This is a genomic window from Allobosea sp. LjRoot9, assembly GCF_964252745.1.
GTDB lineage: Bacteria > Pseudomonadota > Alphaproteobacteria > Rhizobiales > Beijerinckiaceae > Allobosea.
Genome location: NZ_CAXUPC020000001.1, coordinates 391,488 through 503,353, shown reverse-complemented (window position 1 = coordinate 503,353; position 111,866 = coordinate 391,488). Strand labels below are relative to the sequence as shown.

Below are 111,866 nucleotides of genomic sequence, written 5' to 3'. Positions count from 1 at the left end.
GATATCGCCGCCTTGAGCTCCCAGACCAGGCGCCAAGATGATGGAGTTGGGCAAGAGTTGGCGCAAACGCCGGCCTTCATTCGGGACTGTCGCCCCGACCACGGCGCCGATCGGGCTTAAGGAGCGCAGGTCCGCAGTTGCGAAGCTCCCGATCAGGTCAGCCACGCGATCGGAAATCAGCCGGTTGCCCGCCATCTTATCCTGGAGCCAGCTTGCTCCCGGATTCGATGTCCGGCAGAGGACGAACAGACCTTTCCCGAAGCGGTTGGCGCATTCGATGAAGGGCTCCAGCGTATCTGGGCCCATCAGAGGATTGACGGTCAGGCAGTCGGCTTCGAAATCGCCGCTTCCGCCTTCCGAGGCTGGCGTCAGATATGCGCGGGCATAGGCGGCAGCCGTAGCCCCGATATCCCCCCGCTTGGCGTCGAGAATGACGCCCATGCCCGCCGCTCTTGCCCTATTCATTCCGGAGGCAAGGGCCGCAAGTCCCGCCAGGCCGCAGGCTTCGAAATAGGCCGACTGAAACTTCACAAAGCCAACGCGGCCCTCGACCGCATCGAGGATGAAATTCACGAAACGGTCGACCCAGCCCCCGGCATCGTCGCGTTCAAAAAACCGAGGCATATCGGCGAGAGATGGGTCGATGCCGGCGACAAGTTCGCCATATCGGCCGACATTGTCTTCGACGATTTCAATCCATGTTCGAGCGTTCATGGTCTCCCCCATAATCTCGCCACTCAAAATTAGAGCGCTGCGTCCAGGTTTTGCAACGTCGCCTGGCCACTATTTCGCAACGATCCGAAGGCTCGCTTCAAAAGGCTCGCCAAGACCATGGGGTCACGGACGGAACGGCGACTATGGGTGATTGGCCGACCTCAGTCGAAATACCGGCAAGGCCTCATCGGCCCTTCGTCAGCACGCTCGCCAGCAGCGAGACCCCACGCCGTACCATCTCGGTGTCGAGCGCGGCGTAGCCGAGAATGAACCCTGCCGTTTGGGGCTTGGGTAGCTTCGGATCGTATAATGGCGAGACAGGATGAATGCCGAGCCCGATTGACCGGGCGGCCTCGACAATCCCGGCCTCGCGATCCGCAGCAACGCCATTGATCCAGATGACGACATGCAGACCCGTATCGGCTCCCTCGATGGAGACGGCCGGCCCGCATTCGGCTGACAGGGCTTCGAGCAGCACGGCGCGTCGCTCGGCGTTCTTCCGGCGAATGCTGCGGACATGGCGTTCATAGGCGCCGCTGGCCAGCAGCTCGGCCAGCGCCTCCTGCTCCAGGAGCGGGCTGTGCCGATCGGTGAGGCGCTTGGCCTCGCTGAACGCTCGCGCCAGCCCGGCGGGGAGAACGAGATAGCCCAGTCGCAGGGTCGGCGAGAGCGTCTTGGAGAAGGTGCCGACATAGATCACCGACTGCGGGTCGAGCGTCTGCAATGGCGGGATCGGGGAGATGTCATGCCGATACTCGCCATCATAGTCATCCTCGATGACATAGGCGCCCGAGGCTGCAGCCCAGGCCAGGAGCGAGCGTCGGCGCGTCGCGGAGAGAACCCCGCCAAGGGGAAACTGATGCGAGGGCGTGACGTAGACGAGACGCCCCGACGGCAGCCCGTCGACGCATAGGCCCTCGCCATCGACGGGGATCGGAACCGCAATTCCACCAGCGGCAATGAAGGCGTGACGGGCGAGCATGTATCCGGGGTTCTCGATGAGAAAGGCATCGCCGGGATCGAGCAGCAGGCGAGCGCAGAGATCGAGCCCCTGCTGCGAGCCGTTGACGATGACGATGTCGTCCGGCGAGCAATTGATGCCGCGTGCCCGCCAGAGATAGCCTTGCAGCGCCGAGCGCAAATCGATAGCGCCCTGGGGGTCGGCATAGCGCAGCCGCACCTTTCGCCGAAGGCTGACCTTGGTCAGCGCGCGCCGCCAGGCCAGCACGGGAAAATCGTCACCGGCCAGGTCCCCATAGCGGAAATCCGCGACTTTGACCGCTTGAGACGGTGTCGGTGGCGGCAAGCTGAGCAGGCGTTGCGCAAAGCCCGAGAGATGCCGCACCGCCGCCGTCGGCGCGGGCGTCGATGTCGCCTTGGCCGCAAGGCCCTGCGCCACGATCGGGCGTGCCCCGGCCCGCGTGACCAGATAGCCCTCCGCGATCAATTGACCATACGCCGCCGTCACCGTCGTGCGGGATGCTCCCCACTCCACCGCGAAAGCGCGCGACGAGGGCAGACGATCACCGGGCCGATAGGCGCCGCTATGGATCTGCTCCTTGATCGCCGCGATGATCCTGCGGCCGACGCCTTCTAACTGGCCCACATCAATCCCTCGCAACTGGCTATTCCCAGCAAGCCAGATTGGCGGCATCTGTCCCGGCAACGCAAGGAGTTCGCAGATGTACACGCCTCCAGCCTTCCGCGACGACGACAGGGACAGCATTCACGCGACGATCCGGGCCGCGCGGCTCGCCAATTTCGTCACCGCCACGCCCGACGGCGTGTTGGCCACGCCGCTGCCGCTCTATCTCGACGAGAACGAGGGCGAGCACGGCGTGCTCTACGGCCATCTCGCCAAGGCCAACCCGCAATGGCGCACTCCCGTCACCGGCGACGGACTGGCGATCTTCATGGGGCCGGACGCCTACATCACGCCGTCCTGGTACGCGACCAAACAAGAGACCGGGAAGGTCGTCCCGACCTGGAACTACGTCGCGGTCCACGCCTATGGCCCGGTCGAGTTCTTCGATGACTCCACCAGGCTGCTGGCGGCCGTGACCCGATTGACCGGCATCCATGAGGGCGAGCGTACGGCGCCCTGGGCCGTCTCCGATGCCCCTCCCGATTTCATCCAGGCGCAGCTGCGCGGGATCGTCGGCATCCGCATGCCGATCACGAGGCTGGAGGGCAAGCGCAAGATGAGCCAGAATCGTCCGGAGGCCGACAGAGCCAATGTCGCGGCCGGCCTTGCCGCGAGCGATCGCCCGGTGGAGCGCGCGGCCGCCACCCTGATCCCGTCCTGAGAGAGTGTTCGAGGTTTCCCCCCGCCCTCATCCTTCGAGACGCCGCTTCGCGGCTCCTCAGGATGAGGGCTCAACTCTCAAACAGCTCTCAGGATAACGGCGCGGGTCTGGTCAGGAGCCCCCTCAGACGCGCATGCGAATGGCAAAGTGGAAACCGTGCCTGCTCGAACCTATTCCTGCATCCATGCCCTGAATGAGTCGGGCAGGACGTTGGAACCGCATATCACTGCGGCCACGCGCTTGCCGCGATAACGCGCGGGGTCTTCCAGGACTGCGGCGACACCAAGCGCGGCCGAGGGTTCGGTGATGAGGGCCGCGTGCCGGTAGAGCATCCGCATGCCCTCGACGATGCTCACCTCCTCGACTAGCGGGACGTGGTCTGCGGTGGCGAGCAGGTCGTCGAGAACCGCAGCGATCGGAAACCGGCCCGCAACGCCGTCGGCGATCGTATCGGTGCGGTCAGTGGTTACAATTGATCGCGCCCGCCAGGACTTCGCCAGGGCCGGCGCGCCTCTTGGCTGGATGCAGACAACATCTGTCGCCGGCGACAAGGTCTTGAAGACATGCCCCACGCCGGTGGCCAGAGCGCCTCCGCCGAGCGCGAGCAGAACCGTATCGATGCGATCGAACCCCTCGACGAGTTCAAGGCCGATCGTGCCCGCGCCTTCGCAAGTGTCGAGATTTTCGCTGTCCTCCACGAGAAACGCATCGCCGCGAGCTGCAATCTCCCGGGCACGCTCGCGTGCGTTCTCGATATCGCCATCGACCAATTCGACTGTACCGCCGAGCCGGTGGATTCGCTCGATCTTCGCGGCATTGGCGCCTTTGCCGGCAATCACGCTGACGGCGATACCGCGTGCCCGGCCGCTATAGGCGAGCGCTTGTCCAAGGTTGCCGGCGCTGGCGCAGACTGCGGCCATGGGCCCCGAGCTGCTTGCAAGACGTGACATCGCGACCTCGGTCCCGCGCCCCTTGAAGCAGCCGATCGGGTTCGCGGTCTCGAGCTTGATGACGAGTTCGCAGCCCAGAAAATCGCCAAGCGTGGAAGAGAGGAACTGCGGCGTGTCGCGGAAAACCCGCGAAATCTCCTGCCGTGCTTGCCGAATGCGTTGCAGATCGAGCCTGGTGTTCGGCTGCGTGACGCCGAAATCTTGCGCGGGGCTTCCACTGGCGGGCTGCATGGGACAATCCTCCGGCCTGATGCTAGGAACCGCAGATGCGTGAACGCGTGCGCTTTAACGCACAAGCGACCCGTGCGCAATAACGCACGACTTGGAGATTGCCCCGGAATGAAGGCCATCAGCCCTGTCGACACGCCGAACCTGCTCAGGTCGATCAGGCGCGATCTTGGCTGGAGCCTCGATCAGACGGCTGCGCGAACCGGAGTCAGCAAGGCGATGCTGGGCCAGATCGAGCGCGGCGAATCCACGCCGACCGTCGCAACGCTTTGGAAGATCGCCACGGGTCTAGGGGTGCCCATGACTGCACTGCTGGAGACAAATCGCGGGGACGGTGATGTCCTGCTTTTTCGCGACGCCAGCGAACTTCGCGTGCGCCCGGCGCAGGAGGGGATGCAACGAGCCCTCCTGTTCCCATACGAGGCTCGATTTGGTTTCGAGCTCTACGAACTCACCTTCGCGCCCGCCTTCGAGAGCATCTCCGAGCCGCACGAGATTGGCGTCGTGGAGCATGTGACCGTCCTGCACGGCGAAATCGAATTGCTGGTGGAGGAGGAGTGGAGGCCGCTCAAGCAAGGGCAGTCGCTGAGGTTCCCCGCCGATCGCCGTCACGGTTATCGAAACCGGACAGGCGATGACGTCGTCGTCATGGATCTGATTCACTACCGGTTCACACCGAGAGCCGGATGATTTCAGCTGGGATCACGAAGTGATCCCAGCTGAAATCTGAATCCGTCTCTCATCTAAAAGCGAGAGCAGGATCAATGCGAAAAACCGGTTCCCACTTTTTCGCATCCTGCTCTTGCTCCCAGCGCTGAAGCCGGCTCACTCCCCCAGCACCACAACCTTCGCGCCCTCGGCCACCTGCCTCCCCGCCTCGCCCGCGACTTCGGTGACGACGACGTCGGTCAAATCTGGGCTCGTCGGGAAACCACCGCACGCCCAGATCGTGAGTTTCAGGTCGTGAGTTCATGGACCGAACGGCCGCTGCAGCCAGGCAGTGTCGTCAGCTTCGATGCCAAAAGCGGACCTGAGGAGAGCCATCCGCCAGATTCATTTGGCGTGTACCTTGAACGAACTTGTGTCGTTGGCCAGTTTTTGGCTTGCCAGGCTTTTCGTGACGGCCAGGAGGTCGTCCACGTCTGCCCGCGTGGTGGCGAACGTGGTCACGAAGCGCACGACGCCCGGCTCCCAACGGTCGTGATAGAACCGGAAACCCTCGGCCAGCAGCCCCTGAATGAGGGGGCTCGACAGCCGGCAGAACAGGATATTGGCCTGAGGCTCGCCCAGGATTTCAGCCCCGGGGATCGAGCTGAACCCGGCTGCCAGCGCCTTGGCCATCGCATTCGCCTGCTGCGCGTTACGCAGCCAGAGGTCATCGGCAAGATACGCCTCCACTTGCGCCGAGAAGAACCGCATCTTGGAGTTCAACTGTCCGGCCCGCTTTCGCCGGAAGGCCAGGGCCGGCGCGAGGTCCTTGCGGAACAGCACAATGGCGTCGACGCCGAACGTGCCATTCTTTGTGGCTCCCAGCGACAGCACGTCGACGCCGCGCTTCCATGTCATCTCCGCCGGCGAGCACCCGAGCGTGACCAGGGCGTTCGCGAAGCGCGCCCCATCCATGTGCAGACCAAGCTTGGCGTCACGGCAGATCTTGCCGACAGTCTCGATCTCATCGAGTGAGTAGACGCTGCCGGTTTCCGTCGCCTGGGAGATGCTCACGCAGGACGGCTGCACGGAGTGGACGTCTCCGACCATGCGGGTTGCCTGGGCCTTGAGCGCTGTCAGATCGAGTTTGGCGTTGTCGCCTCCGAGCTGCACCAGCTTGGCGCCATCGGTGAAGAACTCCGGGGCACCGCATTCGTCCCGGTTGATATGGGCATCCGCATGGCTCAGCACGCTGCCCCAGGGAGGGGTCATAGCGGCCAGGCTGAGGGCATTCGCGGCCGATCCGGTCGAGACGAGAAACACGCTCGCCTCGTGTTCGAAGATGTCCGTGATGCGCTGTTCGAGCCTCTGGCTCACTGCATCATTGCCATAGGGCGTAGCCTGGCCGGCGTTGCAGGCGACAAGGGCATCCATCACTTCGGGCGAGACGCCGGCAATATTGTCGCTTGTGAAGCCTCTGGGGTAGGCGGCGCGAAAACTTTGTTGGCTTTTCATAGGTGCAGCTCTGGTCGTGGATGACGAATTGCCGCCACCCTGGGCCAGGCTGCGCCCCGATTATTGAACGGGATTTTGCTCCGCCACCACGTAGCGCGCGGGGGTCACGCCCAGAACAGCCCGGAAATGGCGTGTCAGGTGGGCCTGGTCCGCGAAGCCGACCGCATAGGCGGCCTCCGCGATCGCGACGCCCTGGCGCAGCAGGGCGCGGGCCTCATCGAGGCGCACCTGAATGAGGTAGCGCTGCGGCGGCACGCCAAAATAGGCCTTGAAGCCCGCGATCAGTACGCCCTTGGAGAGCCCTGCGATGCCCGCCAAGTCAGACAGCTGCACAGCCTGGTCGAAATGGGCATGGAGATAGTCGCGCACCCGCTCCAGCGCGGCCGGCGCGACCTTGGCAGCGCGATCCGTGCCCGTGCTGCCCATGAACAGCCGAGGCAGGAGGCCATAAAGCGCTTCCTCGACTTCCAGAGCCGAGGCATCGCCGTCGAACAGGTCAAACAGCCTTCGCAGATTCTGCTCGGCGCCGGCGTCGTGCTGAAAGGGTGACCGGAAGCTCAGTGTCCCCCGGGGAGTGCCGGGAACGTCCCGCATCACGTTCTGCACGATCTGTTCCGGCAGGTAGACGATCCTTTGGCTCCACCCGTCATCGACGCCCGCGCCGCCGAAATGCGGCTCGCCGGGCGCGAAGGTGGCGATCGCACCGGCATCCGCGTGCCACAGCTCACCCCGGCACCAGACATCATGCGTCCCTGATTTGATCAGGCCTATCAGGTACTCATTATGGGCGTGGCGCGCGAAATACTGCTTTCTGTACGCAGCCAAAAGATACTCGAAGCCGCCCATGACCTCGACGCGCTTCAGGGTAGCCTGATCATTCGGCGGTCGTCCGCGTGGAACTTTGTTCTTAACCAGCATGGATGTGAAGCGTCCGGCGACCCGGCCAGGTCGCCCGCGCAGCTATACCAGAGCGCTGGCATGGCCGGAAGCAGCCATCCCGGATGTCGCGATTGGCTCGAACGCCGCCGCCCCCAGCCCTACTCCCCCAGCACCACGACCTTCGCGCCCTCGGCCACCTGCGCCCCGGCCTCGCCCGCGACCTCGGTGACGGTGCCGTCGCGCGGAGCCACCAGCACATGCTCCATCTTCATCGCCTCGACGATGGCAAGCCGCTGGCCCTTCACCACCGCCTCGCCGGCCGAAACGAAGAGCGCGATCAATTTGCCATGCATCGGCGCCTTGATGACGCCGCCGGCGCCGGCCGCCGCATCGAGATCGACGCTGAACGGATCGAACAGCGCAACCGCCGTCTGGCGGCCGCGATGCAGCGCGAGATAGGTGCCGCGCTCAGCCTGGGCCAGCGCGATCTCGTGCTCGCCCTCTCCGATCTCATGGCCGGGCAGGCTGACGCGCGCGCCCTCCTCATGCCACTCGATCCGCGCCTCGATGCGCTCGCCATCCACCAGCAGGGCCAGGCCCAGCGCCGGCTGCGGCATCAATGAGAACCCATCCGCGACGAGCCAGGGCGAACGCGCCTCGCTATCGGAACGCCCCGCGGCGGCCAGCAGCCCTTCCGCCTGCCGCTCCTCCTCCAATTGCAGCGCGGCGGCGGCCACGGCTGCGGCATCGAGCGGCTGCGGCTCAGCTCCGAGGCCTGAGATGTTGCGCTCGATGAAGCCGGTGTCGAACGGGCCTTCGCGGAAGCCTTGCGCCTCGGTCAGCGCCTTCAGGAAGGCGAGATTGGTGCGCGGTCCCGCGACGATGGTCTCCCCCAAAGCCGCCCCGAGCCTGTCCAGCGCCTCATCGCGCGTCGCGCCATGGGCGATCACCTTGGCGATCATCGGATCGTAGAACGGCGTCACCGTATCGCCGGCCTCGACGCCGGTATCGATGCGGATGCTCTCGCCTTCGGGAAACCGCAGCGCCCAGAGCTTGCCGGTCGAGGGCAAAAAGCTCTTTTCGGGGTCCTCGGCATAAAGCCTGGCCTCGACGGCATGGCCGGTCGCGGTGACATCGGCTTGGCTGAAACCCAACGGCTCGCCGGCCGCGACCTTGAGCTGGAGCTCGACCAGGTCGAGCCCCGTGATCGCCTCGGTAACGGGATGCTCGACCTGGAGGCGCGTATTCATCTCCATGAAGTAGAAGCGATCGGCGCGCAGGCCCTCACGGCCATCGGCGATGAACTCGACCGTGCCGGCCCCGACATAGCCGACGGCTTTCGCGGCCTCGGTCGCGGCCTTGCCCATGGCGGCGCGGACCTCCTCGGTCATGCCCGGCGCCGGCGCCTCCTCGATCACCTTCTGGTGGCGGCGCTGCAGCGAGCAGTCGCGCTCATAGAGGTGGACGACATTGCCGTGACTGTCGCCGAAGACCTGGATTTCGACATGGCGCGGCGAGAGCACATATTTCTCGACCAGCACGCGCGCATCGCCGAAAGCGCTCTTGCCCTCGCGCTGGGCGCTGGCGAGCGCATCGTCGAAATCCTCGGGCCGATCGACCTTCTTCATGCCCTTGCCGCCGCCGCCCGCAACCGCCTTGATCAAGACGGGGTAGCCGATGCGCCGCGCTTCCGCGCGGAGGAAATCGGCGCCTTGCTCGGCGCCGTGATAGCCCGGCACCACCGGCACATTGGCCTTCTCGACCAGCGCCTTGGCGGCGTCCTTCAAACCCATCGCCCGGATGGCCGAAGCCGGCGGGCCGACGAAGACAATGCCCGCTTGCGCGCAGGCCTCGGCGAAGTCGGCGTTCTCGGAGAGGAAGCCGTAGCCCGGATGGATGCAGGCCGCATTCGCCTGTTTCGCGACAGCCAGGATCTTGTCGGCGTCGAGATAGCTTTCGCGCGCGGGCGAGGGACCGATATGCCAGGCCTCGTCGGCCATCTCGACGAACAGCGCCTCGGCATCCGCATCGGAATAGACCGCGATGGTGCGCAGGCCCAGCCGCCGGGCGGTGCGGATGATACGGCAGGCGATTTCGCCGCGATTGGCGATCAGGATGGAAGGCAGTCTGGCGGCGATCGACATGAGCGACATCCTCGAACGGGTGCCGCCTTTATAGCCGGGAGATCGCCCCTGTCGCCGCCTTGTTCTGCAAATCCGGCTTCGCGGCTTCGAGCCGGCGCACCGAGCGCCAGATCGCCCATGTCGCCTGGAAGCACAGGCCGGCGACGAAGAGATCGAACAGATATTCCGGCCAGCGGACGGGCGCCAATCGTGCGAACAACCCCATCAGGGCAAAACCCGTGGTCGAGATCACGTCGTTGCGGGAGGACAGCCAGGTCGCCTTGATCACCGGATTATCCTGCCGCCGGAAGCGCCAGAGCAGGCCGACGATCAGCACGGCGACGATGACCGCGCTCGCGGCAGAGAATTCCAGCGCCCAGAGATCGATCGGGCGCGGGCGCGCGATCTTGTCCCAGAGGTCGTAGAGTGTGTGAAAACCCGCCACCGCCATCACCGCGCCAATCGTGAGCGCTGCGAGCTTCTCAGCGCGCCCATCGCGGCCGAAGACCAGCGCCGCGATGCCGTAGAGCGCGACGTCATAAACCCAGTCGACGCCGTCCTTGAACAATTGCGCATTGCCGGAGGCAAGCGCCCAGGCGACGACGCCGGCAGCGAACAGCAGGATGCCGAGCGCGATGCCCCAGATGGTGCGGGTATAGGCGCGGGCGATGGCAGTGGCTTCAGTTCGCTCCGGCATATCCATCCCTCGCCGTCATCCCGGACAAGCCGCGAAGCGGCGCAGATCCGGGATCCATCATAGAGCCCAACGCCCTACGATGGATTCCGGGTCTCCGCTTCGCTACGCCCGGAATGACTGCATGGTTCGAACAGCAAATCCCGAACGCCTCACCCGCGCCCGACGAACGGCATCTTCGACGCCATCACCGTCATGAACTGCACATTCGCCTCGATCGGCAGGCTCGCCATGTGCAGCACCGAGGTCGCGACATGGTTCACGTCCATGACCTGCTCGATCTTGATCGAACCGTCTGCCTGCGGCACGCCCTGCGTCATGCGCTGCGCCATCTCGGTCAGCGCATTGCCGATATCGACCTGGCCGACGGCGATGTCGTATTTGCGCCCATCGAGCGACGAGGTCTTGGTCAGGCCGGTGATGGCGTGCTTGGTCGCGGTATAGGCGATCGAGTTCGGCCGCGGCGCATAGGCCGAGATCGAGCCATTGTTGATGATGCGCCCGCCCTTGGGTTCCTGCGCCTTCATCAGCTTGAAGGCCTCCTGCGTGCACAGGAACGGCCCGGTCAGGTTGGTGTCGACCACTGCCTGCCACTGCTCGAGCGAGAGGTCTTCCAGCAGGATGCCGCCGGGCGCATTGACGCCGGCATTGTTGAACAGCACGTCGAGCCGCCCAAACGCGGCCTTGGTCTTGGCGAACAGATTCTGCACCGAAGCCTGGTCGGTAACGTCGGTGGGCACGGCAAGCGCCTGCTCGGCGGGCACGCCCGAGAGCTTGATCGTCTCCGCCAGTGCGTCCGCCCGGCGTCCGGCCAGGACCGTGCGATAGCCGTCCTTCAGGAAGGCGAGCGCGACTGCGCGCCCGACGCCCGAACCCGCTCCGGTGATGATGGCGACCTTATTATGCCCAGACATGCGTATCCTCGCGTTTTTTCTCAGTTCAACCGTTTGAAGGCGGCCGCGACCATAGCAGCGCATGCAGCATACGGAAGGGGGAGCGCTGCAGGACAGACGCGCATTCCGTTGCTTGCCAGCGCGACGCCACGTCATAATCTGGCGCGCCAGGAGGAGACGCCATGACCAAGCTGACCCGCCGCCGCCTTCTCGCTGCCGGCGCTGCCGCGCTCGCCGGGCCGGCCTTCGCCCAGCAGCCCGGCCATGAGCAGCATGGCGGCCATTACGAGCGCCTGACCCAGCCTGGTCGCATCCAGAAACCCGAGCTCGCCGCCTCGCAGAACGTCTTCGATTCGCCAGCTCCAAGGGCCGCCGATCCCGGCCGCTGGAGCGCCAAAGCGCCCTTGCCTCTGCCGCGCTCCGAAATGGCCTGGGCGACGGCGCATGAAGGCAAAATGCATGTTGTCGGCGGCTATGCCGAGCAGCGCGTCGATCGGCCCTATCACCATGTCTATGAGGCCACCGTTGACCGCTGGCGCGACGCCGCCCCATTGCCGCAGGGCGCCAACCATGTCGGCGTCACCTTCCTTGATGGCAAGCTCTACGCCATCGGCGGCTTCCTCGAGCAGAACCGCAGGCCGCATCCGCACTGCTTCGTCTATGATCCCGCGAGCGACACATGGGCGGGCATCGCACCCCTGCCCGCTCCCATCGGCTCGGCCGCCGTGGTCGGGTTTGGCGGCAAGCTCCATGTCATCGGCGGCGCGATCGGCGATACCACCGAGACCAAGACCTCGATCAACTGGCACCGGACCTATGATCCGAAAACCGATCGCTGGGACAACCGCGCCCCGATGCCGACGGCGCGCGACCACACCGGTACCGTGGTGATCGGCACTCTGATCCATGTCATCGGCGGGCGGGTCGACTCATTTCACACCAATTCGAACCTGCACCACGCCTATGACCCGGCGGCCGACACATGGTCCCCGCGCAACCCGCTGCCGACCGCCCGCTCCGGCCATGGCGCGGTGCTCTATCGCGGCAAGGTCTTCGTCATGGGCGGCGAAGGCACCAACCGCGTCTTCGGCCAGATGGAGGCCTATGACCCGGCAACCGATGCCTGGGAGCAATATGCCCCGATGCTGACCCCGCGCCACGGCCTGGGCGCGGCCTTGGTGGGAGACGCGATCCACGTCGCCGGTGGCGGCCCGATCATGGGCGGCGGCGTCCAGAGCGCAGTGCATGAGGCATTTGTGGTGGGATAAGGCGTACAGATTTTATTTTTATTTCCCTTACGGAAGATGAAAGCAAGACGCGCGACTATGGCAAAAAATTGAGAGCAGATAACGGTTTATTTGGACAATGCCGCCTTTGAATCTAAATATAAAAGAATTTTCTTCTATTATTTTCAAATTCAAATGTAAAGACTCCTCATGATTAGCTCGATAGAGGTCGCTTGCACCTCCCTACTCATGGGAGGCCTCACAGACGTGGAGGTCTCGCTATGCCCATGCACGGAATTGGTAGCCGGCATCCGACACCGGATTCTTTGAAGTCTCCAGCAAACCAGAACCCCGGCCTTTTCGGAAAACTGTTTAATCTTAAGCCATTTGAAGCGAGCGACGCCGCCCTGCTCGAATTGGCCAGGGCGATGAAGGATTCCGGCCCCTCCAACTCGAAAATGCCCGCGGGCTTCACCTATCTCGGCCAATTCATCGATCACGACATCACCTTCGACACGACATCGCTCTCGGAGAAGATCGCCGATCCCGAAGGCAAGGAGAATTTCCGGACGCCGTCGGTCGATCTCGACTCGGTCTACGGCCTTGGCCCGGACGGCTCGCCCTTCCTCTATGAGCGCGACCCTGTCGGCCTGCATATCGGGCCGAAGCTGCTGATCGGAACAGCGGCGACCAGCGCCAAGATCGTGTCGCCTGGTACAATTCCCGACCAGAAGGGCCACGATCTGCCGCGCAGCCCGGTAACGGGGATGGCGCTCATCAGTGACCCGCGCAACGACGAGAATCTGCTCGTGGCGCAGATGCACGTCGCTTTCATGAATTTTCACAACAAGATCGTCGACAAGCTGAAGGCGGAAGGCGTTCCGGCCAACGCGCTTTTCCCGAAAGCCCGCGAACTGGCGACCTGGCATTACCAATGGATCGTGCTGCACGAATTCCTGGAGACGATCACCGGCGAGAAAGGCATCGCCGACCGCATCATGAAGGAAGGGCGCAAGCATTATCGCTTCCAGAAATTCCCCTTCATGCCGATCGAATTCGCGGTTGCCGCCTATCGCTTCGGCCACAGCATGGTGCGGCAGGGCTACAGCCATAACTTCGTCTTCCGACCGGGCGGGGCCACGGTGGCGACGCTGCCCCTGCTGTTCGATTTCACCGCGAAATCAGGGCGCATCGTCGGCTCCCTGCAGCCTCCGGCCGTGCCGCTGCCGCAGCCGGTCCTGCCCAGCAACTGGGTCATCGACTGGCGTCGCTTCTTCGATTTCAAGACGCCCGCCGGCACGCCCAATTTCGAGTTCAACTTCACCCAGCCGCTCGATCCCTTCATCGTCGCGGCGCTGCACACCTTGCCGGGCGAGGATCCGGCGAGCGCCAGCGCCATCCTGCCCTTCCGCAATCTCAAGCGCGGCGTGATGATGCGCCTGCCCTCGGGCCAGGCCGTCGCCAAGAAGATGGGCCTGCCGGTGCTGACACCCGCGGAGATCGGCGGAGGAACCAAGCCCGACAGCGTCGCCGCCAAGACGCACGGCTTCGATAAGGCGACGCCGCTCTGGTACTACATCCTGAAGGAGGCCGAGGTGAAAGGTTCGAGCGAGCATCTCGGGCCGGTCGGCGCGACCATCGTCGCCGAAGTCTTCGTCGGCATCGTCCAGGGAAACCCCGCTTCCTATCTCGGCGCGACGCCGAAGTTCAAACCCAGCCTCGGCAGCACCCCAGGCAAATTCGAGATGACGGACCTCCTGACCTTCGCAGGCGTCGTCAACCCGATCGGCGATTCCTAAAGTCAGCCACCCGGGTCCTTAAGCACACCGCCAAGGTCGGCATCGTACCGGCCATGGCGAGGGGAGCGAACCACGGCGCCCTCTTCCTTTCTCCCGGATGGGAGAAGCTGGCCCGGAGGACCGGATGAGGGACCGCCGCCACTCCAGTCGGCAAGGGCAGGCCCTCATCCCTGCCCTTCTCACTGAACTCGGGCCTGCCCGAGTTCAGCACTCAGAGTGTCGAAGTCGGGTAAACCCGACTTCGATGCGGGAGACGGGTTCCCCGCGCTGGCTCGTTATTCCACAGTGCTCCGCCCGGAATGGCGGCGCGGCTTGAGTGGGGAGGTTGAGGGCAATCGGACTGACGGACCGCTCTGGGCGGATTGCGGCCCCTTCTGAGCTGGACCACGATGCAGAGCTTCGTCGGGAATCCACATGCCGCTCATCGTCGACCAGGTTGGCCAGTTCAGCGCGTCTCCGCTTGGGCAATTCCGTGACCTCAAGCCGTGGGAGCTGACGGCTGGCTCGGCCCAGTTTATCGAGCGACTGCTGGGTCAGCTCGGTGATGACTATTCGGTGACGGCCGGCATCGCCATTCACGCCTCTGCGATCATCGACCCGACTGCAGCGATCAAAGGACCCGCCATTATTGGACCGGGCTGCTTCGTGGGGTCGGGAACCTTGCTTCGTGGTGGCTGCTGGCTCGACGCGGATTGCGTCCTCGGGCCGGGTACTGAGCTGAAGTCGTCCTTTGTGTTCAGAGGCTCAAGGCTCGCCCATTTCAACTTCGTCGGCGACAGCCTGCTGGGGAGCGATGTGAATCTGGAGGCAGGCGCCGTCATCGCAAATCACCGAAACGAGTGGCCCGATAGCGCGATATCGTTCGTGTATCAGGAAGGGCGGATCGATACAGGCGTCGGCAAATTTGGTGCTGTGGTCGGCGACAGAGTGAAAATCGGCGCCAATGCCGTGATCGCACCAGGCGCAATTCTCGCGCCTGGAACGATCGTGGGGCGCTTGTCGCTGGTCGACCAAGCGCCGGTCGACCTCGCCTAGGGCGGGCAAGCTGCCGTTAAGGGAGGTATGCAGAGGCCGGGTGAGGGTCAGCGCTTGCGCGCGAGGGGTTACGCCCGGCTCCCCGCGAGGCTTCGAGGCGCCGCCTTGGGCACTCCCGCCCCCGCGCGGAGCATCAAACGGCTCGGATCTGCTCTTCGAACTCTTCGGGAATCGCTCCGTGCCGAGCGAGCACGTCGATCGCGCTGACCTCGCCGGTTTCGTCATCAGCGACGACATGCACCACAGCAACGCCCTCGGCGGTCCGGCCAAGGCGTTCGCCGTCCGACAAAGCGTGATGCTTCGTCCTCGCCAATACGCGCTGGCCCGGAACCAGGCGCTTGCGATGCGTCCTGAACGGCTGGAGGAAGAAACTGTCGACGGTTGCCATGGCTTAACGCTCGATTCGTTGTGTTCTTATTTTGTTCTCGTACGCGAAGGCGCCGAGCATGTCATCCCAGCCAGACCAGCAATCGAGCACAGCCGCCCGCCCCTGACCTGGATGACACGAAAATGGACATCGCAGATCTCGTCGTCGAGCATGGCGGCGAACGGGCTGCGCTCAGGGCCGCCCTGTTGGCCGATGCTGACCGCTCTGTGCGCGCGGCCTCCTGCACGGTCAGTTCGTGGCGCCGAATATCCTCACGATCGGCAGCGCAGATCCTGCGTTCCCGGGCAGAAGCGAAGCGCGTTCGAGAGCGAGAACAGCACGGTCGCACCGCGATCCCAGCGCAGCGGGGAGCTATAGGTCAGCGGCCTGGCAACGGCGACCCCGAGTTGCAGATCGTCGCTGACGAACAGCCTGACACCCACGCCGATCGAGGCCAGGCCCTGCACCAGATCCTTCGGCTGGCTGTAGCTTCGCGTGACGCCGCCCTCGGTGAAGCCATAGAGCTGGTACCCCTTGGCGAAGCTGAGGTTCAGCGGCTGGTCGAAACGCAGTTCGGCCGAGCCCGCGACGGCATTGTCGCCCGCCAGCCAACCACCCTCGAAACCGCGCCCGAAGGACAGGCCGCCGAGGTAATATTGCTGGGAGGACAGGAGCGGCCCGGACGCGACCTGCCCCGCGGCCGAAAACTTCAGCGACCAGTTCTCGAAAAGATTCTGGTAATGCGTGAACGAGGCGTTGAGCAGCGAGAAGCGGCTCGACGCACCGGAGCGCGAGAGCCAGTCCGTGCTGTCCACCTTCGCGTCGACGAAGCCGAGGCCATGCCGGTAGGTAGCGGAGAGATAGCTCCAGCTCCCCTCGGTCGCATGCAGCTTGTAGTCGGCCGAGAGGCTGGCGAGGCGGATGCGGTCGCTGTAAAGGCGGCCATAGCTGTTCTGTTCGCTGACATCGCTCAAGCCAAACGAGCCGGTCAACCAGAGCGCATGGATCTGGCTCAGCACGGGCGCGAAGGCGATGCGGGCCTCATAGGTCTCGGCCTGGGAGATCGTGCGCAGCCAGCGCCGCTCGTCGCCCGGCCAGACCTCGCTGCGGGAGGCCGAGATTCCGGCACGCAGGCTCTCGACGCCCAGCGGCAGATCATAGCTCGCCCGGCCATAGCGCAGCTCGCGCGAAGCTCCTGGCGCAAAGGAGCCGGAGACGGCGAGGCTGTCGCCGGGCACGACGAGCGAATTCAGAGCAGCGCTGGCAGAGGACTGCCAAGGTCCCACGGCGGCAGAGCCCATATTGTCGAAGCCGACTGCGGTATAGACGCGCCAGGATTGAACGGAGACGGTCAGGCGGAAGCGGCCGCTTGCCGGCGTGATCTCGTCGAGTGCCGTATCGGTGACGCGCAGCCCGGGCCGGTCATTGGCCAGCAGGAGCTGGCGTTCGAGCGTGGCCAGCCGCGCCGGGCGCTCGGCTGCGATCGGCGAAAGCAACGACTTCACCCCGAAAGTCTCGGCCTGCTCGCCCTTGACGACGATCTCCTCGATCGCGCCCTCGATGATCTGGATGCGCAAACGTCCGCGCTTGAGATCCTGCGGCGGCACGATCGCGCGGCTGAGATGAAAGCCCGCCTTGCGATAGATCTCGCTGATCGCTGCAGCAATAGTGACGATATCGGACTGGGATACCTCGCGCCCGAGATGACCGGCATAGGCCGTGGCCAGCTCCCCAGCGGAAAACGCAGACATTCCGTCGAGGTCGACGGCCTGAAGCCGAAACAGCCGCCTGGTGTCGGCACTTGCTTGCTGGTTCACGGCGGCGACCGAAGGCAGCGGCGGCAGCGGTTTCAGGCGCTGCTCGGCCTCACGCTGCTGCGCTTGCGTCCGTGCCGCCGCCTCGACGGGCTGAATCGGCCTTGCAGGCGATTGCGCTCCAGCCGATCCGGGCGCGACCGCCTGAATCAGATAAATGATCGCAGCGGCAAAGACGTTTCTTGACGAGCGGATTTGCGCTTCCTGTGGTTCGGCTCGACGCCGCATGTCCTGTCGCCTGTCAGAATTCGAGCCAGCCCCCTAGCCTCTCCCGACCGTAAAAAAACATGGTTAATGAAACGCTCTAGATTTGAGGATTTACAGGCTAGGCCGCTAAGTCTCTTTTCACGCCTGTCTTTTATGCTCCTGGGTCAGCGGTTTGCGCCTGCGCAAAGTCCGCACTCGGCTCAAGGATTGAGAACCATGCTTCGGAAAGCGGCACGATTTGCCACCGGCCTCGCCTTGGCTGTCATCGTCGCGATCGGAGCCGTCCCAGCGGCACAGGCTGCGGACAATCTCTGGCGGATCGCCAAAGTCTCGGGCGAGGCTTGGGTATCTGGCAGTGGCGTCCAGCCGGCTTCTGCGGCGCAGCAGGCGGAACTCCGGCCAGGCGATTCGATCCGGACCGGGCGCAATGGACGCGTGCTGCTCGTTCGCGGCGCAGAAAGCATCCTGATCTCGGCCAATTCGGCGATCAGCCTTCCGGAAGCCGGGCGCCCCGGCATGTCGACGGTGATCCAGCAGGCGGGCTCGATCCTGCTCGAGGTTGAAAAGCGCAATGTCCAGCATTTCGAGGTCGAGACCCCCTATCTCGCAGCGGTGGTGAAGGGCACGCGCTTCAGCGTCTCGCTCCAGGGCGGGCAGGCCAAGGTCGATGTCGTGCGCGGCCAGGTCCAGGTCTCGGATTTCCGTTCCGGGCAGTTCGCGCTCGTCCTGCCGGGCCAGAGCGCGCGGGCTTCCTTCGGCCAGGTTCCCGGACTGCAGCTCTCGGGCCAGGGCACGCTCGCTCGTGTCGAGCAGGGCACACCGCAGGCGGCGCGTGTTGCTCCCCTTGCGGTTCCAGGCGGAGGCCTCAGGCCCGCCCCCGGCGCCACGCCGCTGCTGCGCGGCGCCGCGCCCGTGCTCAACGAGGTTTCCGACCGCCGCCGGCCCGCTCCGTCAGGTATCGTGCGCGGACCGAACGGCGCGCTGCGCATTTCCGCACCGCTGGGCGAGGTCAAGCTCGACATCCACAAGGTCACGCGCGGCATGGCACGCAGCGAGGCGCAGGCAAACGGCCAGGCCCCTCGCCGCGCAACGGTGTGGAACACCGGCGAGCTCAACCCGGGCAATGGCGGCAACAAGAACAATGTCGGCAATAGCGGCAGCGCCGTCGGAGGGACGGAAGCAGCCGGAGCCGGCGCCGGCGTGGCGAGCACGGCCTCCGGAACGGCAGGCACGGGTTCTGCGAGTGCAAACGCCGCAAATGGCCAGGGCATCGCGCAATCGGCAGGGAACCGAAGCAATAGCAGCGTGGCGGGCAGCTCGAGCAGCGGCAACTCCTCCAACAGCAATGCCGGCGGAAACGGCAATGGCAAGTCCTCCAGCAGCAACGCCGGTGGAAACGGAAACGGCAATTCCTCCAACAGCAACGCTGGCGGAAACGGCGACGGTAATGCCTTGGGGCTCGCCAAGAACGGCAATGGCAATGGCAACAGCAAGAAGGACTGACCGCCAGATTGCAGACGGAGCGGTGCCCCGCCCGTGAAGCGCCTGCGTCCCCACCTGCTCGTCGGATTGCTGCTCTCGCTCCTGGTCCTGTCGGGGCTGCATCCGTGGTTGCGCGAAGCCCTGCTCGATGCGCGCTTCAGGCTGCTGACGCGGCAGGCGACAGGCGACATCGTCCTGGTCGAGATCGATCCGCGCTCGATCAAGGCGCTGGGGCGCTGGCCCTGGCTGCGAAGCGTCCACGCGGAGCTGGTGCAGCGGCTCGAACGTGCCGGCGCGACCGATATCGTGTTCGACGTCGATTTCAGCACACCATCCACCCCCGATCAGGACGCAGCCTTCGCCGCAGCCCTGCAGGCAGTCGGCGGCTCGGTGGTCCTGCCGGCTTTCCGCCAGCGCGTCGCCGATCGCGGCGACGGTCACACGCTGCACATCAACCGCCCGATCCCGCTCTTCGCGCAGCAGGCCTGGCTCGCCCTCGTCAACGTCCTGCCCGAGCCGGACGGCGTCATTCGCCGCTACAGCCACGGCGCCGTGATCGAAGGCGAGTTCACTGCCTCCGTCGGCGCCATGCTCGCCGGCCGGCACGACCAGAACGCCCCGCCCTTCCGCATCGATTTCGGCATCCAGCCGGCCTCCGTGCCGAGCCTCTCCGCCATCGACGTCCTGCGCGGGACGCCAGCGGCGCTTGCCGCACTGCACGGCAAGAAAGCCATCATCGCAGGCACCGCCGCCGAACTGGGCGACCGCTTCACGGTGCCCAATGGCCGCATCATCCCAGGCTCGCTGGTGCAGGCGCTCGCCGCCGAGTCGATCATCCAGGGGCGGGCACTCGCGACAACCTCGCCTGCGGTCTCGCTGGGCGGCATCACCGCTCTGATCATCGTGATGGCCGCGATCTGGAGCCGGATCCGAGCGGGGCGGCGGATCCTCGTGCTGGGTCTGCTCGCATTGGCGATCGAAGGCACGGCGATCTGTGTCCAGGCCTTCCACCCGATCGCCTTCGACAGCTCGTTCCTGCTAGCCGCCGTCGTTGCCTATGCACTCACCACCGCCATCGATGAGATCGATCTGCGCGGTCTCCTCAGGCTCGCCGCCGAACGGCGCTTCGAGCGCATCGCCATGTCCTTGAGCGACGGGCTGGTCTGCGTCGATCAAACCGGCCGGATCACGCTCTGGAACCCTGGCGCGAGCGCGATTTTCGGCCATCCCGAACAGGCAGCCATCGGCCAGCCCTTCGAATTCCTGCTGGCTCAGGGCGATGGCAGCGTGAGCGAGGCGCCGTTCAGGCTGACTGCGGTGCCGCTGGCCCGGCTGCTGCAGCACGGCGGGACGGTCGTCGAACTCATGGGCTTGCGCCGCTCGGGCGAGCATTTCGATCTGGAATGCAGCCTGTCCTGCTGGGAGACAGCGACCGGCGTGCAATATGGCGTGGTGCTGCGCGATATCTCGCTGCGCAAGCGCCAGCAGGAGCATATCCGCTATCTCGCCGAATGCGACACCGTGACCGGCCTGCCTAACCGCAACAGTCTGACCGCGCATCTCGAAGATGCTATCTCGCGAAGCGAGCCGGACAGCGCCACGCTGCTGCTCGTCGGCGTCAGCCGCTTCCAGCAGATCAATAATCTCTACGGCCATTCCTTCGGCGACGCACTGGTCGTCGCCCTTGTCGAGCGCCTGCGGGTCGTCGCTGCGCAGGCGAGCCTGATCGCTCGTCTGGGCAGCGACGAATTCGCGATCCTGTTCACAGGCGAGCCGAGCGAGGCCGCGGCACTGGGCGAGCTTATCATCGCCGATTTCCAGTCTCGGCCCGTGACGGCCGGAGACCGTCCGCATCGCGTCACGGTCGCGATCGGACTGGCTTCGACCAGTACTGCGCAGCATGCCGAGATGCTGATCGGCAACGCTCATTTCGCCCTGGCCAGCGCCAAGGCTCAGACAAGCGCGGCTCCGGTTCCGTTCGATCCACTCATGCGCGGCGCCATCGAACGGCGCGAGGCGCTGGAGGCCGAGCTGCGCACGGCGCTGGCCTATAACGAGTTCGAGTTGTTCTACCAGCCGCAGATCGACCTGCGCACAGGGACTGTCGTCGGTGCGGAGGCGCTGATCCGCTGGCGCCATCGCGAACGTGGCTATGTCTCGCCGGCCGAGTTCATGCCGGTGGTGAACACCACATCGCTGTCGGAGGATGTCGCCGCCTGGGTTCTCGAAACCGCCTGCCGGCGGGCAGCCGATTGGCAGCGCCGTGGCTACGCCATGCGCATCGGCGTGAACCTGGCACAGTCCCAGTTCGCGACCGGCGATCTGGCCGCGGAGGTCGAAAAACGGCTCACTGAGAATGGCTTGCGCCCCGAGCTGCTCGAACTCGAGGTGACGGAGGATATCATCCTCGACGACGGTGCCAAGACGTTGCGCGTGCTCGCGGCGCTGCGGGCACTCGGCGTCAAGATCGCGTTCGACGATTTCGGCACCGGCTATGGCAGCTTGACCTATCTGAAAAGCTTTCCGCTCGACAAGATCAAGATCGACCAGTCCTTCGTGAAACGGCTGGAGCCCGGCTCACAGGATGCGGCCATCGTTGCCGCGACGATCGATCTCGGCCAGGCGCTCGGTCTTTCGGTCATTGCCGAAGGCATCGAGACGCAAGCGACCGCCAGCCTGCTGCGCGAGATGGGCTGCGGCGAGGGACAGGGCTATCTGATCAGCAAGCCGATCCCGGCCCAGGAGTTCGAGGTGAAGTTCCTGCGCAAGGAGGCGCGGCTCGTGGCATAGCTGCCGCCACTGGATGGCGTGAGCCTTGAGCCTCAGCTGGGCGACCAAGAAGGCGGTTCCATCAGGAACAAATCGATCAAGCTTCAGGTTTACCCAGATGCTCCTCATAGCGTGGCCAGCACGAAGGGGGCATCGGGAGAGAAACAATGCAAAGACGAGCTTTTCTGATGATGATGTTCGGAGCGGGGTTATTGCCCGTGACGCTTCACAGTGCAGCTGAGGCGTTGCCCGTTGCCGCTGCCGCTGAGCTACCGGCAAGCGCCGAGGATTCGTTGATCGAGCCTGCGCGCGGTCGAGGCCACGGCTACGGGCGGGGCAGAAACCGCGGTCTCCATCGCGGGTGGAATCGTGGGCGACATCGTGGCTGGTACAAGCGCCGCCGCTGAGCCGGGACAGGGAGCGTTGCCCTAACCAAAATACGAGCCCGCCACGAATTTCGTGGCGGGCTTTTGAAATCACTGGCTTCATTTCAAGCCAGGCTCTCGGGATGAGGGCCCGGGGACGCCCGAACCGCGCCCTTACATCCTGAACACGCCGAACCTGGTCTCCGGCACGTCGGCGTTGAGGCAGGCCGAGAAGGCCAGCGCCAGCACGCGCCGCGTCTCGGAGGGCAGGATGATGCCGTCGTCCCAGAGCCGGGCGGTCGCGTGATAGGGCGAGCCCTCCTCCTCATATTTCGAGCGGATCGGCGCCTTGAAGGCCTCCTCCTCTTCCGCCGACCAGCGCTTGCCCTCGGCCTCGATATTGTCGCGGCGGACGGTCGCGAGCACGCTCGCCGCCTGCTCGCCGCCCATCACCGAGATGCGGGAATTCGGCCAGGTGAAGAGGAAGCGCGGGGAATAGGCGCGCCCGCACATGCCGTAATTGCCGGCCCCGAAGGAGCCGCCGACCAGCACGGTGATTTTCGGCACCTTCGCTGAGGCCACCGCCGTCACGAGCTTCGCCCCGTCCTTGGCGATACCGCGCGTCTCGAAATCGCGGCCGACCATGAAGCCGGTGATGTTTTGCAGGAAGAGCAGCGGAATCCGGCGCTGGCAGCAGAGTTCGATGAAATGCGCACCCTTCAACGCGCTCTCGGAGAACAGGATGCCGTTATTGGCGATGATGCCGACAGGGATGCCGTGGATGCGGGCAAAGCCGGTGATCAGCGTCGTGCCGTAGAGCTTCTTGAACTCGTCGAACTCCGAGCCGTCGACAAGCCGGGCAATGACCTCGCGGATGTCGTATTGCTTCTTGAGATCGGTCGGGACGACGGCTTCCAGCTCCTCGACAGGATAGAGAGGCTCCACCGACTCGGCGATGTCGATATCGGGCCGCTTGACGCTGTTGAGATTGCTGGCGATGCGGCGCGCGATGGCGAGTGCATGGGTATCGTCGCCGGCATAATGGTCGGCGACGCCCGAGAGACGGGCATGGACATCGGCGCCGCCGAGATCCTCGGCCGAGACGACCTCGCCGGTCGCGGCCTTCACCAGGGGCGGGCCGCCGAGGAAGATCGTGCCCTGATTCTTGACGATGATCGTCTCGTCCGACATCGCCGGCACATAGGCGCCACCAGCGGTGCAGGAGCCCATCACCACCGCGACCTGCGGAATGCCTTCGGCCGAGAGCGTCGCCTGATTGTAGAAGATCCGGCCGAAATGCTCGCGGTCGGGAAAGACCTCTGTCTGGTGCGGCAGGTTGGCGCCGCCGGAATCGACCAGATAGATGCAAGGAAGCCGGTTCTCGCGCGCGATCTCCTGGGCGCGCAGATGCTTCTTCACCGTCATCGGATAATAGGTGCCGCCTTTGATCGTCGCGTCGTTGCAGACGATCATGCATTCGCGGCCGGAGACGCGCCCGATGCCGGCGATCATGCCGGCGCCATGGATCTCCTTGTCGTACATCTCGAAGGCGGCGAGCGCCCCGATCTCGAGGAAGGCGGAACCGGGATCGAGCAGGCGCAGCACACGCTCACGCGGCAGGAGTTTTCCCCGCGCCGTATGGCGCTCGCGCGATTTGGCGTTGCCGCCGAGCGCGGCGGTCGTGCGGCGTTCCTGCAATTCGCTGCGCAGGGCGGCCCAGTTCTCGGCATTGGCGCGCGTCTCGGCCGAATCCAGATCGACCTTGCTCTCGATGACCGGCACGTCGCGCTCCCTCGTCAGTTCTTGGGATCAGCCTTATGAACGGCTCTGCGGGTGCTGCCAACGGGGCGTCATGCCAAGATGGTCGGCCCAAAGATGCGCTCGAATTGCGCGCGCAGGGTCGAATCGACCTCCGGCATCGTCACGGGCAGGCCTAGATCGACCAGCGAGGTCACGCCCTGGTCGCTGACGCCGCAGGGCACGATGCCGTCGAAATGCGTGAGGTCCGGCTCGACATTCAGCGAGATGCCGTGGAACGAGACCCAGCGCCGGACCCGGATACCGATCGCGGCAATCTTGTCCTCCGCGCTCTCCGCTCCAGTCTTTGCCCGCTTCTCGGGTCGCCTGACCCAGACGCCGACGCGGTCCTCGCGCCGCTCACCCCTGACATTGAAGGCGTCGAGCGTGCCGATCAGCCAGGCCTCCAGCGCCGCCACGAAGCGCCTGAGATCGGGGTCGCGGCGCTTCAGGTCGAGCATCACATAGGCCACGCGCTGGCCCGGGCCATGATAGGTGAACTGCCCGCCCCGGCCGCTGCGATGCACCGGAAAGCGCCCCGGCGCGATCAGATCCTCATCCTTGGCCGAGGTGCCGGCGGTGTAGAGCGGCGGATGCTCGACCAGCCAGACGCGCTCGGGCGCGAGACCGTCGGCGATCAGCGCGACACGCGCCTCCATCTCGGCGACGGCGGCTTCATAGCCAGTCAGGCCCTCGGCCACGACCCATTCGACCGGGCCGGCATCGCCCTCTGTCCCAAACAAAACCGCCAGCGCCTCGCGCGTCTTCACTTCGCCTTAACCCTGTTTGTTCAACGTTCATCAACCGGAAGCGGCAGGCGCCTCTTGCGCTCGAAAATGGCCCTCAGGCAAGCTCTGCTGGCAAGTTTCGTTGGTAGAATTCTGAAGTAGGGTTTCGGAGGCAGGACTTGAAGGCTGATCTTGATCTCGTTCCTGTCGTTCTCACCGTCGTGCTGGGCCAGACCCAGATGCCGATCTACAAATTGCTGCGCATGGGCCGCGGCGCCATCATCGAGCTCAACGCGACCGAGACCGAGGAAGTCCAGATTCTCGCCAACAATCACCCCTTCGCCAAGGGCAATGTCGTGGTCAGCGGCTCCAAGATCTCGGTCGAGATCACCCAGATGCTGAAGCGCCCGACAGTCTACTCGCTGCAGAGCGTGGCCGAGGCGGCCTGAGCGGCCGCACGCTTCTCCTCATCTCCACAGCCCTCATCCTGAGGTGCCTGGCGTGAAATTAATTCAATGATGTCAATGGCTCAGCCTTGACCATCTACACGTCGTCATTCCGGACGCAGCCTCCGGGTCCGATCTTCGATCGGCCCAAGGACAGGCTCCGCGGAGATCCGGAATCCATCGTAGAGTTCGGTGGCCTCCGATGGACTCAGGATCTGCGCCGCTGACGCGACTTGTCCGGAATGACGGCGCAGGTGGTGGCAAGCGATCGGAGGCCCTGGATACCGCTCGATTCATGTCGACTTGGCCTCCGAGGAGTGCTTCTCGGGATGAGGGCAGCAGGGGATAAACCGAACCGTGACGCATTCTTGACGAAACGCTCTTGTGGCGGCGGATTCGATTTGCTAGACCCGCGCCGTTCCTGAGTTGCCGCGTTCACACGGCAGTTTTCGAGCCGCTGCGGTCATGGCGGAATTGGTAGACGCACTACCTTGAGGTGGTAGCGGGGAGACCCGTGGAGGTTCGAGTCCTCTTGACCGCACCAGATTTGGACGAAAGTCCCACGAACGGCGACCCGCGAGGGTCGCCGTTTATGTTTCCGGCCTAGAGCGTCGGAACCGACTTTCGGGAGAAGCCGATGCCACAGCGCTGGGAATGTGCCGTGAAACCGCCATGCTGCGTTGCAAGAGCGCGAAGGCACTGACACAAGAGCAGCCGCCCTTCCCTCGAATCCAAACCGTCCCTCAGACCATGGAGCCGGACCGATGGCGGACACGCAAACGGCTCAGGACGCGGTGCTGGAGCGCCCGATTCGCGACGAGGACGGCGCAATCGACGCAGGGCTGATCGAGCAGATCTCGCAGGCCGTCCTGCTCTCGGACCTGACGACGCTGCGCGCCGTCGTCGCCGACATGCACGAGGCCGATCTCGGCGCCGTGCTGGAAGCGCTCGATCCCGAAGAGCGCCCGCGCCTGATCTCGCTGCTCGGCGCCGATTTCGACTTCACCGCCCTGACCGAGGTCGACGACGCCGTCCGCGAGGAGATTCTCGAGGAGCTGTCGGCGCAGACCGTCGCCGAAGGCGTGCGCGATCTCGACACCGACGACGCGGTCTACATCCTCGAAGACCTCAACGAGGCCGACAAGCAGGAGGTCCTCGACAAGCTGACGCCCTCCGAGCGCATCGCGCTGCAGCAGGGGCTCGACTGTCCCGAGGGCAGCGCCGGCCGGCGCATGCAGAGCGAGGTCGTGGCGGTGCCGCCCTTCTGGACCGTCGGCCAGACCATCGACTATCTGCGCGAGACGAAGGATGTGCCGGAGCGCTTCTTCGAGATCTTCATCGCCGACCCGGCGCATCATTTCGTCGGAACCGTCCAGCTCGACCGCTTGCTGCGGACCAAGCGGCCGGTGACGATCGCCGAACTGGTCGGAGAAGAGAACCGCGTCGTCAAGGCAACCGACGACATCGAGGATGTCGCGCGGATGTTCCAGCGCTACAACCTCGTCGCCGCGCCCGTGATCGACGATGCCGGCCGCCTTGTCGGCGTGATGACGATCGACGACATTGTCGACGTCATCGAGGAGGCGGCCGACGACGACGTCAAGCAGCTCGGCGGCGTCGACGCCGACGAGGAGTTGTCGGACCCCGTCCGGCAGATCGCCAAGAGCCGCTTCCGCTGGCTCTTCATCAATCTGCTGACCTCCTTCCTCGCAGCGGCCGTGATGAGCCTGTTCGAGGCGCAGATGACCAAGCTCGTGGCGCTGGCGATCCTGGCCCCGATCGTCGCGAGCCAGGGCGGCAACGCTGCGACCCAGACGATGACGGTGGCGGTGCGTGCGCTGGCGACGCAGGAACTCGGCGCCTGGAACCTGCGCCGCTTCTTCACTCGCGAGATGATCGTGGGCCTGCTGAACGGCGTCGGCTTCGCACTGATCACTGGCGTCACCGCCGCGATCTGGTTCTCGAGCACGGGGCTGGGCCTCGTCATCGGCGTCGCGATGATCGTCAACCTGATCGCCGCAGCCGGAGCCGGCGTCGCGATTCCCGTCCTGCTCGACCGCTTCGATATCGACCCCGCGATCGCATCGGGAACCTTCGTCACGACGGTGACGGACGTCGTCGGCTTCTTCGCTTTTCTCGGGATCGCGACATTATGGCTCGGCCTGGGCTAGGCGAACGTACAGAAAAACCGGTAACGTAAACCGGGCGTCAAGCTTTCTCCTCAATTTTCAGAGAGATGATCCCGCTCCGCATGCTCAGCCCCAAGCCCGTCTCCTTCCTTGTCGCCGCCGCGCTCGCGGTGCTGGGCGGCTGCGTCGCGATGGAGGGCAACTACCCGCTCAAGGGCGACAACCGGCCTCATCCGGGCGTTGCCGCCGCGCATCGCTATGCCGTGCAGGGCATCGACATCTCGCGCTGGCAGGGCGAGATCGACTGGGCCGCGGTCAAGGGCGCCGGGACGCGCTTCGTCTATATGAAGGCGACCGAGGGCGGCGACCATGTCGACCCTGCCTTCCAGCGGAACTGGGAGGCTGCGCGCCGGGCCGGCGTGCGGCGCGGCGCCTATCATTTCGTCTATTGGTGCCGCCCGGCCCATGAACAGGCGATCTGGTTCAAGCAGCAGATCCCCAACGACCCCGACGCGCTGCCGCCGGTGCTCGATGTCGAATGGAACGGCCATTCCCGGACCTGCCCGCAGAAAATCGACCGCTCGCTGGCGCTGGAGAAGATCCAGCTCATGCTGACCGAGCTGGAGCAGCTCACCGGCAAGAAGCCGGTGATCTACACCGACATCACCTTCCACAAGGATGTGCTGGAAGGCCAGTTCAACGACTACCCCTACTGGATCCGCTCGACGGCGGCGCTGCCCGAGACGCGCTATGCCAACCGGCCCTGGGCGTTCTGGCAGTTCACCACCACGGGCCGCGTGCCGGGCATCCGAGGCGATGTCGACCGCAACGCCTTCTTCGGCAGCGAAGAGCAGTTCATCGGCTGGATCAATGGCGAGTTCGATATCGGCACGCGCGCCTGGGCCAGGCGCCGCCAGTCGCCGGCGCAGCCGAGCCCGAGCATCGTCACCGAGCCGCCGGCGCCCTCTCCCTCGCTCCAGCCCTCGATGCCCGAGCCGGTTGAACCCGAGGACGCCCCCGTCGCGACCGTACCGGGCGCGATCGAGCCGGTGCCCTCCTCGCTGCATATTCCGGCAAGGAGCATCGGCAAGCGGAACTGACGGGGCATTTTCGCCCGGTCATCAAGCTTGACCCCTACGACGTCTTTCCCAGGCACGACCCAGACCGAGCAGAACGAAATAGGCGACCGCGATCAGCAGGATGCCTTTTGCCGGCAGGTCCGGGCGCATCTCCCGCCAGAGCGTCCACAAGGCAGCCCCGCCCCAGAGAACCAGGATTGAGAGCGTCAGCCCGCGCCAGCGCCGCACCCTGACTGGATGGACGAAGACGACCGGCGCAAACATCAGCACCGTCGCGACCAGGACCACCGCGAGCGCCAGCCAGACCGGCGGCGCGAAGGCGACGATGTAGAACACCACGATGTTCCACACCGCCGGAAAGCCGCGGAACCACCAATCATCGGTCTTCATGCCGGTATCGGCGAAATAGAGCGCACTCGTCAGCGTGACCACGACGCCGCAGAGCACCCCCCAGGGCTGCGTCATCACATCGGCGCGCAGCAGCATCGCGGCGGGCACGAAGACATAGGTGATGAAATCGACGACGAGGTCGAGCTGCGCCCCGTCATAGCGCTTGGCCAGCTCCTTGACCTCGAGCCGGCGCGCCAGCGGCCCGTCGAGCGCATCGACCAGCAGCGCCACTGCGAGCCAGCCGAAGGCCTGCGCCAGATCGCCCGCGATCACGGCCTGCAGCGATAGCAGCCCGAGCGCTGCGCCCAGCGCCGTGAAGACATGGACGCCATAGGCCAGCGCCCTGCGCAACCCCGTCGCGGCCTCCTGCTTGCCTGGCTCCGGCTCCACCGTCGCTCCTCCCCGGTTAACCAAAGCTGAAACAAGCCATTCGGATGCGAGCAAGTTCTAACCGGGCCTTAACCACGTCGCTCTCATCTGGAAAGGCTAATGGAGAAGTGGATGCCCGCGCGAGCGACGATTTTTGGACGAACCCTCTTCAGTGTGCTCGCCACGCTCGGCCTGCTCGCCTGCGAGACCATGCCCGCCGCCGCGCTCTACCCGAAGAAGGGCGACAGCGAACCGCATCATGGCGTGCGCGACGCAAGGCGCAAGGCGATCCAGGGCATCGATATCTCGCGCTGGCAGGGCGAGATCGACTGGGCCAAGGTCAAGGACGCCGATACCCGCTTCGCCTTCATCAAGGCGACCGAGGGCGGCGACCATCTCGACCCCAGCTTCAAGCGCAACTGGGCCGAGGCGAAGAAGCACGGCATCCCGCGCGGCGCCTATCATTTCGTCTGGTGGTGCCGCTCGGCAAAGGACCAGGTGCGCTGGTTCAAGAAGCACATCCCGCGTGATGCCGACGCCCTGCCGCCCGTGCTCGATGTCGAATGGCAGAACGGCTCGCAATGCACCCGCAAGATCTCGCGCGATCAGGCCCTCGCCAAGATCCGCGAGATGCTGGTGGCACTGCAGGCCCATACCGGCAAGAAGCCGATCATCTACACCGACATCAACTTCCATGAGGACGTGCTCGAGGGTGAGTTCAACGACTACCCCTATTGGCTGCGCTCGACCGCCGCGCCGCTGAAGCATCGCTACAACCGCGAGAAATGGGAGTTCTGGCAATTCACCACGACAGGCCAGGTCCCCGGCGTCCCCGGCGATGTCGACCGCAACGCCTTCTTCGGCAGCGAGCAGGAATTCGCTGCCTGGCGCACCGGCCGCTTCGACATCGGCGCGCGCAAATGGCATGGCGGCGAGCCGAAGGTCGCGAGCCCCAAGCTGCCCGCGCGCCCTGCCGGCGCGAGTACGCCCAAGGCGGCTGGAGCCGCCCCGCTCAGGCTTCTCCCGCCCGCGCGGGTGCCGCAACGGACAGCCGCGACGCGCGACGCGGGCGCAATCATGCGCGATTGACCTTCTCGCAGCCGCGAGAAGCCGTCATCAGATCGTCAGCGAAATCGAACAGGTTACCCGAACCTTAACAGGGCTCCGGGGAGCAGTACGATGACGAGTATGACGTTGGACAACGGCACGGGCCACGCTCCCGATGCCGGCAAACCGAAGCTGGACGCTCCCAAGAGCCTCAGTGCCCTCGCCTTCTTCGCCGGCATTATGACCGCCGGCCTCGCCTATATGGCGTATTCGCTCTACCAGGACATCTCGTCCGCCGGCACGCCGGCCACGACCTGGCTGCCCTTCATCCTGCTCGGCGTGGCCATGCTGATCGCGCTCGGCTTCGAGTTCGTCAACGGCTTCCACGACACCGCCAACGCGGTCGCGACCGTGATCTACACCCACGCGATGCCAGCCAATGTCGCCGTCGTCTGGTCCGGCTTCTTCAACTTCCTCGGCGTGATGATGGCGAGCGGCGCGGTCGCCTTCGGCATCATCTCGCTGCTGCCGGTCGAGCTCATCCTGAATGTCGGCTCCGGAGCGGGCTTCGCCATGGTCTTCGCCCTGCTGATCGCGGCGATCATCTGGAATCTCGGCACCTGGGCGCTCGGCCTGCCGGCGTCCTCCTCGCATACGCTGATCGGCTCGATCATCGGCGTCGGCCTCGCCAACCAGCTCTACAATTCGAACAGCGGCACCTCGGGCGTCGACTGGTCCAAGGCAATCGAGATCGGCCAGTCGCTGCTGATCTCGCCGGTGTTCGGCTTCATCGCCGCCGCGCTCGTCTTCCTGACGCTGAAGATTCTGGTGAAAAGCCCCGAGCTCTATGCCGAGCCGAAGGGCAACAAGCCGCCGCCGCTGTGGATCCGCGCCGTTCTGATCGCGACCTGCACCGGCGTCTCCTTCGCCCATGGCTCGAATGACGGCCAGAAAGGCATGGGCCTGATCATGCTGATCCTGATCGGCTGCGCGCCCACGGCCTATGCGCTGAACCGCGCCATTCCCGCCGGCGATGTCGACACCTTCCGCAAGACCGCCATCGCCGCCAGCGCCGTCATCGACCAGAAGGCGCTGGGCTATTCCATCATCGGCGACCCGCGCCAGAACGTGACGCGCTATGTCTCCGACCGGACGATCGACGACTCGACCTTCCCGGCGCTCTCGGCGCTGAACAAGGAGATCGTCAAGCAGGTCGAGACCTATGGCCACCCCTCCAAATATCCGGCCGCGGTCGTCGGCAACGCCCGCAACGACATGTATCTCGCCTCCGAGGCGATGAAGCACATCTTCAAGGCGGACAAGAAGGAAGAGAAGATCTTCACGGCCGAGGACCTCAAGGTCATGACCGCCTACAAGGCCTCGCTCGACGACGCGACCCGCTTCATCCCGTTCTGGGTCAAGGTCGTGGTGGCGCTGGCGCTCGGGCTCGGCACCATGGTCGGCTGGAAGCGCATCGTCGTCACCGTCGGCGAGAAGATCGGCAAGTCGCACCTGACCTATGCCCAGGGAGCGTCAGCCGAACTCGTCGCCGCCGCCACGATCGCGGCCGCCGACGTCTACGGCCTGCCGGTCTCGACCACGCACATCCTGTCCTCGGGCGTCGCCGGTACGATGGCGGCCAACAAGTCGGGCCTGCAGATGTCGACCGTGCGCAACATGCTGATGGCCTGGGTGCTGACCCTGCCCTGCGCCATCCTGATCTCCGGCACGCTGTTCGTGGTGTTGCGTCAGGTGTTCTGAGGCCAAGCGTAAGGCCGGCGCCGAGGCGTTACCGCCTCGGCGCCGATCTGTATTTCAAGCTCACCAAGACAAGGCGAGCCCCGCATGAACATCGCATTGCCCGCCCATGCCGATCTCCAATCCGGCTCCGGCATCGTCTGGGCCTATCGCTTCGACGAGGTGGGAAAGCCTAGCCTGATCGGCCGCGACGAACTCCCCGGCCTCGCCCCGCAGGCCACCGGCTTCGTCTGGATCCATCTCGATCTCGTCCACACCCGCATAGCGACCTGGCTCGCCGAGCAGCCCACCTTGCCACTGCCGGCGCAGATGATGTTCCTGTCGCATGACAACCACCAGCGCCTCGACCATTCGCCCGAGCTCGCCTGGGGCATCTCGCATGATCTGATCCGCGACATCGCCGACAAATCCGAGAGCGTCGGCGCGCTGCACTGGATCATCGGCGAGCGCTTTCTGCTGACCGGCCGGCGCGGCGCCCTGCAGTCGATCCGCATGACGGTCGAGGCCCTGGACCAGGGCGAGACCATCGCCTCGCCCTCCTCCCTGTTCGAGCACATCATCGAATATATCATCGACGACGTGACCGACGCCGTCATCCGCCTCACCGACGAGATCGACAGCGTCGAGGACCATGTCCTGACCGACCGCCTCCGCGACGGCCCGCAGCGCGTCGGCGCGGTGCGGCGCACCTCCGTTCGATTGCACCGGCAGCTCAACGGCCTACATCTGCTGTTCCGGCGCTTCGCCGAGACCGGCTCGGGCCGCGCCGCGCCGGAAACCGTGAAGGCCTGCGCCGGGCGCCTGCTGCAGCGGGTCGACACCTTGCACCATGACGTCCATTCCGTGCAGGAGCGCGCGCGCCTGCTGCAGGACGAGATCGCCGCTCGCTCGGCGAACCGGACGAATGAGCAGCTCTATGTGCTCTCGATCCTGACCGCCGTCTTTCTGCCCGCGACCTTCATTACCGGGCTCTTCGGCGTGAACGCCAAGGGCGTGCCCTGGGCTGAGGACACTGCGGGCTTCACCTATGTCACGCTGATGTGCCTGGCCGCGGCCTGGGCGGTCATGCTGTTCCTGAAGCGCCGGGGCATGATCGGCTGAGGCCGGCGAGGCGGAGCGCCGTGCCTCAAAGCGTGACGACTTGATTTGGAAACACCGCCATCATTCCGGGGCTTCGCGTCAGCGAAGAGCCCGGAACCCAGAACCGATACCGGTTCTCGATAACGCGCCCGCATGGCGAGCCTCAAACGTCGAGCGCATCGGTTCTGGGTTCCGGGCTCAGGCTTGCGGCCTGCCCCGGAATGACGGCGTGGGGCTCTAGCGCCCGCCCGCCACGCGCAGGATCACGCCCGTCGTATAGGCCGAGGCGTCCGAGAGCAGGAACAGGATCGATTCGGCGATCTCGTCGGGCGTCGCGACGCGCTTGAGCGGGATCGTCGGCGCGATGCGCGCGACGCGGCCGGGCTCGCCGGAGGACATCGCGTGGATATCGGTCTCCGTCATGCCCGGCGCGACCGCGTTGACCCGGATGCCGGCCGGAGCCAGCTCTTTGGCGAGCCCGATGGTAAGGGAGTCGATCGCGCCCTTGGAGGCGGCGTACCAGACGAATTCGCCGGGCGAGCCGAGCGTGACTGCCGCCGAGGAGATGTTGACGATCGCCCTGCCCTTCGCCTCGGCATTGGCTCCGAGCGCGCGGGCCGCCTCGCGCGCGACCAGGATCGCGCCGGTGACGTTGATGTCGATGCAGGCGCGGATCACGGCGGTGTCGGCCTCGGCGAGCGAGCTCGCCTTGCCGGTGATGCCGGCATTGTTGACGACATGGCTGAGCGGCCCCAGCGCGGCTTTGGCCTCGGCGAATACGCGGATGATGTCGGTCGCGCTCGCCATGTCGCCCTGGAGCGCCACGGCCCTGGCACCAGCGGCCTCGCAAGCCGCGACGACCTCGGCGGCGGCATCCGCGTTGCTTTGATAGTTCACCGCGACATCGTAGCCGCGCTTGGCCGCCATGATCGCGGTCGCAGCGCCGATGCCACGGCTGCCGCCGGTGACGAGAAGGACGGGGCGGTTCATGGGAGGCTCCTTTTCAATGAAACACCCGCGGCCCTCATCCTGAGGAGCGCCGTCAGGCGCGTCTCGAAGGATGGTCCAGTGCGCTCTGAAGCATCCTTCGAGACGCGAGCCCCTGGCTCGCTCCTCAGGATGAGGGCTGCGGGAGGGCAATAGAAACGAAAAGGGCGGCTCTTGCGAGCCGCCCTTCCACATACCGGACCGTCGTAAAACGATCAGCGCTTCGAGAACTGGAAGCTGCGGCGGGCCTTGGCCTTGCCGAACTTCTTACGCTCGACGACACGCGAATCGCGGGTCAGGAAGCCTTCCTTCTTGAGCGGGCCGCGAAGCTCGGGCTCATAGAAGGTCAGGGCCTTGGAGATGCCGTGGCGCACCGCGCCGGCCTGGCCGGAGAGGCCGCCGCCCTTGACCGTGACGACGACGTCGTACTGGGTCAGGCGATCGACATGCTGCAGCGGCTGCTGCAGGACCATGCGCAGCACCGGGCGGGCGAAGTAGACCTCCTGGTCACGCGTGTTGACCGTGATCTTGCCCGAGCCGGGCTTGATCCAGACGCGGGCAATGGCGTTCTTGCGCTTGCCGGTGGCATAGGCGCGGCCCTGGGCGTCGATCTTCTTGACGTGGACGGGAGCGTCGGGCTGGGTCGACTTCGCGACCTGGCCGAGCTGCTCGAGAGACTGAAGAACCTCGGCCATGATCAGACCCTCGCATTCTTGCGGTTGAGCGCAGCGACGTCGAGCGTCTCCGGCGACTGGGCGGCGTGCGGATGCTCAGCGCCCTTGTAGACGCGCAGGTTGCCGAGGATCTGGCGGAAGAGCGGGCCGCGCGGGAGCATGCGCTCGACGGCCTTCTCGACGATACGCTCAGGGAAGCGGCCTTCGAGAATGAACTTGGCCGAACGCTCCTTGATGCCGCCGGCAAAGCCGGTGTGGTGGTAATAGACCTTCTGGTCGAGCTTGCGCCCGGTCAGAACCACCTTATCGGCGTTGACGATCACGATATTGTCGCCGCAGTCGACATGCGGGGTGTAATTGGCCTTGTGCTTGCCGCGCAGGCGCATCGCCACGATGGTGGCGAGACGGCCGACGACCAGCCCGGAGGCATCGATCACAACCCACTTTTTTTCGACGTCGGCGGGCTTCAGCGACATGGTCTTCATCGCAGCACCCCTTCGGTTAGCTTGAAAAAAGGACAAGCCGCCGGGAACCCGGCGGCGATGTGAGGCGGTGGTTAAGGGGCTGCCACGGCTATGTCAAGGCAATCCGTCAGCGCGAACAGCCAAGAAAACCCATGTTTTCAAACGACATGCGATAAAAGGTATCCAGATACCGCATAAGACGGCAATTGATCCCTGTTGCATCGCGCCGAGCTTTCGCAATCATGCGGCAGGAGGACTATCCATGAACAAGAAACCGCTTGCCATGAACAAGAAACCGCTTGCCCGCGCCCTGCTCGCGCTGAGCCTCACCGCATCGCCCTTCGCTCTCACCTCGCCGGCCTCGGCAGATGTCCATGTCATCAGCTCCGGCGGCTTCACCGCGGCCTATAAGGAACTCGTCGCCGGCTGCGAGGTGAAGATCGGCCAGAAGGTCGTCAGCGCCTATGGCGCCTCGATGGGGGCCGCTCCCGACGCCATTCCCAACCGGCTGGCACGCGGCGAACCCGCCGATATCGTCATTCTGGCCAGCGACGCCTTCGACAAGCTGGTCAAGGACGGCAAGGGCATGCCCGGCAGCCGGGTCGATCTGGTGCGCTCAGCGATCGGCCTCTCGGTCAAGGCCGGCGCGCCCAAGCCCGACATCTCGACGGTCGAGGCGCTGAAGAAGACGCTGCTGGAGGCGAAGTCGATCGCCTATTCCGCCAGCGCCAGCGGAACCTATCTCTCCGAGGAGCTGTTCCCCAAGCTCGACCCCAGCGGCCAGGTCATGGCCAAGTCGAAGAAGATCTTCAGCGAACGCGTCGGCACGGTGGTGGTGCGCGGCGAGGCCGAGCTCGGCTTCCAGCAGGTCAGCGAGCTGGTCACGATCGACGGGCTGGATTTCGTCGGCACGCTGCCCGAGGAGGTCCAGCGCGTAACGGTCTTCTCGGCGGGGCTGGCGGCCGGGTCGAAGGAGCCGGAAGCGGCAAAGAAGCTGATCGCCTGCCTGGGTTCGCCGGAGGCCGCGCCGGTGATCAAGAAGACCGGGCTGGAGCCGCTGCCGCAGAAGTAGCCCATCTGTCATTCCGGGGCGGCGCGCAGCGCCGAACCCGGAACCCACGACCATGTGAGCGTTGTCGACCGGGGCGGGCCGATCTGGGCCGGGATCGCGGCATCGAGCGCCAAATCCGCCTGTGCAACTGGCCCTTGACTTAGAGTGCGCTCGAACTTGTATCCAGATCAGCGTCACGACGAACAAGGCAAACCATGAAGATCGGGGACCTCGCGAGGCGCACGGGATTATCGACGCACACGATCCGCTATTACGAGCGGATCGGGTTGCTGCCCTACGCATCGCGCGCCTCCTCGCAGCAGCGCGAATACGATGCCTCCATCCTGGTCTGGATCGAGTTTCTCGGCCGTCTCAAGACGACCGGCATGCCGATCCGCGACAAGCTGCGTTATGCGCGTTTGCGCGAGCGCGGCCCGGAGACCGAGGAGGATCGCCGCGCCCTGCTGGAGGAGCACCGGACCAAGGTCCGGGCCCATATCGCCGAGCTTCAGGCCTGCCTTGCCGTCCTCGACACCAAAATCGCCGGCTATGCCGGCTCTGACATGGTGGAGAAGAATGATGATGCTGCAACAGAACGGCGCAAACGAGCGGTTCGAGAGGGGCTTGCGCGCCCTCTCCGAGATTGACGGCCATGCCGGCGAGAAGATTGTCAATCAGCTCGCCGATATCGCTCCGGATTTCGCGCGCTACGTGATCGAGTTCCCCTTCGGCGACATCTATTCCCGCCCGGGCCTTGATCTCCGGAGCCGCGAGATTGCAACCATTGCGGCACTGGCCGCACTCGGGAATGCCGCACCGCAATTGAAGGTCCATATCGAGGCGTGCCTGAATGTCGGGGTCAGCCGAGAGGAGATCGTCGAGGTCCTGATGCAGATGGCCGTCTATGCCGGCTTTCCCGCTGCGGTGAACGGGCTCTTCGCCGCGAAGGAGGTCTTTGCGGCCAGAGACGACGCCGAACGGGAGCGCGCGGCATGATGATGTCTAACGTCCGCGCTGCCTTCGCGAGCAGCATCGTCGCCCTCGTGCGGTCGGCGATCGGGCTCTCGGTCAAAACCGGCGCGCCAAGCCCGACATCTCGAAGGAAGCGCTGAAGAAGACGCTGCTGGAAGCGAAGTGCCTATCTGTCATTCCGGGGCGGCGTGCAGCGCCGAACCCGGAACCCACGACCGGGTGCGCGATATCTTCGCCAACCCCGGTCGACAACGCTCACCCGGTCGTGGGTTCCGGGTTCTTCGCAGGCGCGAAGCCCCGGAATGACATGGTGGTGCCGTTCGACCCGTTACCGCTCGGCCGGGATCGAATAAGTCCCCGTCGCATGGCAGACCATCTCGCTCTCGCCTTGCGAGAACAGCGAGACCTCGCCCACCGCCAGCCGCCTGCCGAGCTTCAGCAGCCTCGCCTCCGCGATCAGCGCCGCCTGGCCGGGCTTGCGCAGGAAATTGTAGTTGAGGCTCGTCGTCACCGCGAGCGCGACCGGGCCGATCTGGGCCAGGATCGCGGCGTAGAGCGCGAGGTCCGCCAGTGCCATCATGGTCGGCCCCGAGATCGTGCCGCCGGGGCGCAAATGGCGCTCATGATAGTCGCAGCGCATCCGCGCGCTCATCGGCCCGACATCCTCGATGAAATAGGTGCGCCCGCCATAATGCAGCTGCGGGAACACCTGGTCGAGAAAAGCCTCCAGTTCGGAGACGGTCATGCGCGTCGTCATGGTGCGGGAAACCGGAAGCGGATCGGACATCCCTCCCCTTGCAGCATGGCGATCCGGCTCCGACAATAGGCGGGATCGCGAAAGGCCATGCCATGAATGCCCATACCGGACCCGAGGCCGCACTGGTGCTGCTGCGCAGCGATGCGGACGGCGTCGCGACGCTGACGCTGAACCGCCCGCAATCGCGCAACCCGCTGAGCGAGGCGATGCTGGCGGCGCTGAGCGAGGCCTTCATCATGATCGCAGGCGACCGCAGCGTGCGCGCCGTCGTGCTCAGCGCCGCGGGACCGGTGTTCTGCGCCGGCCATGATCTAAAGGAGATGAGCGCGCATCGCGCCGATCCGGATCGCGGCCGCGCCTATTTCACCGACATCCTCGGGCGCTGCTCCGCAACGATGCAGCAGATCACCAGCCTGCCCCAGCCTGTGATCGCGGCCGTCGAAGGCACCGCGACCGCCGCCGGCTGCCAGCTCGTCGCCAGCTGCGATCTCGCCGTCGCGGGCGCGCAAGCAAAATTCTGCACACCGGGCGTCCATATCGGCTTGTTCTGCTCGACGCCGATGGTGGCGCTCTCGCGCAATCTCGCGGCCAAGCACGCGCTGGAGATGCTGCTGCTCGGCGAGATGGTGCCCGCACCTGAGGCAGCGCGGATGGGGCTGGTGAACCGCGTCGTCTCGACTGGCGAGGCCCTGGCGGAGGCGCAGCGCCTTGCCGGCGTGATCGCCTCGAAATCCCCGGCCACCGTCAAGATCGGCAAGCGCGCCTTCTACGAGCAGCGCGAGATGGGCTTGAGCGCCGCCTATGACCACGCCTCGGCGGTGATGGTCGAGAACATGCTGGCGCGCGACGCGGAGGAAGGCATCGGCGCCTTCATGGAGAAGCGCGCGCCGGTGTGGGAGTAGCGCATCCGCCCGAAAAGCGGGAGCGGGTTTTCGGGACAAGCCGATGCGGCATCAAAGCACTCCGCTGCTGGGCGGTTCCGCACGGTTCTACGCGCTGACAGGCCCGGTTTCCGGGCTATAACGCAGAGCAAGAGCGATCACAGCGCGCCAGCCAATCCGGGAGATCTGACCATGCTCGCCAACGCACCGCGCCCCTTCAATTTCGACCTCGGCGAGACCGCCGACGCAATCCGCGACACGGTCCACGCCTTCGCGCAGGAGAAGATCGCGCCGCGCGCCGAGGAAATCGACAAGACCAACACCTTCCCGCGCGATCTCTGGCCGCAGATGGGCGCGCTCGGCCTGCACGGCATCACGGTGAAGGAGGAGGATGGCGGCGCGGGGCTGGGCTATCTCGAGCATGTCGTGGCGATCGAGGAGGTTTCGCGCGCCTCGGCTTCGGTCGGCCTCAGCTACGGCGCCCACAGCAATCTCTGCATCAACCAGATCGCCCGCAACGGCACCCCGGCTCAGAAGGCGAAATACCTGCCCAAGCTGATCTCCGGTGAGCATGTCGGCGCGCTCGCCATGTCCGAACCCGGCGCGGGCTCGGACGTCGTCTCGATGAAGACGAAGGCGGTGAAGAAGGGTGACCGCTATGTGCTCACCGGCAACAAGATGTGGATCACCAACGGCCCGGTCGCCGAGACGCTGGTGGTCTACGCCAAGACCGACCCGGAGGCCGGCTCGCGCGGCATCTCGGCCTTCCTGATCGAGAAGGGCATGAAGGGTTTCTCGACCGCCCAGAAGCTCGACAAGCTCGGCATGCGCGGCTCCGACACCTGCGAACTTGTCTTCGAGGAATGCGAGGTTCCCGAAGAGAACGTGCTCGGCTCAGTCGGGCGCGGCGTCAACGTGCTGATGTCGGGGCTCGATTATGAGCGCGTCGTGCTCTCGGCCGGACCGCTCGGCATCATGCAGGCGGCGCTCGACGTGGTCATGCCCTATGTTCATGAACGCAAGCAGTTCGGCCAGGCGATCGGCGAGTTCCAGCTCGTCCAGGGCAAGCTCGCCGACATGTATGTGATGATGAACGCCTGCAAGGCCTATGTGTATGCCGTCGCAAAAGCCTGCGACCGCGGCGAGACCACCCGCGAGGACGCCGCCGGCGCGATCCTGATCTCGGCCGAGAAGGCGACGCAGATCGCGCTCGACGCGATCCAATTGCTCGGCGGCAACGGCTATATCAACGACTACTCGACCGGGCGTTTGCTGCGCGACGCAAAACTCTACGAGATCGGCGCCGGCACCAGCGAGATCCGGCGCATGCTGATCGGGCGGGAATTGTTCCAGAAGACGAAGTGACGGCCACAGACCGTCATGCTCGGGCTTGACCCGCGCATCTCCGGACGGGATGTCTCCACGGCGTCATGCTCGCCCTTGTGGCGAGCATCCACGTCTTGAACACCCCTCATCGACCGGCGAAGACGTGGATGGTCGGGACAGGCCCGACCATGACGAGCGAATACCTCCCGAGAATGACGTGGTGACCTGAATGCCCCTCTACTTCGCCTATGGCGCCAATATGGATGTTGCCGCGATGGCGAGGCGCTGCCCGCGCTCGAAGCCGCTCGGGCTCGCGCGCCTGCCGCGCCACCGCTTCATCGTGACGCGCGATGGCTACGCCTCCGTTATCCGCGACCCGCGCGAGGAGGTCCATGGCGTGCTCTGGGATTGCGCGCTCAGCGATATCCGCACGCTCGACAAGTTCGAGGACATCGCCAGCGGGCTCTATGTGAAGATCAACCAGCCGGTGATCATACCGGGCGGAGCCAAGCGCGCGTTGGTCTATATCGGGCGCTCCGGTGAGGTCGGACGGCCCAAACCAGGCTATCTCGAAGACGTTATCGCCAGCGCGAAACACTGGGCGTTGCCAGAGGCTTACCTCGCCGCGATGAATCGTTTCCTGAGCAAGCCGAATCTGGATGTGAAGACGTTGAATCAGGATATGAGCGCAGAGCTTCCACCCGGGCCGGTCGCCGGCGTGCGGCCGCGGGCGCTGGCGCCGAAGTGACAAGCGCGGTCCTTCTCCCCAGTCAAAGTCGGCTGTTGCCGACTTTGACACTTTGGGTTGCCCATCTCGGGCAAGCCCGAGATGGCGGGAGAAGGTGGCACGGCGAAGCCGTCACGGATGAGGGCTGAGCCACAACGAAAACAAGAAAAGGGCCGCTCACACGGCCCTTCCCTCATCCGTACCCTCCCCCCAAAGCGAGAAGGACGTCACACCGCCAGCCCCTTGGCCATCTCGCTGACCTGCTTCTCGAACAGCGCGCGATAGGCGCCGTTCTCGGCCGTCAGCAGCGCCTGATGCGGGCCTTCCTCGACCACGCGGCCGCGATCGAAGACCAGGATGCGGTCCATCGCGCGCACGGTGGAGAGCCGGTGTGCGATGACGATGGTGGTGCGGCCTTCCATCAGCCGCTCCATCGCCTGCTGGATCAGCGCCTCCGATTCCGAATCGAGGCTCGAGGTCGCCTCGTCCAGGATCAGGATCGGCGCATCCGCCAGGAAGGCGCGCGCCAGCGCGACACGCTGGCGCTCGCCGCCCGAGAGCTTGATGCCGCGCTCGCCGACGAGCGTGGCATAGCCCTTGGGCAGGCGCATGATGAACTCATGCGCATTGGCGAGCTCCGCCGCCTGCTCGACCTGCGCCTGGCTAGCGCCGGGCCGGCCATAGGCGATGTTCTCGGCCAGCGAGCGGTGGAACAGCACCGGCTCCTGCTGCACGATCGCGATCTGCCGGCGCAGGGATGCCTGCGTGGCGCTCGCGATATCGATTCCATCGATCGCGATGCGGCCGGAGGTGACGTCGTAGAGCCGCTGCACCAACTTGACGAAGGTCGTCTTGCCGGAGCCGGAGCGCCCGACGAGGCCGACCTTCTCGCCCGCACGGATCGTGAGCGAGAAATCGCGATAGAGCGGCTCGACATGGCCCCCGTAATGGAAGGTCACGTTCTCGAAGGCGATCTCGCCCGCCGTCACCGCCATCTCGGTCGCGCCCTTGGCGTCGGGCACGCCATAGGGAAGATCGTGCATCGCGACGAGCTCCTCCATGTCGTTGACCGAGCGCTGCAGATTGTGGACGTGCTGGCCGACATCGCGCAGATAGCCATGCACCACCGCATAGGCCGTCAGCACGAATGCGACATCGCCGGGCGAGGCCTGCCCGTCCGCCCACAGCCAGATCACGAGGCCGATCACGGCCGCGCGCAGCACCAGCAGAACCACGTTCTGGCCAGTGCCCGACCAGGTGCCGCGAAGCCAGGCACGCCGCGTCCTGAGGCTCCATTTCGACACTACGGTCTCTAGGCGCAGATCCTCGCGCGCCTCAGCGCCATAGGCCTTCACGACCGGGTTGCAGGTGATGGAATCGGCCAACGCGCCACCCAGACGCGTGTCCCAGGCGTTGCCGAGCCGAGCCGCCGGCGCGACGAAGCGCAGCGACAGCGCGAGCGTCAGCCCGATATAAGCCAGCGCCCCCAGAGCTACGACGAGCCCCATCGCAGGCCAGTGCCAGGCCAGCACCACCGTCATGCCGAGCAGGATGACCAGCGACGGCAAGAGCGCGATCAGGATCGTGTCGGTCAGCAAGTCGAGCGCCCACATGCCGCGCGTGATCTTGCGCACCGTCGAGCCCGCGAAGTTGTTCGCGTGCCAGTCGGTCGAAAAGCGCTGCAGGCGCGCGAAGGCCTCCTGCGAGACATCGCTCATCGTGCGCAGCGTCATCGTGGTCAGGCCGACGAAGGCAAAATGCCGCCCTAGAACCATGATGGCGGCCAGCACCATCATCGCGCCCAGCGCCCGGAGCGCCGCTTCAATGCCACCGGCTCCGCTCGACGCCGCATCGACGAGACGACCGGCATAGACCGGCGTGAACAGCTCTGCGAGCGTGGCGGCGATGGTGACGCCGGCAACCCAGGCGACCTGCTCGGGCTGGCGGGCCCAATGGCTGAAAGTGAAGCCGAGAACGGCCCGGAACGGCTCCCGCCGCCCGGTTTGAGTATCATGAGACATCGATTCATTCGGCGCCGCGACGGCAGCCGACTCCAATTCAAGCGAAGCCCGGGCGCTGCCCCGGTCTTCTAAAAATGCGATGGGATTGCTGGCTCAGGCCGCCCTGGATCAGGCGGGCCGCGCGGTCGTCCGACTTAACGGGACGACGGCATTCGGGGAGCGGCGATGACGATGAATTTCATTCAGCCCTCCCTTTCCGATGTTGGAGCCAAGATGTGCACGATAAACGGGCAGACGCGAATCCTGCAAGTCGCATTTTGCGCATGGGGCGATTGCGAAAAGCGCCGAGCGAGCCGGCTTCAGGCCTCGCTCGCTCCAAGCCTCATTTCCGGCATGAGAAGGGCAGGAAGGTGCTCGCCGTTCCCGCATTCATCGCCAGGATGACCATAATGTTCGCGAGCTCGAGCTCCTCAGCGGATTTCGGGCAGACATTGGCCTGCGCCATGCAGCCCGATGCGAGGAAGGCTTCATGGTTGTCGAGGAACTCCCGCCCCAAGCCCTGCGTGCCCCGGCGCGTCAGGGCCTCGGACCAGGCCTTCTTGTAGCGGGCGCATTTCACCTCGGACCAGCTTTGAGGCTGGCTGTCCTGCGCGAGGGCAGGCGTGGTCCCGCTCGCGATCGAAGCGGCCAGCAGGGCTAGGATCAGCTTGGTTCGACGAAACATCTCACTCTCAGTTCATGCCGCGCAGGCAGGCGCGGTAGAGCGCACCTCACTTCCAGAACAATGCCAGCAATCTCACCGCGATCACCAGCACGAAGGCCAGGATGATCGTTCCCACCACGCGATGGCGCTTCTCGCGGTCGGGGAATTGCCGCGCCAGGATGCGCCCGAGCGGCTTGCGGAACAGGAAGGCGACGACGAGGAAGACAATCAGGATATGGGACAAGTCGGCCGCTCAGTTCTTGCCGCCGGCGTCTTTCGACTCCGCTGCGTCGAAGGGCGCGCCGGCCTTCTTCCAGGCGCCGAAACCACCGGCGATATGGGCGACCGGCTTCAGCCCCATCTCCTGGGCGGTCAAGGCCGCCAGCGCCGAACGCCAGCCGCCGGCACAGAAGAAGACGAAGCGCTTGTCCTGGCTGAAGACCGGCTTGGCATAGGGGCTCTCGGGATCGATCCAGAACTCCAGCATGCCGCGCGGGCAATGGAAGGCCTCAGGCATGCGCCCTTCCCGCTCCAGTTCGCGCGGATCGCGCAGATCGACGAAGACGACGTCGTCGCGGCCATGCAGCGCCCTGGCCTCCTCGACCGAGAGCGTTTCCACAGCTGCCTCGGCCTCAGCCAGCAACGCCTTGTAGCCCTTGGTGATGATCTGCGGCATGGCTGGTCTCCGTTGTCGCGGCACCGTGTCGGCTCGGGACGTCGCGGTCAATCGCCCTGCCCTGCGAGCGCTATCTTGGCAAGCCGGCCCGCACCGAGCAGTGTGGGATTCTAGAGCATTTTCGAGCGAAGTGGACCCCGGTTCGCGTGAAGAAAATGTGATAAAACAAGGAGCTAGAGCGTTTCGGCGATTCGGAGAAACGCGGAGATGCGCTAGGAGATGGAATGATCGGATTCGGCACCTTCGACATCGTCGGCTTCGCCTTCTTCGTGGCATCGTGGATCGGCTATCATTTCGCGGTGGAGCTCGGCCCGCACGCGGCGAAGAGCCTGAACATGCGGATGAACCTGCGCCGCGCGCGCTGGGTGCGCGAAGCCATGGGCCGCGACAACCGCATCGTCGACACGCAAGTGATGAACGGGCTGCAGAACGGCACCGCCTTCTTCGCCTCGACCTCGCTGATCGCGATCGGCGGCTCGCTCTCCCTGCTGCAATCGACCGACCGCGTCGTCGCCCTCTTTGCCGACCTGCCCTTCGGCACGCCGACCACCCGCGCCGCCTGGGAGATGAAGGTGATCGGGCTCGCGGTGATCTTCGGCTATGCCTTCTTCAAATTCGCCTGGGCCTACCGGCTGTTCAATTACTGCGTCATCCTGATCGGCGCCCTGCCCCCGGCCAAGAGCCATGACGAGCGCGACGCTGCCCGCGCCGTTCATGAGATGACCGAGATGAATATCGCCGCCGGCCGGCACTTCAACCGCGGCCAGCGCGCCTTCTTCTTCGCGCTCGCCTATATGGGCTGGTTCCTCGGCCCCTTGACCTTCATGGTCTTCACCGCAGCGGTCCTGATCGCGATGTATCGCCGCCAGTTCGCCTCGGACGCCGCCCGCGTCTTCAGCTATGCCAACGCCCTGATCGACCAGGCCGCAGCACGCAAGGCTAGTGATGAGTAACCCGCTGGACGCCCTCGAAGCGGCAATGCTGCGCCTCGTCACTGAGCGTGGTCCGGGCGGCACGATCAGCCCGACCGACGCGGCGCGCGCCGTCGGTGGCGATCATCCCGATGGCTGGGGACCATTGATGCAGCCGGCGCGCAAGATCGCGGTCAGGCTGATGAAGGAAGGCCGCCTCGTCATCACCCGCAAGGGCAAGCCGGTGGACCCGGATGATTTTCGCGGAGTGTATCGCTTGCGGCTGCCTGAGGGTGGCAATGGGCAGTAGGCAGTCGAAAGCTCACCAGACTACGACTGCCGACTGCCTATTGCCGACTGCCTATTGCCGACTGCCGCTCTCAAGGCCCCGGAAACAGCGCGTCGGTATATCCCGCCAGCCAATAAGCCAGCAGCCCGACCCATTCCTTGAAGCCGTCATCGGCGATGCTCAGGCCGCGCGGCGCCCGGCCATAGGGCCTGATGAAATCGGCCGACTCGTTCTCGGACCAGTAATCGACGGGAAAGGCCTCGACCGCGAAGCCTGCCTTGCGGAACACGCCCATCGCGCGCGGCATGTGCCAGGCCGAGGTCACCAGCAGCCAGCGCTCGCCGGGCTTGGGCTCGACCAGCCGGCGGGTGAAGACGGCGTTCTCGCGGGTGTTGCGCGACCTATCCTCCAGCACGAGCCGCTCCGGTGGCAGGCCGAGCCCCTCGAACAGCAATCGCGCGCCATCGGCTTCGGTCTCGGTGACCGGGGTGACCAGATTGGCGGCGCCGCCGGTGAAGACGATCTTCGCCTCGGGATGAAGCCGCGCGATCTCGACCGCCTTGGTCATGCGCGCAGCCGCCGAGGTCAGCACCACATCGCCGCGTGCAACCCCGATGGCGCCGCCCAGCACGACGATGCCGGCGACCGGTCCCTTCGCGGTATCCTGCTGGGGAAAGCGGTTCTCGAGCGGGCGGATCACGATGCGCGGCAGCGGGCTGAACGCCATCAATGACAGGGCGAGCACGGCAAGAACGCCGAGCCAGCGCCCGAACCGGGCTAGGCGCGTGAAGGCCAGCAGCGCCGCAAGCCCGGCCAGCAGGATCGCCAGGTTGACTGGAGAGAAGACGAACCAGACGAGCTTGGAGAGAGTGAAGAACATGGACGGCCTCCGGCACCACTCAGCCGGATATAGCTCAACCATACTGACGGCTTGCTAACGCGAAGGGTTCCGTTACCTCAGCGGATGATGCGCGGCGGCGCTTGCGGCTGTCGTGGCTGGGCCTGCGGCAGCGACGCTTCGAGCTCGATCGCACGGCTAGCGACCTCGCGCAGTTCGCAGCCCGCTTGCCGGCCGAGCTGCCAGCCTTCCCGCTGCGTCGTTCCGTAGAAGGCGCATTTCTGCGCGACGAAACTCTCCCAGGTGACTTGCAGGGCGACGACCCGGTTGCGCTGGCCTGCGTCGAGCGAGCGCCCTTTCAATCGCAGCGCCAGCAGCAGCCGCTCGCGCCAGACCGCCTCCTCCCGGCGTGCGCAACCGAGTTCGGCCGCGCGCTGGTCGACGCCAGTCGCACGCACGCAAGCGACCGCGATCATGCCGATGCAGGATGGCGCCACAGTGCGGCCCTCGCGCAGACAGGTCGCCAATTGCGCGCGGTCGCTCGCGAGCACCGCGCTGCCCGGCGGCGGCGATGGAGCCTGCGCCCAGAGCGGCGTGGCGCTGGCCATCAACAGAAAGAGCGGGAGCGCGATCAACGGGATCATCGGTTCATCATCCGCGCCGAGGCGGCCAGATCAAGGCCGCTAGAGCATTTTCGAGCGAAGTGGACACCGGTTCGCGTGAAGAAAATACGATAAAACAACGAGGTAGAGCGTTTCTGCGATTCGGAGAAACGCGGAAATGCTCTAGAGCAAGATGCGAAAAAGTGGGAACCGGCTTTCGCATTGATCCTGCTCTAACTCCTTGATGAGAGACGGATTCAGATTTCAGATGGGATCACTTCGTAATGCCATCTGAAATCATCCGGCTCCAGGCGTCATCTCACGAAATCGGCAACGGCAAGGCCGGCTTGGCGGCCGGACGCGCGAAGAGGGTCTCATACCAGCGCTGCAGATGCGGCCGCACTGGGCGCTCGACCGGCATGTTCAGCCAGCGATGCGCGCCGCAACCGACCGTGATGTCGGCCATGCCGAAACGCTCGCCCGCGAGAAAGCTCCGCGTCGCCAGATGCGCCTCCAGGATATCCATCTTGGCCTCGGTCTTGGCGATGGAGGCTGCGATCACCTCTGGGTCAGTATGCCCCGGAGCTTTCCGCACCAGCCCCCAGAAGGCCGGCGTCATCGAGGGCTGCAATTCGGAGATCATCCAATCCATCCAGCGGTCGGCCTCCGTGCGCAGCGCCGGATCCTCCTCCCAGATCCAGCCGGCGCCATAGCGCGCTGCCAGGTAGCGCACGATGCTGTTGGATTCCCAGATGCAGACATCGCCGTCTTCCAGCACGGGAATCTGAGCGTTGGGGTTCTTGGCGAGAAAGCTCGGCTCGCGCGTACCGCCGAATGCGCCGCCAAGGTCGATGCGCTCGAAGGTTTGACCAACCTCGCCTGCAGCCCAGACCACCTTCTGCACATTGATGGAGCTGATGCGCCCCCAGATCGTCAGCATGACTACCAGCCCTGTTCTCGTCTTGCCGGCAACTCTCGGGCCAGCGGCCGCAATTGGCAAGGAAGAGGCGAAAGCCCGCCCTGCCCTCAGGCGAATTCCATGATGACGGCGTCGACAGCGAGCGAATCACCCTCCTTCGCCAGGATCTTGGCGATGGTGACGTCCTTCTCGGCGCGCAGCACGTTCTCCATCTTCATGGCTTCGACCATGCAGAGCGCCTCGCCCGCCTTGACCTCCTGGCCGACCGTGACGGAGACCGCCTTGACCAGGCCCGGCATCGGGCAGAGCAGGAACTTGCCGGTGTCGGCCGCGACCTTCTCCGGCATCAGCGCTGCGAGTTCCGCCTCGCGCACCGTGTAGACATGGGCGTTCGCATAGGCGCCGGCATGGCCGAGCGCGACACCGTTGAGGATCGCCCTCACCTGCGCCGCCACGCTCACCCCGTCGAGCGTGCCGCGCCAGACCGGCTCGCCCGGCCGCCAATCGCTGACGACCGTGATGCTGCGCCCGCCGAAGGCGATGACGACGGCGCCGGCCTGCTCCGAGACCTCTCCCTCGAAGCGCCCGGCCCCGAGCTGGACGATGCGCGTGCGGTCGAAAGCGACTTTGCGCCAGCCTTCCATCTGCGCCGAGACATTGCGCTTGCGCTGGTTCAGGCGATGGTCGCAGGCGATCGCGATCGCCGCCATCCGGAGCGCAACCTCGCCCTTGGGCTGCGGCAGCGCAAAGCCGTCTGGGAACTCCTCTGCGATGAAGCCGGTCGAGAGATTGCCGGCGATCCAGCGCGGATGGTGCATCAAGGCCGAGACGAAGGGGATGTTGTGGCGGATGCCATCGATGGCGAAGGCGTCGAGCGCGCGGCCTTGCGCCTCGATCGCAGCCAGCCGCGTCGGCGCATGGGTGACGAGCTTGGCGATCATCGGGTCGTAATAGATCGAGATCTCGCCGCCCTCAAAAACGCCGGTGTCGTTGCGCACCGTAGCATCGCCATCCCGACCTTCCGCAGGCGGGCGATAGGTCACGAGCCGGCCGGTCGAAGGCAGGAAGTTGCGGGTCGGATCCTCCGCATAGACCCTGGATTCCACCGCCCAGCCGTTCAGCTTCACCTGGTCTTGGGTCAGGCGCAGCTTTTCGCCGAAGGCTACGCGGATCATCTCCTCGACGAGATCGACGCCGGTGATCATCTCGGTGACGGGATGCTCGACCTGGAGGCGCGTATTCATCTCGAGGAAGTAGAAGGATTTGTCCTGGCCTGCGACGAACTCGACCGTGCCGGCGGAATCGTAATTCACTGCCTTGGCCAGCGCGACCGCCTGCTCGCCCATCTTGCGGCGCGTCGCCTCGTCGAGCAGCGGCGACGGCGCCTCCTCGACGACCTTCTGGTTGCGGCGCTGGATCGAGCATTCGCGCTCGCCGAGATAGATGACGTTGCCGTGCTTGTCGCCAAGCACCTGGATTTCGATATGGCGGGGATCGACGATGAATTTCTCGACGAAGACGCGGTCGTCGCCGAAGGAGGACGCAGCCTCGGACTTGGCGCGGGCGAAGCCTTCTGCCACCTCACCGGCGGAATAGGCGATGCGCATGCCCTTGCCGCCACCGCCGGCCGAGGCCTTGATCATGACGGGATAGCCGATCTCGTCGGCGATGGTCACCGCATGGGTGGGGTCCTCGATGATGCCGAGATGGCCCGGGACGGTCGAGACCTTGGCGGCAGCGGCGGCCTTCTTCGATTCGATCTTGTCGCCCATCGCGGCGATGGCGCCGGGATTGGGGCCGATGAAGACGATGCCGTTATCCTTCAGCGCCTGGGCGAAAGCCTCGCGCTCGGAGAGGAAACCGTAGCCGGGATGGACGGCCTGCGCGCCGGTCGCCTTGCAGGCGGCGACGATCTTGTCGATCAGCAGATAGGATTGGGCTGCCGCGGGCGGGCCTATATGCACGGCCTCGTCGGCCATCTCGACATGGAGCGCGTCGCGATCGGCATCGGAATAGACCGCGACCGTCTTGATGCCCATGCGGCGCGCCGTTTTGATGACACGGCAGGCGATCTCGCCACGGTTCGCGATCAGGATTTTCGTGAACATCGATGGCGTCTCCCGGCCGTCTCACCAAATCATTGGCCGCCGGGGTTTAGTGAACGCCGCAGCCGGCGTCCATTGATGCAAAAGTTCAGCCGCTGGCAAGCGGTTGTGCGCAGATGGGCTCAGCTCGCCAGCAGCATGCGCTCGGCGCCGAGGCCGCGAAGCTTCTCCGAGCCCTTGCGCAGCGCAAAGCCGATCAGGGCTTCATCGCAGCGTTCCGCCTCACGCACGATCTCGAAAGCGATGCGCTGGGCCGTGGCGCTCGGCCCGTCCCCAGCGCTCAGCGTCGTCACCAGCCAATGTGCCTTGTCACGGTCGATGATCCCCGTCGGGCGGCTTTCCCAGACGGCGTAGTCGACGGTGAGCGTGACCAGGTAATCGGCGAAAGCCGCGCAGGCCTCAGGCACCGCCCGATCGAGCGCGACCAGCACATCGATGATATCGCGTGTCATCACGACATCAGCCAAGATCTCACGCTGAAGCATCTTGACGTCTTCATCGTCGATCACGTGATGATCCATCACGCGATCGACGAATTCACGAAGCTCATGACCAATCATTGTTCAATCCTCGTCCGGCTTTGTTTTATGCCGGTATGTTCCTGTTGCAGGAACACCATGGATCTCCACCCCCCAGCAGGTGGTTAACGCCAAAATCTGAACGGTTATTCAGGTTAAACAGAGCTGATCCGACGTGGTTGCGCAGACGTTACGATCAGCACCGGCTCACGGACCCGCGCGGGCGATGACATCGGCTGGCAGGCATTTGCCCGTCCGCTCGAACGCATAGGGCGAGACGGGCAGAAAGCCGTCATTGTCAGGCGGGCCGGCCTTGCCCTTCGCCAGTTCCAGGAACCCTGCCGTCAACGTGGCCAGCGAGTGCTGCGCAAAGATCGAGCCGCCATCGATCAGATTGAAGCGGATATGCCTGATCTGCGGATCGCAGGCCGAAGGCGGATAGACATTGCGCAGCAGCAGGCGCGGATAGGCCAGGATCTCGCCATGCTCGTAGACGCGCTCGATCTTGAGCCCCCTGGAATTGTCGACACGCTGCTTTGGACCGAGATCGTAATAGCCGGTGACGAAACTCGGATCGAAGGCGAAGACGCGCCGGACGCGGCCGTCGCGATAGGCCGCCTGCTGCGCCAGCCCGCCGCCGAGCGAGTGGCCGATGGCGACGATTTCGGTGCGGCCCCGGCGATAACAGGGATAGCGTTCGACACGGTCGAGGATCGGGCCGACATGGTCCTGCACCTGCTCGTATTGATCGTAGAGCGGCAAAACCCGCGTCAGAGCCCGGAAATTCGAGAGCCAGTCGTCGCGCTGGCTCCGGTCGGTGCCGCGAAAGGCGAGGATCACCTCGCGGCAGAAGCGCGATCCTTGGCGGCCAGATTCTTGGTGGTCAGATCCTGGGCGACCATGCGTCCAGACCTGCAAGCCCAGCCCGTCGAGAATGCGGCCCTTCGGCGACTCGTCCGAGGCGCAATCGCCCTTGCGCCCGCCGAAGCCGAAATCACGACGCGGGCGCGGCGCGCCACGGCAGTCATTGATCAGCGTCTCGGCCAGGGCCCAGGGAGCAAGCCAGGGCCGCGCCAATGTCCCGAAGGCCTGGTCGTCGTCGCGCTGCGCCTCCGCCTCTCTCGACCCGACCGCCACCGGCTTGGCGACGCCGTAGCGCACGTCGTCATAGGCCGCCAGCGAGAGCAGCGCATAGCCGACAACATAAGGAGCCACATCCTTGGCCGGCAGCGCCTTCGCATCCTCGGCGCCGACACGCACGCGCGCATAGTTCTTGTCCTGGACGATCTCGATCGTCCCGCACGCAGCAAGGGCGAGCGCCAGGAGGAGCGCAAGGACAAACGCCGTCGCCAGCTTCCCGACCCGGACCGTCACTCTCGTCATCGCCGCCCCCGCCCTCAACCTAACGTAGCGTTACCGCATGCGCTGGCAAGACTGGAGAGGGCAAGACAGGAGGGGCGAGTTCAGGCAGGCTCCGTTGCCAACGCGTCGAGCAGCCCCGGCAGCTCGGACATCTCGCCCAGCACATGCCGGGCGCCCAACGCGACGAGGCTCGCGGCGGGCTGGAATCCCCAGGACACCGCGATCGGGGTGACGCCGGCGGCGACCGCCATTTCGATGTCGAAGGAACTGTCCCCGACCATCGCGCAACGCTCAGGCTTCGCACCGATCTCGGCCAGCGCCCGCAGGATCATGCCCGGATGCGGCTTGGAGGGCGCGTCGTCGGCAGTCTGGATCGTGGTGAACAACGCGTTCCAGCCATAGCGCTCGATGATGTACTCCGCACCCCGGCGCGACTTGCCGGTGGCGATGCCGAGCTGCAAGCCGGGCCGGGCCGAGAGAACCGAGAGCATCTCGGCGACGCCGGGATAAAGCGGCTCAGCCAGCGCCGGATCGGTCTCGGCCTGATGGCGCATCGCGCCGAACACCTCTCGATAGGTCTGGGTCAGCGCATCATCGGGCTTGTCGAGCCCGGCCAAGCGCATCAGCGCGATGTCGAGCGTCAATCCGACGATACCGAGCCCGGCTTCGCGGCCGGGATGGACGAGCCCATGCCTGGCGAAGGTTTCGTATTGGGCGCCGAGAATGATCGCTTCCGAATCGATCAACGTGCCGTCGAGGTCGAAGATGACGAGATTCATGGCGCGGCTTTAGAGGTTATTATGGACTATGGGAATGATTTGATGAGGTCAAAACGGTGGAGATGGGAGGAGCATTGCGCAGGCGATACCCTTGGTATCGGCAAGCGATGCGACGCTGCAGCTCCATCGTTTTCACCTCACCCGCAGGGCGCGGCGCTTTTGCCAGCGTCAAATCATCCCCACTGTCCATAACAACCTCTGGAGCATGACGCCGAAAACTGGCAACCAGTTTCAACCGGCGTCATGCCCTTGTCCTGCGCGGACTACGCCGCCGCTTTAGGATCTCGATGCAGCCGGGGTCTGCGGCGCGCCGGACTTGGCCTCGCGGGCGCAGCTGTCGACCGCCTTGCGCAGATCATCGCCATCGAGCCCCTTTCCGCGCGCCTCCTTGCGGCAAGCCGCACGCTGGGCGAGATCGGGACGCTTTTCGTTGAAGCAGGCCACGAGCGCAGCCGTGCGGGTGGAGCCCTCGAGCTTGCGGCCGTCGACCTCCTCCTTGCAGGTGGCGCGGGCGGCAGCCGCAGTCGGCTTGCCGTCGCGCGTCACCCCGTCGCGAGCATAAAGCTGCACGCCGGGAAATTTGGCCTGGAGGCAGTCGCGCATCGCCGTGCGCAGATCATCGCCGGAGAGTGCGACATTATCGGCGAGGCATTCCTGCCGCGCCTTGGCGCGAGCTTCGCGCGGCACGGGGTCATCAGAGGTGGTCGCGGCCGAAGCCGCCTGGCGCGGCGCGGGCGCCTGCGCAACAGCCGGAGCAGCGACGCAAAGGGACAGAGACAGGCCAGTGAAGAGAACTGCGAAACGCATCATCGGAGCACCTGCGTAAGAGTGATGGGAACAGAACTAGAACATAGTCCGGTTTGTTCTGCAACTGTTCTCTTACGCTTCGTCAGCATCCCGAACGAAACGGGACCTGCCAGCCCCTACTCGTCGGGCGCGTCGACGATCGGATCGTAGCGCTCATCCTCGAAGCCGAGCAGGTTCCAGGACTGGCGCATATGCGGTGGCAGCGGCGCGCTGACATCGATCGTGCCCTTGCCGCGCGGATGCGGCAGCACGATGCGCCGCGCCAGCAGATGCAGCTTGTTCTGGATGCCGCCGGGCAGTTCCCAGTTCTTGATGTTGAAGTATTTCGGGTCGCCGACGATCGGGTGGCCGATATGGGCGGCATGGGCGCGCAATTGGTGGGTGCGCCCCGTCACCGGCTTCAGTGAGAGCCAGCCGAGCTTCTGCGCCGCGGTCTCGACCACGGCGTAATAGGTCACGGCATGCATCGCGCCGTCGTCGCCATGCTTGGCGACCGCCATGCGCTGATCGCCGTCATAGGCCTCCTCGCGGGCGAGATAGGTCGAGATCCGGCCCTGGCGTACGCGCGGCACACCGGCGACCAGCGCCCAATAGACCTTGCGTGCCGAGCGCGAACGGAAGGTCTTGGCCAAAGTCGCCGCCGCAAAGCGCGATTTCGCGATGACGAGGCAGCCGGCGGTGTCCTTGTCGAGCCGGTGCACCAAGCGCGGCTTCTGGCCGTCCTTGCCCATCATCGCGTCGAGCATCTGGTCGACATGGCGCGTGGTACCCGAGCCGCCCTGCACGGCGAGCCCCGCCGGCTTGTTCAAGACGATGACGTCGTCATCCTCATAGAGCGTGATCGAGCGCAGGAAACCGAGCGTGTCGTCATCGGCCTTGAGCGAGCGCGGCCGCTGCTCCTGCGGTTCGAGCTTGAGCGGCGGGATGCGCACGGTCTGGCCCTCTTCGAGCCGGTCCTTGCTGTCGGCGCGCTTGCCGTTGACGCGCAATTCGCCCTTCCGGACGATGCGCTGAATATGGCTGAAGGAGAGCTGCGGAAACCGGTTTTCCAGAAAGCGGTCGATCCGCATCTCGTTCTCGTCCGCCGTCACCACGAGCTGCTGCACGCCGGTGGCGAGCACCTGCGCCGTCTCCGCCTTGACCTCGGCGCGCGTCGGCGCATCCGTCACCGGCGCCTTGCGTGGCACCGCAGGCTTGCGTGGGCCAGCCGCGCGCGGCAGGGGATGATGCGGAGCCGGGTTGCGCGTCGGCTCGGTGCGGACCACATCCTCTTCCCGCTCCGGCCGAGGCCTGGCCGAAGCCCGCGCCGAACGGCGCGCATCATGGCTCGGGCGCTTGCCTTTTGCTGCTGGTCCCCTGGGCGCGCCCGAGGCCGGCGGCCTGCCCCCGCGCTTCGGGCCGCTGCCCTTGGGGCCGCCGCTCTTGGGACCGCCGCTCTTGGGACCGCCCGGCCCCTTGTTCCCGGTTCTCATGTCAGTCCCCGCATGATCGCAAGGCCGCCGACCAGCGCCGCAAGCGACACCACGACAGAGCCAAGGACATAGGCCGCAGCCAGCATCGCCTCGCCCCGCTCCCAGAGCAGGATCGCGTCGAGCGAGAAGGCGGAAAAGGTGGTGAAGCCGCCCAGGATGCCGGTCGTCAGGAACAGCCGCAGATCCTGCGGCGCGCCCTCGCCGGCCTTGAAAGCGAACCAGCCCGCGACCAGGCCCATCAGGCCAGAGCCGACGATGTTGATCGCGAGTGTGCCATAGGGAAAGCCGGGGCCGACCCATTTGAGCGAAGCGAGATTGACGCCGTGCCGCAGCACGCCGCCGATACCGGCGCCGAGAAAGACGAGGAACGTGGAGATCATCCGTTTCGCATAGAGCGCGAGGCGGCAGCGCACAAACGAAATCGCAGCGGCGTCATCCCGCACGCGCTGCGGCACGCAGTGCTGCTGCGCAGATGCGGGACCGCAATCAGGACAAGACTACTGGCCGCCCATCCGGCCTGAGCCCCAGTGGCCGGCCTCACGGCCGGAATCGAAACCGCGCCAACAGCGGGCGTACATAGAGTTCGACGACGATCGTCAGCACGATGAAGACCAGCGCGATCGCCAAGGCGACGATCCAGTAGCTGATATCGTCCTTCGAGACGAACCAGCCCGCGATCAGCGCGGGAACGATCAGGATAAGGCGCGCGATGAGAGAGAACATGAGAACTCCAGCCGGGATGCCTGAGGCAGGCGTTGTCAGGAACGATAGACCCGGGCCGGTGCGTCACCTTTGCGATCGATCAAGTTGGATCTTCCGCGCTCAGCCCTCGCACGCTCCAGCGGACTGTCGAAGCGCGGACGGTCATCTGATAAAACGCATGAGGGCGTCGGCAGCAAACTCGGCGGCCGCCGCTTCCGTCACCGTCGTTTGCTTCCGGTGCTCGATCGCCTCAATGAGGGAGGCGCGGCGTTCGGCTGTGGAACGACCCACCAGCGATTTGTAGACGATCTGCTGGGCCAGCGAGTTCTCGCATGTTGGACTCAGCAGGAAGGGCAACAATTTGCGTTGCTTGCCACCCGGATCGGCATTGTAAGCAGCTGACCATTCCGCCTGGCATTGATGGGACGCCTCATGATCCGGCGAATAGTCAGAAAATTTTGCGCGCCAATCTCGAAATGTTACATCCCCCGCTCGCGCCGCAGCTTCTCCCAATACTCCAGCCGCTTGCGGATCTCGCGCTCGAAGCCGCGCTCGGGCGGATCATAGAAGCGCTGCCGGCCGAGCGCGTCGGGCCAGTAGTTCTGGCCGGAGAAGGCGTCGGGCGCGTCGTGGTCATAGGAATAGTCCGCGCCGTAGCCTTCTTCCTTCATCAGCTTTGTCGGCGCGTTGAGGATCGTCTTGGGCGGCATCAGCGAGCCGCCCTGCTTGGCCGCCCGGACCGCAGCCTTGTAGGCCATGTAGGCCGCGTTCGATTTCGGCGCGGTGGCGAGGTAGATCACCGCATTGGCGAGCGCGAGCTCGCCCTCGGGCGAGCCGAGCTGCTCATAGGTCTCGGCGGCGGCACGCGCATGCAGCAGCGCCTGCGGATCGGCCATCCCGATATCCTCGACCGCCATCCGCACCAACCGCCGCGCCAGAAAGCGCGGATCCTCGCCGGCATCGAGCATGCGGGCGAAATAGTACAGCGCCGCGTCGGGGTCGGAGCCGCGGATCGTCTTGTGCAGGGCCGAGATCAGATTGTAGTGGCCGTCCTGCGCCTTGTCATAGATCGGCGCGCGGCGCTGGATGACCTCGGCCAGCCCCGCCTCGTCGAAGATCTCGTCGGGCTTGGCGGCGCGCCAGAGCTCCTCGGCCAGCGTCAGCACGGCGCGCCCGTCGCCATCGGCGAAGCGGGCCAGCGCCAGCCGCGCCTCCGGCGTCAACGGCAAGGACCGGTTTTCCAGAAGCTCGGCCCGGCCGAGCAGGAAGAGCAGCGAGCCCTCGTCCAGCGACTTGAAGGTCAGCACCCGGGCGCGCGACAAAAGCGCGGCGTTGAGCGCGAAGGACGGGTTCTCGGTGGTCGCCCCGACCAGCGTGATCGTGCCGTCCTCCATCACCGGCAGGAAGGCGTCGAGCTGGGCGCGGTTGAAGCGATGGATCTCGTCGACGAAGAGCAAGGTACCCTTGCCGCCGAACCGGCGTCCCCGCGCCAGCTCGAACACCTTCTTCAGGTCGGCGATGCCGGAGAAGATCGCGCTGATCTGCTCGAAGCCGAGATCGACCTGACCCGCGAGCAGGCGCGCGACGGTGGTCTTGCCGGTGCCGGGCGGGCCCCAGAAGATCAGGCTGCCCAGCGAGCCGGAGGCGACGAGCCGCGTCAGCGCCCCGTCATGCCCGGTCAGATGCTCCTGCCCTGCGACCTCCGCCAGCGTCGTCGGGCGCAGGCGGTCGGCGAGCGGGCGCGGTCCGGACTTGTCCAGCCCGGAGGCGGCGAAGAGATCGCTCACCCGGGGAAGACCGAGGTCACGGTCTGGCCGCCGCGCGAGATCGTCACTTCCCAGGCGCGCTTGCGCTCCTTGGTGGCGTTCTCGATATCCCGCGACGTCGCCATCCGCTCGCCGTTGAGGGCCTGGATGATGTCGCCCTTCTGGAAGCCGACGCGCGCTGCCACGCTGCCCTCCTCGATCTCGCTGACGGCGACGCCCTCGGTCGCGGCATCGATCGAAAGCTCCTCGGAGACGGCCGGCGACAGGTTCATCACCGTGAGCCCGGTCAAAGGCGAGCGCCCCGCCAGCACGACGGCGTCGCGCGGGCGGGTTTCCGGCGCCGGGATCAGCTTGACCGGCAGCGTCAATCGCTTGCCGCCGCGCAGCACGGTCAGCCCGGTCGTGCCGTTGAGCGGGCGGGTAGCGAAGCGATAGCCGAAGGCCTCGGGATCATCGACCCCGACCCCGTCGATCGCCAGGATCACGTCGGAGCGGCGCAGGCCTGCTTCAGCGGCCGGTCCTTTCTCGACCACGCTGGCGACGACGGAACCCGCCGGCCGGTCGAGCCCGAGCCCGTCGGCGACATCGGCCGTCAAGGCCTGGAGCCGGGCTCCGAACCAGGGCCTGCGCACCGTCGTCGCGCCCGCCCGCGCGCTCTCGACCACGACGCGCACCATGGCAGAGGGGATGGCGAAACCGATGCCGATGCTGCCGCCCGAGCGCGAGAAGATCGCGGTGTTGATGCCGACGACACGGCCTTGCATGTCGACCAATGCGCCACCGGAATTACCGGGATTGATCGCGGCGTCCGTCTGGATGAAGGATTGCGCGTCGCCGACACCGATCTGCGTGCGCGCCAGCGCCGAGACGATGCCTTGCGTCACCGTCTGGCCGACGCCGAAGGGGTTGCCGATCGCCAACACCAAATCGCCGATCTCGACCTTGTCGGAATCGGCCAACTCGATCGCGGCGAGATCCTTGACGCCCTTGAGTTTCAACACGGCGAGATCGGTACGCGGATCACGCAGCAGGATCGTCGCCTCGACCTCGCGCTTGTCGGCGAAGGCGACCTTGACCTCGCTCATGCCCTCGATGACGTGGTTGTTGGTGACGACGAGGCCCGAGGCGTCGACCACGACGCCGGAGCCGAGCGAACGCTGCACGCGCTCCTGCGGCACGCCGAAGCCGCGATCGCCGAAGAAACGGCGGAAGAACGGATCGTCCATGAAGGGGTTGCGCGGCTGCTTCTCGACGCGCGCACCATAGACGTTGACGACGCTCGCCACGCTTTGGCGCACGATCGGCGCGAACGAGAGCGTGATCTGCTGGCGGGTCTCGGGGGCCTGTTTCGGCTGGGCCTGGACGGCGCTCTCCATCGCCACCGCCATCAGCAAGGCGAGCGGTACGGCAAGGTGGATGGGTCTCGAACGGCCTGGCATCAACGCCTCCTCTGCAGCGCCTCAACAGCGCTGGCCGAGAAATAGGCCGGCCGGCTCAGCTTTTCCAGCGTCTCACGACGCAATGAGGCGCAGATGCCCTGCCTCACTTGTCCTGCAGCAGCAAGCGGTAGCGCTCGATCTCGCCGGGCACGAAGCCTGCGACGAAGGCAGGCGTCACCTCCTCGGCCGTGGGCGGAACCGAGGAGAGCTCCTTGAATCGACCTTGCAGCGTCTGGCTCGAGAGCGCTGTTTTCAAAGCCTCATTCAGCTTGGCGATGATCGGCTGCGGCGTGTTCTTCGGGGCAAACAGCGCGTTCCAGCCCTGCGCCTCGAAGGCCGGCAGACCGGCCTCCTTCGAGGTCGGAACATCGGGCAGGCTCGCAAGCCGTCCCGGCGTCGCCACCGCCAGGGCCTTCACCTTCTTGCTTTCGACAGCGCCGTACAGGGATGTCGCCGCATCGCAGACACCGTCGATCTGCCCGCCCATCAGGTCGTTCAGCGCCGGCCCTGCGCCTCGATAGCTGACCAGCGCCACATCGACGCCGGCCGCCTTCACGAAATTGCGGCAGATCAGATAATTCGACGAGCCGACGCCGGCATGGCCGAGGCTGACCTTGCCCGGATTGGCCTTGGCGTAGGCGACAAACTCCATCAGGTCCTTGGCCGGGAAATCGAGCTTCAGCGCGATCATCGGCGAGGTCTTGGCGACAAGGCCGATCGGCGCGAAATCGGCATTGGTGTATTTGAGGTCGGGATAGATCGTATAGGAGGCGGCATTGGTGCCGCTATTGCCGATCACGATCGTGTAGCCGTCCGGCTCGGCGCGGGAGGCACGCGTCAGGGCCGTCGCCCCGCCTGCCCCGCCCATATTCTCCATCACGATGCGCTGCCCGAGCACGCGCCCCATCTCGTCGCCGACAAGCCGCGCGATGACGTCCGACGAGCCGCCCGCCGCGAAGGGCACGATCATGGTGATCGGCTTGGAAGGGTAGCTGTCTTGCGCGGCGGCAGGCGCCGACACCGACAGCACGGCAGCCAGGGCAGAGATGGAGGCGATCGACTTCAGCATGTTTCTCTCCCAGCGTGCGCCTTGTAAGGCAGGCCTTCGTGCAGGCTAGAGCCGGATGACTTCAGATGGAATCACGAAGTGATCCCATCTGAAGTCTGAATCCGTCTCTCATCTAAGAGTGAGAGCAGGATGCGAAAAACCGGTTCCCACTTTTTCGCATCCTGCTCTCGCGCACCCCTCGATGGAACGAAACGCGTTTCCCGTTTCCCCCGCCGAGTCCTTGGCGGGTTAGCCCCTCAACGCAGCGGCCGCGCCGGATTGCCCACCACGGTCGCACCTGTTGCAACGTCGCGCGTGACCACGCTGCCCGCGCCGATGATCGCGTCGTCGCCGATCGTGACGCCGGGGAGGATCAGCGCGCCGCCTCCGATCCAGACATTGCGGCCGATCGTGACGGGACGCCCGAACTCCAGCCCAGCCTCGCGCTGCGCAGGGTCGCGCGGATGATCGGCGGTCAGGATCTGGACGCCAGGCCCGATTTGCGTCCGGTCGCCGATCGTCACGGCGACGACATCGAGAATCACGCAGTTGAAGTTCAGGAAGACGCCTGCGCCCACATTGATGTTGAAGCCATAATCGCAATGAAAGGGTGGGCGGATGGTACTACCCTCGCCTACGGCGGCCAGGCGCTCCGCCAGCAGCATACGGCGCTCTCGCGTCGGCGTCGCGAGCGCCGCGTTGTAGCGCACCAACCAGTCCCGGGTTGCCGCAAGCGCGGCCTGCAGCTCGGCGTCACCGGCATCGTAGAGCTCGCCGGCCAGCATCTTGTCTTTCTCGCTTCGCTCCATAAGCTCGCTGTCCTTCTCATTGCGCCGCGCTACGGGATCGAACGAAGCCTATGGAAACGAAAAAGGGCGGCCCGAAGACTGACCCTCAGGGAGCCGACACACATGTCCGGGCGACTTGGAATGACTTCCATGCAACGCTGTGATGGTCCGGTCCTCTGCCTTCCGCCTCGATGACCTCGACCGTGTGACCAGCCTTTCGAAGTCGCTCAACCCAATCGAGCTGTAATGCAAAAGGCGTATTCTGATCCTTGGGATCGCCAACGACGATGAGACGACGCGATGGATCGCGCACGATAGCGTCGATGTGGTTGACGCTCTCATAGGCATCGCAATAGCCAGTCACGTCGCATCCCGGACGGGACCGTTGGCCGAGCAACTGACGACGAAACTCGGCCCTGGCGTTAACCGCATAGACGCCTGCACCCATGACCGCGCAGGCAATGTTCGTAGCGCCAAGCGTGAGTACCGCGCCAATTGCGGCACTGCCGCCTGATTGGCCCACCAGCACGACCTTCGAAACTCGGTAGCGTTCGCGCAGAACCTCTATCGCAGCGGCAATGCTATGAAACTCCTTGGCACGACGTCGCTGCTTATGATCGCCCGACGACCCGTAGACGCCGGGCCTTGCGAGCAGAACATAGGTGACACTCGGCTTGAAGGATTGTCGGCGCATGCCGCGAACCAGAGTTTCGGGCGTGATGGTCTCGTAGTTGCCGATCGGCTTCTTCCCGCTCAGATGGTCGCCATGCAGGAATATGACCAAGGCCCCCGGCCCGGACTGATCCTGCTTCGGTACGGGATGAGAGCTATAAGTCGCCAGGCATTCCGTCCCAAGCTTGTGCACGACCCAGATAGAGCCCTCACGCTCGGCGCATTGCCCTTGGTTGGCCTGGGTGCCCTCCACAAGATCGCGTATGGAAAACGGCGGCGAAGGATCGCCCAGCTGCTGCGCCACCCCATCAATGGTCGAACAGAGCAGCACGAAGCTCGTAATGAGAGAAGCTCGGAGGAGCCCCAGGAAAGACAGGGCGTCACCGTTGCGTGAACCCGAGCCATGATGCCGCATTCACTCCCCCAAATCCGGACAACAAAAAAGGGTGGCCCGAGGGCCACCCTTCCGAAATCTATCATCTGACCAAACGGCTCAGGCCGCCTCGTCTTCCGCCGTGAAGACCGGACCGGAATCCTTGCCCTTGGCGTCGACATCGCGATCGACGAACTCAATCACTGCCAGCGGAGCATTGTCGCCGAAGCGGAAGCCCGCCTTCATGATGCGCAGATAGCCGCCATTGCGCTCCTTGTAGCGCGGGCCCAGCACCGCGAAGAGCTTGCCGACCAGAGCGACGTCCTTGATCTGCGCGATCGCCTGGCGGCGGGCATGCAGATCGCCGCGCTTGGCGAGCGTGATCAGCTTCTCGACGACCGGACGCAGATCCTTGGCCTTCGGCAGCGTGGTGGTGATCTGCTCGTGCTTGATCAGGGCCTGGGACATGTTGGCGAACATCGCCTTGCGATGCTCGACCGAGCGGTTGAAACGACGACCGCGGAAACCGTGACGCATTTGGCTCTCCTATCGATTACGGCCGCCGTGCCACGGTACGGCCGTTCTTTATGCTCCGGCGCTTATGCGCCGTGCGAATGGCGCAGGCGGATGCCTGCGCCGACTTGCTCAGTAATGCTCCTCGAAGCGCTTCGCGAGCTCTTCGATGTTCTCCGGCGGCCAGCCGGTGACGTCCATGCCGAGGTGGAGGCCCATGGTGGCGAGCACTTCCTTGATCTCGTTCAGCGACTTGCGGCCGAAGTTCGGGGTGCGCAGCATCTCGCCCTCCGACTTCTGGATCAGGTCGCCGATATAGACGATGTTGTCGTTCTTCAGGCAGTTCGCCGAACGCACCGACAGCTCGAGCTCGTCGACCTTCTTGAGCAGCGCCGGGTTGAAGGGCAGCTGCGGCGCGGTCGAGACGGCCTCTTCCTTGCGCGGCTCCTCGAAGGTGATGAAGACGGCGAGCTGGTCCTGCAGGATGCGGGCGGCCAGCGCCAGCGCGTCCTCGGGGGTGACCGAGCCGTTGGTCTCGATCTGCAGGGTCAGCATGTCGCGGTCGAGGTTCTGGCCCTCACGGGTGTTCTCGACGCGGTAGGAGACCTTCTTGACCGGCGAATACAGGCTGTCGACCGGGATCAGACCGATCGGCGCATCTTCCGGGCGGTTCTGCTCGGAGGGGACATAGCCCTTGCCAGTGTTGACGGTGAACTCCATGCGGATCTCGGAGCCCTCGTCCAGCGTGCAGAGCACGAGGTCGGGGTTCAGGATCGACACGTCGCCGATGGTGTTGATGTCGCCGGCGGTGACGGTGCCGGGGCCCGTCTTGCGCAGGGTCATGCGCTTGGGGCCTTCGCCCTGCATCTTGACCGCGATCGCCTTGATGTTGAGGACGATGTCGGTGACGTCCTCGCGCACGCCGGGGATCGAGGAGAATTCATGCAGCACGCCGTCGATCTGGACGGCGGTGACGGCCGCGCCCTGGAGCGAGGACAGCAGCACGCGACGCAGCGCGTTGCCGAGCGTCATGCCGAAGCCGCGCTCCAGCGGGCGCGCGATCACGGTGGCGTGACGCTTCGGGTCGTCGCCGACCTTGATTTCGAGCTTGTTGGGCTTTGACAGATCCTGCCAGTTCTTGCTGATCACGACCGCACTCCTGGTGCTTGAATTCAATGGCGGCGGCGGGCCGCCCCGGACAGGCGCCCGCCGGTGCGGGCGCCAGAGAGTCGAGAGCTAAAGCATGATGCCAAAAACCGGTTTCCGCTTTCCGGCATCATGCTCTGGATCAGGTATCAGACGCGACGGCGCTTGCGCGGGCGGCAACCGTTATGCGGGATCGGCGTCACGTCGCGGATCGAGGTCACGGTGAAGCCGGCAGCCTGCAGAGCGCGCAGCGCCGACTCACGGCCCGAACCCGGACCGGTGACTTCGACTTCCAGCGTACGCATGCCGTGCTCGGCAGCCTTACGGGCGGCGTCCTCAGCGGCAACCTGGGCGGCATAGGGGGTCGACTTACGCGAGCCCTTGAAGCCCATCGTGCCGGCAGACGACCACGAGATCGTGTTGCCCTGTGCGTCGGTGATGGTGATCATGGTGTTGTTGAACGAGGCGTTCACATGGGCGACGCCGGAGACGATGTTCTTACGTTCGCGGCGACGAACGCGTTGGGCTTCCTTGGCCATAGGTCTTTCATCCTTCGAGCGCGCCCGTCATGCCAGGCGCTGGGGAGTAGAAAGGCAGTCGGCAATCGGCAGTCGGCAATCGCTTACGACTGCCCACTGCCCACGACCTACTGCCCGGAAATCACTTCTTCTTGCCGGCGATCGGCTTCGCCTTGCCCTTGCGGGTGCGGGCGTTGGTGTGCGTGCGCTGGCCACGAACCGGCAGCGAGCGGCGATGGCGCAGGCCGCGATAGCAGCCGAGATCCATCAGACGCTTGATGTTCATCGAGACTTCACGGCGCAGATCGCCCTCGACGAGGTAGTCGCGGTCGATCGTCTCGCGGATCTGCAGGACTTCGGCGTCGGTCAGCTGGTTGACCCGGCGCTCATCGGCGATGCCGACCTTGGAGCAGATCTCCTTGGCCTTCTGGGCGCCGATGCCGTGGATGTACTGCAAGCCGATGACGACGCGCTTGCCGGTGGGAATGTTGACGCCCGCAATACGAGCCATGGTCTCTTCTCCATGTCGGCCGAGGCGCCCGATGGCGCGCCGGCGGTGAAAAATAACCTCGCGCCGGTGGAGGCCGGCCTCTGCGAGGCGTTGAAACGGTCACATGCGCAAACGCGACGCCGTCCCCTCTTACGAAGGTGTCGGCATCGCTGCATGAAACCGGAAGTGGGGTCGTTAGTCGCTTGGGCGCAACGAGTCAACCCGCCGCGACCAAGAATCGTGCCAAAGCAAAAATCAGTATCCCGCCAAGGCCTTCTCGATCGCCGCAGTCACGGCGTCGATCGGCTGCATGCCGTCGATATCGGTCAGTTGCCCACGCTTGGCGTAATAGGGCGCGACGACCGCGGTATCGCGATTATAGGCCTCGAGCCGGGTCTTGAAGACCTCCGGGTCGTCGTCCTTGCGCACCGGCTGCCCGGCCGCCCTCGCCTCTTCGGCGCGCTTGACGATGCGGTCGACGAGCTTGGTCTGGTCGACCTTGAGCTCCAGCACCTTGTCGAGCTTGAGCCCCTTGGACTCCAGCATGGCATCGAGCGCCTCGGCCTGCGCCAGCGTGCGCGGGAAGCCGTCGAGGATGAACCCCTTCTTGGCGTCCGCATGCTCGATTCGCTCGGCAACGATGCCGATGACGATGTCGTCCGAAACCAGCGCGCCGGAATCCATCACCGACTTCGCCTTGATGCCGATCGGCGTACCGGCCGCGACGGCCGCACGCAGCATGTCGCCCGTGGAAAGCTGAGGAATGCCGTGCGCTTCGACGATACGCGCCGCTTGAGTGCCCTTACCCGCCCCCGGCGGCCCCAAGAAAATCAATCGCATCAGCGCTTCGCCCCTCGCAGCTTGGCCTTCTTGACCAGCCCCTCATACTGATGGGCCAGCAAATGTCCGTGAACCTGCGCCACGGTATCCATCGTCGTCGTCACCACGATCAGCAGCGACGTGCCGCCCAGGAGAATGATCGGTATCTGGGCATAGGTGATCATGAACTCGGGGATAAGGCAGACGATAGTCAAATAGCCGGCTCCGAGCACGGTGATGCGCGTCAGCACGCGGTCGATATGCTCGGCGGTGCGCTCGCCCGGGCGGATGCCGGGCATGAAGCCGCCATGCTTCTTGAGATTGTCGGCCGTCTCCACCGGATTGAACACGATCGCGGTGTAGAAAAAGCAGAAGAAGATGATCAGCGCCGCATAGAGGAACATGAACAGCGGCCGGCCATGGGCCAGATAGGTCGCGATCACCGACAGGAAGCCCGTGCCGCCCGAAGCCTGCGAGAAGCTCGCGATCGTGGTCGGCAGCAGCAGCAGCGAGGACGCGAAGATCGGCGGAATCACGCCGGCCGTGTTGAGCTTCAGCGGCAGGAACGAGGTCTGGCCCTCATACATCCGGTTGCCGACCTGGCGCTTGGGATAGTTGATCAGGAGCCGGCGCTGGGCGCGCTCCATGAAGACGCAGAAGGCGATGACGCAGATCGCCATCACCAGGATCAGCAGCAGCAGGCCGGTCGAGATCGCGCCCTGGCGGCCGAGTTCGAGGGTCTGGGCGAGCTGCGACGGGAACTCGGCGATGATGCCCGAGAAGATGATCATCGAGGTGCCATTGCCGATGCCGCGGCTGGTGATCTGCTCGCCGAGCCAGAGCAGGAACATCGTGCCGCCGACCAGCGTGATCGTGGTCGAGAGCAGGAAGAACGGACCCGGCTCCAGCACGAGATTGCCTGAGCCCTGCAGGCCGACGCCGATGCCATAGGCCTGGAAGACCGCGAGAACCAGCGTCAGGTAGCGCGTGTACTGGTTCAGGACCTTGCGGCCCTGCTCGCCTTCCTTCTTCAGCGCCTCGAAGGTCGGGATCACGCTGGAGAGCAGCTGCACGATGATCGAGGCCGAGATGTACGGCATGATCGCAAGCGCGAAGATCGCAAGCCGGCCGACCGCGCCGCCGGAAAACATGTTGAACAGGCCAAGCACGCCGGACTGGGACTGCTTGAACAGATCCGAGACCGCGTCGGGATTCATGCCGGGCAGCGGGATATAGGTGCCGAGCCGGTAGATGATCAGCGCGCCGAGCGTGAACCAGATGCGTTTCTTCAGCTCATCCGCCTTGGCGAACGCGCCGAAATTCAGGTTTGAAGCAAGCTGTTCAGCCGCCGATGCCATGCGTCCGGTCCTTGGATGGTATCATAAACAGTCAAACGGCGGCCTGGGCTTCGGGCCCGGCCGCCGTTCGCAAACGCTCATGTAAGAGCTTGGCTCACGCCTGTGAAGCGGCAGGCGCCAGGATCTTCACCGAACCGCCGGCCTTCTCGATGGCGGCGACCGCCGACTTCGACGCACCGGCCACCTCGAAGGCGAGCTTCGCCTTGAGTTCGCCGACGCCCAGGATCTTGACGCCGTCGGTCGCCTGACGGGTGATCACGCCGGCGGCGACGAGCGCCTCGATCGTGACCGCACCCTTGGCGTCGAGCTTGCCGGCTTCGACTGCCTGCTGGATCCGGCCGAGATTGACCTCGTTCAGATCCTTGGAGAACAGGTTGTGGAAGCCACGCTTGGGCAGGCGGCGATAGAGCGGCATCTGGCCGCCTTCGAAGCCCTTGACCGCCACGCCGGCACGAGCCTTCTGGCCCTTGACGCCGCGTCCGCCGGTCTTGCCCTTGCCGGAGCCGATACCGCGGCCGACACGGATACGCGACTTGTGCGCGCCTTCGTTGTCACGAATGTCTGTGAGTTTCATCGAACGATTCCCCTCACTTCACGTCGATGACGCGGACGAGGTGCCTGACCTTGTCGATCATGCCACGCACGGAGGGCGTGTCGACCAGGGTCGAGCGCCGGCGGATCTTGTTCAGGCCGAGACCGATCAGGGTCTGGCGCTGCGAAGCCTCGCGGCGGATCGGGCTACCGATCTGCTCGACGACGACGGTGGTTTCAGCTTTTGCCATGATCCCACCCTCACACTTCGGCCGCGGCATCGGTGCCAGCATCGCGACGACGCGTCTGCAGGGCCGAAACCTTCAGGGACCGACGCGCGGCGACGCCGCGCGGGCTGTCCTCGTTCTTCAGCGCGTCGAACGTCGCGCGGACGAGGTTGTAGGGGTTCGAGGAGCCGAGCGACTTCGACACCACGTCCTGCATGCCGACCGCTTCGAAGACGGCGCGCATCGGGCCGCCGGCGATGATGCCGGTACCGGCCGGGGCAGCGCGCAGCACGACCTTGCCAGCGCCGTGACGGCCCTGCACATCGTGATGGAGCGTGCGGCCTTCGCGCAGCGGGATGCGGACGAGACCGCGCTTGGCGGCTTCAGTCGCCTTGCGGATCGCCTCCGGCACTTCGCGGGCCTTGCCATGGCCGAAGCCGACGCGGCCCTTCTGATCGCCGACGACGACGAGCGCGGCGAAGCCGAAGCGACGCCCACCCTTCACCACCTTGGCGACGCGGTTGATGTGGACCAGCTTGTCCACGAATTCCGAATCGCGCTCTTCGCGATCGCGGTCACGAGGTTCTCTCGCCATTTTAGTCCTCTTACTTGCGCGGACGACGCTCCAAGGCGTTCGCCGCTCGCTCGAGCGTTCCGGATGGAACGACGTTGAAGCGTGCCCTGCGAGAGTGGATTCCACATCTCGCAGGGCACGCTCAGTTCTTCAATCTGGCGCAAATGCCGTTCGTCCAGCTGTTTCCAGCCGAACGAAGCCGCGTCAGAAGTTCAGGCCGCCCTCGCGAGCCGCCTCGGCCAGCGCCTTGACGCGGCCGTGATACATGTAGGAACCGCGATCGAAGACCACGTCCTTCACGCCCGCCTTGACGGCGCGCTCGGCAATCAGCTTGCCGATCGCGGACGCGGCCTCGACATTCGCACCCGACTTGATGTCGGCGCGGATGTCCTTGTCCAGCGACGAAGCCGAAGCGAGGGTGACCCCCTTCGTGTCGTCGATGACCTGGGCGTAGATCTGCTTGCCGGTGCGGTGCACCGACAGGCGAGCGCGGCCATTGGCGACCGCCTTGATGGCGCGACGGACGCGAGCCCGACGGCGCGCAGTGTTTTCTGTCTGCTTGCTGCTCATGGCGCTTACTTCTTCTTCCCTTCCTTGCGGAAGATGAATTCGCCGGCGTACTTGACGCCCTTGCCCTTATAGGGCTCGGGGCCGCGATAATCGCGGATCTCGGCGGCGGTCTGGCCGACCACCTGCTTATCGATGCCGGTGATCACGATTTCGGTCGGCTTCGGCGTGACGATCGCGACACCTTCCGGGATCGGATAATCAATGTCGTGGCTGTAGCCGAGCGACAGCTTGAGCACCTTGCCATTGACGGCGGCCTTGTAGCCGACGCCGTTGATCTCGAGCTTCTTCTCGAAACCCGTGGTGACGCCCAGCACCAGATTGGCGACACGAGCACGCGAGGTGCCCCAGAGCGAACGGGCGCGCTTGGTCTGCGAGCGCGGCTGGACGGCGATGGCACCATTATCCATGGCGACCGAAACGTCCTCCGGCACCTCGAAGGAGAGTTCCCCCTTCGAGCCCTTGATCTTGACGAGCTGGCCGGCGACGTTGGCGGTGACGCCAGCGGGAACCGGAACAGGCTTCTTACCGATACGAGACATTGGATTTCTCCTGAAAACGAGCGGCGCGGAAGGTCAGAAGACCTTGCAAAGCACTTCGCCGCCCACGTTCTGCTCGCGGGCAAGATGATCGGGCATCACACCCTTCGGCGTCGAGATGATGGTCACGCCAAGGCCATCGGCCACGCGCGGCATCGTCTCCACCGAAGAATAGACGCGGCGGCCGGGCTTCGACACCCGCGAGATCGACCGGATGACCGGCTGCCCCTCGTGGTACTTCAGCTCGATATCGAACTCGGTCCGGCCATTGCCGAACTCGGTCTGGGTGTAGCCGCGGATGTAGCCCTCGGACTGAAGCACATCGAGCACGCGGGCCCTGAGCTTCGAACCAGGCGTCGAAACGCGCGACTTGCGCCGCATCTGCGCATTGCGGATGCGGGTCAGCATATCTCCAAGCGGATCAATGATCACGATGCGTCCTCCTCACCAGCTCGACTTGACGAGGCCGGGAACCAGCCCCTTGTTGCCGAGCTCGCGCAGCGCAACGCGCGACATCTTCAGCTTGCGGTAGAAGGCGCGCGGACGGCCCGTCACCTCACAGCGGTTGCGCACCCGGTTCGGAGCCGAGTTGCGCGGCAGTTCAGCGAGCTTGAGGCGAGCGAGGAACCGCTCATCCATGGACTGGCTGTCGTCATTGGCGATCGCGAGAAGCCGCGCGCGCTTGCCCGAGAATTTCTTCACGAGAGCCTTGCGGTGGTTGTTGTTCTCGACGGAGCTTTTCTTAGCCATCGATCTCTCCTGGTTTCCGCGTATGAGCGGTGAGGCTCACTGCCGGAACGGGAAGTTGAAGTGCTTGAGCAAGGCGCGTGCCTCGTCGTCCGACTTCGCAGTCGTGCAAACGATCACGTCCATACCCCACACGGCGTCGACCTTGTCGTAGTTGATCTCAGGGAACACGATGTGCTCCTTGATGCCGAGCGCGAAATTGCCGCGCCCGTCGAACGACTTGGGGTTGAGGCCCCGGAAGTCGCGCACGCGGGGCAAGGCGATGGTGACGAGCCGGTCGACGAACTCGAACATCTTGGTCTTGCGCAGCGTGACTTTGCAGCCGACCGCCATGTTCTCGCGCAGCTTGAAGCCGGCGATGGCGAGGCGGGACTTGGTGATGACCGGCTTCTGACCGGCGATCAGGGCGAGGTCGCCGGCGGCGTTGTCGACCTTCTTGCGGTCAGCCGTGGCTTCGCCAACACCCATGTTGATGACGATCTTGTCGATCGTCGGCACTTCCATGGCGTTCTTGTAGCCGAACTCGGCGATCATCGCGGGACGGACGACGTCCTCGTAATGCTTCTTCATACGCGGCGTGAGAGCCGCCTGCTGCTGATTATCAGCCATCGATCAGATCCCCCGAACGCTTGGCGAAACGGACCTTGCGGCCATCGTCGAGCACCTTGAAGCCAACCCGGGTCGGCTTGCCGTCCTTCGGATCGGCCACGGCAAGGTTCGACAGATCGATCGTCGCTTCCTTGCTGATGATGCCGCCCTCGGACTGGGCCGACGCCTTGGTGTGCTTCTTGACGAGATTGACGCCACGCACCACGGCGCGGGCATCCTTCGGAAGCACCTGGAGCACTTCGCCGGCCTTGCCCTTGTCACGGCCGGCCAACACGACGACCTTGTCGCCCTTCTTGATCTTCGCAGCCATTACAGCACCTCTGGCGCAAGCGAGATGATCTTCATGTGGTTCTTGGCGCGAAGTTCGCGCGGAACCGGTCCGAAGATACGGGTGCCGACAGGCTCCTTCTGGTTGTTGATCAGGACGGCCGCATTGCGGTCGAACCGAATCACCGAACCATCGGCGCGCTTGACGTCCTTGGCGGTGCGAACGACGACCGCCTTCATGACGTCGCCCTTCTTCACGCGGCCACGGGGAATGGCTTCCTTGATCGAAACGACAATGATGTCGCCAATGCGAGCGTAACGCCGCTTCGACCCGCCGAGAACCTTGATGCACATCACACGACGGGCGCCGGAGTTATCCGCGACCTCGAGATTCGTCTGCACCTGGATCATGGCCTTGATCCTTCCATATGCATATCAGCGCGGTTTCCCGGCAGGCATTAGCGCCGCCGGGACTACGACTGACGGGGGTCGATCGCCCCCTGGCCTCAAATTTGACTTACGCCTTGGGAGCGTTGTCGAGCACAACCCAGCTTTTCAGCTTGGAAATGGGCTTGGACTCCTCGATCCAGACCTGGTCGCCAACCTTCGAGACCTGAGCCTCGTCGTGGGCATGATAGTTTTTCGTGCGGCGAACGGTCTTCTTGAGGAGCGGGTGCGTATAGCGCCGCTCGACCTTCACCACAACTGTTTTATTTTGCTTGTCGCTGACGACGACGCCCTGCAGCACGCGCTTCGGCATGTCTCAAACTCCTCAGGCGCTCACTGCGGCGGTCTTGGACCGCTGCAGTGTTTTGATGCGGGCGATATCCTTGCGCACTTCGGTGACCCGAGCGGTATTCTCGAGCTGACCGGTGGCGCGCTGGAAACGCAGGTTGAACTGCTCCTTCTTCAGCTTCAGGAGCTCTTCCTGCAGCAGGTCCACGCTCATGACCTTCAGGTCGGACAGGCGTTTTGCGGTCTTCATGTCGTCCTCCCTTACTCGGCGATGCGTTGGATGAAGCGGGTCTTGATCGGCAGCTTGGCTGCGCCGAGACGCATGGCCTCGCGCGCGGTCTCTTCCGGCACGCCGTCGATCTCGAACATGATCCGGCCCGGCTTGACCTTGGCTGCCCAGAATTCAGGCGCGCCCTTGCCCTTGCCCATGCGGACTTCGGTCGGCTTCTTCGAAACCGGCACGTCCGGGAAGATCCGGATCCAGACACGGCCGGCGCGCTTCATGGCACGCGTGATCGCGCGGCGGGCCGCCTCGATCTGGCGCGCGGTGACGCGTTCCGGCATCAGTGCCTTGAGGCCGAACTGGCCGAAATTCAGATCCGTGCCGCCCTTGGCGACGCCGGAAATGCGCCCCTTGAACTGCTTGCGGAACTTAGTCTTCTTTGGTTGCAACATGGCTCTTCTCGATCAGCCTTACGCGGCGTGGTCACGACGATGGCCACCGCCGGAACGGCTGCCCTCATCGGCCATGCGCTTGTCCTGGGCCATCGGGTCGTGTTCGAGGATCTCGCCCTTGAAGATCCAGACCTTGATGCCGCACGTGCCGTAGGTGGTGAAGGCAGTCGCCACACCGTAATCCACATCGGCGCGCAGCGTGTGCAGCGGCACGCGACCTTCGCGATACCATTCCAGACGCGCGATTTCGGCGCCGCCGAGACGGCCCGAGCAGTTGATGCGGATGCCCTCGGCGCCCAGACGCATGGCCGACTGAACGGCCCGCTTCATGGCGCGACGGAACGCGACGCGGCGCTCGAGCTGCTGCGCGATCGAGTCGGCGACCAGGGTCGCGTCGATCTCGGGCTTGCGCACCTCGACGATGTTGATGGCAACATCGGCCTTGGTGAGCGTCATCACCGTCTTGCGCAGCTTCTCGATATCGGCGCCCTTCTTGCCGATCACCACGCCCGGACGAGCCGAGTGGATGGTGACCCGGCACTTCTTATGCGGACGCTCGATGATGATCTTGGAGATCGCAGCCTGCTTCAGCAGCTTCATGAGCGCGGCGCGGATCGCCATATCCTCATGCAGAAGCTTGCCGTACTCACCCTTCTGCGCGAACCAGCGCGAATCCCAGGTGCGGTTGATGCCGAGGCGAAGCCCGATCGGATTGATTTTCTGACCCATCGTTCTCTCCTCAGGCCTTGGCCGCCGCGACTTCGCGCACCACGATCGTGATGTTGGCGAAGGGCTTCAGGATGCGGGCGCCGCGGCCGCGGGCGCGAGCGTGGAAACGCTTCATGACCAGCGCCTTGCCGACGAAGGCCTGCGCCACGACGAGGTCATCGACGTCGAGATCATGGTTGTTCTCGGCGTTGGCGATCGCGCTCTGAAGGCACTTGCGCACGTCCAGCGAAATCCGCTTGCGCGAGAATTCGAGGTCGGCGAGCGCGGTCGAGACCTTCTTGCCACGGATCAGCTGGGCGAGGAGGTTGAGCTTCTGCGGGCTGACGCGAAGATTGCGGGCGACCGCAATGGCTTCGTTGTCAGGCAGCGCACGGGGGAAGGATGCTTTTCCCATGGCTTACTTCCTCTTCGCCTTCTTGTCGGCAGCGTGGCCGTGGAAGGTGCGCGTCGGCGAGAACTCGCCGAACTTGTGGCCCACCATTTCCTCGGACACGGACACCGGCACATGCTTGTGGCCGTTGTAGACGCCGAACGTCAGACCGACGAACTGCGGAAGGATCGTGGAGCGACGGCTCCAGATCTTGATGACCTCAGACCGGGCCGCCGAACGGGCAACCTCGGCCTTTTTCAGAAGGTATCCGTCGACAAACGGACCTTTCCAAAGCGAACGCGCCATGACGGACCTCAGTTCTTCTTCTTGCGGGCGTGACGGCTCGACACGATGAACGTATCGGTCCGCTTGTTCGAGCGGGTCTTCTTACCCTTGGTCGGCTTACCCCAGGGGGTGACCGGGTGACGACCACCGGAGGTGCGGCCTTCGCCGCCGCCATGGGGATGGTCGACTGGGTTCATCGAGACGCCGCGGTTATGCGGACGACGACCGAGCCAGCGCGAACGCCCTGCCTTACCGTCATTCCGGTTCATGTGGTCGGGGTTGGAAACCGCGCCCACAGTCGCATAGCACAGGCCGCTGATCAGGCGCTGCTCGCCCGAGTTCAGACGGACGATGACATAGCCTTGGTCGCGACCGACGATCTGGGCGTAGTTGCCCGCAGACCGCGCCAGCGCCCCGCCCTTGCCGATCTTGAGCTCGACATTGTGGACGATGGTGCCAATCGGCAGCGTGCCCATCGGGGCGGCGTTGCCGGGCTTGACGTCGACCGACGGGCCCGAGATCACGCTGTCGCCGACGGCGAGGCGCTGCGGGGCCAGGATATAGGCCTGCTCGCCGTCGCTGTACTTGATCAGCGCGATGAAGGCGGTGCGGTTGGGATCGTATTCGATCCGTTCCACCACGGCCGGAATGCCATCCTTGCCGCGACGCTTGAAGTCGATCAGGCGCAGCGTGCGCTTGTGACCGCCGCCGCGGAAGCGGACGGTGATGCGGCCGAGGTTGTTGCGGCCGCCCGACGACGACTTGCCCTCGGTCAGCACCTTGAGCGGCTTGCCCTTATAGAGCTCGCTGCGGTCGACGATCACGAGCTGGCGAAGGCTCGGCGTGGTCGGCTTGAAACTCTTCAAAGCCATGATGCAGATCCTCCCTTCACAGACCCGTGGTCACGTCGATGGAATGACCATCTTCGAGCGTCACGATTGCCTTCTTGACGTCCGAACGCTGGCCGAGGCGGCCACGGAAGACCTTGATCTTCCCTTCGGTGACGAGCGTGTTCACGCTCTTCACCTTGACGTCGAACAGCTTTTCGATCGCGGCCTTGATCTGCGGCTTTGTCGCAGTCTTGGAGACCTCGAAGACGACCTTGTTATGCTCGGAGAGCATCGTCGCCTTCTCGGTGATCACCGGGCTACGAATGACGTCGTAGTGGCGCGGATCCAGATTCTTTGCAGCCTGGCTCATTTGAAGCGCGCCTCCAGCGCATCGACAGCCGCGCGGGTCAAGACGAGCTTGTCGCGACGCAGGATGTCATAAACGTTGATGCCCTGGATCGGCAGGACGTCGACATTCGGGATCGAACGCGCGGCCAGGCCGAAGTTCACGTCGATCTCGGCGCCGCCGATCACCAGCACGCTGGACAGGTCCAGCTTGCTGAAATGGCCGAGCAGCAGCTTGGTCTTGGGCTCCGAGAGCTTCACATCATCGATGATGATGATCTCGGAACCCTTGGCCTTGGCCGAGAGCGCATGACGAAGAGCCAGAGCGCGGACCTTCTTGGGCAGGTCATGCGCATGGTCACGCACGATCGGGCCGAAGGCCTTGCCGCCGCCGCGGAACTGCGGAGCGGAAGCAGCGCCGTGGCGAGCGCCGCCGGTGCCCTTCTGCTTGTAGATCTTCTTGCGGGTGCGATCGACTTCCGAACGGCCCTTGGACTTGTGCGTCCCGGCCCGGCGCTTGGCGAGCTGATAGCGCACCATGCGGGCGAGGATGTCGGCGCGCGGCTCAAGGCCGAAGATCGCATCCGACAATTCGACGGAGCCGGCAGAGCCGCCCTCGAGGGTGGTGATATCGAGCTTCATCACGCGTTCTCCTCAACGGTCTCAGTCGCGGGAGCCTGCGTTTCGCCGCCGGCAACCTTGAACTTGCCCGGCAGGGGCGCATCCTTGGGCAGCGCGCGCTTGACGGCGTCGCGGACGTGGATCCAGCCACCGGCATGACCGGGGACCGCACCTTCGACCAGGATCAGGCCGCGCTCGACATCCGTCTGGACGACGCGCAGGTTCTGCGTGGTGACGCGCTCGGCGCCCAGATGGCCCGGCATCTTCTTGTTCTTGAAGGTCTTGCCCGGGTCCTGACGGCCACCGGTCGAACCGATCGAGCGATGCGAGACCGAAACACCGTGCGTGGCGCGAAGGCCGCCGAAGTTCCAGCGCTTCATGCCGCCGGCGAAGCCCTTGCCAATGGTCGTGCCGCTGACATCGACGAACTGGCCGACGACGAAGTGGTCAGCCGTCAGCTCGGCGCCGACCGGGATCAACGCGTCGTCGCTGACGCGGAACTCGACGATCTTGCGCTTGGGCTCGACCTTGGCGACGGCGAAATGACCGCGCTCAGCCTTCGAGACGTTCTTGACCTTGGCCAAGCCCGACCCGAGCTGAACGGCGACATAGCCGTTCTTCTCAACCGTACGATGCGCGACAACCTGGCAGTTATCGAGCTTCAGCACGGTGACCGGGATATGTTCGCCGGCATCCGTGAAGATGCGGGTCATCCCGACTTTCTGTGCAATCACACCGGAACGCATCGGTGCATACCTTCCCTTGGGGTCATGTTCATCCTGCCAAAACGCAGGAGACAGAGGACCCGGCTAAAAATCAGAACATGGCCGGACGACGGGAATATCGGATCGTCGTCTGGACCATGGTCAACTTACAACTTGATTTCGACGTCGACGCCGGCGGCGAGATCAAGCTTCATCAGGGCGTCGACCGTCTGAGGGGTCGGGTCGACGATATCGAGAACCCGCTTGTGGGTCCGCATCTCAAACTGCTCGCGCGACTTCTTGTCGATGTGCGGCGAGCGGTTGACCGTGAACTTCTCGATGAGCGTGGGCAGCGGGATGGGCCCGCGGACCTGGGCGCCCGTCCTCTTGGCCGTCGACACGATCTCGCGCGTCGAAGCGTCGAGGATGCGATGGTCGAACGCCTTGAGGCGGATCCGGATGTTCTGACCGTTCATGGTCTTGTGTTCTCCGTGACGTGAAAAGGCAAAGGCCCGGTAGGGCCTTCGCCCTCACGAAAACGCGTTACGCGATGATGCTAGCGACGACGCCTGCACCGACGGTGCGGCCGCCTTCGCGGATGGCGAAGCGCAGCTTCTCCTCCATCGCGATCGGCACGATCAGGTGCACTTCCATGGCGATGTTGTCGCCAGGCATCACCATCTCGGTGCCCTCAGGCAGGTGCACCACGCCGGTCACGTCCGTCGTGCGGAAGTAGAACTGCGGGCGGTAGTTGGTGAAGAACGGGGTATGACGACCGCCCTCCTCCTTCGTCAGGATGTAGGCCTCGGCCTTGAACTTGGTGTGCGGCTTCACCGAACCCGGCTTGCACAGGATCTGCCCGCGCTCGACGTCCTCGCGCTTCGTGCCGCGCAGCAGCGCGCCGATGTTGTCGCCGGCCTGGCCCTGGTCGAGCAGCTTGCGGAACATCTCGACGCCCGTCACCGTCGTCTTGACCGTGTCCTTCAGGCCGACGATCTCGATTTCCTCGCCGACCTTGACGATGCCGCGCTCGACGCGACCCGTCACGACCGTGCCGCGACCCGAGATCGAGAACACGTCCTCGACCGGCATCAGGAACGGCAGGTCCAGCGGACGCGCCGGCTGCGGGATGTACTCGTCGACCGTCTTCATCAGCGCCAGCACCGCGTCATGGCCGATCGTCTTGTCGCCATTGTCCAGCGCAACCTTCGCCGAACCCTTGGTGATCGGGATGTCGTCGCCCGGGAAGTCGTACTTCGACAGAAGCTCGCGGATCTCCATCTCGACCAGCTCGAGCAGCTCGGCGTCGTCGACCAGGTCGACCTTGTTCATGAACACCACCAGCGCGGGAACGCCGACCTGGCGCGCCAGCAGGATGTGCTCGCGGGTCTGCGGCATCGGGCCATCAGCTGCCGACACGACCAGGATCGCGCCGTCCATCTGCGCCGCGCCCGTGATCATGTTCTTCACATAGTCGGCGTGGCCGGGGCAGTCGACGTGAGCATAGTGGCGCGCAGCCGTCTCATACTCGACGTGAGCGGTCGAGATCGTGATGCCGCGGGCCTTCTCCTCCGGCGCCTTGTCGATTTGGTCATACGCCGTGAACGTGGCGCCGCCAGACTCGGCCAGAATCTTCGTGATCGCCGCCGTCAAAGACGTCTTGCCATGGTCAACGTGACCAATCGTTCCAATGTTGCAATGCGGCTTCGTGCGCGCGAATTTCTCTTTGGCCATCGTAGCCTCCGTCCGTCAGGTCGTTTTCAATGTTCAGCGAATAGGTGTGTCGGTTCAGGCGTACTTGGCCTGGACCTCGGCGGCGACCGCCGAAGGCACTTGCTCGTAGTGGTCGAACTGCATCGTGTAGTTGGCGCGTCCCTGGCTGAACGAACGCAGCTGGTTGACGTAGCCGAACATGTTGGCGAGCGGGACCATCGCGTTGACGACGACCGCGTTGCCGCGCATGTCCTGGCCCTGGATCTGGCCACGGCGCGAGTTCAGATCGCCGATGACCGAACCGGTATAGTCTTCCGGGGTCACCACTTCGACCTTCATGATCGGCTCGAGCAGCACGGAGCCGCCCTTCTGCAGGCCTTCACGCAAAGCAGCGCGCGAGGCGATTTCGAAGGCGAGCGCCGAGGAGTCGACCTCGTGGAAGGCGCCGTCGATCAGCGTGACCTTGACGTCGACCACCGGGAAGCCGGCGATCACGCCGGAGCCGATCACCGAGTTCAGGCCCTTTTCGACGCCGGGGATGTATTCCTTCGGAACCGTTCCGCCGACGACCTTCGACTCGAACTCGAAGCCCTTGCCGGTCTCGTTCGGCTCGATCACCAGCTTGACGCGGGCGAACTGGCCGGTACCGCCGGTCTGCTTCTTATGGGTGTAGTCGATCTCGGCCTTCTTGGTGATCGTCTCGCGATAGGCCACCTGGGGAGCGCCGATATTGGCGTCCACCTTGTAAGTCCGGCGCAGGATGTCGACCTTGATGTCGAGATGCAGCTCGCCCATGCCCTTGAGAATGGTCTGGCCGCTCTCCTGGTCGGTCGAAACGCGGAACGAGGGATCCTCGTTGGCGAGCTTCGCCAGAGCCAGGCCAAGCTTCTCCTGGTCGGCCTTGGACTTCGGCTCGATCGCGATCGTGATGACCGGCTCGGGGAATTCCATACGCTCCAGGATGACCGCCTTGACGGGGTCGCACAGCGTGTCGCCGGTGCGGACGTCCTTGAGGCCGGCCAGGGCGACGATGTCGCCGGCGAAAGCCTCCTTGATGTCTTCGCGGTTGTTCGCGTGCATCAGCAGCATGCGGCCGACACGCTCTTTCTTGTCGCGGGTCGAGTTGATGACGCCTGCGCCGGTCTCGACCTTGCCCGAATAGACGCGGCAAAAGGTGATCGTGCCGACGAAGGGGTCGTCCATGATCTTGAAGGCGAGCATGGAAAAGGGATCCTCGTCCGTCGGGTGACGAACGGTCTCTTCCTCGGTCTTGAAGTCGATGCCCTTGATCTCGCCACGATCGACCGGCGAGGGCAGGAAGTCGACGACGGCGTCGAGCAGGGGCTGGACGCCCTTGTTCTTGAAGGCCGAGCCGCAGAGCACGGGATGGAAGGCGCGGCGCTGCACCGCGGTGCGGATCAGCTTGCGCAGCGTCTCGGCGTCGGGCTCGGTGCCTTCGAGATAGGCTTCCATGGCCGCATCGTCCATGTCGACGGCGGCTTCGACCAGCTTGTTACGATACTCGGCGGCCTTGTCGGCGAGATCGGCAGGAATCTCCTTCTCTTCGAAGGAAGCGCCAAGCGCCTCGCCGTTCCAGACGATCGCCTTCATCTTGATCAGGTCGACGACGCCAACAAAATCGGACTCGGCGCCGATCGGGATCTGCAGGCACACCGGCTTGCCGGCGACGCGGTCAATGATGTCCTGGACGCAGCGATAGAAATCCGCGCCCGTCTTGTCCATCTTGTTGACGAACACGATGCGCGGCACGTCGTATTTGTCGGCCTGGCGCCAGACGGTCTCGGTCTGGGGCTCGACGCCCTGGTTGCCGTCGAGCACGCAGACGGCGCCGTCGAGCACGCGCAGCGAACGCTCGACTTCGATGGTGAAGTCGACGTGGCCGGGGGTGTCGATGATGTTCAGGCGATGTTCACGCCACAGGCAGGTGGTCGCAGCCGAGGTGATCGTGATGCCACGCTCCTGCTCCTGCTCCATCCAGTCCATGGTGGCGGCGCCGTCATGGACTTCGCCGATCTTGTGCGACTTGCCGGTGTAATACAGCACGCGCTCGGTCGTCGTCGTCTTGCCGGCGTCGATATGCGCCATGATGCCGAAATTACGGTATCGGTCGATGGGATGAGTGCGTGCCATAGGAGCGCTCTGTCTTTCCTAGTCTGACGAACGGTTACCAGCGATAATGCGAGAAGGCGCGGTTGGCTTCCGCCATCCGGTGCGTGTCTTCACGCTTCTTCACGGCATTTCCGCGGTTGTTGGCGGCATCCATCAGCTCCGAGGAGAGCCGCTCGACCATCGTCTTGTCGTTACGACCGCGAGCAGCCGTGATCAGCCAGCGGATCGCCAGCGCCTGACGACGCTCGGTGCGAACCTCGACCGGAACCTGGTAGGTGGCGCCGCCGACGCGACGCGAACGGACCTCGATCGCCGGAGCGACGTTCTCGAGCGCGCTCTTGAAGACGGCGAGCGGGTCGCTCTTCAGCTTGCCCTCGATGATATCGAAAGCGCCGTAGACGATCCGCTCGGCGGTCGACTTCTTGCCTTCGTACATCACCGAATTCATGAACTTCGTCACGATGATATCGTGGAACTTCGGATCGGGAATGATCTCACGCTTTTCAGCGCTATGGCGGCGGGACATCGTCTAGTCTCCGGTCAAATCTCAAAAGCTGCGAACAGGCTCGGGCTCATCGCCCCGCCAGTCTGGCAGAACTCACTTCGGACGCTTGGCGCCGTACTTCGAACGGCGCTGCTTACGGTTCTTCACGCCCTGCGTATCGAGCACACCGCGGAGGATGTGATAACGCACGCCGGGCAAGTCCTTGACGCGGCCGCCGCGGATCATGACGACCGAGTGCTCCTGGAGGTTGTGACCCTCACCAGGAATATAGCCGATCACTTCGAAGCCGTTGGTCAGGCGCACCTTGGCGACCTTACGCAACGCGGAGTTCGGCTTCTTCGGCGTCGTCGTATAAACGCGCGTGCAGACGCCGCGCTTCTGCGGGCAGGATTCAAGCGCCGGAGCGGTGTTGCGCGCCTTGACGGGCGAACGTGGCTTGCGAATGAGCTGGCTGATTGTCGGCATTCTGGCCTCTCGCTCCACTGAGCGTTTGGAAATCTCTAAATCGATGGCCCAGATCAAGCGAAGCCATGGCACAAACGAAACTGCGCCATCGGCTCCCGGCAGGGAAACCTCAGGCGCATTCGCCAGCAGAGGAACACGGATCACTCCGCATTCATGCATCTCACCATGTCGTCAATCGACGCTGGAATTCCGATGGAGTTTCGGCCGCGAAATTCGCTTGCAACCAGGGCAAAGCGACATACGTGTCCGACAACCATCGACAGTGGCGCGCTTATGACTCGCAACCCGAGTCGCGTCAACCCCAATTCTGGCGACTTCGCCCTGCACGCGGCCCAAACAGCATATTCAGCCGCGGCAAAGGGTCAAGCGCCCTCCCCTACACAGCAAAATGGCCGCCCGGAGGCGGCCATTTCGTAACGATCAAGCGTCAATGCGCCGTCATTCGGCCGCGGGCAGCGCCGCCGCAACAGCAGCCGCAGCAGCCTTGGCCGCGGAAGCGGCAGCCTTGGCAGCCGCATCGGCCTTCTGACCGACGATGAGATCGTCACGACGCGTCGCCACCTGCTTGATGCGGGCGACCTGCGCGCCGGTGCCGGCCGGGATCAGCGAGCCGACGATGACGTTCTCCTTGAGGCCTTCCAGCGTGTCGTACTTGCCGTTGACCGCCGCCTCGGTGAGGACGCGGGTGGTCTCCTGGAACGACGCCGCCGAGATGAAGGACCGCGTCTGCAAGCTCGCCTTGGTGATGCCGAGCAGCACGGGGACGCCGGAAGCGGGCTTCTTGCCCTCTTCCTTCATCTTCGCATTGATCTCCTGCAGCTCGATGCGGTCGACCTGGTCACCGGTCAGGATGTCGGTGTCGCCCGACTCGGTGATCTCGATCTTCTGCAGCATCTGCCGGACGATGACCTCGATGTGCTTGTCGTTGATGCCCACGCCCTGGAGGCGATAGACCTCCTGGATCTCGTTCACCAGATAAGCCGCCAGCTCCTCGACGCCCTTGATCGCCAGGATGTCGTGCGGGGCCGGGTTGCCATCGAGGATGTAGTCGCCCGTCTCCACGACGTCGCCGTCCTGGAGATGGATGTGCTTGCCCTTGGGGATCAGGTACTCGAGCCCCTCGGAACCGTCATGCGGAGTCAGCGTGACCCGGCGCTTGTTCTTGTAGTCCTTGCCGAAGCCGATGACGCCGGCCTTCTCGGCGATGATCGCCGCATCCTTGGGACGACGCGCCTCGAACAGCTCCGCCACCCGCGGCAGACCGCCGGTGATGTCGCGCGTCTTGGCGGAGTCCGTCGAGACACGGGCCAGCACGTCACCCGCCTTGATATGGGAGCCGGGCTCGACCGAGATGATGCCGTCGACAGGCAGGATGTAGCGGGCTTCACCGCCACGCGCGAGCTTGGCGATCTTGCCGTCCGGGCCATGCACCGTCAGAGCCGGGCGCAGATCGGACGTACGGGCCGAGCCGCGCCAGTCGATGACGACGCGCTTGTTGATGCCCGTCGCTTCGTCGGTCGTCTCGGTGATCGACATGCCGTCGACCAGGTCCTCGAAGCCGACGGAGCCGTCGACCTCGGCCAGGATCGGGCGGGAATAGGGATCCCACTCGATCAGGCGCTGGCCGCGCTTGACCTTGTCGCCCTCGTCGATGCGCAGCTTCGAGCCGAACTGGACGCGGTGAACCGCGCGCTCGGCGCCGTCCGGCCCCACGATCACGACGGCGATGTTACGCGCCATTGCGATCAAGTCGCCGTCCGAATTCCGGGCGAGGTTGCGGTTGCGGATCTTGACCACGCCTTCGAAGTTCGACTCGACGAAGGACTGGTCGGCGATCGTCGCCGCGCCACCGATGTGGAAGGTGCGCATGGTGAGCTGCGTACCGGGCTCGCCGATCGACTGCGCCGCGATGACGCCGACGGCCTCGCCCATGTTGACGGGCGTGCCGCGAGCAAGATCGCGTCCGTAGCAGGTGGCGCAGACGCCGTTCTTGGTGGCGCAGGTCAGCACCGAACGGATCTTCACCTCCTGCACACCAGCGGCGTTGATCGCCTCGATGTGGTGCTCGTCGATCATCGTGCCCTTCGGCACCAGGACCTTGCCGTCGATGTCGGTGACATCTTCCGCCGCGGAGCGGCCGAGGATGCGGATGCCGAGCGAAGCGACGACCTGACCCGCGTCGATGATGGCGCGCATCTTGATGCCGCTCTCCGAGCCGCAATCGACTTCGGAGATGATGGCATCCTGCGCCACGTCGACGAGACGGCGCGTGAGATAGCCGGAGTTGGCCGTCTTGAGCGCGGTATCGGCGAGGCCCTTGCGGGCGCCGTGGGTCGAGTTGAAGTACTCGAGAACGTCGAGGCCTTCCTTGAAGTTCGAGATGATCGGCGACTCGATGATCTCGCCCGAGGGCTTGGCCATCAGGCCGCGCATCGCCGCCAGCTGCTTCATCTGGGCCGGCGAACCACGCGCTCCGGAGTGGCTCATCATGTAGATCGAGTTGATCGGCTTATCGCGACCGTTCTCGTCCTTCTTCACGGTCGAGATGCGGGCCATCATCTCCTGGGCGAGCTTGTCGGAGCACTTCGCCCAGGCGTCGACGACCTTGTTGTACTTCTCGCCCTGAGTGATCAGGCCGTCCTGGTACTGCTGCTCGTAATCCTTGGCGAGCGCGCGGGTGGTGTCGACGATCTCCCATTTGTTCTCCGGCACGACCATGTCGTCCTTGCCGAAGGAGATGCCGGCCTTGAAGGCGTGGGTGAAGCCCAGCGACATGATGCGGTCGCAGAAGATCACCGATTCCTTCTGACCGCAGCCGCGATAGACGGCGTCGATCATTCCCGAGATTTCCTTCTTCGTCATCAGGCGGTTGCTGACGTCGAAGGTCATGTTCGGGTGCTTGGGCAGCGCAGTCGAGAGAATGACGCGGCCAGGCGTAGTGTCGTAGATCTTGGTGTAGGACTTGCCGTCCTGATCGACGCCGGTCCAGCGGTATTTGATCTTCGAATGCAGCGTCACGACCTTCTCGTGCAGCGCGTATTCGAGCTCGCCGAAGTCGCCGAAGATCTTGCCCTGGCCCGGCTCGCCGTCAGAGACGATCGAGAGATAATAAAGGCCGAGCACGATGTCCTGCGACGGCACGATGATCGGAAGACCGTTGGCCGGGTGCAGGATGTTGTTGGTCGACATCATCAGGACGCGCGCTTCCAGCTGCGCTTCCAGCGACAGCGGAACGTGCACGGCCATCTGGTCGCCGTCGAAGTCGGCGTTGAAGGCGGCGCAGACCAGCGGGTGAAGCTGGATCGCCTTACCTTCGATCAGCACCGGCTCGAAGGCCTGGATGCCGAGCCTGTGCAGCGTCGGGGCGCGGTTCAGCAGCACCGGATGCTCGCGGATGACCTCGTCCAGGATGTCCCAGACCTCAGGCTTCTCCTTCTCGACCAGCTTCTTGGCCTGCTTGACCGTGGTCGAGTAGCCCTTGGCGTCGAGGCGCGCATAGATGAACGGCTTGAACAGCTCGAGCGCCATCTTCTTGGGCAGCCCGCACTGGTGCAGCTTCATCTCCGGGCCGACCACGATGACCGAACGGCCGGAATAGTCGACGCGCTTGCCGAGCAGGTTCTGGCGGAAGCGGCCCTGCTTGCCCTTCAGCATGTCGGCGAGCGACTTCAACGGACGCTTGTTGGCGCCCGTGATGACGCGGCCGCGGCGGCCGTTGTCGAACAGCGCATCGACCGATTCCTGCAGCATCCGCTTCTCGTTGCGGATGATGATGTCGGGCGCGCGCAGTTCGATCAGCCGCTTCAGGCGGTTGTTGCGGTTGATCACCCGGCGATAGAGGTCGTTCAGGTCGGAGGTCGCGAAGCGGCCGCCGTCGAGCGGCACCAGCGGGCGCAGATCGGGCGGGATCACCGGAATGATGGTCATGACCATCCATTCCGGCTTGTTGCCGGACTGCTGGAACGCCTCGATGATCTTGAGGCGCTTCATCAGCTTCTTGGGCTTCAGCTCCGACGTCGTCGTCGCGATCTCATGCTTGAGATCGGCGTTGATCTGGTCGAGGTCGAGCGCGCGCAGCATCTCGCGGATGGCTTCCGCGCCGATCATCGCCGTGAAGGTGTCGGCGCCATACTCTTCCTGGCAGCGGACATACTCTTCCTCGGACAGGATCTGACGGTCCTTGAGAGGCGTCAGGCCCGGCTCGATGACGACATAGGACTCGAAATAGAGAATGCGCTCGAGATCCTTGAGCGGCATGTCCATCAGCAGGCCGATGCGCGAGGGCAGCGACTTCAGGAACCAGATATGCGCGACCGGAGCGGCGAGCTCGATATGGCCCATGCGCTCACGCCGGACGCGCGCAAGCGTGACTTCCACACCGCACTTCTCGCAGATGACGCCCTTGAACTTCATGCGCTTGTACTTGCCGCACAAGCACTCGTAGTCCTTGATCGGCCCGAAGATGCGGGCGCAGAACAGGCCGTCGCGCTCGGGCTTGAAGGTCCGGTAGTTGATGGTCTCCGGCTTTTTGATCTCGCCATAGGACCAGGACAGGATCTTCTCCGGGCTCGCGATCGAGATCTTGATCGCGTCGAAGGCCTGCTGCACCGGCTGCTGGCCGAAAAGGTTCATGACCTCTTGCTTCATTGCCTGTCTCCTACCGCCGGCGGGGGATAAGACCGCCCTGCCCGGCTATCATAACCATCGGCCTGCGGCGTGAGTGCCGCAGGCATTATCTCGTTCCCGGCGCGTCTTGAGCGACGCGCCGTGCGGCTTACTCGGCCGCTTCAGCCGGCGGCAACTCGCCCGGCTTCACCTTGTTGCTGATCAACTCGACGTTGAGGCCGAGCGAGCGCATTTCCTTGACGAGCACGTTGAAGCTCTCGGGGATGCCCGCTTCGAAGTTGTCCTCGCCGCGCACGATCGACTCGTAGACCTTGGTGCGGCCCGCGACGTCGTCCGACTTCACCGTCAGCATTTCCTGCAGCGTGTAGGCGGCGCCGTAAGCCTCGAGCGCCCAGACCTCCATCTCGCCGAAGCGCTGACCGCCGAACTGCGCCTTGCCGCCCAGCGGCTGCTGGGTAACGAGCGAGTACGGGCCGATCGAACGGGCATGGATCTTGTCGTCGACCAGATGGTGCAGCTTCAGCATGTAGATGTAGCCGACCGTGACCTTGCGGTCGAAGGGCTCGCCGGTACGGCCGTCATAGAGCGTCGACTGGCCGGACGAGTGAAGTCCCGCCTGCTCCAGCAGCCGCTCGATATCGGCCTCCTTGGCGCCGTTGAACACCGGCGTCGCCATCGGCACGCCGCGACGCAGGTTCTGGCCCATCTCGACGAGTTCGTTCTCGTCCATCGACGCGATGATCTCGTTGTCGTCGTAGACAGCATCGAACGAAGCCCGCAGCGCCTTGACGTCATGGCCCTTCTTATAGGCGTCGAGCGCAGCACCGATCTGCTTGCCCAGCCCCGCAGCGGCCCATCCGAGATGGGTCTCCAGGATCTGGCCGACGTTCATGCGCGAAGGCACGCCCAGCGGGTTCAGCACGATGTCGGCATGGGTGCCGTCCTCGAGGAACGGCATGTCCTCGGCCGCAACGATGCGCGAGACCACGCCCTTGTTGCCGTGACGGCCGGCCATCTTGTCGCCCGGCTGGATCTTGCGCTTCACCGCGACGAAGACCTTGACCATCTTCATCACGCCCGGAGGCAGTTCATCGCCGCGCTGCAGCTTCTCGACCTTGTCGAGGAAGCGCTGCTCGAGGCGCTTCTTCGACTCGTCGTACTGCTTCCGCATCGCTTCGATCTCGGTCATCAGCGGATCGTCGCCGACCGCAAACAGCCACCACTGCGAACGCGGGAACTCGCTCATGCCCTCGCGGGTGATGACCGTGTCCTTCTTGAAGCCCTTGGGGCCGGCAAGACCGGTCTTGCCGTTCAGAATGTCGGCGAGACGGGCGAAGGTGTTGCGGTCGAGGATCGCCTGCTCGTCGTCGCGGTCCTTGGCGAGACGCTCGATCTCCTCGCGCTCGATCGCCTGGGCGCGCTCATCCTTGTCGACGCCGTGGCGGTTGAACACGCGCACTTCGACGATCGTGCCCTGCACGCCCGGCGGCACCCGCAGCGAGGTGTCGCGCACGTCCGAGGCCTTTTCGCCGAAGATGGCGCGCAGCAGCTTCTCTTCCGGCGTCATCGGGCTTTCGCCCTTGGGCGTGATCTTGCCGACGAGGATGTCGCCAGCAGCCACTTCGGCGCCGATATAGACGATGCCGGCTTCGTCCAGGTTCTTCAGCGCTTCTTCCGAGACGTTCGGGATGTCGCGCGTGATTTCCTCCGGGCCCAGCTTGGTGTCGCGGGCCATGACCTCGAATTCCTCGATATGGATCGAGGTGAAGATGTCTTCCGAGACGATCTTCTCCGAGAGCAGGATCGAGTCCTCGAAGTTGTAGCCGTTCCACGGCATGAACGCGACGAGCACGTTGCGGCCGAGCGCGAGCTCGCCGAACTCGGTCGACGGGCCGTCGGCGACGATGTCACCCTTCTTGATGATGTCGCCGACGCGCACCAGCGGACGCTGCGTGATGCAGGTCGACTGGTTGGAGCGCTGGAACTTCTGCAGGCGATAGATGTCGACGCCGGGCTTGGTCGGGTCCATCTCGTCGGAGGCGCGGATAACGATACGCGTCGCATCGACCTGGTCGACGACGCCGCCACGGCGGGCAGCGATCGCAGCGCCCGAGTCGCGGGCCACGACGGCTTCCATGCCGGTGCCGACGAAAGGAGCGTCAGCGCGAACCAGCGGCACCGCCTGGCGCTGCATGTTCGAGCCCATCAGCGCGCGGTTCGCGTCGTCGTTCTCAAGGAACGGGATCAGCGCCGCAGCGACCGAGACGAGCTGCTTGGGCGAGACGTCCATGAAGTCGACCTTGTCGACCGGCGTGACGATGACTTCACCGGCGCGGCGGCAGACGATCAGGTCGTCGGTGAGACGGCCTTCCTTGTCGGTCGCGGCATTGGCCTGGGCGACGTTGTACTTCGCCTCCTCCATCGCCGAGAGATAGATGATCTCGTCGGTCTGGCGGCCGTCGCGGATGCGGCGATAGGGGCTCTCGATGAAGCCGTATTTGTTCACCCGCGCGAAGGTGGCGAGCGAGTTGATCAGACCGATATTCGGGCCCTCCGGCGTTTCGATCGGGCAGATGCGGCCGTAATGGGTCGGGTGCACGTCGCGCACCTCGAAGCCGGCACGCTCGCGGGTCAGACCGCCCGGTCCAAGCGCCGAAAGACGACGCTTATGCGTGACTTCCGAGAGCGGGTTGGTCTGGTCCATGAACTGCGAGAGCTGCGACGAGCCGAAGAACTCGCGCACGGCGGCAGCCGCCGGCTTGGCGTTGATCAGGTCCTGCGGCATCACCGTGTCGATGTCGACCGAGGACATGCGCTCCTTGATGGCGCGCTCCATGCGCAGCAGACCCAGGCGATACTGGTTCTCCATCAGCTCGCCGACCGAGCGGACGCGGCGGTTGCCGAGATGGTCGATGTCGTCGATCTCGCCCTTGCCGTCGCGCAGGTCGACCAGCGCCTTGACGACCGCGAAGATGTCCTCCTTGCGCAGGATGCGCACGGTGTCCTCGGCGTCGAGGTCGAGGCGCATGTTCATCTTGACGCGGCCGACGGCCGACAGGTCGTAGCGCTCCGCGTCGAAGAACAGCGACTGGAACATGTTCTCGGCGGTCTCGAGCGTCGGCGGCTCGCCGGGACGCATCACGCGGTAGATGTCGAACAGCGCCTCTTCACGGCGCGAATTCTTGTCCACGTTGAGCGTGTTGCGGATATAGGGGCCGACCGTGATGTGGTCGATGTCGAGCACCGGGATCTCGTCGAAGCCCGCATCGGTGAGCAGCTTCAGCGACTTCTCGGTGATCTCCTCGCCGGCCTCGGCGAAGACTTCACCGGTCGCGGGGTTGACCAGATCCTCGGCGATGTACTGGGTGTAAAGGTCCTCATCCGTGGCGCGCAGGAACTTGAGGCCCTTCTCGGCGAGCTGCCGGGCGGTGCGCGCGACGAGCTTCTTGCCGGCCTCGACCACGACCTCGCCAGTGTCGGCGTCGATCATGTCGGCAGTGGCCTTGAAGCCCTTCATGCGCTCCGCATCATAGGGAACGCGCCAGCCCTTGGGATCGCGGACATAGTTGATATGGGCGTAGAAGCGGCTGAGGATCTCCTCGCCGTCCATGCCGAGCGCGAACAGCAGCGACGTGACCGGGATCTTACGCTTCCGGTCGATGCGGGCGTAGACGATGTCCTTGGCGTCGAATTCGATGTCGAGCCAGGACCCGCGATAGGGGATGATGCGTGCGGCGAAGAGCAGCTTGCCCGAGGAATGGGTCTTGCCCTTGTCGTGGTCGAAGAACACGCCCGGCGAACGGTGCATCTGCGAGACGATGACGCGCTCGGTGCCGTTGACGATGAAGGTGCCGTTATCGGTCATGAGCGGCATGTCGCCCATGTAGACATCCTGCTCCTTGATGTCCTTGACCGACTTCGCCTGGGTGTCGGGATCGATATCGAACACGATCAGGCGCAGCGTCACCTTGAGCGGCGCAGAGAAGGTCATACCGCGCTGGCGGCACTCGTCGACGTCGTATTTCGGCGGCTCGAAGGTGTATTTGACGAATTCGAGCAGCGAAGCGCCCGAGAAATCGCCGATCGGGAAGACCGACTTGAAGACGGACTGCAGGCCTTCGTCGCCGCGGCCGCCCTTGGGCTCGTCGACCATCAGGAACTGGTCGTAGGACGCCTTCTGAACCTCGATGAGGTTCGGCATCTGCGCCACTTCCTTGAGTTTTCCGAAGAACTTGCGGACGCGCCTGCGGCCCTGGAGCGAATTGACCATTTTGTTCCTCGCAATCTCTCGGACGGCTCACCCGGCAGTCTGCCGCAGTAGAGGCGGCTTGGCCGCCGGGTGAGCCGTTCGGCGCATCATCGCGCCGACATCATCTGAACTGGAGCCCCACAACGCAAGGTTGCGTCGGAAGCTTTCTCAACCTGTCCGCACGCAAGTACGGAAACGACGCAACAGCCCCGGAGGCGGAAAACCGCCCCGGGACTGTCTGTGTTGACTAGGGTCGGACCGGCATTACGCCGGCCCAGCTCACTTGAGCTCGACCTTGGCGCCGACGGCCTCGAGCTGCTTCTTGAGCTTCTCGGCCTCGTCCTTGGTCACCGACTCCTTGACAGCCTTCGGAGCGGCCTCGACCAGGTCCTTGGCTTCCTTGAGGCCCAGGCCGGTGATGGCGCGGACTTCCTTGATGACTTCAATCTTCTTGTCGCCGGCGGCGGCAAGAATGACGTTGAACTCGGTCTGCTCTTCGACAGCAGCAGCGGCGGGGCCAGCGGCGGGGCCAGCAACCGCAACGGCGGCGGCGGCGGAAACGCCCCACTTCTCTTCGAGAAGCTTGGCGAGGTCGGCGGCCTCGAGGACCGTGAGGGACGACAGCTCGTCAACGAGCTTAGCAAGATCAGCCATGGTTAAGTTCCTACGTAAAAGAGGTTCGAACGTTGATCAGGGGTAACTGGCCGTTCAGGCCGCATCCTTGTCGGCATATGCCTGAAACACACGCGCGAGCTTCGCAGCAGGCGCGGTCGAGAGCTGGGCAAGCTTGGTTGCAGGAGCCTGAAGCAGGCCGAGCAACTTGGCGCGCAGTTCGTCGAGCGAGGGCATCGTGGCCAGGGCCTTGACGCCGTCGGGGTTCAGGGCGGTCTTGCCCATCGCGCCGCCGAGGATGACGAGCTTGTCATTGTCCTTGGCGAAAGCGGTGGCGACCTTCGGCGCCGCGACCGGATCGTTGGAATAAGCGATCAGGGTGGGACCCGTCAGCAGCTTGCTGATGGACGCGACGTCGGTGCCTTCAAGAGCGATCTTGGCCAGCCGGTTCTTTGCGACCTTCACGGTGGCGCCATTGGCCTTCATCTCGCGACGAAGCTTCTGGAACTGGGCCACCGTCAAACCCGCATAGTGGGCCACGACGACGACCGACGTGTTCGCAAACACACCGTTCAGCGTCGCGACGGCATCATTCTTTGCCGTTCTATCCACTGGGCTCTCTCCGGTAGGCGGCAGGCTTGAGGGCTTGCCGCCGGTTGCACGTGTCGCTCTCAAGAAACCCCGGTTGACACCGGCGCTGGATAAGAGCGACGCTCAGTGCCCTGTCCCCGCTCTTGACCGTTGCCGGCCGCGATCGGGCGAGATGGTTCGAACCGTCTTCGGGATCTTGCGATCCCGCTTGAGCTCTTGCACCGTCTATGCAGGCCTCTTGGCGAAATTATGCCCCCAGCCGAAGCCGAGGAGCACCTGCAGTCTCAGACAGGACTGGATGATTCGGGCCCAAAGATCGCTCTCCGCGCCCCAAACACCCATTCTTCGGCGGCAAACCGCCGAAAAACGCGAAACGGACCCCCTCGTGCGAAGCACGCTGGAGCCCACATCACTTATGGAAACAGGCCTGCGTCTTAACGCTTTCGCCTGCTTCTGCCAAGTGGGGACTTGACCCCGTCGGATCAAGCCCGGGCAACGGCCGGCGCAAAGCCGGCCGTCAGGCCTCTCAGCCGCCCATCACCGTGTTGGGCTCGATCTTGACGCCCGGACCCATGGTCGAGGAAATCGCGACGCGCTGGATATAGGTGCCCTTGGCGCCGGCAGGCTTGGCCTTGGCGACGGAATCGGCGAACGCCTTGATGTTCTCGGCGAGCTTGTCGGCCGTGAACGAGACCTTGCCGACGGCGGCATGCACGATGCCGGCCTTCTCGACGCGGAACTCGACCGAGCCGCCCTTGGACGCCGCAACCGCGGTGGTGATGTCCATGGTGACGGTGCCGACCTTCGGGTTCGGCATCAGGCCGCGCGGGCCCAGCACCTTACCGAGACGGCCGACCAGCGGCATCATGTCCGGGGTCGCGATGCAGCGATCGAACTCGATCGTGCCCTTGGAGACGAGATCGACCAGCTCTTCGGCGCCGACGATGTCGGCCCCGGCCTTCTTGGCCTCTTCCGCCTTGGCGCCGCGAGCAAACACCGCGACGCGCAGGACGCGGCCCGAGCCGTTGGGCAGATTGCAGACGCCGCGGACCATCTGGTCGGCGTGGCGCGGATCGACGCCCAGGTTCATCGCGACCTCAACGGTCTCGTCGAACTTGGCGTTGGCGCGCTCCTTGACCATCGCGACAGCGAGATCGAGCGGGTAGAGCTTGGTGCGGTCGATGCCCTCACGGGCCTTCACGACGCGCTTTGCGACATGTGCCATCGTCTGTTTCCCCTCAGCCCACGACTTCCAGGCCCATGGACCGGGCGGAGCCCTTGATCATGGACGAGGCGGATTCGATCGAATCGCAGTTGAGATCGGCCATCTTCTTCTCGGCGATCTCTGTGATCTGAGCGACGGTGACCTTGCCGACGTTGCCGCCGCGACCAGGCGTCTTCGAGCCGGCGGTCAGGCCAGCGGCCTTCTTCAGCCAGTACGAGACCGGCGGCTGCTTCATCTCGAAGGTGAAGGAGCGATCCTGATACGCGGTGATGATCACCGGGATCGGCATGCCCTTTTCCATCTGCGCGGTCTTCGCGTTGAAGGCCTTGCAGAATTCCATGATGTTGAGGCCGCGCTGACCCAGCGCCGGACCGATCGGCGGCGACGGATTGGCCGCGCCCGCCGGAACCTGAAGCTTCACGTAACCCGTGATCTTCTTTGCCATGATGGCTGCTCCTGCCGTCCGCTCCGACGCCTATCGGAACGACGACGCCCTGCCCGCGAACTGCTTCGCTCGGGGTCAGGGTGGTTGCAGAGCGTGGTGCGGCGCCGTTGATCCGGCTGGCGACCGGCACGCCTCCCACGCGGTTGAGGCGCGCCCTATGACACAGGGCGGCGCCGAAGGGAAGCCCCGAAAGGCCTTCCGGTAATGCTCAGAGCTTCTCGACCTGCCCGTATTCGAGCTCGACCGGGGTCGCGCGGCCGAAGATCGAGACCGCGACCTTGAGCCGGGCGCGGCCGTGATCGACATCCTCGACCACGCCGTTGAACGAGGCGAAGGGCCCGTCGGAGACCTTCACCTGCTCGCCGATCTCGAAGACGACCGTCGGCTTGGGCCGCTCGATGCCCTCGGCGACCTGGCCCTTGATCCGCATCGCCTCGACCTCGGGGATCGGCATGGGCTTGGCCTTGTCGGCGCCCAGGAAGCCGGTGACCTTCGGCGTGTTCTTGATCAGGTGATAGACCTCGTCGGTCATCTCGCACTTCACCAGCACATAGCCGGGGAAGAACTTGCGCTCGGCATCGACCTTGCGGCCGCGCCGAACCTCGACGACCTTCTCGGTCGGCACCAGGACCTCGTCGAACTTGTCGGCGAGATTGCGCTGCGCCGCCTGATCGCGGATCGACTGCGCGACCTTGTTCTCGAAGTTGGAATAGGCGTGGACGATGTACCAGCGAGTTGTCACGTGTCTGATTCCGTTCAGCGTGCGCCGAGGATGATGCCGAGCGACCAACGAATGATCGTATCGGTGAAAAGGAAGAACAGGCTCGAGACGACCACCATGGCGAGCACGAGACCCGTCGTGATCAGCGTCTCGCGCCGAGACGGCCAGGTGACCTTCGTCGCTTCGGTGCGAACGTCCTGCAGGAAGCTGAAGGGGTTGGTCTTAGCCATCGTATCACCTCGGGTTCCAAAACCGCGCTCCGGCCCTCGCCGAAGGCCGAATCGGCCGTCCTGAAACATTCGCGGCGCGGGGCTCGTGGAGCCGCGCGCCGTCATGACGTGCCTCTTACAACGGGCCGCAGCGTTAGCCAAGCGCCTTTTCAGCGGCCTGGGAGCGGCCCAGGACAGGAGCTAGAGGCGTTTGCAGCCCAGGAGCAGGAAGGATGGCCGCTCCCGCTCCTTCGCCCATTCCGGATGGGCCATAACCTGATCCTCGCTGGGAGCCCATTCGACGCAATGCGTCAGGGCAAAGCCGGCGCAGCGGAGCAAATCGAGATAGGTCGCGATCGTGCGGTGCTGCTTGATCACGCCCTTCGCCAGCCAGTCCGTGGTGCGCGGCCCTTCCGCCAGATAGCCGTTCACAGGCCAGGCCGGCTGCCCGTCGGGGTCGAGCGACCAGCCCTGATGAGCAGGAGCCGTCATCAAGGGGTGTTCGACCGAGCAGACCAGCATGCCGCCAGGCGGCAGGGCCTGCCCGACCCTCTCGAGCAACCCGCCGAGATCCGTCAGATAATGAAAGGCAAGCGAACTATAGGCGAGATCGAAGCTGCCGGGTGCCGGCGCGAAGCGCTCCAGATCGGCGCGCTCATAGCTGACGGCTTTGTCGCCGGTCTCGTCCCGCGCCCTAGCCAGCATGCGCTCGGAGACATCGACGCCGAGCACGCTCGCCGCGCCGTTCTCCCGTGCCCAACGGCAAAACCAGCCAAAGCCGCAGCCGAGATCGAGAACCCTGAGACCGCGCAGATCGGGAAGGAAGCTTTGCAGCACCGGCCATTCGGGCGCGCCGTCGAGGCCGTGAAGCGAACGCGGCAACTGGCTGTAGGCGCTGAAGAAAGCCGGTATATCGTAGATGTTCTGCGTCATCGGCGATCTACAGAACCAACCGGCGCCGGAAAGCGGCTTCGTGCGGGACTGGCAGGGGCGGTAGGGCTCGAACCTACGACAACCGGTTTTGGAGACCGGTACTCTACCAACTGAGCTACACCCCTGTAGTCGGCGATGCTTTGCCTCAAGGCGCGGAGGTTTTCAAGTCGAAAACGCAGCCGATCATCATCCTTTGCGGTAGGGGCCGAGTTCCCTGGCATAACGCTCGACCAGCTTCAGGCCGAATTCCGTCGGCCGCAGCGCCGGGCCGCGATCATGGATCGCGATCCCCGCCCGCGCCCCGAATATCCGCTTGCCATAGCAGAGCAGGGCCTCGATCGACTGCATGATGAAGATAATGGCCGGCAGCACCTCCCGGTAGACGGCTTCGGCTCCCGCTTCGTCCTTTACAATATAGCGATTATAGGCGCGCAGCGCATAGTCGATCGTGTCTGGCGCCAGGATCATGCCGACACAGCCGGCGCGGAAATTGTCGATCAATTCGAGCCCGCCCCGACCATTCAGGATGGGTAGGCGCCCTTCGGTGACCGCGATCAGCCGCTCGATCTCGACGACGGAACCCTCTCCCTTGATGAGGCAGATGTTCGGGTGCTGCCGCACCAGTTCGCGGATATCCTCCGCCGACAGACCACGGCCCATATAGGCAGGGGCGTTCTGGATCGCGACCGGTAACGAGGTTGCCTCGGCGACGCGCCCGAAGAAGCGGATATACTCGGCGGCGCCGAAGCTGCCGACCATGGGCGGCTGGAGAATCACCCAATCCGCGCCATTCCGCTCCGCGACGCGGACGAGATCGATCTGCTCCGCCACCGACGAGCCGAAGATGGTGAAGGCGAGCGGCTTGCGGCCGGCAACGTCCTCCGCCATCCACTCCATGATCGTGCGGCGCTCGGCAACGGTGAGCTTCGAGACTTCGGTGGCGAGGCCAAGCGCCGCCAGGCCCTGCACGTCGAGATCGAGGCTGATCTGAGTCTGCCGGCGCATCGCATCCCGATCTAGCCGCTCCTGCGCATCAAACAGGGCGAAGACGATCGAATGGATGCCGGGAAAGGGTGGCTTGAATTGCATCGGGCATGCTCCTCCATGATCGGAGCGGCTGGGCCCGCTCTCTCAGGCAAATCTAGAGCATGAAATTCGCAGGCGGCGCATAACGCTTCGGCGGGCCGGCTGCGCGGCAAGGGCATGGATTAAAACAGAAAAGGGCGGCGTTTCCGCCGCCCTTTCAAAGCTTTGCAGCCGATGCTTGAATCAAGCGATGATGCTTGCGACGACGCCTGCACCGACGGTGCGGCCGCCTTCGCGGATGGCGAAGCGCAGCTTCTCCTCCATCGCGATCGGCACGATCAGGTGCACTTCCATGGCGATGTTGTCGCCAGGCATCACCATCTCGGTGCCCTCAGGCAGGTGCACCACGCCGGTCACGTCCGTCGTGCGGAAGTAGAACTGCGGGCGGTAGTTGGTGAAGAACGGGGTATGACGACCGCCCTCCTCCTTGGTCAGGATGTAGGCCTCGGCCTTGAACTTGGTGTGCGGCTTCACCGAACCCGGCTTGCACAGGATCTGGCCGCGCTCGACGTCCTCGCGCTTCGTGCCACGCAGCAGCGCGCCGATGTTGTCGCCGGCCTGGCCCTGGTCGAGCAGCTTGCGGAACATCTCGACGCCCGTCACCGTCGTCTTGACCGTGTCTTTCAGGCCGACGATCTCGATTTCCTCGCCGACCTTGACGATGCCGCGCTCGACGCGACCCGTCACGACCGTGCCGCGACCCGAGATCGAGAACACGTCCTCGACCGGCATCAGGAACGGCAGGTCCAGCGGACGCGCCGGCTGCGGGATGTACTCGTCGACCGTCTTCATCAGCGCCAGCACCGCGTCATGGCCGATGGCCTTGTCGCCATTGTCCAGCGCAACCTTCGCCGAACCCTTGGTGATCGGGATGTCGTCGCCCGGGAAGTCGTACTTCGACAGAAGCTCGCGGATCTCCATCTCGACCAGCTCGAGCAGCTCGGCGTCGTCGACCAGGTCGACCTTGTTCATGAACACCACCAGCGCGGGAACGCCGACCTGGCGCGCCAGCAGGATGTGCTCGCGGGTCTGCGGCATCGGGCCATCAGCTGCCGACACGACCAGGATCGCGCCGTCCATCTGCGCCGCGCCCGTGATCATGTTCTTCACATAGTCGGCGTGGCCGGGGCAGTCGACGTGAGCATAGTGGCGCGCAGCCGTCTCGTACTCGACGTGAGCGGTCGAGATCGTGATGCCGCGGGCCTTCTCCTCCGGCGCCTTGTCGATCTGGTCATACGCCGTGAACGTGGCGCCGCCAGACTCGGCCAGAATCTTCGTGATCGCCGCCGTCAAAGACGTCTTGCCATGGTCAACGTGACCAATCGTTCCAATGTTGCAATGCGGCTTCGTGCGCGCGAATTTCTCTTTGGCCATGACACCTGTTTCCTGACAACGGCCCTACGAGGCCTGAAAAGCGCGGTCGCATTAGGGGTTTTTGGTGGAGGATGCAAGTTGCGGCTTCGCCACCGGCAGGCCTGCCGGGACCGCATCACGAGAGCGATAGCCGCGGAGCTGGTCCAGCACGCTCCGGCGACCGCCAATACGCTTCAGCAAATGCGCCGTCACGGGGAAGCCATTGGACGGCGTGCTCGCAACATCGCCAGCATCTGGATCATCGCGCCACACTTGCGGCCCGCACCGCCAGCCAGGCCACGACCGGCGCCGCGAGGACGGCCAGAACGGCGGCGATCAGGAAATAACTGGCAAAGCCCAGATGCTGCGCCACCCAGCCGGCCCCGAGGCCACCGGCCATGCTGACGATGGCGTCCATGCCTTGCAGCAACGTGAAGTCGATCCCGGCCTGGCGCGGATCGGCGATCGCCATGAACTGCGCGTAGAGCGCGACGAAGCCGAGCGCCATGATCCCCGAAGAGCTCGCCAAAGCGAGCCCGACCAGCATGCCGCGAGGTACGGTGCCCTGGGACGCCGCCAGGGCCAGAAGCCCGAGCACCGCGCCCTGCAGCAGCAGAGCGAGCAGCATGACCCGCCTCGCCCCCATCCAACGGACGAGGCCGCCGCCGAGCAACGCACAGGCGAGCCCGAGCGCCAGCCCGCCGAACCCGTTGACCAGCCCGATCGATTCGAGGTCCAGCCCGACATCGATCAGGAACGGCCCCATCATGCTCACTCCCCATTTCTGCAGCATGACATAGACCGCAGCCAGGATCAGTCCCTGGCGCATCTGCGGGCGCTGCAAGGCGAAGCGCAGCGAGGGGCGATGGCTGCGCAGCCCCGGTGAGACCGGAGCCGGCGACAGCAGGAATGGCAGCAGCAGCGCGACGATCATGCCGGCAGCGGCCAGTACCGCGCTGCTCCAGCCGAACCGCGCGACGAGGATGAGGAAGAGCCCCGAGCCGATCGCCGAGCCGAGATAGGCCCCGCCGACCTGTGCCGCATTGCCCCAGCCATGATGCCGCAGCGCGAGCGTTTCGACCGCATGGCCATCGCAGGCGATGTCGGCCGTCGAGGCCGCAAAGGCGATGGCGACGAGAACGGCGAGCAAGGGCAGCCAATGCGCCGGCCCGATGGCGCTGACCGCGACCAGCCCTAGCACCGTGAGGAGACCGCAGCCGGCGACGATCTGGCGCGAGCGCGTGGCGCCTGCCGGAGGCAGGCGGTAACGCTCGACGGCTGCCGCCCAGACTATCTTCAGCGCCCAGGGCAGGCTGATGAGGTGGACGAGCCCGATCTGATCAAGCGCTACGCCACGCTCGCGCAGCACGCTCGGCAGCGCGATGAAGGCAAGCCCGCCAAGAATGCTCTGCCCGACATAAAGCCCGCCGAGCGCGAGCACGATACCCAGCGGAGAGGTCAGGCGCTTCACCCACGCGCCCGCGACGAGGACCTGGTTCACCAACGGTAACGCAGGCTGGCGATGACCTTCCGGCCCTCGTCGAAATAGCAGAAGCCGCCGGTGCAGGTCTGCTCGACCTTGTCGAGGAGATTGGTGGCGTTGACCTGGAACCGGACGCCCTTGAAGCGCGGGTCGAGGTACTCGAGATCGTAGCGCAGGGACGCGTCGAGCAGGGTTCGCGGCGCATTGTCGAGGACAGGCCGGTTCAGATTGTCGCCCAGGCTCGAACCGACATAGCGCGCGCCCACGCCAAGGCCGAGGCCACGCGCCGGCCCCTCCTGCACCGTATAGTCCAGCCAGACCGAGGCCATGTGATAGGGAATGCTGGTCAGGCGGTTGCCCGCCGTCTCGTCGGTGAGCTTGAGGATACGCGCATCGTTGTAGGCATAGGAGGCCTGGATGCTGAGCCCGTTGGCGAGAGAGGCGACGCCTTCGATCTCGAAGCCCTGCGAGCGCATGCCGAGCTGGACCTGGCGATTATAGCCGTTGACGACCTCGTAGACGACCGCGTTGTCCTGGCGCAGCTCGAACACCGCCGCACGCAGCGAGGCGTTGTAGCCCGGCAGATCGTATTTGACGCCGGCCTCGATCTGCTCGCCCGTGGTGGGCACTGCGACCGCACCGGACAGGACCGTGCCCGAATTGGGCACGAAGGAGGTCGCATAGCTGACATAAGGGGCGAGGCCGAAATCGGTGACGTAGCTCAAGGCGGCGCGCCCGGTCGCCTTGTTGCCGGTCTGCTTCGTCTCGGTCGGCATGACGCCTGCCGAGCCCGCCTCGAAATTGCTGGAGAACCAATCCTGACGCCCGCCCAGGGTCAATCGCCAATTCTGCCAGCTGATCTGGTCCTGCGCGTAGAGGCCGACCAGCGTCTGCGTCTGCGCCGTGCGATAGCCGAGGGTGGCGTTGTAGCCGATCGGGACCCCGCCATAGCCCTCCTTGCCGCGATAATGCAGATAGCTGAAATCGACGCCGGTCAGGATGCGGTGCGCGAGCGGCCCCGTGTTCAGCCTGGTCTCGAGGCTGGTGTCGACCGAGACGCCTTGCGTGCGCTCCTTCGTCAGCCCGGAATCCGTGAGGTAGACATATTGCTGGTTCGAGGCGAGCGCGGAGTAACGGGCGCGCTGGCGCAGCGTGAACATCTCGCCGAAGGAGTGCTCGAACTCGTAGCCGATGCGCCCCTGCTGCTGGCGGAAATCATTGTAGCGCTTGTCCCCGCCGAAGACCTTGGTCGCGCCGATCGACTTGTAGAGCAGGCTGCCCTGCCGATCGATATAGGGGCCGTATTCATTGACATAGGCCGCCGTGCCGCCAGTGGTCGAATCCATGTATTCGGCGAGCAAGGTCAGCTTGGTGAGCTCGTTCGGCTTCCAGGTGAAGGCGGGCGCAATGAAAACGCGATCGTCCTTGATCGCGCTGATCTGGTTGTTGGCGTCGCGAACCAGGCCCGTCAGCCGGTAGAGCAACGTCTTGTCGGCATTGGCCGGGCCGGACAGGTCGAAACTGAACTGCTTGCGGCCGAAGGAGCCCGCCTGGACCTCGATCTCGCGGAAGGGCGTCTCGGTCGGCCGCTTCGAGATCAAGTCGACGATGCCGGCGGAGGTGCTGGCGCCGTAGATCGCCCCTGCCGGCCCGCGCAGCACCGAGATCGCCTCCAGCCCATAGGGCTCCAGCCGGAACAGGCCGTTAGGGCTGCCGATCTGGCGCAGCCCGTCGCGGAACACGGCGTTCTGCGTGACGTCGACACCGCGAATCGTGAAGGCATCGTAGCGCGGATCGAAGCCATAGGTGCCGACGCGCGAGCCCGGCGTATAGGACAGGGCGTCCAGCAAGGCCTGCGGCTTGCGCTGCTCCAGCTGCGTTTGCGTCACCGTCGAGATCGACTGCGGGATCTCCAGCACCGGCGTATCGGTCTTGGTGGCGCTGCGCGTCGCGGTCGCGACATAGCCATTCGCGCTGACCACTCCACCCGTGCCGCCCGCCCCCTGGACGATCACCTCTTCGAGCTGGATCGCAGGTGCCCGATCGGCCTGGGCCTTGACGGCGGAAGGAGCGAACAACAGGGCCGACGAGGCCAGCAAGACAAAACGAAGAGTCACAACGGCGATGCCTTCAAAAGATTGAATGCCTGCCGACTAACAATTTACCGGAATTGAATCCAGTATAGATTCGCTTATTTGAGTTATTCTAAAAATACATCGCAAGAATATACTCTTTGTATTAATTCATAACAGCCTCTAGCCGCCGAACACCCGCCGATACCGCGCCACCACATCCGCCGCGCCCGAGACTTTCTCGCGATTGTCGGAGAGTTTCACCGCCGGGCGGCCATTGGCCTTGCTCACCTTGCAGACCAGCGACATCGGGTCGAGTTCGCGCGAACCGTCCGGCGAGCAGCCGACGAGGTCATTGGTGAGGTCGGTGCCCCAGCCGAAGGCCATGCGGACCTTGCCGTCGAAATGGTGGTAGACGCGCTCGATCGCGGAAACATCGAGCCCGTCGGAGAAGACCAGCAGCTTCTCCCTGGGGTCGCGGCCCTTGGTGCGCCACCACGCCATGATCTCCTCGCCGGCCGGGATCGGCGGAGCGGAATCGGGCCGGAAGCCGGTCCAATCGGCGACCCAGTCGGGCGCGTGCCGCAGGAAGCTCGTCGTGCCGAAGGCGTCGGGCAACGCAATCAGCAGATTGCCGCCGTAGACCTGGCGCCATTCGTCGAGCACGCGATAGGGCGCGCGCAGCAACTCCTCGTCGCTTTCGGCCAGCGCAGCCAGCACCATCGGCAATTCATGCGCGTTGGTGCCGATCGCCTCCAGGTCGTTGTCCATCGCCAGCAGCACGTTGGAGGTGCCGCTGAAGGCGGGACCCAGCCCCTCCTTCAATGCCTCGACGCACCAGCGCTGCCAGAGATGGCCATGGCGCCGGCGCGTGCCGAAATCGGAGAGCCGCAGATTCGGCAGCTTCTGCAGCCGGTCGACCTTGTCCCACATCTTCGCCTTGGCGCGGGCATAGAGCACATCGAGCGAGAAACGCTTCTGGCCGACCATGACACGGCGGGCGCGCAATTCGTTGATGATGGCGAGCGCCGGAACCTCCCACATCGTGGCATGCGTCCAGGGCCCCTCGAAATGCAGTTCGAACTGCCCGTCGACGCGGCGCAGATCGTATTCGGGCAAGCGGAAATCCGCGAGCCAGGTGATGAAATCCGGCGAGAACATTTGCGTCTTGCCGTAGAAGCTGTTGCCCGCCAGCCAGATCAATTCCTTCTTCGAGAAGCGGACCTCGCGCGCATGGTCGAGCTGGGCGCGCAACTCGGCCTCGTCGACGATATCGGCGAGCCGGATATGGCGCGAGCGGTTGATCAGCGAGAAGGTGACCTGCACCTCCGGATGGAAGGCCCGGATCATCTGCAGCATCAGGAGCTTGTAGAAATCGGTGTCGAGCAGGCTGCGGATGATCGGATCAAGCCGCCAGCCATGATTATAGGTGCGCGACGCGATATCGGTGACGGTCATGGCGGGGCCGCAGGGTCCGTGATGCTCAAAGGGCAGCACATGACTAGGCGAGGTCGCGCCTTTTTGACAATCGTCTTGCGTCGGGAGGCGCAGACGGGCGCGCATGCCCCTTCCGCATATGAGGCGCTTGTCTCGACACCGCGAAGCGGGAAGAGTCCCAACAAATCAAAAGACGACCCTAGAGCAGGATGCGAAAAAGTGGGGACCGGTTTTTCGCATTGATCCTGCTCTAACTCTTTGGATGAGAGACGGATTCAGATTTCAGATGGGATCACTCTGTGATCCCATCTGAAATCATCCGGCTCTAGGGAGAGACGATGACATCGAACGGCAGCAGCGCCGGCTGGCGGGCCCATGGCTGAGAGCGCCAGCCACACCATTCCCCGCGTCAACTTGCCCAATGTCAGCCTCGCCGAACGGGCCTGGCGCATTCGCCGCAACGCCCTGCGCATGGGCGAGGTCCAGGGCCAGGGCTATATCGCCCAGGCGCTCGGTGTCGCCGACGTGCTCGCGGTCTCGTATTTCCACGCTTTGACCTATCGCCCGCACGAGCCGGAATGGGAGGGGCGCGACCGCTTCCTGCTCTCGATCGGGCACTATGCGATCGCGCTCTATGCCGCGCTGATCGAAGCCGGGATCATCCCCGAGGATGAGCTCGAAACTTATGGCGGCGACGACAGCCGGCTGCCGATGTCGGGCATGGCGGCCTATACGCCGGGCATGGAGATCACCGGCGGCTCGCTCGGCCATGGGCTCGGCATTGCCGTCGGCATGGCTCTGGGCCTGAAGCGCAAGGCGTCAAAGAGCTTCGTCTACAACCTGTTCTCCGATGGCGAACTCGATGAGGGCTCGACCTGGGAGGCGGCCATGGCGGCAGGTTCCCACAAGCTCGACAACCTGATCGGTATCGTCGACGTCAACAACATGCAGGCCGATGGCCCCTCGACGCAGGTGATGAATTTCGAGCCGCTGGTTCCGAAATTCGAGGCTTTCGGCTGGCATGTCCAGCGCGTCGACGGCAACGACCTCGCGGCGCTGGTAGAGGCCTTCGATGCGGCGCGCCACAGCGAGGCGAGGAAGCCCCGCATCATCATCTGCGACACCAGGATGGCCAAGGGCGTGCCCTTCCTCGAGGAGCGCGAGCGCAATCATTTCCTGCGTGTCGAACCGGAGGAATGGGTCGAGGCTCTGGCCATTCTCGATGCAGGGAGGCCGGCATGAGGCCCTCGAAATACGAACGCCCCGCCCATCTCGACAATCCGGCGCTCGGCGGCACGCGGCTCACCACCTCGGCGATGATCGCCTCGATCGCAGGGCCGGACCAGCGCACCAGGGCAGCGCCGTTCGGCCACGCCCTGGTCGAACTCGCCAGGACACGGCCCGACATCGTCGGTGTCACCGCTGACCTGAGCAAATACACCGACCTGCATCTCTTCGCGAAGGCCTATCCCGACCGCTTCTACCAGATGGGCATGGCCGAGCAGGTGATGATCTCGACGGCGGCAGGGCTGGCGCGCGAGGGTTTCACGCCCTTCGCCACGACCTATGCGGTCTTCGCGGCGCGGCGGGCCTACGACTTCATCTTCATGGCGATCGCGGAGGAGAACCTCAACGTCAAGATCGTCTGCGCCCTGCCCGGCCTGACCACGGGCTACGGCCCGAGCCACCAGGCGACAGAAGACATCGCGATCTTCCGCGGCATGCCGAACCTGACCATCATCGACCCTTGCGACGCCCATGAGATCGAGCAGGCGGTACCCGCGATCGCGGCGCATCAAGGGCCGGTCTATATGCGGCTCTTGCGCGGCAATGTCCCGCTCGTGCTCGACGAGTACGGCTACCGTTTCGAACTCGGCAAGGCCAAGACGATCCGCGACGGCCGCGACGTGCTGATCATCTCGTCCGGCTTGATGACGATGCGGGCCCTGGAGGCCGCCAAGCGGCTCGAGGCTGACCGCATCGATGTCGCGGTGCTGCATGTGCCGACGATCAAGCCGCTCGATGGCGAGGCGATCCAGCGCGAGGCTGCCCGCACCGGCCGCATGGTGATTGCGGCCGAGAACCATTCGGTCGTCGGCGGCCTCGGCGAGGCGGTGGCGGGAGTGCTGATGCGGGCCAACATCCACCCGCCCGCCTTCCGCCAGATCGCCCTGCCCGACGCCTTCCTGGATGCAGGCGCACTGCCGACGCTGCACGACCGCTACGGCATCTCGACCGGCGCGATGGTCGCGAGCATCAAGAGCTGGCTCTGACGAACCAAGTCGTCATGGCTTCGCTTCGCCCGCAATAACGGGAGCTGCGTTGACAGGCTCGGCCAACTCGGCAAGGAGCAAGCCTCGTCGGCGCACTCGCATGCGCCGCGTTGTCGGGAGCCGGGATTGAGCGCGACATCACAAGCGGCGCAGAGTTTCATCGACCACGTCCACGGCCGTGAGGTCGTGCTCGGGATCGTCGGCCTCGGCTATGTCGGCATCCCCCTGGCGCTGGCGGCGCTGCGCCGGGGCATCAAAGTCGTCGGCTTCGATATCGACCAGCCGCGGGTCGATCAGATCAATGCCGGCAAGGAGACGATCAAGCACATTCCGATGGAGCTGATCGTCGAGGGCCTGAAGACGGGACGCTTCAATGCCACGACGGATTTCGACCGATTGGCCGAGCCCGACGCGCTGCTGATCTGCGTGCCGACGCCGCTCTCGCGCCATCGCGAGCCCGATCTCTCCTATGTCCGCCAGACCACGGAAGCGATCGCCAGGCGCCTGCGGCCGGGCCAATTGATCGTACTCGAATCGACCACCTATCCCGGCACCACGGACGAATTGATGCGCCCGATCCTCGAGGCCGCCACCGGCCTCAAGAGCGGGAGGGATTTCTTCCTCGCCTATTCTCCCGAGCGCGAGGACCCCGGCAACGGAGAGTTCGGCACCTCCGATATTCCCAAGGTCGTCGGCGGCGACGGACCCGATGCCCTCGCCATGGCTGATGCGCTCTACGCCGCGCTCGTGGTCAAGACGGTGCCGGTCTCCTCGACCGCAACCGCCGAGGCGGTGAAGCTGACCGAGAACATCTTCCGCGCCGTCAACATCGCGCTCGTCAACGAGTTGAAGCAGGTCTACGCCGCGATGGGCATCGACATCTGGGAGGTGATCGACGCTGCCAAGACGAAACCCTTCGGCTACATGCCGTTCTATCCGGGCCCGGGCTTAGGCGGGCACTGCATCCCGATCGACCCGTTCTACCTGACCTGGAAAGCACGCGAATTCGACGTCACGACGCGTTTCATCGAGCTCGCCGGCCAGATCAACACCGACATGCCCTATCGCGTCGTCGACCGGCTGGCGGAGCTTGTGGACACACAACTCGGCCGCGGCTTCAGCGGTGCGCGCATCCTCGTCCTCGGCATCGCCTACAAGAAGAACATCGAGGACATGCGCGAGAGCCCTGCCCTCAAGCTGATCGAGTTGATCGAGGCCCGCGGCGCGAGCGCCGCCTATCACGATCCGCATATCGCCGAGATCCGGCCGACGCGGAAGCATGGTGGCCTGACCGCCCGCAAGAGCCAGGCGCTGAGCGCCGAGACGCTTGCCGCCTTCGATGCCGTGCTGATCGCGACGGACCATGACGACGTCGATTACGGCCTCGTCGTCCGCCATGCCAAGCTTGTGGTGGATACCCGCAACGCCTGCGCCCGGCATGGGCTTGCGGCCAAGACCATCTTCAAGGCCTGATACGACGATGAATAGCGCTGAGCCAGCTTACGATCTCGCCGTCATCGGCGGTGGCATCAACGGTTGCGGCATCGCCCGTGACGCCACCGGGCGCGGAGCCTCGGTCGTGCTGTTCGAGAAGGACGACCTCGCCAGCGCCACCTCCTCGGCCTCGACCAAACTGATCCATGGCGGCCTGCGCTATCTCGAGCACTATGAATTTCGGCTGGTGCGCGAAGCCTTGATGGAGCGCGAGCGGCTCTGGCGGCTCGCGCCGCACATCATCCGGCCGCTGCGCTTCGTGCTACCGCACCATGCCGGCCTGCGCCCCGCCTGGCTGCTCCGGCTCGGGCTCTTCCTCTACGACCATATCGGCGGACGAAAGCTCCTGCCGGCGACGAAGACACTCGATCTTGCTCATGATCCTGCCGGCCGGCCGCTCAAGGACGACCATGCGCGGGCTTTTGAATATTCCGATTGCTGGGCCGAGGATTCCCGCCTCGTCGTGCTGAACGCGGCTGATGCAGCCACTAAGGGAGCCGCGATCCACACACGAACAAAGGTCGTCTCGGCCGATCGCGACGGCGACCTCTGGCGGATCGTCGGGGAAGGCGAAGCCGGCCGCATCACCGTGACCGCCAAGGCGCTGGTCAACGCCGCCGGCCCCTGGGTCGGCGAGGTTCTGGGCGGCGTCGTGCGCTCGAACACCAAGGCCGCCGTCCGCATGGTCCAGGGCAGCCATATCGTCGTGCCCAAACTCTACGAGCACGACCGCTGCTACATCTTCCAGAACGCCGACGGCCGTATCATCTTCGCGATCCCCTATGAGCACGACTTCACCCTGATCGGCACCACCGATCGCGACTACGAGGGCGACCCCGCCCAGGCCAAGGCGACGCCCGAGGAGATCGATTATCTCTGCGCCGCCGCGAGCGAGTATTTTCGCGCAGCCGTCACGCCGGGGCAGGTCGTCTGGACCTATTCCGGCGTGCGTCCGCTCTATGACGACGGCGCCTCCAAGGCGCAGGAAGCGACGCGCGACTATGTGCTGACGCTCGACGCGCCCAAGGGCGAAGCCCCGCTGCTCTCGGTCTTCGGCGGCAAGATCACGACCTATCGCCGCCTCGCCGAAGCGGCTCTGGACAAGCTCGCGCCGCATGCCGGCTGGGCCGGCCGGCCCGCCTGGACCGTCAACGGCACATTGCCCGGCGGCGATTTCCCGGTGACCGGCTTCGAGGCGCTGGTCGACGAGATCGCCGCCGCCCATCCCTGGCTGGCGCGATCGACCGTGGCGCGGCTGGTGCGCGCCTATGGCACGAAGGCGCGCGAGATTCTCGCCGACGCACAAGGCATGAGCGATCTCGGCGGCCATTTCGGCGCCGACCTTTATGAGCGCGAGCTGCGCTATCTGATCCGCAAGGAATGGGCGAAGCGCGGCGCGGACGTGCTCTGGCGCCGCGGCAAGCTGGGCTTGCGCCTCTCAGTGGAGGAGCGCGAGGCACTGGACGCCTTCATGCTGGCCGAGGCGAAGACAGCGACCGAGCCGGCTGTCTGAAAGCATCGAGGCTGGACGGTGTCTCAGCGCACCTTGCGCGCCAGCAAGAAGAGCGCAACGGCAGCAAGTGCCGACAAGGCGATGAGAAGCAAGCTGCTCGGCATCAAGCCCGCCCGCTCGATCAGGATGGCGAAGGCCAGCGGAGCCGCGGCTTTCACCGCGAGCCCCGGCGCCGAAAGCTTACCCAGCATCGCGCCATATCCGGCCGGGCCGAAGAGCTGCAGCGGCACCGTTCCACGTACGATCGAGCTCAGGCCCATGCTGACGCCATAAGCGATGGCGAAGAGCCCGGCGAGCATCGCAGTCGTATTGCCGATCATCAGCATGAGGAAGCCGAACGGCATCAACGCGGCCGAAACCCAGGCCGTCGTGACAGGGGCGAGCGCGGTGCCGAAGAGCATCTCGGCCAGACGCCCAGCGACCTGCGAAGGGCCGACGATCGCGCCGATGCCGACGGCGAGCCCGGCGCTCAGGCCCAGCCCCTGCAGCATCGTCAGCATATGCACCGACATGGCCGAAACGACGAAGCCCTGCAGCGAGAAGGCGAGCGCAAGCAGCATGAAGGCACGTCGCCGCGCCTCGCCTTCGAGATAGCCATCCTGCGGTGCAGTCACCGCAGTGGCTACGGGCGTCACAACCGGCAGGCGATGAGGGCGCCCGGGCAGCAGGAACAGATGCAGGGGCACGCAGAGCCCGAACTGCAGCACGGCATAGAGCCGGTAGATCTCGCGCCAGTCGAACCCGTTCAGCAGGGCTGTCGTCAGCGGCCAGAACAGGGTCGAGGCAAAGCCGCCGATCAAGGTGAGCTGGCTGATGGCGCGCCGCGCGCCACCGCCCTTCGCCTGCGTCAGGGCGGTGAAGGCGGCGTCGTACAGCACCATGGTCGAGACGACCTCGAGCGCGATCATGGCGGCGAAATAGCCAACCGGCCCGCGCGCTTCCGCCAGCGCCAGCAGCGAAAGACCAGCCAGACCCGAACCCAGGCTCATGATCATGCGGGTGCCATGCTGGTCGATCAGGCGGCCCACGAGCGGTGCGATCAGACCGCCGGCCAGCAAGCCGGCAGCAAAGCCGCCATAGGTCCATTCCGGAGCCCAGCCGAAGCTCGCCGTCATGCCCGGCGCGAGCACGGCGAAGGCATAGTACAGGCAGCCATAGCCGACGACCTGGGTAACGCCGAGGGCGAGGATGAGGGACAGCTCTCTCCACCCGGAAGGAGCAGGCGACGGCAGCAACGAGCGCGGCATCAGGCTTCGGCCACCTCATGAGCAGCACTGCGAACCGGCGTGCCTCCACAGCCGCAACCAGCTTTGCCCGAGGCCTTCGCCTGGGCATCATCCGCGCAGCAGGCATCGACCGCTGCGGGAGCCGGGCCGCCACAACAGCCGGAGTCGGCCACGGCAGGGCCGCCCGGCCTCGTGCTGCAGACGCCGGTCTCGGGCAGCACAAGTTCGACCCGCCGCGCCGCCGCACGATCGCCCGCGATCTCGGCTACGATCGAGCGGACCTGCTCATGGCCGGTGGCCAGCAGGAACGTCGGTGCCCGGCCATAAGCCTTCATGCCCGCTATATAGAAGCCGGGCTCGGGATGGGCGAGTTCGGCCGCTCCATGCGGACGCACCGTGCCGCAGGAATGCTCGTTGGGATCAATCAGGGGGGCAAGGGCGGGTGGACATTCCAGGGCCGGATCGAGCTGGACCCTGAGTTCACGCAGCAAAGCGAGATCGGGCCGGAACCCGGTTGCGACGATCAACTCGTCGACCGTCACATCGCGCCCGCCGCCATTGGCCGCCACGAGTTGCAGACCCGCCTCCACCCGTTCGATCCGGCCAAGCTGGAAGCCCGTCTCGACCGCGATCAGGCCTCGCTCGACGAGCTTTGCGATGCGCATGCCCAGTTCGCCGCGCGCGGTCAGCTGATCGGCTGCCCCGCCGCCAAAGGCCTTCGACAGCAAGGTCCCGCGATAAAGCCAGGCGATCCGGGTTCCGGGCGCGCGCTCCTGCAGATCGGCGAGCGCGATCAGCGTGCCGATGGCGGAATGTCCTCCGCCCAGAACCGCAATCCGCTTGCCGGCATAGCGCGCCCACGCTTCGCCCAGCACATCGGGCATGCCGTAGCTGATCGCAGCAGCGGCCTCGCACTCCCCGAGCGCCGCTAGCCCAGCCGAGCCGGCCGGATTCGGCGAGAACCATGTGCCGGAGGCGTCGATCACCGCGTCCGCCAGCAGGTTTTTTTCACCGGTTCCACTGCCATAGCGCAGAGCAAAGGGCACGCGATCACGCCCGGCCGTCCTGACCTTGTCGAAACCGGAACGGGTCACGGAGAGCACGCGCGCATCGAAATGAATCGCATCGCGCAGCGCTGAGCGTTGCGCCAAGGGTGCAAGATACTGATCGATCAGCTCGCCGCCGGTCGGGTATCCACCCGGATCTGGACGGCTCCAGCCGGATGCGACCAGCAGCCGCTCCGCCGCGCCATCGATGTTGAAAGCCCAGGGCGAGAACATCGGCACATGCGCCCAATGCCGCACGGCATGCCCGACCGCACTGCCCTGCTCCAGCACGACCGGTCTCAGGCCGCGTTCGGTGGCATGGGCCGCCGCCGCCAGTCCAACCGGCCCCGCTCCGATGATCGCAATGGTCTTGATCTCCGCCATCTCATGATCCTTAAATTCTGGAATTATCGAAATAGAAGGCAGCGAGATCAGGCCGCGTCCTGCTCGTTTGGGCCACAGCGGCTCTCGACGCAGCACTCGGCCACGAGGAACTGCAGCAACGCGTTCATCAGGTCGAAATTGGCCCGGCAGATCAGCGTCGTACCGTCGCGCTCCTGGCTGACGAGCCCCACGATGATCAGCGTCTTGAGGTGATGCGACAGGGTCGAGGCCGCGATCTCGAGCCGTTGCTGGCACTGGCCGACGGAGAGCCCGTCATGGCCGGCGCGGACCAGCAAGCGAAAGAGCGAGAGCCGGGTCGGATTACCCAGGGCTTCGAGTCTGGCGGCGGCATCTTGCGTGTTCATGCAAGCATGATGATCCAATCTCGACAGGCCGTCAATCCGTATTTCTAGAATCATAGAATAATGAGATTTCCTCGGCGAGCAGCCCTGGCCGCGGTACCGGCCGCGTCATGCCAGAATGCGTTGCTCCGCTAGATAGACTAGCCTGCCGCCGGCGATCGTCGCGACGACGCGCGGCTGAGGCCCCTCCGCGACCAGGATGAGATCGGCGCGCTTGCCGGGCGCGATCACGCCGCGATCGTGTAGTCCCAGCGCCTGCGCCGGCGCTTGCGAGACGAGCTTCCAGGCTTCCGTGAACGCCGCCGCGCCCTTGCGAGCCAGGATGAACGGGGCAAGCGCCAGCGCCGGATAGTAGTAGTCCGAGGCCAGGATCGTGCAGAGCCCTTGGCGCACCATGTCCTCTGCCCCGGGGCAGCCCAGATGCGAGCCGCCGCGCACGACATTGGGCGCGCCGAACACAATCGCCTCGCCATGGGCGGCAGCCTCTCGCGCCGTCGCCACATCGATCGGGAATTCGGCGACGCGTACGCCGAGCGAGCGATACCAGGCCCGCATCTGCGGCGTCATGTCGTCATGCGACAAGGCCGGCACGCCAGCCTCGAGCGCCGCCTGCGCCAGCCGCGAAACCGAGCCCGCGACCTCGTCGCGGCGGGAATAGACCGCCTCGGCCAACGTCATGAAATCGGCCGAAGCCAGCCCGGTACGCTCGACCATCTTGGCGACCTTGGCCGGACGGACACCCTCCTTCATCAAGCCCTCGGTATGGTCATTGAAGGCGAGCACGCCGACCCGGCCCTTGGCGAGCCAGTCGAGAATCTCGGCTTCGGCGTCGAGATTGAAGGTCTCGTGGCGCAGATGGAAACGCGTGTCCGCGCCGAGCTCGGGGGCGAGGCGCGCCATCGCCTCGATCAGCGAGCGCGCATTGTCGGCGCCGCGCAGGCCCGGTTCCCAGGACCAGGTCACACCATGGAAAGCGGTCGTGATGCCGCTCGCCAGCATGGCGCGATCGGCGTCGCGCAAGGCGAGATCGATATCGAAGGAGACGCCGGGACGCGGCATGATGTGGCGCTCGAAGGCGTCGCCATGGCAATCGACGATGCCCGGCAGCACGAGCAGGCCGGAAGCGTCGAGCCGTAGAGCACCGGCGGGAGCAGGCGCGCCCGGCTCCGCGATCCTGCCGCCCGCGACGACGATATCGGCCTCGACCAGCTCCTCCAGCAGCGCCGTGCCGCCCGCGATGACAATCGACATCTCATTCCTCTCGGCCAGCGCCGCGAATCGGCGCGAACACCCCGCGAATGCAAACACCTGCGAATGAAAGTGACGGATGACGATGCGATGACAACGAGACTCGGCCGGCAGGATGGCACGATCACCGCTTGCCCCGCGCCTCATATGCCGGCAAGAGGCTTGTGTCGGCGAGAGGCTTGCGCAAGAACCGCGCGCCCCGGTCGGCTGAACGGTTCACCGCCAGACCGCTACGGAGCGAAAGCCAATGAGTGACGTGAAACCGCCGCGCATCGCCATCACCTACTGCACGCAGTGCAACTGGCTGCTGCGCTCGGCCTGGATGGCGCAGGAGCTGCTTCACACCTTCGGCCCCGATCTCGGCGAGGTCGCCTTGCGGCCGGGCAGCGGCGGCAGCTTCCAGATCCATTACGACGACATGCTGATCTGGGACCGCGTCGCCGATGACGGCTTTCCCGACGTCAAGGCGCTGAAGCAGCGCGTCCGCGACCGGCTCGACCCCAGCCGCGACCTCGGCCATCTCGACCGGGCTGCACATTAGCAGCCCAATCAAGGTTCACGGGCTCTTCGCCACCGCCTCGATCTTGTCGATGCCGCCGAGCTTGGGCGCAAACGAGGTCCAGACCTTGCGCGCGCCCTCCTCCCAGGCCGGCCAGTCCTGCGGCTGCACGACCTTGCCGCCTTCCGCCGCGGCCTTCGCCATCGAGGCCTCCTCGTCAGCGACGATCAACTCGTCGAAATAGCCAGCCCCCTCGGCGGCAGCGGCCGACAGTGCCGCCTTGTCTTCGGCTGAAAGCCCCTTCCAGAACGCCGCCGAGACATAGATCACGCCCGAGGCCCAGATATGGCCGGTCTCGATC

General features: G+C 64.9%; 113 protein-coding genes, 2 tRNA genes and 1 pseudogene (2 of these 116 cut by a window edge). 27 read left to right on the top strand and 89 right to left on the bottom strand.

Annotated elements, in window-relative coordinates; translation table 11 throughout:
* A protein-coding gene (gene pyrF, locus ACSQ3P_RS02480; protein WP_436164070.1) for an orotidine-5'-phosphate decarboxylase crosses the window boundary here: on the bottom strand, positions 1–714 show its 5' portion. The gene continues 189 nt to the left of window position 1, outside the view; 714 of the gene's 903 nt are visible here — the first part of the coding sequence; it begins with the start codon at positions 712–714; the stop codon falls past the left edge of the window.
* Between the two features lie 184 nt (positions 715–898).
* Positions 899–2,320, bottom strand: coding sequence for a PLP-dependent aminotransferase family protein (locus ACSQ3P_RS02475; protein ID WP_436164069.1), 1,422 nt, complete (start codon positions 2,318–2,320; stop codon positions 899–901).
* Between the two features lie 76 nt (positions 2,321–2,396).
* Here ACSQ3P_RS02475 and ACSQ3P_RS02470 point away from each other — a divergent pair, with 76 nt between their 5' ends.
* Positions 2,397–3,020, top strand: coding sequence for an FMN-binding negative transcriptional regulator (locus ACSQ3P_RS02470; protein ID WP_436164068.1), 624 nt, complete (start codon positions 2,397–2,399; stop codon positions 3,018–3,020).
* A gap of 170 nt (positions 3,021–3,190) precedes the next feature.
* On the opposite strand, the gene ACSQ3P_RS02465 is transcribed toward ACSQ3P_RS02470, so the two are convergent.
* Positions 3,191–4,201 (bottom strand): threonine ammonia-lyase, encoded by a 1,011-nt coding sequence (locus tag ACSQ3P_RS02465; RefSeq protein ID WP_436164067.1) that lies wholly within the window; start codon positions 4,199–4,201, stop codon positions 3,191–3,193.
* 108 nt (positions 4,202–4,309) lie between these two features.
* Between ACSQ3P_RS02465 and ACSQ3P_RS02460 the strand changes: the two genes are divergently transcribed.
* Complete coding sequence (locus ACSQ3P_RS02460) at positions 4,310–4,888, top strand: helix-turn-helix domain-containing protein (protein WP_436164066.1); 579 nt, start codon at positions 4,310–4,312, stop codon at positions 4,886–4,888.
* 363 nt (positions 4,889–5,251) lie between these two features.
* Here the strand turns inward: ACSQ3P_RS02460 and ACSQ3P_RS02455 are convergent, their stop codons facing one another.
* From ACSQ3P_RS02455 to ACSQ3P_RS02435, 5 genes are all read right to left on the bottom strand, one after another.
* Positions 5,252–6,361 (bottom strand): threonine aldolase family protein, encoded by a 1,110-nt coding sequence (locus ACSQ3P_RS02455; RefSeq protein WP_436164065.1) that lies wholly within the window; start codon positions 6,359–6,361, stop codon positions 5,252–5,254.
* 60 nt (positions 6,362–6,421) lie between these two features.
* A complete protein-coding gene (locus ACSQ3P_RS02450; RefSeq protein WP_436164064.1) occupies positions 6,422–7,279 on the bottom strand; it encodes an AraC family ligand binding domain-containing protein in 858 nt (285 codons plus the stop codon).
* Positions 7,280–7,398: 119 nt separating this feature from the next.
* On the bottom strand, positions 7,399–9,384 hold the full coding sequence (locus tag ACSQ3P_RS02445) for an acetyl-CoA carboxylase biotin carboxylase subunit (RefSeq protein WP_436164063.1): 1,986 nt from the start codon (positions 9,382–9,384) through the stop codon (positions 7,399–7,401).
* A gap of 28 nt (positions 9,385–9,412) precedes the next feature.
* On the bottom strand, positions 9,413–10,060 hold the full coding sequence (locus ACSQ3P_RS02440; protein WP_436164062.1) for a cation transporter: 648 nt from the start codon (positions 10,058–10,060) through the stop codon (positions 9,413–9,415).
* Between the two features lie 149 nt (positions 10,061–10,209).
* The gene (locus ACSQ3P_RS02435) at positions 10,210–10,971 is read right to left on the bottom strand and encodes an SDR family oxidoreductase (protein WP_069692090.1); all 762 of its coding nucleotides are present in this window, start codon (positions 10,969–10,971) and stop codon (positions 10,210–10,212) included.
* Positions 10,972–11,132: 161 nt separating this feature from the next.
* Here ACSQ3P_RS02435 and ACSQ3P_RS02430 point away from each other — a divergent pair, with 161 nt between their 5' ends.
* From ACSQ3P_RS02430 to ACSQ3P_RS02420, 3 genes are all read left to right on the top strand, one after another.
* Positions 11,133–12,218 carry a Kelch repeat-containing protein gene (locus ACSQ3P_RS02430; protein ID WP_436164061.1) on the top strand — a complete coding sequence of 362 codons (1,086 nt, stop codon included), beginning with the start codon at positions 11,133–11,135 and terminating at the stop codon, positions 12,216–12,218.
* A 386-nt stretch (positions 12,219–12,604) separates the two neighbouring features.
* Positions 12,605–13,975, top strand: a complete 1,371-nt coding sequence (locus ACSQ3P_RS02425) for a peroxidase family protein (RefSeq protein ID WP_436164060.1) — start codon at positions 12,605–12,607, stop codon at positions 13,973–13,975.
* 414 nt (positions 13,976–14,389) lie between these two features.
* Positions 14,390–15,010 carry an LpxA family transferase gene (locus ACSQ3P_RS02420; protein ID WP_436164059.1) on the top strand — a complete coding sequence of 207 codons (621 nt, stop codon included), beginning with the start codon at positions 14,390–14,392 and terminating at the stop codon, positions 15,008–15,010.
* A 133-nt stretch (positions 15,011–15,143) separates the two neighbouring features.
* Here the strand turns inward: ACSQ3P_RS02420 and ACSQ3P_RS02415 are convergent, their stop codons facing one another.
* Positions 15,144–15,398 (bottom strand): hypothetical protein, encoded by a 255-nt coding sequence (locus ACSQ3P_RS02415; RefSeq protein ID WP_069692091.1) that lies wholly within the window; start codon positions 15,396–15,398, stop codon positions 15,144–15,146.
* Between the two features lie 251 nt (positions 15,399–15,649).
* Positions 15,650–17,419, bottom strand: a complete 1,770-nt coding sequence (locus ACSQ3P_RS02410; RefSeq protein WP_436164058.1) for a ShlB/FhaC/HecB family hemolysin secretion/activation protein — start codon at positions 17,417–17,419, stop codon at positions 15,650–15,652.
* A 195-nt stretch (positions 17,420–17,614) separates the two neighbouring features.
* Between ACSQ3P_RS02410 and ACSQ3P_RS02405 the strand changes: the two genes are divergently transcribed.
* Positions 17,615–18,901 (top strand): FecR domain-containing protein, encoded by a 1,287-nt coding sequence (locus tag ACSQ3P_RS02405; RefSeq protein ID WP_436164057.1) that lies wholly within the window; start codon positions 17,615–17,617, stop codon positions 18,899–18,901.
* Between the two features lie 33 nt (positions 18,902–18,934).
* Positions 18,935–21,670 (top strand): EAL domain-containing protein, encoded by a 2,736-nt coding sequence (locus ACSQ3P_RS02400; protein ID WP_436164056.1) that lies wholly within the window; start codon positions 18,935–18,937, stop codon positions 21,668–21,670.
* Positions 21,671–22,188: 518 nt separating this feature from the next.
* Here the strand turns inward: ACSQ3P_RS02400 and ACSQ3P_RS02395 are convergent.
* Positions 22,189–23,796, bottom strand: a complete 1,608-nt coding sequence (locus ACSQ3P_RS02395; RefSeq protein ID WP_436164055.1) for a carboxyl transferase domain-containing protein — start codon at positions 23,794–23,796, stop codon at positions 22,189–22,191.
* A 68-nt stretch (positions 23,797–23,864) separates the two neighbouring features.
* Entirely contained in the window at positions 23,865–24,581 is a 717-nt protein-coding gene (gene lipB / locus ACSQ3P_RS02390) for a lipoyl(octanoyl) transferase LipB (protein ID WP_436164054.1), read from the bottom strand.
* A gap of 137 nt (positions 24,582–24,718) precedes the next feature.
* On the opposite strand from lipB, the gene ACSQ3P_RS02385 reads away from it, so the two are divergent.
* From ACSQ3P_RS02385 to ACSQ3P_RS02370, 4 genes and pseudogenes are all read left to right on the top strand, one after another.
* Positions 24,719–24,988 (top strand): FliM/FliN family flagellar motor switch protein, encoded by a 270-nt coding sequence (locus tag ACSQ3P_RS02385; RefSeq protein ID WP_083269630.1) that lies wholly within the window; start codon positions 24,719–24,721, stop codon positions 24,986–24,988.
* Between the two features lie 456 nt (positions 24,989–25,444).
* A tRNA-Leu gene (locus ACSQ3P_RS02380) sits at positions 25,445–25,529 on the top strand.
* 220 nt (positions 25,530–25,749) lie between these two features.
* Positions 25,750–27,156 (top strand): magnesium transporter, encoded by a 1,407-nt coding sequence (gene mgtE, locus ACSQ3P_RS02375; RefSeq protein WP_436164053.1) that lies wholly within the window; start codon positions 25,750–25,752, stop codon positions 27,154–27,156.
* A 65-nt stretch (positions 27,157–27,221) separates the two neighbouring features.
* A pseudogene (locus ACSQ3P_RS02370) lies at positions 27,222–27,998 on the top strand (glycoside hydrolase family 25 protein); the annotation flags it as partial.
* Positions 27,999–28,235: 237 nt separating this feature from the next.
* On the opposite strand, the gene ACSQ3P_RS02365 reads toward ACSQ3P_RS02370, so the two are convergent.
* Positions 28,236–28,973 (bottom strand): CDP-alcohol phosphatidyltransferase family protein, encoded by a 738-nt coding sequence (locus ACSQ3P_RS02365; protein ID WP_436164052.1) that lies wholly within the window; start codon positions 28,971–28,973, stop codon positions 28,236–28,238.
* A 111-nt stretch (positions 28,974–29,084) separates the two neighbouring features.
* Between ACSQ3P_RS02365 and ACSQ3P_RS02360 the strand changes: the two genes are divergently transcribed.
* The 3 genes from ACSQ3P_RS02360 (at position 29,085) to ACSQ3P_RS02350 (ending at position 32,858) form a co-directional block, all read left to right on the top strand.
* A complete protein-coding gene (locus tag ACSQ3P_RS02360) occupies positions 29,085–30,041 on the top strand; it encodes a glycoside hydrolase family 25 protein (protein ID WP_436164051.1) in 957 nt (318 codons plus the stop codon).
* Positions 30,042–30,131: 90 nt separating this feature from the next.
* Positions 30,132–31,760 (top strand): inorganic phosphate transporter, encoded by a 1,629-nt coding sequence (locus tag ACSQ3P_RS02355; RefSeq protein ID WP_436164050.1) that lies wholly within the window; start codon positions 30,132–30,134, stop codon positions 31,758–31,760.
* Between the two features lie 84 nt (positions 31,761–31,844).
* Complete coding sequence (locus ACSQ3P_RS02350) at positions 31,845–32,858, top strand: CorA family divalent cation transporter (protein ID WP_436164049.1); 1,014 nt, start codon at positions 31,845–31,847, stop codon at positions 32,856–32,858.
* A gap of 216 nt (positions 32,859–33,074) precedes the next feature.
* On the opposite strand, the gene ACSQ3P_RS02345 is transcribed toward ACSQ3P_RS02350, so the two are convergent.
* The 3 genes from ACSQ3P_RS02345 to rplM form a co-directional block, all read right to left on the bottom strand.
* Positions 33,075–33,827, bottom strand: a complete 753-nt coding sequence (locus ACSQ3P_RS02345) for an SDR family oxidoreductase (RefSeq protein WP_436164048.1) — start codon at positions 33,825–33,827, stop codon at positions 33,075–33,077.
* A gap of 212 nt (positions 33,828–34,039) precedes the next feature.
* The gene (gene rpsI / locus ACSQ3P_RS02340; RefSeq protein WP_069692103.1) at positions 34,040–34,519 is read right to left on the bottom strand and encodes a 30S ribosomal protein S9; all 480 of its coding nucleotides are present in this window, start codon (positions 34,517–34,519) and stop codon (positions 34,040–34,042) included.
* Positions 34,520–34,521: 2 nt separating this feature from the next.
* Complete coding sequence (gene rplM, locus ACSQ3P_RS02335; RefSeq protein ID WP_092177746.1) at positions 34,522–34,983, bottom strand: 50S ribosomal protein L13; 462 nt, start codon at positions 34,981–34,983, stop codon at positions 34,522–34,524.
* A 241-nt stretch (positions 34,984–35,224) separates the two neighbouring features.
* Here rplM and ACSQ3P_RS02330 point away from each other — a divergent pair, with 241 nt between their 5' ends.
* The 3 genes from ACSQ3P_RS02330 (at position 35,225) to ACSQ3P_RS02320 (ending at position 37,009) form a co-directional block, all read left to right on the top strand.
* Entirely contained in the window at positions 35,225–36,034 is an 810-nt protein-coding gene (locus ACSQ3P_RS02330; RefSeq protein WP_436164047.1) for a substrate-binding domain-containing protein, read from the top strand.
* 194 nt (positions 36,035–36,228) lie between these two features.
* Positions 36,229–36,660 (top strand): MerR family transcriptional regulator, encoded by a 432-nt coding sequence (locus ACSQ3P_RS02325; RefSeq protein ID WP_436164046.1) that lies wholly within the window; start codon positions 36,229–36,231, stop codon positions 36,658–36,660.
* The gene (locus ACSQ3P_RS02320; protein ID WP_436164045.1) at positions 36,593–37,009 is read left to right on the top strand and encodes a carboxymuconolactone decarboxylase family protein; all 417 of its coding nucleotides are present in this window, start codon (positions 36,593–36,595) and stop codon (positions 37,007–37,009) included. The genes ACSQ3P_RS02325 and ACSQ3P_RS02320 overlap by 68 nt, the downstream gene beginning before the upstream one ends.
* 304 nt (positions 37,010–37,313) lie before the next feature.
* On the opposite strand, the gene ACSQ3P_RS02315 is transcribed toward ACSQ3P_RS02320, so the two are convergent.
* Positions 37,314–37,772, bottom strand: a complete 459-nt coding sequence (locus ACSQ3P_RS02315) for a PaaI family thioesterase (RefSeq protein WP_410492231.1) — start codon at positions 37,770–37,772, stop codon at positions 37,314–37,316.
* Between the two features lie 62 nt (positions 37,773–37,834).
* Here ACSQ3P_RS02315 and ACSQ3P_RS02310 point away from each other — a divergent pair, with 62 nt between their 5' ends.
* From ACSQ3P_RS02310 to ACSQ3P_RS02300, 3 genes are all read left to right on the top strand, one after another.
* Positions 37,835–38,644, top strand: coding sequence for an enoyl-CoA hydratase (locus tag ACSQ3P_RS02310; RefSeq protein ID WP_436164044.1), 810 nt, complete (start codon positions 37,835–37,837; stop codon positions 38,642–38,644).
* A gap of 171 nt (positions 38,645–38,815) precedes the next feature.
* Positions 38,816–39,988, top strand: a complete 1,173-nt coding sequence (locus ACSQ3P_RS02305; protein WP_436164043.1) for an isovaleryl-CoA dehydrogenase — start codon at positions 38,816–38,818, stop codon at positions 39,986–39,988.
* Positions 39,989–40,178: 190 nt separating this feature from the next.
* A complete protein-coding gene (locus tag ACSQ3P_RS02300; RefSeq protein WP_436164042.1) occupies positions 40,179–40,697 on the top strand; it encodes a gamma-glutamylcyclotransferase family protein in 519 nt (172 codons plus the stop codon).
* A 206-nt stretch (positions 40,698–40,903) separates the two neighbouring features.
* Here the strand turns inward: ACSQ3P_RS02300 and ACSQ3P_RS02295 are convergent, their stop codons facing one another.
* The 4 genes from ACSQ3P_RS02295 to ACSQ3P_RS02280 form a co-directional block, all read right to left on the bottom strand.
* Positions 40,904–42,697 (bottom strand): ABC transporter ATP-binding protein, encoded by a 1,794-nt coding sequence (locus ACSQ3P_RS02295; RefSeq protein ID WP_436164041.1) that lies wholly within the window; start codon positions 42,695–42,697, stop codon positions 40,904–40,906.
* Positions 42,698–43,019: 322 nt separating this feature from the next.
* Positions 43,020–43,361 (bottom strand): hypothetical protein, encoded by a 342-nt coding sequence (locus ACSQ3P_RS02290; protein WP_436164040.1) that lies wholly within the window; start codon positions 43,359–43,361, stop codon positions 43,020–43,022.
* Positions 43,362–43,407: 46 nt separating this feature from the next.
* The gene (locus ACSQ3P_RS02285; protein ID WP_436164039.1) at positions 43,408–43,584 is read right to left on the bottom strand and encodes a hypothetical protein; all 177 of its coding nucleotides are present in this window, start codon (positions 43,582–43,584) and stop codon (positions 43,408–43,410) included.
* A gap of 9 nt (positions 43,585–43,593) precedes the next feature.
* Positions 43,594–44,016 carry a rhodanese-like domain-containing protein gene (locus tag ACSQ3P_RS02280; RefSeq protein ID WP_103717401.1) on the bottom strand — a complete coding sequence of 141 codons (423 nt, stop codon included), beginning with the start codon at positions 44,014–44,016 and terminating at the stop codon, positions 43,594–43,596.
* 224 nt (positions 44,017–44,240) lie between these two features.
* Here ACSQ3P_RS02280 and ACSQ3P_RS02275 point away from each other — a divergent pair, with 224 nt between their 5' ends.
* Together ACSQ3P_RS02275 and ACSQ3P_RS02270 are read left to right on the top strand one after the other, a co-directional pair.
* Positions 44,241–44,969: a DUF599 domain-containing protein gene (locus ACSQ3P_RS02275; RefSeq protein WP_436164038.1), complete on the top strand. Its 729-nt coding sequence runs from the start codon at positions 44,241–44,243 to the stop codon at positions 44,967–44,969.
* Positions 44,962–45,237, top strand: a complete 276-nt coding sequence (locus ACSQ3P_RS02270) for a DUF3253 domain-containing protein (protein WP_436164037.1) — start codon at positions 44,962–44,964, stop codon at positions 45,235–45,237. The genes ACSQ3P_RS02275 and ACSQ3P_RS02270 overlap by 8 nt, the downstream gene beginning before the upstream one ends.
* Before the next feature lie 70 nt (positions 45,238–45,307).
* Here the strand turns inward: ACSQ3P_RS02270 and ACSQ3P_RS02265 are convergent, their stop codons facing one another.
* From ACSQ3P_RS02265 to pncB, 63 genes are all read right to left on the bottom strand, one after another.
* A complete protein-coding gene (locus ACSQ3P_RS02265; protein ID WP_436164036.1) occupies positions 45,308–46,096 on the bottom strand; it encodes a YdcF family protein in 789 nt (262 codons plus the stop codon).
* Positions 46,097–46,173: 77 nt separating this feature from the next.
* Positions 46,174–46,698, bottom strand: coding sequence for a hypothetical protein (locus tag ACSQ3P_RS02260; protein WP_436164035.1), 525 nt, complete (start codon positions 46,696–46,698; stop codon positions 46,174–46,176).
* A gap of 277 nt (positions 46,699–46,975) precedes the next feature.
* The gene (locus tag ACSQ3P_RS02255) at positions 46,976–47,596 is read right to left on the bottom strand and encodes a glutathione S-transferase family protein (protein ID WP_436164034.1); all 621 of its coding nucleotides are present in this window, start codon (positions 47,594–47,596) and stop codon (positions 46,976–46,978) included.
* Positions 47,597–47,682: 86 nt separating this feature from the next.
* Entirely contained in the window at positions 47,683–49,683 is a 2,001-nt protein-coding gene (locus tag ACSQ3P_RS02250; protein WP_436164033.1) for an acetyl-CoA carboxylase biotin carboxylase subunit, read from the bottom strand.
* Positions 49,684–49,802: 119 nt separating this feature from the next.
* Positions 49,803–50,189 carry a hypothetical protein gene (locus ACSQ3P_RS02245; RefSeq protein WP_139221373.1) on the bottom strand — a complete coding sequence of 129 codons (387 nt, stop codon included), beginning with the start codon at positions 50,187–50,189 and terminating at the stop codon, positions 49,803–49,805.
* A gap of 216 nt (positions 50,190–50,405) precedes the next feature.
* Positions 50,406–51,581, bottom strand: coding sequence for a lipase (locus tag ACSQ3P_RS02240; protein ID WP_436164032.1), 1,176 nt, complete (start codon positions 51,579–51,581; stop codon positions 50,406–50,408).
* 80 nt (positions 51,582–51,661) lie between these two features.
* Positions 51,662–52,339, bottom strand: coding sequence for an HAD family hydrolase (locus ACSQ3P_RS02235; protein ID WP_436164031.1), 678 nt, complete (start codon positions 52,337–52,339; stop codon positions 51,662–51,664).
* Positions 52,340–52,615: 276 nt separating this feature from the next.
* The gene (locus ACSQ3P_RS02230; RefSeq protein WP_436164030.1) at positions 52,616–53,146 is read right to left on the bottom strand and encodes a hypothetical protein; all 531 of its coding nucleotides are present in this window, start codon (positions 53,144–53,146) and stop codon (positions 52,616–52,618) included.
* A gap of 116 nt (positions 53,147–53,262) precedes the next feature.
* Positions 53,263–54,618, bottom strand: coding sequence for an RluA family pseudouridine synthase (locus ACSQ3P_RS02225; RefSeq protein WP_436164029.1), 1,356 nt, complete (start codon positions 54,616–54,618; stop codon positions 53,263–53,265).
* Positions 54,615–54,998 carry a fluoride efflux transporter CrcB gene (crcB, locus tag ACSQ3P_RS02220; protein ID WP_436164028.1) on the bottom strand — a complete coding sequence of 128 codons (384 nt, stop codon included), beginning with the start codon at positions 54,996–54,998 and terminating at the stop codon, positions 54,615–54,617. Before crcB ends, ACSQ3P_RS02225 begins: the two co-directional genes overlap by 4 nt.
* 157 nt (positions 54,999–55,155) lie before the next feature.
* Positions 55,156–55,341: a hypothetical protein gene (locus tag ACSQ3P_RS02215; protein ID WP_436164027.1), complete on the bottom strand. Its 186-nt coding sequence runs from the start codon at positions 55,339–55,341 to the stop codon at positions 55,156–55,158.
* A 141-nt stretch (positions 55,342–55,482) separates the two neighbouring features.
* The gene (locus ACSQ3P_RS02210) at positions 55,483–55,833 is read right to left on the bottom strand and encodes a hypothetical protein (RefSeq protein WP_436164026.1); all 351 of its coding nucleotides are present in this window, start codon (positions 55,831–55,833) and stop codon (positions 55,483–55,485) included.
* Positions 55,800–57,107, bottom strand: coding sequence for a replication-associated recombination protein A (locus ACSQ3P_RS02205; RefSeq protein WP_436164025.1), 1,308 nt, complete (start codon positions 57,105–57,107; stop codon positions 55,800–55,802). The genes ACSQ3P_RS02210 and ACSQ3P_RS02205 overlap by 34 nt, the downstream gene beginning before the upstream one ends.
* Positions 57,104–58,525 (bottom strand): Do family serine endopeptidase, encoded by a 1,422-nt coding sequence (locus ACSQ3P_RS02200; RefSeq protein ID WP_436164024.1) that lies wholly within the window; start codon positions 58,523–58,525, stop codon positions 57,104–57,106. The genes ACSQ3P_RS02205 and ACSQ3P_RS02200 overlap by 4 nt, the downstream gene beginning before the upstream one ends.
* Positions 58,526–58,628: 103 nt before the next feature.
* Positions 58,629–59,594, bottom strand: a complete 966-nt coding sequence (locus ACSQ3P_RS02195; RefSeq protein WP_436164023.1) for a tripartite tricarboxylate transporter substrate-binding protein — start codon at positions 59,592–59,594, stop codon at positions 58,629–58,631.
* Between the two features lie 236 nt (positions 59,595–59,830).
* Positions 59,831–60,382 carry a sugar O-acetyltransferase gene (locus tag ACSQ3P_RS02190; RefSeq protein WP_436164022.1) on the bottom strand — a complete coding sequence of 184 codons (552 nt, stop codon included), beginning with the start codon at positions 60,380–60,382 and terminating at the stop codon, positions 59,831–59,833.
* An 85-nt stretch (positions 60,383–60,467) separates the two neighbouring features.
* The gene (locus ACSQ3P_RS02185) at positions 60,468–61,448 is read right to left on the bottom strand and encodes an alpha/beta hydrolase family protein (protein ID WP_436164021.1); all 981 of its coding nucleotides are present in this window, start codon (positions 61,446–61,448) and stop codon (positions 60,468–60,470) included.
* Positions 61,449–61,526: 78 nt separating this feature from the next.
* Positions 61,527–61,943: a 50S ribosomal protein L17 gene (gene rplQ, locus ACSQ3P_RS02180; RefSeq protein ID WP_056714466.1), complete on the bottom strand. Its 417-nt coding sequence runs from the start codon at positions 61,941–61,943 to the stop codon at positions 61,527–61,529.
* 108 nt (positions 61,944–62,051) lie between these two features.
* On the bottom strand, positions 62,052–63,068 hold the full coding sequence (locus ACSQ3P_RS02175) for a DNA-directed RNA polymerase subunit alpha (RefSeq protein WP_311914705.1): 1,017 nt from the start codon (positions 63,066–63,068) through the stop codon (positions 62,052–62,054).
* Between the two features lie 146 nt (positions 63,069–63,214).
* A complete protein-coding gene (rpsK, locus tag ACSQ3P_RS02170) occupies positions 63,215–63,604 on the bottom strand; it encodes a 30S ribosomal protein S11 (RefSeq protein WP_043237079.1) in 390 nt (129 codons plus the stop codon).
* 121 nt (positions 63,605–63,725) lie between these two features.
* A complete protein-coding gene (rpsM, locus tag ACSQ3P_RS02165; RefSeq protein WP_069692134.1) occupies positions 63,726–64,094 on the bottom strand; it encodes a 30S ribosomal protein S13 in 369 nt (122 codons plus the stop codon).
* 234 nt (positions 64,095–64,328) lie between these two features.
* A complete protein-coding gene (locus ACSQ3P_RS02160) occupies positions 64,329–64,913 on the bottom strand; it encodes an adenylate kinase (RefSeq protein WP_436164020.1) in 585 nt (194 codons plus the stop codon).
* Positions 64,913–66,250 carry a preprotein translocase subunit SecY gene (gene secY, locus ACSQ3P_RS02155; protein WP_103717384.1) on the bottom strand — a complete coding sequence of 446 codons (1,338 nt, stop codon included), beginning with the start codon at positions 66,248–66,250 and terminating at the stop codon, positions 64,913–64,915. The genes ACSQ3P_RS02160 and secY overlap by 1 nt, the downstream gene beginning before the upstream one ends.
* Before the next feature lie 94 nt (positions 66,251–66,344).
* The gene (gene rplO, locus ACSQ3P_RS02150; RefSeq protein WP_092177800.1) at positions 66,345–66,824 is read right to left on the bottom strand and encodes a 50S ribosomal protein L15; all 480 of its coding nucleotides are present in this window, start codon (positions 66,822–66,824) and stop codon (positions 66,345–66,347) included.
* 13 nt (positions 66,825–66,837) lie between these two features.
* Positions 66,838–67,032, bottom strand: a complete 195-nt coding sequence (gene rpmD, locus ACSQ3P_RS02145; protein WP_069692138.1) for a 50S ribosomal protein L30 — start codon at positions 67,030–67,032, stop codon at positions 66,838–66,840.
* Between the two features lie 10 nt (positions 67,033–67,042).
* Positions 67,043–67,603: a 30S ribosomal protein S5 gene (gene rpsE, locus ACSQ3P_RS02140; RefSeq protein ID WP_069692139.1), complete on the bottom strand. Its 561-nt coding sequence runs from the start codon at positions 67,601–67,603 to the stop codon at positions 67,043–67,045.
* A gap of 183 nt (positions 67,604–67,786) precedes the next feature.
* Positions 67,787–68,152, bottom strand: a complete 366-nt coding sequence (gene rplR / locus ACSQ3P_RS02135; RefSeq protein WP_436164019.1) for a 50S ribosomal protein L18 — start codon at positions 68,150–68,152, stop codon at positions 67,787–67,789.
* Between the two features lie 5 nt (positions 68,153–68,157).
* Entirely contained in the window at positions 68,158–68,691 is a 534-nt protein-coding gene (rplF, locus tag ACSQ3P_RS02130; protein WP_069692141.1) for a 50S ribosomal protein L6, read from the bottom strand.
* 33 nt (positions 68,692–68,724) lie between these two features.
* On the bottom strand, positions 68,725–69,120 hold the full coding sequence (rpsH, locus tag ACSQ3P_RS02125) for a 30S ribosomal protein S8 (RefSeq protein WP_092177802.1): 396 nt from the start codon (positions 69,118–69,120) through the stop codon (positions 68,725–68,727).
* A gap of 12 nt (positions 69,121–69,132) precedes the next feature.
* Positions 69,133–69,438, bottom strand: a complete 306-nt coding sequence (gene rpsN, locus ACSQ3P_RS02120; RefSeq protein WP_092177804.1) for a 30S ribosomal protein S14 — start codon at positions 69,436–69,438, stop codon at positions 69,133–69,135.
* A 36-nt stretch (positions 69,439–69,474) separates the two neighbouring features.
* The gene (gene rplE / locus ACSQ3P_RS02115) at positions 69,475–70,044 is read right to left on the bottom strand and encodes a 50S ribosomal protein L5 (protein ID WP_092177806.1); all 570 of its coding nucleotides are present in this window, start codon (positions 70,042–70,044) and stop codon (positions 69,475–69,477) included.
* Positions 70,037–70,354 (bottom strand): 50S ribosomal protein L24, encoded by a 318-nt coding sequence (gene rplX / locus ACSQ3P_RS02110; protein ID WP_043237098.1) that lies wholly within the window; start codon positions 70,352–70,354, stop codon positions 70,037–70,039. The genes rplE and rplX overlap by 8 nt, the downstream gene beginning before the upstream one ends.
* Positions 70,354–70,722 (bottom strand): 50S ribosomal protein L14, encoded by a 369-nt coding sequence (rplN, locus tag ACSQ3P_RS02105; protein ID WP_054144259.1) that lies wholly within the window; start codon positions 70,720–70,722, stop codon positions 70,354–70,356. The genes rplX and rplN overlap by 1 nt, the downstream gene beginning before the upstream one ends.
* Positions 70,723–70,828: 106 nt before the next feature.
* Positions 70,829–71,071, bottom strand: a complete 243-nt coding sequence (rpsQ, locus tag ACSQ3P_RS02100; protein WP_092177808.1) for a 30S ribosomal protein S17 — start codon at positions 71,069–71,071, stop codon at positions 70,829–70,831.
* A gap of 12 nt (positions 71,072–71,083) precedes the next feature.
* The gene (rpmC, locus tag ACSQ3P_RS02095) at positions 71,084–71,296 is read right to left on the bottom strand and encodes a 50S ribosomal protein L29 (protein WP_069692147.1); all 213 of its coding nucleotides are present in this window, start codon (positions 71,294–71,296) and stop codon (positions 71,084–71,086) included.
* 11 nt (positions 71,297–71,307) lie between these two features.
* Positions 71,308–71,721 (bottom strand): 50S ribosomal protein L16, encoded by a 414-nt coding sequence (gene rplP / locus ACSQ3P_RS02090; RefSeq protein WP_069692148.1) that lies wholly within the window; start codon positions 71,719–71,721, stop codon positions 71,308–71,310.
* An 18-nt stretch (positions 71,722–71,739) separates the two neighbouring features.
* Entirely contained in the window at positions 71,740–72,450 is a 711-nt protein-coding gene (rpsC, locus tag ACSQ3P_RS02085) for a 30S ribosomal protein S3 (protein ID WP_092177810.1), read from the bottom strand.
* Positions 72,451–72,460: 10 nt separating this feature from the next.
* Positions 72,461–72,844: a 50S ribosomal protein L22 gene (rplV, locus tag ACSQ3P_RS02080; RefSeq protein ID WP_310150595.1), complete on the bottom strand. Its 384-nt coding sequence runs from the start codon at positions 72,842–72,844 to the stop codon at positions 72,461–72,463.
* A gap of 3 nt (positions 72,845–72,847) precedes the next feature.
* Positions 72,848–73,126 carry a 30S ribosomal protein S19 gene (rpsS, locus tag ACSQ3P_RS02075; RefSeq protein ID WP_069692151.1) on the bottom strand — a complete coding sequence of 93 codons (279 nt, stop codon included), beginning with the start codon at positions 73,124–73,126 and terminating at the stop codon, positions 72,848–72,850.
* An 8-nt stretch (positions 73,127–73,134) separates the two neighbouring features.
* On the bottom strand, positions 73,135–73,977 hold the full coding sequence (gene rplB, locus ACSQ3P_RS02070) for a 50S ribosomal protein L2 (RefSeq protein WP_069692152.1): 843 nt from the start codon (positions 73,975–73,977) through the stop codon (positions 73,135–73,137).
* A 16-nt stretch (positions 73,978–73,993) separates the two neighbouring features.
* On the bottom strand, positions 73,994–74,305 hold the full coding sequence (locus ACSQ3P_RS02065) for a 50S ribosomal protein L23 (RefSeq protein ID WP_092177814.1): 312 nt from the start codon (positions 74,303–74,305) through the stop codon (positions 73,994–73,996).
* Complete coding sequence (rplD, locus tag ACSQ3P_RS02060; RefSeq protein ID WP_069692154.1) at positions 74,302–74,922, bottom strand: 50S ribosomal protein L4; 621 nt, start codon at positions 74,920–74,922, stop codon at positions 74,302–74,304. The genes ACSQ3P_RS02065 and rplD overlap by 4 nt, the downstream gene beginning before the upstream one ends.
* The gene (rplC, locus tag ACSQ3P_RS02055; protein WP_069692155.1) at positions 74,922–75,647 is read right to left on the bottom strand and encodes a 50S ribosomal protein L3; all 726 of its coding nucleotides are present in this window, start codon (positions 75,645–75,647) and stop codon (positions 74,922–74,924) included. Before rplC ends, rplD begins: the two co-directional genes overlap by 1 nt.
* Before the next feature lie 125 nt (positions 75,648–75,772).
* Complete coding sequence (gene rpsJ / locus ACSQ3P_RS02050; protein WP_043237115.1) at positions 75,773–76,081, bottom strand: 30S ribosomal protein S10; 309 nt, start codon at positions 76,079–76,081, stop codon at positions 75,773–75,775.
* A gap of 67 nt (positions 76,082–76,148) precedes the next feature.
* Positions 76,149–77,339 (bottom strand): elongation factor Tu, encoded by a 1,191-nt coding sequence (gene tuf, locus ACSQ3P_RS02045; protein WP_103872334.1) that lies wholly within the window; start codon positions 77,337–77,339, stop codon positions 76,149–76,151.
* A gap of 54 nt (positions 77,340–77,393) precedes the next feature.
* Positions 77,394–79,469 carry an elongation factor G gene (gene fusA, locus ACSQ3P_RS02040; RefSeq protein WP_436164018.1) on the bottom strand — a complete coding sequence of 692 codons (2,076 nt, stop codon included), beginning with the start codon at positions 79,467–79,469 and terminating at the stop codon, positions 77,394–77,396.
* Positions 79,470–79,503: 34 nt separating this feature from the next.
* Entirely contained in the window at positions 79,504–79,974 is a 471-nt protein-coding gene (rpsG, locus tag ACSQ3P_RS02035; protein WP_092178538.1) for a 30S ribosomal protein S7, read from the bottom strand.
* A gap of 72 nt (positions 79,975–80,046) precedes the next feature.
* Positions 80,047–80,418 (bottom strand): 30S ribosomal protein S12, encoded by a 372-nt coding sequence (rpsL, locus tag ACSQ3P_RS02030; RefSeq protein ID WP_038358286.1) that lies wholly within the window; start codon positions 80,416–80,418, stop codon positions 80,047–80,049.
* Positions 80,419–80,856: 438 nt separating this feature from the next.
* The gene (rpoC, locus tag ACSQ3P_RS02025) at positions 80,857–85,065 is read right to left on the bottom strand and encodes a DNA-directed RNA polymerase subunit beta' (protein ID WP_436164017.1); all 4,209 of its coding nucleotides are present in this window, start codon (positions 85,063–85,065) and stop codon (positions 80,857–80,859) included.
* Positions 85,066–85,192: 127 nt separating this feature from the next.
* A complete protein-coding gene (gene rpoB / locus ACSQ3P_RS02020) occupies positions 85,193–89,314 on the bottom strand; it encodes a DNA-directed RNA polymerase subunit beta (RefSeq protein ID WP_092178542.1) in 4,122 nt (1,373 codons plus the stop codon).
* A 258-nt stretch (positions 89,315–89,572) separates the two neighbouring features.
* On the bottom strand, positions 89,573–89,947 hold the full coding sequence (gene rplL, locus ACSQ3P_RS02015; RefSeq protein WP_103717372.1) for a 50S ribosomal protein L7/L12: 375 nt from the start codon (positions 89,945–89,947) through the stop codon (positions 89,573–89,575).
* A gap of 54 nt (positions 89,948–90,001) precedes the next feature.
* Positions 90,002–90,517: a 50S ribosomal protein L10 gene (gene rplJ, locus ACSQ3P_RS02010; protein WP_310160526.1), complete on the bottom strand. Its 516-nt coding sequence runs from the start codon at positions 90,515–90,517 to the stop codon at positions 90,002–90,004.
* A 505-nt stretch (positions 90,518–91,022) separates the two neighbouring features.
* On the bottom strand, positions 91,023–91,721 hold the full coding sequence (rplA, locus tag ACSQ3P_RS02005) for a 50S ribosomal protein L1 (protein WP_069692165.1): 699 nt from the start codon (positions 91,719–91,721) through the stop codon (positions 91,023–91,025).
* Between the two features lie 13 nt (positions 91,722–91,734).
* Complete coding sequence (gene rplK / locus ACSQ3P_RS02000) at positions 91,735–92,166, bottom strand: 50S ribosomal protein L11 (RefSeq protein ID WP_069692166.1); 432 nt, start codon at positions 92,164–92,166, stop codon at positions 91,735–91,737.
* Positions 92,167–92,374: 208 nt separating this feature from the next.
* Entirely contained in the window at positions 92,375–92,908 is a 534-nt protein-coding gene (nusG, locus tag ACSQ3P_RS01995) for a transcription termination/antitermination protein NusG (protein WP_069692167.1), read from the bottom strand.
* Positions 92,909–92,922: 14 nt separating this feature from the next.
* The gene (gene secE / locus ACSQ3P_RS01990; protein ID WP_069692168.1) at positions 92,923–93,117 is read right to left on the bottom strand and encodes a preprotein translocase subunit SecE; all 195 of its coding nucleotides are present in this window, start codon (positions 93,115–93,117) and stop codon (positions 92,923–92,925) included.
* A 180-nt stretch (positions 93,118–93,297) separates the two neighbouring features.
* Positions 93,298–94,029 carry a class I SAM-dependent methyltransferase gene (locus ACSQ3P_RS01985; RefSeq protein WP_436164016.1) on the bottom strand — a complete coding sequence of 244 codons (732 nt, stop codon included), beginning with the start codon at positions 94,027–94,029 and terminating at the stop codon, positions 93,298–93,300.
* Between the two features lie 49 nt (positions 94,030–94,078).
* Positions 94,079–94,154, bottom strand: a tRNA-Trp gene (locus ACSQ3P_RS01980).
* Positions 94,155–94,215: 61 nt separating this feature from the next.
* Complete coding sequence (locus tag ACSQ3P_RS01975; protein ID WP_436164015.1) at positions 94,216–95,118, bottom strand: dihydrodipicolinate synthase family protein; 903 nt, start codon at positions 95,116–95,118, stop codon at positions 94,216–94,218.
* Positions 95,119–95,298: 180 nt separating this feature from the next.
* The gene (gene tuf, locus ACSQ3P_RS01970) at positions 95,299–96,489 is read right to left on the bottom strand and encodes an elongation factor Tu (RefSeq protein WP_436164014.1); all 1,191 of its coding nucleotides are present in this window, start codon (positions 96,487–96,489) and stop codon (positions 95,299–95,301) included.
* A 238-nt stretch (positions 96,490–96,727) separates the two neighbouring features.
* Positions 96,728–97,969 (bottom strand): MFS transporter, encoded by a 1,242-nt coding sequence (locus ACSQ3P_RS01965; RefSeq protein ID WP_436164013.1) that lies wholly within the window; start codon positions 97,967–97,969, stop codon positions 96,728–96,730.
* A complete protein-coding gene (locus tag ACSQ3P_RS01960) occupies positions 97,966–100,068 on the bottom strand; it encodes a TonB-dependent siderophore receptor (protein WP_436164012.1) in 2,103 nt (700 codons plus the stop codon). The genes ACSQ3P_RS01965 and ACSQ3P_RS01960 overlap by 4 nt, the downstream gene beginning before the upstream one ends.
* A gap of 138 nt (positions 100,069–100,206) precedes the next feature.
* Positions 100,207–101,481, bottom strand: a complete 1,275-nt coding sequence (gene pncB / locus ACSQ3P_RS01955; protein ID WP_436164011.1) for a nicotinate phosphoribosyltransferase — start codon at positions 101,479–101,481, stop codon at positions 100,207–100,209.
* 354 nt (positions 101,482–101,835) lie between these two features.
* On the opposite strand from pncB, the gene ACSQ3P_RS01950 reads away from it, so the two are divergent.
* The 4 genes from ACSQ3P_RS01950 (at position 101,836) to glpD (ending at position 106,740) form a co-directional block, all read left to right on the top strand.
* Entirely contained in the window at positions 101,836–102,702 is an 867-nt protein-coding gene (locus ACSQ3P_RS01950) for a transketolase (protein WP_436164010.1), read from the top strand.
* Positions 102,699–103,733: a transketolase family protein gene (locus ACSQ3P_RS01945; protein ID WP_436164009.1), complete on the top strand. Its 1,035-nt coding sequence runs from the start codon at positions 102,699–102,701 to the stop codon at positions 103,731–103,733. Before ACSQ3P_RS01950 ends, ACSQ3P_RS01945 begins: the two co-directional genes overlap by 4 nt.
* Positions 103,734–103,859: 126 nt before the next feature.
* Entirely contained in the window at positions 103,860–105,206 is a 1,347-nt protein-coding gene (locus ACSQ3P_RS01940) for a nucleotide sugar dehydrogenase (RefSeq protein WP_436164008.1), read from the top strand.
* 7 nt (positions 105,207–105,213) lie between these two features.
* Positions 105,214–106,740, top strand: coding sequence for a glycerol-3-phosphate dehydrogenase (glpD, locus tag ACSQ3P_RS01935; protein ID WP_436164007.1), 1,527 nt, complete (start codon positions 105,214–105,216; stop codon positions 106,738–106,740).
* 23 nt (positions 106,741–106,763) lie between these two features.
* Here the strand turns inward: glpD and ACSQ3P_RS01930 are convergent, their stop codons facing one another.
* From ACSQ3P_RS01930 to ACSQ3P_RS01915, 4 genes are all read right to left on the bottom strand, one after another.
* Positions 106,764–107,987, bottom strand: a complete 1,224-nt coding sequence (locus ACSQ3P_RS01930; RefSeq protein WP_436164006.1) for an MFS transporter — start codon at positions 107,985–107,987, stop codon at positions 106,764–106,766.
* Complete coding sequence (locus tag ACSQ3P_RS01925) at positions 107,987–109,396, bottom strand: NAD(P)-binding domain-containing protein (protein ID WP_436164005.1); 1,410 nt, start codon at positions 109,394–109,396, stop codon at positions 107,987–107,989. The genes ACSQ3P_RS01930 and ACSQ3P_RS01925 overlap by 1 nt, the downstream gene beginning before the upstream one ends.
* A gap of 47 nt (positions 109,397–109,443) precedes the next feature.
* Entirely contained in the window at positions 109,444–109,761 is a 318-nt protein-coding gene (locus tag ACSQ3P_RS01920) for an ArsR/SmtB family transcription factor (protein ID WP_069692178.1), read from the bottom strand.
* Positions 109,762–109,866: 105 nt separating this feature from the next.
* Positions 109,867–111,009: an alpha-D-ribose 1-methylphosphonate 5-triphosphate diphosphatase gene (locus tag ACSQ3P_RS01915; RefSeq protein ID WP_436164004.1), complete on the bottom strand. Its 1,143-nt coding sequence runs from the start codon at positions 111,007–111,009 to the stop codon at positions 109,867–109,869.
* 244 nt (positions 111,010–111,253) lie between these two features.
* Here ACSQ3P_RS01915 and ACSQ3P_RS01910 point away from each other — a divergent pair, with 244 nt between their 5' ends.
* Positions 111,254–111,547: a SelT/SelW/SelH family protein gene (locus tag ACSQ3P_RS01910; RefSeq protein ID WP_436164003.1), complete on the top strand. Its 294-nt coding sequence runs from the start codon at positions 111,254–111,256 to the stop codon at positions 111,545–111,547.
* 15 nt (positions 111,548–111,562) lie between these two features.
* On the opposite strand, the gene ACSQ3P_RS01905 is transcribed toward ACSQ3P_RS01910, so the two are convergent.
* On the bottom strand, positions 111,563–111,866 hold the 3' end of the coding sequence (locus ACSQ3P_RS01905) for a TRAP transporter substrate-binding protein (RefSeq protein WP_436164002.1). Its footprint extends 683 nt past the window's final position; 304 of the gene's 987 nt are visible here — the last part of the coding sequence; its start codon lies off the right edge, out of view; the stop codon is at positions 111,563–111,565.

Bases quoted from the DNA above. Each gene is read 5' to 3' on its own strand.
- ACSQ3P_RS01945 (WP_436164009.1), top strand. From the start codon at position 102,699: ATGAGGCCCTCGAAATACGAACGCCCCGCCCATCTCGACAATCCGGCG.
- rpsC (WP_092177810.1), bottom strand. From the start codon at position 72,450: ATGGGTCAGAAAATCAATCCGATCGGGCTTCGCCTCGGCATCAACCGC.
- ACSQ3P_RS02470 (WP_436164068.1), top strand. From the start codon at position 2,397: ATGTACACGCCTCCAGCCTTCCGCGACGACGACAGGGACAGCATTCAC.
- rpsK (WP_043237079.1), bottom strand. From the start codon at position 63,604: ATGGCCAAGGAAGCCCAACGCGTTCGTCGCCGCGAACGTAAGAACATC.
- ACSQ3P_RS02230 (WP_436164030.1), bottom strand. From the start codon at position 53,146: ATGCGTTTCGCAGTTCTCTTCACTGGCCTGTCTCTGTCCCTTTGCGTC.
- ACSQ3P_RS02420 (WP_436164059.1), top strand. From the start codon at position 14,390: ATGCCGCTCATCGTCGACCAGGTTGGCCAGTTCAGCGCGTCTCCGCTT.
- rplD (WP_069692154.1), bottom strand. From the start codon at position 74,922: ATGAAGCTCGATATCACCACCCTCGAGGGCGGCTCTGCCGGCTCCGTC.
- secE (WP_069692168.1), bottom strand. From the start codon at position 93,117: ATGGCTAAGACCAACCCCTTCAGCTTCCTGCAGGACGTTCGCACCGAA.
- ACSQ3P_RS02325 (WP_436164046.1), top strand. From the start codon at position 36,229: ATGAAGATCGGGGACCTCGCGAGGCGCACGGGATTATCGACGCACACG.
- ACSQ3P_RS02240 (WP_436164032.1), bottom strand. From the start codon at position 51,581: ATGACGAGAGTGACGGTCCGGGTCGGGAAGCTGGCGACGGCGTTTGTC.
- ACSQ3P_RS02415 (WP_069692091.1), bottom strand. From the start codon at position 15,398: ATGGCAACCGTCGACAGTTTCTTCCTCCAGCCGTTCAGGACGCATCGC.
- rplP (WP_069692148.1), bottom strand. From the start codon at position 71,721: ATGTTGCAACCAAAGAAGACTAAGTTCCGCAAGCAGTTCAAGGGGCGC.
- ACSQ3P_RS02255 (WP_436164034.1), bottom strand. From the start codon at position 47,596: ATGCTGACGATCTGGGGGCGCATCAGCTCCATCAATGTGCAGAAGGTG.
- rplF (WP_069692141.1), bottom strand. From the start codon at position 68,691: ATGTCTCGTATCGGTAAGAAGCCTGTTCCGGTTCCCGCTGGCGTCACC.
- ACSQ3P_RS01950 (WP_436164010.1), top strand. From the start codon at position 101,836: ATGGCTGAGAGCGCCAGCCACACCATTCCCCGCGTCAACTTGCCCAAT.
- ACSQ3P_RS01985 (WP_436164016.1), bottom strand. From the start codon at position 94,029: ATGACGCAGAACATCTACGATATACCGGCTTTCTTCAGCGCCTACAGC.
- rpsN (WP_092177804.1), bottom strand. From the start codon at position 69,438: ATGGCTAAGAAAAGCTCCGTCGAGAACAACAACCACCGCAAGGCTCTC.
- ACSQ3P_RS02465 (WP_436164067.1), bottom strand. From the start codon at position 4,201: ATGCAGCCCGCCAGTGGAAGCCCCGCGCAAGATTTCGGCGTCACGCAG.
- rplA (WP_069692165.1), bottom strand. From the start codon at position 91,721: ATGGCACATGTCGCAAAGCGCGTCGTGAAGGCCCGTGAGGGCATCGAC.
- ACSQ3P_RS02435 (WP_069692090.1), bottom strand. From the start codon at position 10,971: ATGTCTGGGCATAATAAGGTCGCCATCATCACCGGAGCGGGTTCGGGC.
- rpsJ (WP_043237115.1), bottom strand. From the start codon at position 76,081: ATGAACGGTCAGAACATCCGGATCCGCCTCAAGGCGTTCGACCATCGC.
- ACSQ3P_RS01930 (WP_436164006.1), bottom strand. From the start codon at position 107,987: ATGCCGCGCTCGTTGCTGCCGTCGCCTGCTCCTTCCGGGTGGAGAGAG.
- secY (WP_103717384.1), bottom strand. From the start codon at position 66,250: ATGGCATCGGCGGCTGAACAGCTTGCTTCAAACCTGAATTTCGGCGCG.
- ACSQ3P_RS02270 (WP_436164037.1), top strand. From the start codon at position 44,962: ATGAGTAACCCGCTGGACGCCCTCGAAGCGGCAATGCTGCGCCTCGTC.
- ACSQ3P_RS02160 (WP_436164020.1), bottom strand. From the start codon at position 64,913: ATGCGATTGATTTTCTTGGGGCCGCCGGGGGCGGGTAAGGGCACTCAA.
- ACSQ3P_RS02280 (WP_103717401.1), bottom strand. From the start codon at position 44,016: ATGCCGCAGATCATCACCAAGGGCTACAAGGCGTTGCTGGCTGAGGCC.
- ACSQ3P_RS01915 (WP_436164004.1), bottom strand. From the start codon at position 111,009: ATGTCGATTGTCATCGCGGGCGGCACGGCGCTGCTGGAGGAGCTGGTC.
- ACSQ3P_RS02260 (WP_436164035.1), bottom strand. From the start codon at position 46,698: ATGATCCCGTTGATCGCGCTCCCGCTCTTTCTGTTGATGGCCAGCGCC.
- ACSQ3P_RS01910 (WP_436164003.1), top strand. From the start codon at position 111,254: ATGAGTGACGTGAAACCGCCGCGCATCGCCATCACCTACTGCACGCAG.
- rpsL (WP_038358286.1), bottom strand. From the start codon at position 80,418: ATGCCGACAATCAGCCAGCTCATTCGCAAGCCACGTTCGCCCGTCAAG.
- rplB (WP_069692152.1), bottom strand. From the start codon at position 73,977: ATGGCTTTGAAGAGTTTCAAGCCGACCACGCCGAGCCTTCGCCAGCTC.
- mgtE (WP_436164053.1), top strand. From the start codon at position 25,750: ATGGCGGACACGCAAACGGCTCAGGACGCGGTGCTGGAGCGCCCGATT.
- ACSQ3P_RS02200 (WP_436164024.1), bottom strand. From the start codon at position 58,525: ATGCCAGGCCGTTCGAGACCCATCCACCTTGCCGTACCGCTCGCCTTG.
- ACSQ3P_RS02265 (WP_436164036.1), bottom strand. From the start codon at position 46,096: ATGTTCTTCACTCTCTCCAAGCTCGTCTGGTTCGTCTTCTCTCCAGTC.
- ACSQ3P_RS02355 (WP_436164050.1), top strand. From the start codon at position 30,132: ATGACGAGTATGACGTTGGACAACGGCACGGGCCACGCTCCCGATGCC.
- ACSQ3P_RS01920 (WP_069692178.1), bottom strand. From the start codon at position 109,761: ATGAACACGCAAGATGCCGCCGCCAGACTCGAAGCCCTGGGTAATCCG.
- rpsQ (WP_092177808.1), bottom strand. From the start codon at position 71,071: ATGCCGAAGCGCGTGCTGCAGGGCGTCGTCGTCAGCGACAAGCAAAAT.
- rplQ (WP_056714466.1), bottom strand. From the start codon at position 61,943: ATGCGTCACGGTTTCCGCGGTCGTCGTTTCAACCGCTCGGTCGAGCAT.
- ACSQ3P_RS02460 (WP_436164066.1), top strand. From the start codon at position 4,310: ATGAAGGCCATCAGCCCTGTCGACACGCCGAACCTGCTCAGGTCGATC.
- ACSQ3P_RS02410 (WP_436164058.1), bottom strand. From the start codon at position 17,419: ATGCGGCGTCGAGCCGAACCACAGGAAGCGCAAATCCGCTCGTCAAGA.
- rpmC (WP_069692147.1), bottom strand. From the start codon at position 71,296: ATGAAGACCGCAAAACGCCTGTCCGACCTGAAGGTCATGAGCGTGGAC.
- rplE (WP_092177806.1), bottom strand. From the start codon at position 70,044: ATGGCTGATAATCAGCAGCAGGCGGCTCTCACGCCGCGTATGAAGAAG.
- rpsM (WP_069692134.1), bottom strand. From the start codon at position 64,094: ATGGCTCGTATTGCGGGCGTCAACATTCCCACCGGCAAGCGCGTCGTC.
- rpmD (WP_069692138.1), bottom strand. From the start codon at position 67,032: ATGGCAAAAGCTGAAACCACCGTCGTCGTCGAGCAGATCGGTAGCCCG.
- ACSQ3P_RS02455 (WP_436164065.1), bottom strand. From the start codon at position 6,361: ATGAAAAGCCAACAAAGTTTTCGCGCCGCCTACCCCAGAGGCTTCACA.
- crcB (WP_436164028.1), bottom strand. From the start codon at position 54,998: ATGATCTCCACGTTCCTCGTCTTTCTCGGCGCCGGTATCGGCGGCGTG.
- ACSQ3P_RS02430 (WP_436164061.1), top strand. From the start codon at position 11,133: ATGACCAAGCTGACCCGCCGCCGCCTTCTCGCTGCCGGCGCTGCCGCG.
- ACSQ3P_RS02305 (WP_436164043.1), top strand. From the start codon at position 38,816: ATGCTCGCCAACGCACCGCGCCCCTTCAATTTCGACCTCGGCGAGACC.
- rplX (WP_043237098.1), bottom strand. From the start codon at position 70,354: ATGGCTGCGAAGATCAAGAAGGGCGACAAGGTCGTCGTGTTGGCCGGC.
- ACSQ3P_RS02440 (WP_436164062.1), bottom strand. From the start codon at position 10,060: ATGCCGGAGCGAACTGAAGCCACTGCCATCGCCCGCGCCTATACCCGC.
- rpoB (WP_092178542.1), bottom strand. From the start codon at position 89,314: ATGGTCAATTCGCTCCAGGGCCGCAGGCGCGTCCGCAAGTTCTTCGGA.
- rplR (WP_436164019.1), bottom strand. From the start codon at position 68,152: ATGAGCAGCAAGCAGACAGAAAACACTGCGCGCCGTCGGGCTCGCGTC.
- rplN (WP_054144259.1), bottom strand. From the start codon at position 70,722: ATGATCCAGGTGCAGACGAATCTCGAGGTCGCGGATAACTCCGGCGCC.
- ACSQ3P_RS02320 (WP_436164045.1), top strand. From the start codon at position 36,593: ATGATGCTGCAACAGAACGGCGCAAACGAGCGGTTCGAGAGGGGCTTG.
- ACSQ3P_RS02310 (WP_436164044.1), top strand. From the start codon at position 37,835: ATGAATGCCCATACCGGACCCGAGGCCGCACTGGTGCTGCTGCGCAGC.
- ACSQ3P_RS02190 (WP_436164022.1), bottom strand. From the start codon at position 60,382: ATGGAGCGAAGCGAGAAAGACAAGATGCTGGCCGGCGAGCTCTACGAT.
- rpsG (WP_092178538.1), bottom strand. From the start codon at position 79,974: ATGTCCCGCCGCCATAGCGCTGAAAAGCGTGAGATCATTCCCGATCCG.
- pncB (WP_436164011.1), bottom strand. From the start codon at position 101,481: ATGACCGTCACCGATATCGCGTCGCGCACCTATAATCATGGCTGGCGG.
- ACSQ3P_RS02360 (WP_436164051.1), top strand. From the start codon at position 29,085: ATGCCCGCGCGAGCGACGATTTTTGGACGAACCCTCTTCAGTGTGCTC.
- ACSQ3P_RS02290 (WP_436164040.1), bottom strand. From the start codon at position 43,361: ATGTTTCGTCGAACCAAGCTGATCCTAGCCCTGCTGGCCGCTTCGATC.
- ACSQ3P_RS02315 (WP_410492231.1), bottom strand. From the start codon at position 37,772: ATGTCCGATCCGCTTCCGGTTTCCCGCACCATGACGACGCGCATGACC.
- tuf (WP_436164014.1), bottom strand. From the start codon at position 96,489: ATGGCCAAAGAGAAATTCGCGCGCACGAAGCCGCATTGCAACATTGGA.
- ACSQ3P_RS02450 (WP_436164064.1), bottom strand. From the start codon at position 7,279: ATGCTGGTTAAGAACAAAGTTCCACGCGGACGACCGCCGAATGATCAG.
- ACSQ3P_RS02235 (WP_436164031.1), bottom strand. From the start codon at position 52,339: ATGAATCTCGTCATCTTCGACCTCGACGGCACGTTGATCGATTCGGAA.
- ACSQ3P_RS02425 (WP_436164060.1), top strand. From the start codon at position 12,605: ATGAAGGATTCCGGCCCCTCCAACTCGAAAATGCCCGCGGGCTTCACC.
- rplK (WP_069692166.1), bottom strand. From the start codon at position 92,166: ATGGCAAAGAAGATCACGGGTTACGTGAAGCTTCAGGTTCCGGCGGGC.
- ACSQ3P_RS02295 (WP_436164041.1), bottom strand. From the start codon at position 42,697: ATGTCTCATGATACTCAAACCGGGCGGCGGGAGCCGTTCCGGGCCGTT.
- rplL (WP_103717372.1), bottom strand. From the start codon at position 89,947: ATGGCTGATCTTGCTAAGCTCGTTGACGAGCTGTCGTCCCTCACGGTC.
- ACSQ3P_RS02445 (WP_436164063.1), bottom strand. From the start codon at position 9,384: ATGTCGATCGCCGCCAGACTGCCTTCCATCCTGATCGCCAATCGCGGC.
- rpsE (WP_069692139.1), bottom strand. From the start codon at position 67,603: ATGGCGAGAGAACCTCGTGACCGCGATCGCGAAGAGCGCGATTCGGAA.
- ACSQ3P_RS02215 (WP_436164027.1), bottom strand. From the start codon at position 55,341: ATGTTCTCTCTCATCGCGCGCCTTATCCTGATCGTTCCCGCGCTGATC.
- ACSQ3P_RS02195 (WP_436164023.1), bottom strand. From the start codon at position 59,594: ATGCTGAAGTCGATCGCCTCCATCTCTGCCCTGGCTGCCGTGCTGTCG.
- fusA (WP_436164018.1), bottom strand. From the start codon at position 79,469: ATGGCACGCACTCATCCCATCGACCGATACCGTAATTTCGGCATCATG.
- ACSQ3P_RS01925 (WP_436164005.1), bottom strand. From the start codon at position 109,396: ATGGCGGAGATCAAGACCATTGCGATCATCGGAGCGGGGCCGGTTGGA.
- ACSQ3P_RS02065 (WP_092177814.1), bottom strand. From the start codon at position 74,305: ATGAGCCAGGCTGCAAAGAATCTGGATCCGCGCCACTACGACGTCATT.
- rplC (WP_069692155.1), bottom strand. From the start codon at position 75,647: ATGCGTTCCGGTGTGATTGCACAGAAAGTCGGGATGACCCGCATCTTC.
- ACSQ3P_RS02350 (WP_436164049.1), top strand. From the start codon at position 31,845: ATGAACATCGCATTGCCCGCCCATGCCGATCTCCAATCCGGCTCCGGC.
- rplM (WP_092177746.1), bottom strand. From the start codon at position 34,983: ATGAAGACCATGTCGCTGAAGCCCGCCGACGTCGAAAAAAAGTGGGTT.
- ACSQ3P_RS01975 (WP_436164015.1), bottom strand. From the start codon at position 95,118: ATGCAATTCAAGCCACCCTTTCCCGGCATCCATTCGATCGTCTTCGCC.
- ACSQ3P_RS02185 (WP_436164021.1), bottom strand. From the start codon at position 61,448: ATGCGGCATCATGGCTCGGGTTCACGCAACGGTGACGCCCTGTCTTTC.
- ACSQ3P_RS02250 (WP_436164033.1), bottom strand. From the start codon at position 49,683: ATGTTCACGAAAATCCTGATCGCGAACCGTGGCGAGATCGCCTGCCGT.
- ACSQ3P_RS02345 (WP_436164048.1), bottom strand. From the start codon at position 33,827: ATGAACCGCCCCGTCCTTCTCGTCACCGGCGGCAGCCGTGGCATCGGC.
- ACSQ3P_RS02330 (WP_436164047.1), top strand. From the start codon at position 35,225: ATGAACAAGAAACCGCTTGCCATGAACAAGAAACCGCTTGCCCGCGCC.
- tuf (WP_103872334.1), bottom strand. From the start codon at position 77,339: ATGGCCAAAGAGAAATTCGCGCGCACGAAGCCGCATTGCAACATTGGA.
- rpsI (WP_069692103.1), bottom strand. From the start codon at position 34,519: ATGGCCGAGGTTCTTCAGTCTCTCGAGCAGCTCGGCCAGGTCGCGAAG.
- ACSQ3P_RS02225 (WP_436164029.1), bottom strand. From the start codon at position 54,618: ATGAGAACCGGGAACAAGGGGCCGGGCGGTCCCAAGAGCGGCGGTCCC.
- rplV (WP_310150595.1), bottom strand. From the start codon at position 72,844: ATGGGAAAAGCATCCTTCCCCCGTGCGCTGCCTGACAACGAAGCCATT.
- glpD (WP_436164007.1), top strand. From the start codon at position 105,214: ATGAATAGCGCTGAGCCAGCTTACGATCTCGCCGTCATCGGCGGTGGC.
- ACSQ3P_RS02300 (WP_436164042.1), top strand. From the start codon at position 40,179: ATGCCCCTCTACTTCGCCTATGGCGCCAATATGGATGTTGCCGCGATG.
- rplO (WP_092177800.1), bottom strand. From the start codon at position 66,824: ATGAAACTCACAGACATTCGTGACAACGAAGGCGCGCACAAGTCGCGT.
- ACSQ3P_RS02275 (WP_436164038.1), top strand. From the start codon at position 44,241: ATGATCGGATTCGGCACCTTCGACATCGTCGGCTTCGCCTTCTTCGTG.
- ACSQ3P_RS02405 (WP_436164057.1), top strand. From the start codon at position 17,615: ATGCTTCGGAAAGCGGCACGATTTGCCACCGGCCTCGCCTTGGCTGTC.
- rpoC (WP_436164017.1), bottom strand. From the start codon at position 85,065: ATGAAGCAAGAGGTCATGAACCTTTTCGGCCAGCAGCCGGTGCAGCAG.
- rpsS (WP_069692151.1), bottom strand. From the start codon at position 73,126: ATGGCGCGTTCGCTTTGGAAAGGTCCGTTTGTCGACGGATACCTTCTG.